Raw genomic sequence first — 115343 nt, 5'->3', positions numbered from 1 at the left:
CCCGTGGTGGCCGGGCCGGTGGTCTCGGACCTGCTGGCGGCGACGCGCTCCGCGCAGGCCGCGGCCGCCGGACTGCGGTCGTGCGCGGCCTGGCCGGACGCCCCGCGGCCGGTCCTCGCGGACGATCTGCTGCCGGAGCGCGCGATGGCCTCCGACCCGGTCGCGCGGGACCAGCTGGTGGAGGAGATCTACAGACCGCTGGAAGAAGCGGGGTCGGCGCTGCTGGAGACGCTGAGCGTCTATCTGGAGCAGGCGAGCAGCCTGGAGGGCGCGGCGCGGATGTTGTTCGTCCACCCCAACACCGTGCGCTATCGGCTGCGACGTGTGACGGACGTCACCGGCTGGTCGCCGTCCGATGTGCGCTCGGCGTTCACACTGCGTATCGCACTGATTCTGGGGCGTCTGGCTGACGGTGAGTCGCAGCCCTAGACTTTTGTCGGACACCAACAATTCCCCCGATGGTTCTTCGTCCCTGTCCCCACGGGCGGGCGGAACCTCCCACAAGAGAGAGTGTGAGGGTGCTCGTACTCGTCGCTCCCGGCCAAGGCGCTCAGACGCCCGGCTTTCTGACCCCCTGGCTCGACCTTCCCGGTGTCGAGGACCAGCTCCGTGAGTGGTCCTCCGCCATCGATCTGGACCTGGTCCGCTACGGCACGAAGGCGGACGCGGAGGAGATCCGCGACACCGCGGTGGCGCAGCCGCTGCTGGTGGCCTCCGCTCTCGTCTCCGCCCGGCAGCTGTTCGCCGGCGGCGAGGACATCTCCCGCCAGGTCGGCGCCGCCGCCGGCCACAGCGTCGGTGAGCTGGCCGCCGCCGCGCTGACCGGCACCCTGACCGACGGCGCCGCGATGAAGCTGGTGCGCCGCCGCGGGCAGGCGATGGCCGAGGCCGCCGCCGTCACCGAGACCGGCATGGCCGCTCTCCTGGGCGGCGACGAGGCCGTGGTGCTGCCGCATCTGGAGCAGCTGGGCCTGACGGCGGCGAATGTGAACGGCGCCGGCCAGATCGTTGCCGCGGGCACCGTCGAGCAGATCGCGGCGCTGGTCGAGAACAAGCCGGAGGGCACCCGTCGGGTCGTACCGCTGAAGGTGGCCGGTGCGTTCCATACTCACCACATGTCGCCCGCCGTGTCGGCCCTCGAGGCCGCGGTCACCGAGCTTTCCGTCGCCGATCCGCACACCGCCTACGTCTCCAACAAGGACGGTCAGGTGGTCGGCTCCGGCCAGGAGCTGGTGCGACGGCTGGTGGGCCAGGTGGCCAACCCGGTGCGCTGGGACCTGTGCATGGAGACCTTCAAGAAGCTCGGCGTGACCGCTCTCATCGAGGCGGCTCCCGGCGGCACACTGGTCGGTCTGGCCAAGCGTGCGCTCCCCGGTGTGGAGACCCTCGCACTCAAGACCCCGGAGGACCTCGACGCGGCCCGCACGCTGATCGCCGAGCACGCTTCTCCCGCAGCCGACATCTCGGCCGAATAAGGAGACCCAGGAGCATGACCTCGAAGATCAAGCCCGCCAAGGGTGCGCCGTACGCGCGGATCATGGGCGTCGGCGGCTACCGCCCGACCCGTGTCGTGCCGAACGAGGAGATCCTCAAGCACATCGACTCGTCGGACGAGTGGATCCGCTCGCGGTCGGGCATCGCCACCCGCCACTGGGCGGGCCCGGACGAGACCGTCGCGATGATGTCGGTGGAGGCCGCGGGCAAGGCGATCGCCGACGCGGGCCTGACGCCGGAGCAGATCGGCGCCGTGGTCGTCTCGACCGTCTCGCACTTCAAGCAGACCCCGGCGATCGCGACCGAGATCGCGCACCGCATCGGCGCGGGCAAGCCGGCCGCCTTCGACATCTCGGCGGGCTGTGCGGGCTTCGGCTACGGACTGACCCTGGCCAGGGGCATGGTGACCGACGGGTCCGCGGACTACGTCCTGGTCATCGGCGTCGAGCGGCTCTCGGACCTGACCGACCTGGAGGACCGTGCGACGGCGTTCCTCTTCGGTGACGGCGCCGGCGCCGTGATTGTCGGCCCCGCCAAGGAGCCCGCGATCGGCCCGACCGTCTGGGGCTCGGAGGGCGACAAGTCCGAGACCATCAAGCAGACCCTCGCCTGGGATGTGTACCGGACCACTCCGGTGCCCGGCGGCAACGGCCCCGAGGAGCGCACCGCTCCCGAGGCGATCCGGTACCCCGCCATCACGCAGGAGGGCCAAGCGGTCTTCCGGTGGGCGGTGTTCGAGATGGCGAAGGTCGCCCAGCAGGCGCTGGATGCGGCCGGAGTCAGCCCGGACGACCTGGATGTCTTCATTCCGCACCAGGCCAATATGCGGATCATCGACTCGATGGTGAAGACTCTGAAGCTGCCGGAGAGCGTGACGGTCGCCCGCGATGTGGAGACCACCGGCAACACCTCGGCCGCCTCGATTCCGCTCGCCATGGAGCGGCTGCTGGCGACCGGGCAGGCCAAGAGCGGGGACACCGCGCTGGTCATCGGCTTCGGGGCGGGTCTCGTGTACGCCGCGACGGTCGTTACTCTCCCCTAGGCACGAACTGCACGGCGCCGCACGATTTCGTAAGTGTCGGTCGCTGTGCACCGCTTCACCGCTTCACCGTAAATAACGCAGTACCACGCAGTACCACGCAGTTTCCCCCTAAATGACCGAAGGAGCGCCATCATGGCCGCCACTCAGGAAGAGATCGTCGCCGGTCTCGCCGAGATCGTGAACGAGATCGCCGGGATCCCCACCGAGGACGTCCAGGTGGAGAAGTCCTTCACCGACGACCTGGACGTTGACTCGCTGTCCATGGTCGAGGTTGTCGTCGCCGCCGAAGAGCGCTTCGACGTGAAGATCCCCGACGACGACGTCAAGCACCTCAAGACCGTCGGCGACGCGACCGACTACATCCTCAAGCACCAGAGCTGATCCAGCTCCCGCGTATGTCGCCACCTGGCGGTGGCGCCGTCGATTCAGACCCCTCTACCCGTGGAGTAAGAATTCCCGTGAACGCGACCAATCGCACCGTGGTCGTCACCGGTATCGGCGCAACCACACCGCTGGGTGGCGACAGCGCTTCGACGTGGGAAGCCATGCTCGCCGGCCGGTCCGGTGTCAGCATCCTCGAGCAGGACTGGGCCGCCGACCTGCCGGTCCGTATCGCCGCGCAGGCCGCCGTCGACCCGGGTGAGGTCATCCCCCGGGCGCAGGCTCGCAAGCTGGACCGCTCGGCGCAGTTCGCGCTGATCGCGGCCCGCGAGGCCTGGGCGGACGCCGGTTTCACCGCGCGGGCCGGCGAGGACACCTCGGTCGACCCCGACCGGCTCGGCACCGTCATCGCCTCCGGTATCGGCGGCGTGACGACCCTGCTCGGCCAGTACGACGTGCTCAAGGAGAAGGGCGTCCGCCGCGTCTCCCCGCACACCGTGCCGATGCTGATGCCCAACAGCCCGTCCGCCAACGTCGGCCTGGACGTGAACGCCCGCGCGGGTGTGCACACCCCGGTCAGCGCCTGTGCGTCCGGCTCCGAGGCGATCGGCTATGCCATCGAGATGATCCGTACGGGCCGTGCCGACATCGTCGTCGCGGGCGGTACGGAGGCGGCGATCCACCCGCTGCCGATCGTCGCGTTCGGCAACATGATGGCGATGTCGAAGTCGAACGACGACCCGCAGGGCGCCTCCCGCCCCTACGACGCGGCGCGCAACGGCTTCGTCATGGGCGAGGGTGCCGGTGTGATCGTCCTGGAGTCGGCCGAGCACGCCGCCAAGCGCGGCGCCAAGGTCTATGCCGAGGCCATCGGCCAGGGCATCTCCGCCGACAGCCACGACATCGTGCAGCCCGAGCCGTCCGGCAACGGCATCGCGCACGCGCTGCAGAACCTCCTCGACTCCAACGACCTCGACCCGGCCGAGATCGTGCACATCAACGCGCACGCCACCTCGACCCCGCAGGGCGACCTGGCCGAGCTGAAGGCGCTGCGCAAGGTCTTCGGCGACGACGTCGACCACATGGCGATCTCCGCCACGAAGTCGATGACCGGTCACCTCCTGGGCGGCGCGGGCGGTGTCGAGACGGTTGCCTCGATCCTGGCGCTGTACCACCGGGTGGCGCCGCCGACGATCAACATCGAGAACCTCGACCCCGATGCGGATGCGGACATCGTCCGCGACGAGGCGCGCAAGCTGCCCGCCGAGGGCCGGATCGCCGCACTGAACGACTCGTTCGGCTTCGGCGGCCACAACGTCGTCCTGGCGTTCCGTACGGTCTGAGCAGGCACTTCTCTTCGCGAAGGGCCCGCCGGTGTCTCCACCGGCGGGCCCTTCGCCATGCCGGCGGCGCGTTCAGTCGTCGAAGCTCGCGAAGTAGGCGGCCGCGCCGTCCTCTCCGCCGTGGCCCTGTGCTTCCGCCCTGCGGAACCGCTCGGCGATGGCCTGTGCCACGTCCATGTGCACACCCGCTTCGCCGGCCGCCTCCGTGATGAGCCGGGCGTCCTTGCGCCCCGCGGAGACCGTGAAGCTCGCCGGATAGTCGTCGGCGAGGATCAGTTCCGCCTTCATCCGCAGATACGGCACGTCCAGCGGGCCGCCCGCGACCGCGGCCAGGAAGTCCCGCGGGTCCACGCCGAGGCCCTTGGCCAGGCCGATCGCCTCGCCGGCGCCGCCGATCAGGGTCAGCACCCAGCTGTTGATCACGAGCTTGAGCCGGCTGGCGGCGCCGCTCGCGGCCTCGTCACCGACCCACCGGGTGGTGCGCCCGACGACGGAGAAGATCTCTTCGGCCCGCTCCCGCAGCTCGTGCGGCCCGGCCGCGAGGACCGTCAACTCGCCCTTCTCGGCGGGCGCTTTGGTGCCGAGGACGGGGGCGTCCACGAGGAGCAGCCCGTGCTCCCTGGCGAACGCGGCGAGCGGTGCGAAGGCTTCGGTGCCCACGGTGCTCATCTGGAGCCAGAGTGCGCCGGGGGTCAGCTTCGCGGCGGCCTGGCGCAGGGCTTCGAGGACGGCGGGGCCGTCGAGGAGCATCGTGAGGACCACATCGGCGCCGTCCACGGCCTGCGCGGGGGTGTCGGTGATGCGGATCCCGTCGGCGGCCAGCGGCTCGGCCCTGGCGCGGGTGCGGTTCCAGGCGCGGACGTCCAGCCCGGCGCGGGCGAGGTTGCGGGCCATCGCGGCGCCCATGATTCCGGTGCCGAGTACCGCTACTGAGGTCTTGTCAGGCATGCCGGAAACGCTACGGCCTGGAGTGCGCTCCAGGGCAACCCGGTGGCCCGGCGGCCCGGCGCGCGCTTTTCAGACGACCTGGTGGAGACAGCGGACCGGCGTCGCACTCCTCATACGACTTGGTGCAGCCAGCGCACCGGGGCGCCCTCGCCGGCGTACCGGAACGGTTCCAGTTCGTCGTCCCAGGGCTTGCCGAGCAGTTTGGAGACCTCGGCGGCCAGCTCGGTCTCGCCGCGCGCGGAGCGGGCGACCGCGGCGCGCAGCCGGTCCTCGGGGATGAGGATGTCGCCGTGGATGCCCGTGACGGCATGGAAGATGCCCAGCTCGGGGGTGGAGCTGTAGCGCTCGCCCTCGGCGGTGGCGCAGGGTTCCGCGGTCACCTCGAAGCGCAGCAGATGCCAGCCGCGCAGCGCGGAGGCCAGCTTGGATGCCGTACCGACCTCGCCCTGCCAGGAGAACTCTGCTCTCCAGGTGCCCGGGGACGCCGGCTGGCGGATCCAGTCGAGATTGACGCGCACACCGAGGACGCCCGCCACTGCCCATTCGACGTGCGGGCACAGCGCGCGCGGAGCGGAGTGGACGTACAGGACTCCACGTGTCGTCACCGGGACCTCCAGTGCGGTTCGAGGTTCGCCTTCCCCAGCGGCCTCGTGCCCGTTCCGGTTGCGGCCGGGACAGCTGACATTCTGCCCCAATGATCACGTCGGCACCAGCATGCGAGGTGACCTACAGTAAACACCATTAGCCGTAATTTGCCGCAAAAGGGACAGGAAATGACGTGATGTAATTTATCTGTGCCGACTGCACTTGCCACTTTGCGTCACCGCCCGGCAGGCACGGGGCAAAGCTACCGCGCGGTGCCGGTCGAGGGGTGACGTACCGTCGGTACCCGAAGAGATATCACTCGCACGCCGGAGGGGACAGGGGATGACGCAGATCGATCGGCCCTTTCGCCCTCGGCGTCACCGCTCCACCCGCCCGGCCTCCCGCGTCGCGGCGCTCGCCGCGGCCCTGGCGATGGGGCTCGCAGGATGCGGCGGCGGGTCCGCCGGCCCGCACAACGGCCCGGCCACCAAACGCCCGGCGGCGAAGGCGGGGCCCGTCTGGCACACCCGCCCCGGCTCCATCGCGGCGCTCGGCGACTCCATCACCGTCGGCTTCGACGCCTGTACGGTGCTCTCCGACTGCCCCGAGGTCTCCTGGGCCACCGGCACCAATCCCAAGGTCGACAGCCTGGCCCGGCGGCTGGTGAAGAATCCCGCCGGGCACAGCTGGAACTACGCCCGCACCGGCGCCCTGATGAGCGAACTGCCCGACCAGATCGCGGCGGCCGCGCGCCGTGAGCCCGAGCTGGTCACGGTCCTGATCGGCGCCAACGACGCCTGCCGCGGCGACGTACGGGCGATGACTCCCACCCGCACCTTCCGCGCGGACTTCGAGCGGTCGATGCGGCAGCTGCGGAAGGCCCTGCCGCACACCCAGGTGTATGTCGCCGCGGTGCCCGACCTGCTGCGGCTGTGGTCGGAAGGGCGCAAGAACCCGCTCGGCAAGCAGGTGTGGAAGCTGGGGATCTGCGGGTCGATGCTGCGCGACCCGGACGATCTGACGCAGACGGCGGAGACGCGGCGGGTAAAGGTGCGGCACCGGGTGATGGCGTACAACCGGGCGCTGGAGCAGGTGTGCCGCAAGGACGCGCTGTGCCGGTTCGACGGGGCCGTCTTCGACTACCGCTTCACGGGCCGTCAGCTGAGCACCTGGGACTGGTTCCACCCGGGCATGCGCGGGCAGCGGGAGCTGGCGGAGCTGGCCTTTCGGACCATCACCCGTACGGATCCGGGCACGTGACGGCCGGTGAGGCCGTCGGGCCGAAAACCCTTACCGGAAACCCTTAGGGGCGCGGGGTCAACGGTTCATCCCGAATGGTGATGCCGGGCGGGCAGGCTCGGCGGGAGGATGAGTTCCGAAAGGTTCCGTTGACCTGTTGGGGGATATTCGTCATGGCCCGGCTCCGCGCTTTTCCACTCGTCCTGTTCGGTGCCGTGCTGGCCGTGAGCGGATCGCTGACCGGCTGTTCGCTGGCGTACGGCCCGACGGAGACGGCGCAGCGTACGTACACCGTGGACGGCAAGGTCACGGCCGTGTCGGCGACCACACACGGCGGGGACATCGAGATCGTGCCGACAGCGGCGGGCGGGGCGGTCAAGGTGACGGAGAAGTACGAGTACAACGACCAGAAGCCGAGCCCCGCGCATGCGGTCAAGGACGGCCGGCTCACGCTCAAGGCCGAGGAGTGCACGGGCTCCGGGCGGCAGTGCGTGGTGTCCTACCGGGTGCTGGTGCCGCGTAACGCCTCGGTCGATCTGCACACCAGCGGCGGGGACATCACGGTGCGCGGCACCTCCGGCACGATATCCGCGCAGACCAGCGGCGGGGACATCACCGTCGCGGACTCCACCGCGCGCACGACGACCGCGAAGACCAGCGGCGGAGATGTGGATCTCGCCCTGTCCGCCGCTCCCGATGAGGTCTCGGGGCAGACCAGTGGCGGCGACGTCACCATCCGCCTGCCGAAGGGCTCCTACGCGGTGGACGCCTCGACCAGTGGCGGCAACCGCAAGGTCTCGGTGCCGACGGCCGGCGGGTCGGCGCACAAGATATCGGCGAAGACGAGCGGTGGAGATGTGTCGGTGGTGCCGGCGTCCTCCTGAGGCGGGCTGCCCGCTCGGGCCCGCAGGGCGAGGGCGGGTCCGCCCGTCTCCGTTGGACGACGGTGGTGCTGTCGTCCAACGGAGACGGCTTCGGCCGTCAGACGTGGGTGACTTCCGCGGTCAGCCGACGGTGACCTCTGCGGTCAGCCGGCGGTCGGCGATGCTGTGCGCGGCCTCGACGGTGTAGTCGCCCCGGATGCGGCGCCAGCCGCCGGCCCGCTCGCTCCAGATCTCGAAGGCGCGGCCGGGCAGCGGGATCTCTACCTCCACACTCTCGCCGGGTCCGGCCTCGACGGCGGCGAACCCGGCCAGCCAGCGGACCGGGCGCTCGGCGGCTTCAGGAGCGGCGTCGTCGGAGGCCGCGTTCCCCATGGCGCCGGTGGCCCCGGTGGTGGCCCCGGAGTGCCTGGTGGCGTTGGGGACGAGGTAGATCTGGACGACCTCGCGGCCGGTGCGCTGCCCGGTGTTGCGGAGCCGGACGCGTACCGAGTCCGGGGTGGTGTCCAGCGACTCGTACTCCCAGTCGGTGTAGCCGAGGCCGTGGCCGAAGGCGTATGCGGGGGCGGGGGCCAGGGGGGAATGGGCGGTGCGCTGCTGCCAGGCCCGGTAGCCGATGAACACACCCTCGGAGTACGGGAGTTGGCCGTCCACCGGAGTGACGCCGGTGACCGGTGCGTCCTCGAGGCGGGCCGGCCAGGTGGTGGGGAGGCGGCCGCCCGGCTCCTGGGTGCCGAGGAGGACATCGGCGAGTGCGGCACCGGCTTCCTGGCCGGGGAACCAGGTCAGGAGTACGGCCGGGACCAGCTCGCGCCAGGGCAGCTCCACCGGGGAGCCGGAGTTGACGACCACGACGGTGTACGGGTTGACGGCGGCGACCCGGGCGACCAGCTCGTCCTGGCGGCCGGGGAGCCGCAGGTCCGTACGGTCGAAGCCCTCGGACTCGACCTCGTCCGTCGTGGCCACGACGACGATCGCGACATCGGCGGCGGCCGCGACGCGGACCGCCTCATCGAGCTCGGCGTCGGGGTCGAGCTGCGGTTCGGTGTGGCCGAGGGTGAAGTTCAGGGCGGCCATGCCCTCGCCGAGGCCGGTGCTGAGAGGGACGAACCGCAGGGTCAGCGCGGTCTCCTCGCCCGCCGTCAGCGGTACGGCGATCCGCCGCTCCTCCGGGTGCATCAACGCCTCGAAGGGGTCGGTGCCGGCGGGCGAACAGTGCTCGTCGAAGAGGACCGCGTCGCCGACGGTCAGCCGCAGGGCGCCGGTGCCGCTGACGGCGAGGGTGTGGCTGCCGGTGACCTGCGGGGTGAAGGTGCCGGTCAGTTCGACGGCGTGGAGGTTTTGCGGGGTGACGCCGTCGGGGAAGCTGCCGACGGCATGCACCCTGCCGTCGAACTGCGGTGTATCGGCGATGAGTTGACCGTCCGCGGCGAGATAGCGGGCGCGCAGCGTGAAACCCTCGCGGGCCTGCGGGACCCGGGTGCGGGGGTCGGCGCCGAGGGCGAAGGTGACCTCGACATCGTCCGGCAGCGCGGCGCGCAGGCCCTCCAGAGGGGAGACGACGCGGTCCGGGAAGACGGTGGCGGAGCCGCCGCCGAGGACGCGGGCGTCGCGGGCCGCCGCGCCGATGACGGCGGCCTTACGGATCCGGGTGGCGTCGAGGGGCAGCGCGGGCCGTACGGGGGCGGCCGCCGCCCCGCCCACCGGCTCGTTGCGCAGGAGCACGAAGGCCCGGTGGGCGATCTCGCGGGCCAGCGCCCGGCCGTCGATCCCGCGCGGGACCTCCTCGGGGGCGACGGCGGCCGGCACTCCCGCCAGGCATCCGGTACGGGCGGCCAGCCGCAGCACCCGGCGCACCGCGTCGTCGACCTCCGCCTCGGTCACCTCGCCCGCGCGGACGGCCGCGGCGAGCGGCGCCCCGTAGACCGTCCGCGGCCCCGGCATCGCCACGTCCAGGCCGCCGCGCAGCGCGCGCACCGTGTGGCGGGCCGCCGTCCAGTCGGAGACGTTGAAGCCGTCGAAGCCCCAGTCGCCGCGCAGGACGTCCTGCACCAGGCGGCGGTGCTCGGTCATCGTCGAGCCATTGACCTGGTTGTAGGCCGTCATGATGCCCCAGGGGCGGGCGTTTTCGACGATGTGCGCGAAGGGCGCGAGGTAGAGCTCGCGCAGCGGGCGGGCGGCGATGCGGTTGTCGACGGTGAAGCGTTCGGTTTCGGCGTCGTTGCCGACGAAGTGCTTGACGGTCGTGCCGACGCCGCCTTCCTGGACGCCGCGCACATATCCGGCGCCGATCGCGCCGGTGAGCAGCGGGTCCTCCGAGTAGCACTCGAAGTGGCGGCCGCCGAGGGGCGAGCGGTGCAGATTGACGGTCGGCGCGAGGAGGACGTGGACGCCCTTGCGGCGGGCCTCCTGGGCCAGGAGGCGGCCGGCGCGGCGGGCCAGTCCGGGGTCCCAGGTGGCGGCCAGCGCGGTGGGGCTGGGCAGCGCGACGGAGGGGTCCTCGGCGCTCCAGTGGCGGCCTCGTACCCCGATCGGACCGTCCGACATCACCAGCGACTTCAGGCCGATCCCGGGCAGGGCGGGCAGCGTCCACATGTCCTGGCCGGACAGCAGCCGGGCCTTGGTGTCGAGGTCGAGCGCGGCCAGCGCCTCCTCCACTGCCGTGGTGCGGTCGTAAGGGTCGGTCATGCGGCGCTCCCTGAGTGGACGTATGGACCATGGCTCCCGTGGCCGAATCCTTACCTCTTCGCCGTGTGAGCGGTAGGTGACGAGACTGTTCCGTTACTTGTATGTCGAGGGTTCTCCTCAGGGGGATACCCTCTGCCGGTGAGTGCACGAGATCAGGGCGGGCGCCGGAGCGGCGGGCGGCAGGCGCAGCGCGCGGAGCGGCGCGAGGCGATCCTGGAGGCCGCCATGGAGCTCATCTCCGAACGCGGCTACCGCCGCACCTCGCTCGCCGCGGTGGCCGAACGCGCCGGGCTCACCCAGCAGGGACTGCTGCACCACTTCCCCACCAAGGAACTCCTGCTGGTCGCCGTCCTGGAGGCGCGCGACCGCTGGGACCTGGCCTCCTCGGCCGCCGCGGCCTGCGGCACCTGGCGCACCGGCGCCCTCGCCCAGCTCGTCGACTACAACGCCACCCGGCCCGGCATCGTCCAGACCTACACGGTCCTGTCCGCCGACAGCGTCACCGAGGACCACCCCGCCCGCGCCTTCTTCGAGTCGCGGTTTCGCGCCGTACGGGAATCGATGGCGGCCGCGCTGCGCGCCGAGTTCGGGGACACGCTGCCCGGCGGGCTGACACCGGAGCGGGCGGCGCCGCTGCTGGTCGCCGTGATGGACGGGCTGCAGCTGCAGTGGCTGCTGGATCCGGAGAACGTGGACATGCCGGGGGCGTTCCGGGACTTCGTGGCGCTGCTCGGGGAGGCCGAGGAATGACGGCAGGCCGAGGAGTGACGGCCCGCGGCCTCCCGGCGTGGGCGGCCGCGGTTGCCGGGTGTCAGCGGAGCGGCTCGAGGCAGGACGTGGTGGTCCCGCCCGGACCGTACTTGAGGTCGGCGTAGTACTCGCCGTCGGCACAGGTCGACTTCGGCTTGTCGAGCCGTCGAGCCTGCGGGTCACCTTGTACTCGGCGTCGGCCGACCCGCAGTCCGTGACCTGTGGGTCCTCCGGTGGGGGCGGCCGGTTCGCGAAAGCGCGCCCGGGGGACGGGATTCGCTGCCGGGCCCGGCGGCAGCGGAGAACCCTACCGGCCGGCGCCCGCCGCCTTGTCCTTGCGCCACCCCCGCGTCGCGAGATGCGCCACGACCCCGAAGACCAGCCCCCAGAAGGCCGATCCGATACCGAGGAGGGAGACCCCGGAGGCGGTGGCCAGGAAGGTGATCAGGGCGGCCTCGCGGTCCTTTTCCTCCTTCACCGCGCCGGTCAGGCCGCCGGCCAGCGCGCCGAACAGGGCGACACCGGCCAGCGCGGCGACCAGCTCCTTCGGCAGACCGGCGAAGAGGGCCACGAGGGTCGACCCGAAGGCGCCGATGAGGACGTAGAAGGCTCCGGAGGCGACGCCCGCCACATAGCGGCGCCCGGGGTCGCGGTGCGCCTCGGGGCCGGTGCAGATGGCGGCGGTGATGGCCGCGAGGTTGATGGCATGGGAGCCGAAGGGGGCGAGCACGGTGGAGACCAGGCCGGTCGAGCCGATCAGCAGCCGGTCCTTGGGCCGGTAGCCGGAGGCGGTGAGGACGGCGATGCCGGGGGCGTTCTGTGAGGCGAGGGTTGCCAGCGTGAGCGGGACGGCGATGCCGATGAGGGAGGCCAGGGAGAAGGCCGGGGTGGTGAACTGCGGCCGGGCCAGCTCGATGTGGTCCAGGTGGATGTGCAGACGTGCGGTGGCGGCGGCGCAGACCACGCCCGCGACCAGGGCGAGGAGTACGGCGTAGCGGGGCAGCCACCGCTTGCCCAGGAGGTAGGCCAGCAGGACGGCCCCGGCGATCAGCGGTGCGGTCCTGAGTGAGGCGAACACGCCCGTACCGAAGGAGAAGAGGATGCCGGCGAGCATGGCGGACACCACGGCCGGGGGTATCTGCCGCATCAGCCACCCGAAGACCCCGGTCAGCCCGACCAGGGTGATCACCACGCCGGTGACGAGGAACGCCCCGACGGCCTCCGGGTAGGAGTAGGCCCCCAGGCTCGTCACCAGGAGGGCGGCGCCCGGTGTCGACCAGGCGGTGATGACCGGCATCCGGGTCCGCAGGCTCAGGCCCAGGCAGGTCAGACCGCTGCCGAGGGAGATCGCCCAGATCCAGGACGTGGTCTGTGCGGCGTCCAGGTGCCCGGCGGCCGCGGCGGCAAGCACGATGACCAGCGGTCCCGAGTAGGAGACGACGACGGCGACGAAGCCGGCCAGCACCGCGGAGAGGGAGATATCGCGCCACAGGCGGGGGCGGGGGCCGGGCGCGGCCGGGGCGGCCGGGTCGGCGGGGGCGGTGCCGGTTTCGGACTCGGCTTCGGACCGGGTGTCGGTTTCGGGTTCGGTTTCGGGTTCGGTGTCGGTTTCGGAGCTCAACGGTTTTCCCCTGTACGGGTGATCAACTTGTGGTCGGCTCCAGTATCGGGATCTCTGCCGCTGTGGGGGATGTATCCCGTGAACCTGCGGCATCATGGCCGAATGATCATTGCTGCCGCGCAGTTCGCGCCCCTACCGGGTGACATCGATGCCAACGCCGCGCGGATGGCCGCGCTCATCACCGAGGCCGCCGAGCGCGGTGCCGGGCTGGTGGTCTTTGCCGAACTGGCGCTGACGCACTACGACCTGGCGGCGATAGCCGGCGATCCGGAGACGATGACGGTCACGCAGGACGACGCCCGGCTGGCGCCCGTACGGGAGGCCTGCCGGGCGTCGGGGGTTACGGCGGTGGTGAACGCGGCGGGGCGGGGCGCCGAGGGGGCCGTGCCCGCCATCGCCTCGTTCGTCTACGGGCCCGACGGCGAGCTGCTCACCCGCTATGACAAGCGGCATCTGTTCGAGGGGGAGAACGACGTCTTCGCGCCGGGCACGGCCGATGGCCGGTTCGTGCTGGGCGGGGTGCGGTTCGCGCTCACCACCTGTAACGACAACAACTTCCCGGCGGTCGCGGCGCGGGCCGTGGCGGACAACTGCGGGGTGTATCTGGCCAGTTCGTTCCACGGTACGGCGGAGCGGGTGGCACGGTATGCGGACCTGGCCCGGGACAACGGTCTGCATGTCGTGCTCGCCAATGGGACGGGCGTGGGGAGCCCCGGCCCGGCCTGCGGGCGCAGCGGGGCCTGGCTGCCCAGCGGCGAGCAGGTGGCGGCGGCCGGCGAGGGGGCCGCGGGCGGCGGTTCGGAGCTGGTGCTGACGGATGTCCGGGACCGGATCACGTTGATGGGGGACCCGGCGATCGCCGCGGTCCCCGTCAAGGAGTGCGGTGAGGCCCTGGTGGACGTACGGGCCGTGGCGCCCGAGCTGCTGGTGTCCGAGGGGCGGCACGACGAGCGGGGTGCCCACGCCCGGCTGCGCGAGGGTGTGCTGCGGCGGCTGCTGGCGGCGCAGGAGGCGCTGCCGGACGGGCTGCGGCTGGAAATCGTCGAGGGCTACCGGCCGCCGGGGCTGCAGCGCCGCTATTTCGAGGAGTACACCGACGAACTGCACGCCGCCCACCCCGAGTGGGACGCGGCGCGCATCCGCCGGGCCGCCGGCCGGTATGTGTCCCCGCCCGAGATCGCACCGCACAGCGCGGGCGGCGCGGTGGATCTGACGCTCGTCACGAAGGACGGCGAACATGTCGACATGGGGACACCGATCGACGCCTCCCCGGAGGAGAGCGACGGCGCCTGCTACACCGGCGCCCCGGGCCTGACGCCCGCGGCCCGCGCCGGCCGGCGGGTGCTGAGCGCGGCGCTGAGCGGCGCGGGCCTGGTCAACTACCCGACCGAGTGGTGGCACTGGTCGTACGGCGACCGCTACTGGGCCCTGATGACCGGCGCCGAGCACGCCCTTTACGGGCCCCAGGAGCTGGACGGCTGACGCCCACCGGGGACATCGGCGCGGTGGCGGCGGCGCTGCCGCCTCAGGCTCCCGGCAGCGCGTCCAGCTCCGCCGGCGTCGGGTAGGACGGCTGGGCGCCCGGCTTGGTGACCGCGGCGGCGCCGACGCGTACCGCGAAGCGGGCCGCGCCGGGAAGCGTGTCGCCGCGGGCCAGGCGGGTGGCGAGGGCGCCGGTGAAGGCGTCGCCGGCGCCGGTGGTGTCCACGGCCTTGACCCGTACGCCCGGGACCTCCGTCGCACCGGAGGCGTCCAGCACCAGCGCTCCCTCGCCGCCGAGGGTGACCACCACCGAGCGGGCGCCCTTCGCGCGCAGCGCGTCCGCCCACTCCCCCGGCTTGCCGTCGGCGAGCCCGGACAACTGCCGGGCCTCGTGTTCGTTGACCACCAACGGGTCGGCGACGGAGAGGAGTTCGGGAGCCAGGGCCGCCTCGGGCGCCGGGGAGGGGTTGAGCACGACGCGGGTACCGGCGTCCTCGGCGGCCGCGGCGGCCGCGCGTACCGACTCCATCGGGATCTCCAACTGGAGGGAGACCACCGAGGACGCGGCGATGGCGTCCCTCGCGGCGGCCACGTCGGCGGGGGTGAGGGCGGCGTTAGCGCCGGGCGAGACGACGATGCTGTTGTCGCCGTCCGGGCTGACGATGATCATCGCGGTGCCGGTGCGGGCCGCCTCGTCGACGATGACCGGTGCGACATCGGTGCCCGCGTCGCGCTGGGCGGCGAGCAGCAGTTCGCCGAAGGCGTCGCCGCCGATCCGCGCCAGCAGGGCGGTCCGCCCGCCGAGCCGGGCCGCGGCGGCCGCCTGGTTGGCGCCCTTGCCGCCGGCCGATTCGACCAGGTCGGTGCCGAGCACGGTCTCGCCCGCGCCGGGCCGCTGCTCCACCCGTACCGTCAGATCCGCGTTGGCCGAGCCGACCACCAGGACGTCGTACATACGCCGCTCTCCCATTTCCCTCAACTCACTCGTGCGTCTCGAACTTCGCGGCGTTCTCCGCCGTCACCAGCACCACCGGCACCTTGACCGTCTGCGGCAGCTTCTCACCGCGGGCGGCCTTGAGCGCCCAGTCCACGGCCTGCTTGCCCAGGAGTTGCGGCTGCTGGGCGACGGTGGCGGTCAGCGTGCCGCCGCGGACCGCCTTGACGCCGTCCGGGGTGCCGTCGAACGCCACCACCTTGACGTCCTTGCCGGAGCGGCCGCCCAGCGCCTTGGACGCGCCCAGCGCCATCTCGTCGTTGGCCGCGAACACCCCGGCGATATCGCGGTGCGCCTGAAGCATGTTGGTCATCACGTCCATGCCCTTGGTGCGGTCGAAGTCGGCGGGCTGCCGGGCGACGACCTGGATGCCGGGGTACTTCTTGATGCCCTCCTCGAAGCCCTGGCCGCGTTCGCGGGCGGCGGAGGTGCCGGGCCGGCCCTCCAGGAAGGCCACCTTGCCCTTGCCGCCGAGCGATCGGGCCAGCGTACGGGCGGCGAGGCGGCCGCCGGCGACGTTGTCGGAGGCGATGGTCGAGCCGACCTTGCCGCCGCTGACGCCGCGGTCGATGGAGATGACGGGCACGTTCGCGCGGTTGGCGACGCCGACGGCCGGAACGGCGGCGTCGGAGTCGACCGGGTTGATGATGGCCGCCTTGACGTTCTGGCTGGTGAACGTCTCCATCTGGTTGATCTGCTGGGTGGGGTCGTTCTGTGCGTCGGTGATGTTGATGTGCAGGCCGCGGGCGTCCGCCTCGGCCTGCGCGCCTTCCTTGATGCCGACGAAGAACGGGTTGTTCATGGTGGAGAGGGCCAGCCCCAGGTCCGTGTTGCCGCCGCGGTCGCAGCCGGCCAGGCCGAGGGCGAGGGTCGCGGCCAGCCCGGCCGCCAGCGGCATCCGGATCCGGGCGGTCGTCCTCATCCCGGCGGTCGTCCTGATCCGGGCGCTCATCGCGCGCTCCGGCGCCGCAGCGTGTCCAGGAGGACGGCGAGCGCGATGACCAGCCCGGTGGCCACCTGCTGCCAGAACGCCGAGACGCTCAGCAGGTTGAGGCCGTTGCGCAGGACGGCGAGGATCAGCGCGCCGATGAGCGTGCCGGACGCCTTGCCGGAGCCGCCGGAGAGGCTGGCCCCGCCGATGACGACGGCGGCGATGGCATCCAGCTCGTATCCGGTGGCGGCCTGCGGCTGGGCGGAGGTGAGCCGGGCCGCGAGCACGATGCCGGCGACCGCGGCGAACAGGCCGGACAGCGCGTAGATGACCAGCTTGCGGCGCCGCACGTTGATGCCGGAGAGACGGGCCGCCTCCTCGTTGCCGCCGATCGCGAACATCGCGCGCCCGGCATACGTACGGGCCAGGACCAGCGCCGCGATCAGCCCCATCGCGATCATGACGAGCACGGGGACCGGCAGCCAGCCGCCGAGGGTGTCGCCGAGCGCGCTGACCGAGGAGGGGAAGGCGATCGGCGAACCGCCGGAGATGACCAGGGCCAGGCCGCGGCCGACGGAGAGCATCGCCAAGGTGGCGATGAAGGCGGGCAGTCTGCCGTAGGCGACGAGCACACCGGAGAGCAGTCCGGCCGCCGCGCCGACCGCGAGGCCGAGCAGCACCGCGATCCACACGGGCAGGCCCTGGTCGGTGGCCGCCCAGCCCACGACGACGGCCGAGAGCCCGGCGAGAGAGCCGACCGACAGGTCGATGCCCGCCGAGACGATCACGAAGGTGACACCGAAGGCGAGGATCGCGGTGACCGATGCCTGGACGCCGACGTTGAGGAGGTTCTGCCCGTTGAGGAAGTCCCTGGACAGCACCGCCATGACGACCACCAGGGCGATCAGTCCGCCCAGCGGGCCGTTTTTGAGAACCGCCCGGGACAACCACGGCCCGGGGCCGACGCCATCCGGTGCCCGTCCTGCCACCTCGGCGGCGGCCCCGGTTTTCAGCTCAGCGGACATCGGAGCCCTCCATCGCGCTCTCGTGGGTGTTCTTGGCGGGTGCCCGGACGGCCAGTTCCATCACGGCGTCCTGGGTGGCCTCTTCGGCCGACAGCTCACCGGTCAGCCGCCCCTGCGACATCACCAGCACCCGGTCGCTCATCCCGAGCACCTCGGGCAGATCGCTGGAGATCATCAGCACCGCCCGGCCGGACGCCGTCAGGTCGTTGATGAGCTGGTAGATCTCGACCTTCGCGCCGACGTCGATACCGCGCGTCGGCTCGTCGAGGATCAGCAGCCTGGTGTCCGTCAGCAGCCACTTGCCGATGACGATCTTCTGCTGGTTGCCGCCGGAGAGCGTCCGCGCGTGCTGCGCCAGACCGCTCATCCGTACCTTCAGCCGCGCGGCCACGGCGGCCGCTTCGCGCCGCTGGGCGGCACGGTCCACCAGGCCGCCGCGGGTGTCGCGGTCGAGGCGGGCGAGGGTGAGGTTGTCCTGGAGGGACGCGTCCAGGACCAGGCCCTGGCCCTTGCGGTCCTCGGGGACGAGGCCGAGTCCGGCGCGCATCGCGGCCCGTACGTCGCCGCGGGCCAGTGTCCTGCCGTCGATCTCGACCGTGCCGGCGTCGTAGCGGTCCACGCCGAAGACGGCCCGGACGACCTCGGTACGGCCCGCGCCGACCAGTCCGGCCAGGCCCACCACCTCACCGGCCCGCACCTCGAAGTCGATGCCCTCGAAGACCGGTCCGGCCGCGGGGCCCCGGCGGGTCAGGCCGCGGACCTTCAGCAGCGGGGCGCCCGGCGCGTCGGGGCGCCGGCGCGGGTACTGCTCGGCGATGTCGCGGCCCACCATCAGGCGGATCAGCTCGTCCTCAGCGGTGGCGGCGGGCACCTCGTCGACCGAGCGGCCGTCGCGCAGGACGGTGACGCGGTCGCCGAGCGCGCCGATCTCCTCGAGGTGGTGGGTGATGAAGATGATGCCGACGCCCGACGCGCGCAGTTCGCGGACGATCGCGAAGAGGGTCTCGACCTCCTCGGAGGTGAGCACGGCGGTCGGCTCGTCCATGATCAGGACGCGGGCGTCCAGGCTGAGCGCCTTGGCGATCTCGACCATCTGGAGGCGGGCGATGCCGAGTTCGGCGACCGGGGTGTCCGGGGAGACATCGAGGCGTACGCGGCGGAGCAGGTCGGCGGCGCGGGCCCGCATCGTCTTCCGGTCGACCAGGCCGAGCGCGGTGCGGGGCTGGCGGCCCAGGAAGATGTTCTCGGCGACGGTCAGGCCGGGGACGAGGTTGAACTCCTGGTAGATGGTGGCGATGCCGAGGCGTGCGGCGTCCTGCGCGGAGCGGATGTGCACCTCGCGCAGGCCGTCCGTGCCGTCTGCGCCGTCTGCGCCGTCTGCGCCGTCTGCGCCGTCGACCAGGATGCGGCCCGCGTCGGGGCGGTGGGCGCCGGAGAGCATCTTGATCAGCGTGCTCTTGCCCGCGCCGTTCTCGCCGAGCAGGACGTGCACCTCGCCGGTGCGCAGACTCAGGTCGACGCCGTCCAGCGCGCGCACGCCGGGGAATGACTTGGTCACCCCCTCCACGCGCAGCAGTTCGCGGCCGCCCGGTACGTCGTCGTTGACGCCGGTCATGCGCTGCCCTCTCTTCCTTCCGGGGTCCTGATACGGCTGGGTCAGTGGGCGGGCGGCTCACCGCAGGAGCGGCGCGTGACGAGCCGCGCGGGCAGCAGCACCGAGCCGGCCGGGCGGCCCTCGATGCGCGCCAGCAGGGTGTGTACGGCGGCCCGGCCCAGTTCGCGGGTGGGCTGGGCGATGACGGTCAGCGGCGGATCGGTGTGCGCGAACCACGGCACGTCGTCGTAGACCACCAGGGCGACGTCGTCGGGGACCCGCAGCCCGCGCGCTTTGAGCTCGTCCATCGCGCCGAGCGCCATCAGGTTGTCGGTGGCGAGCACCGCGTCCGGCGGCCGGTGCAGGTCGAGGAGGGCGCTCATCACCCGGCGGCCGCCGGTGTGCTGGAGGTCGGGGGTGGCGCCGACGCGTTCGTCGGGCAGGTCGATGCCGTGTGCGGCGAGCGCCGTACGGAAGAGGTCGAGGCGTTCGTCGCCGGTGGGGGTGCCGGCCGGGGCGACGATGATCGCGGGGCGGCGGCGGCCGAGGGCGGCGAGGTGGGCGGCCAGGCCGGTCATCGCGGCGCGGCCGTCGGCGCGGACACAGGGGGCATCGATGCCGGGGACTATGCGGTCCAGCAGGACCAGCGGGGTGCCGGAGCCGACGACCTCGCCGAGCATCGCCGAGCCGGTGCCGGCCGAGCTGACCAGCAGGCCGTCGATCCGGCGGTCGAGCAGGGTGCGGATGTAGTCGTCCTGCTGCTCGGGGCGTTCGCCGGCGTTGCCGATGACCAGGCTGTAGCCGAGGCTGCGGGCCTCGTCCTCGACGGCGTCGGCGAGCTCGGTGAAGAAGGGGTTGGTGAGGTCGCTGATGATCAGACCGAGCGCGCCGGTCCGTGCGGTGCGCAGCGCGCGGGCGACGTTGTTGGGCCGGTAGCCCAGTTCCCGTACGGCGGCCAGCACCCGCTCGCGAGTCTCGGCGACCGGGCTGTGGCCGTTGAGGACCCGGGAGACGGTGGCGACGGAGACTCCCGCCCGCTCTGCCACATCTTTGATGTTCGCCATGGCGCCATTGCCGTCCTGTCCGGGCGGTCCGCTTCTTTGCGGACCGGCTGCGTCGCGCGGTCGAGCTTCGCCCGCGGCCCGTCGTGTAATCGATTCCGTGGGGTGCGCGAGGCCCTACGTAATCGATTACACGGCGGTCGCGTCAAGACATCGCGAAAGTGACCTGCGTCACAACGGCCGAGGGCCGCACCCCGGTGGGGTACGGCCCTCGGCTTCGGCCCGGTCGGCAGGCGCGCCGGACGCGTCAGGCGACGGTCAGCTTGACCTCGATGTTGCCGCGGGTGGCGTGGGAGTACGGGCAGACCTGGTGCGCCTTCTCCACCAGGGACCTGGCGGTGTCCGCGTCGACATTCGGGATCGAGGCGGAGATCTCGACCGTGAGGCCGAAGGCGCCTTCCGGGGTCTTGCCGATGCCGACCTTGGCGGTCACCCGGGAGCCGGAGACATCCGCCTTCTCCTGGCGGGCGACGACGCTGAGCGCGCCCTGGAAGCAGGCGCTGTAGCCGGCTGCGAAGAGCTGCTCGGGGTTCGTGCCGGCGCCGCTGCCGCCCTGCTCCTTGGGCGGGTTGACGACGACGTCAAGCTTGCCGTCGTCGCTGGCGACCCGGCCGTCACGGCCGTTCTCGGCGGTGGCGACGGCGGTGTAGACGACGTCGACAGTCGGGATGGACATACAGAATCCTCCTGTGATTCGCCGCGACTCGCGCCCACGGATCGCGGCGGCCTGCCGATGAGCCTAACGGGCGGGGGCAAGGGGGCGGCGGGCGAGGCCCGTGGTCCTCAGCTGTCGAGGCTCACGATCATCTTTCCGGTGTTCTCGCCGCGCAGCAGGCCCAGGAAGGCCTCGACGCCGTTCTCGACGCCGGACACCTTGGTCTCGCTGTACTTGAGCTCGCCGGAGCGGATCCAGGGGGAGACCTCCTCGACGAACTGCGACTGCAGCGCGGAGTGATCGCTCACCAGCAGGCCCTGGAGGCGCAGCCGCTTGCCGATCACCATCGCGAGGTTGCGCGGCGCGGGGCTCGGCTCGGTGGCGTTGTACATCGAGATCATGCCGCATATGGCGACGCGGCCATGGACGTTGAGGGCGGAGATGGCCGCCTCGAGGTGGTCGCCGCCGACGTTGTCGAAGTAGACGTCGATGCCGTCCGGCGCGGCCTCCTTGAGCTGCTTGGTGACATCGCCGTTCTTGTAGTTGAAGGCGGCGTCGAAGCCGTACTCCTCGACCAGGAGCTTGACCTTCTCGTCGGAGCCGGCGGAGCCGATCACCCGGGAGGCGCCCTTGAGCCTGGCGATCTGTCCGACCTCGCTGCCCACCGCGCCGGCCGCACCGGACACGAAGACGACGTCGCCCTCCTTGAAGGAGGCGACCTCCAGCAGGCCCGCGTAGGCGGTCAGGCCCGGCATGCCCAGCACGCCGAGGTAGGCGGTGAGCGGGGCCAGCGACGGGTCCACCTTGGCGGCGCGCTTGGCGTCCAGGACCGCGTACTCCCGCCAGCCGAGCCCGTGCAGCACATGGTCGCCGACGGCGAGGGACGCATCGCGCGAGGCGATGACCTCGCCGACCGCGCCGCCGTCCATGGGCTGGTCGAGCTGGAAGGGCGGGAGGTAGGACTTCACGTCGTTCATCCGGCCGCGCATGTACGGGTCGACGGAGAAGTGCAGGTTGCGGACGAGGATCTGGCCCTCGCCGAGCTCCGGCACCGCGGCCTCGCGCAGCGCGAAGTCATCCGGAGTGGGCCAGCCGTGCGGGCGGGCGGTGAGGTGCCATTCGCGGCCGGTTGCGGGCAGAGCGGACATAAGCGCGATCCTCCAAAAGCTTCAGGTACTGAAAGAATAATGCGCCTCGATATTTCATGTTGTCAAGTAATTGGGTATCCTGGTGTCATGACAGCGCGCGCAGACTCCTTGACCGTCGAGGTCGTCGACCTGATCGGCACCGTCGTCGCCCGTTACTACGAGGAGTACGAGCACGCCGCGGCCGAGCACTCCCTGACCGGTGCGCAGGCGCGGGTGCTGCGCCTGCTCTCCGCCGAGCCGCTGCCCATGCGCAAGGTCGCCCAGCGGCTGAAGTGCGAGCCGTCCAACATCACGGGCATCGTCGACCGCCTGGAGTCCCGCGGCCTGGTGGAGCGCCGGCTCGACCCGGCCGACCGCCGCGTCAAGCTGGCCGCCCCGACCGCCGAGGGCGCCCGCACCGCCGAACGGCTGCGCACCTCCCTCGACTTCGCCCGTGAACCGCTCGGCCGGCTGACGGCCGCCGAGCGCACCCTGCTCAAGCAGCTGCTCCAGCGGATGCTGGGCATAGCCCCGGAGTAGGGGCCCGGGGCGGGTAGGAGTCCGGGGCGGAACGGGCGCCCCGCCCCCCGGCGGCGAAGTGGCCCAGGAATACCGGGGGTGATTGTCCCGGGTGAGCGGCCTTCCGGCGCTCTAATCTGATCCCCATGACGTCCCAGAACGCCCGGAGTGCCCACGGCGCCCGGAATCCCGCCCGCCACTCCGTCGATTTCTACTTCGACCCCATCTGCCCGTTCGCCTGGATCTCCTCGCGCTGGATCCTGGAGGTCGAAAAGCACCGTGACCTGGACCTGCGCTTCCGGGTCATGAGCCTGTCGGTGCTCAATGAAGGCCGCGAGGACCTGCCGGAGAAGTACCGCGCGCTGCTGGACGAGGGCTGGGGCCCGGTGCGGGTGTGCATCGCGGCCGCGCAGGAGCACGGCGAGCAGGTGCTGCGCGACCTGTACACCGCGCTCGGCACCCGTATCCACACCAACGGCCGCGAGGACACCGCCGCCGTCATCGAGGAGGCGCTGGCCGAGGTTGGGCTGCCGGCCGAGCTGGCCGGCGCCGCCGGGCGGGACGCGTACGACGATGCGCTGCGCAAGAGCCACCACCAGGGCATGGACCCGGTCGGCGAGGACGTCGGCACGCCGACCGTCCACATCGACGGGGTCGCCTTCTTCGGCCCGGTCCTGACGGCGATCCCGCGCGGCGAGGAGGCGGTACGCGTCTTCGACGGCGCCCGCCTCCTGGCCGGTTACGACAAGTTCTTCGAACTGAAGCGGACCCGTACCGGGGAGCTCGACTTCAGCTGACGGCGGTCCCGGAGGCGGGCGTGACGGCTTCGGCGACCGGATCCATGGCGCCCGACTCCTCCGTCCCCTCCGCCCCGGTCTCCGCCGTCCGCACCCCGCGCAGCAGCGCCACCGCCAGCACCGCCGCGCACACCATCACGCCCGCGGCGCCCAGCACCGCCGTCTGCAGCCCGTCGGCGAAGGCCGCGCGGGCCGCCGTCAGCAGCGCCTCGCCCGCCCGGCCCGGCAGTTGGGCGGCCACCGCCACCGCACCCGCCAGCGTCTCGCGCGCCGCACCGGCCGCCCCTGAGGGGAGCCCGGCGGGCAGTGCGTCGCCGATGCCGGACCGGTAGACCGCGCTCCCGATGCTCCCCAGAATCGCCATGCCCAGCGCGCCGCCCAGCTCCGTTCCCGACTCCAGCAGCGCCGAGGCGGAGCCCGCCCGCTCAGGCGGCGCGACGCCGATGGCCAGCTCGTTGCCGAGCGACATCACCATCACCAGGCCCGCGGCGTAGACCGACGAGGCGACCAGGACGTACCAGAGGGCCGAGCCCGGCTCGAGCCAGGACAGCCAGAAGAAGCCGCCGGCCGCGATGAGGAACCCCAGGCCGATGACGTACGCCCGGTCCATCCGCCGGGCGAGCGCCGTGGCCAGCGGCGCCATTCCGCCCACCGCGAGGGTCGGCAGCAGATTCCACAGCGCGGCCTCCAGGGGGCTCATGCCCCGTACGGACTGCAGGTACTGGGTGAAGAAGACCGCGCAGCCGACGAGCGCGAACGCCGCCATCAGGTTCATCAGCACCGAGCCGCTGAATCCGCGGTGCCGGAACAGCTCCAGGTCGAGCATGGGATGGCGGGCGGTGCGCTGGCGGTGGACGAAGGCCGCGGCGGCCAGCAGGCCGGTCACGAGGGCGAGGACGGGCAGCATGGACAGGCCGTCGCGGGCGATCTCCTTGATGCCGTAGACGAGCGGCAGCATGGCGAGGAGGGAGAGCAGTGAGCCGGGCAGATCGAAGCGTCCGGCCGCCGGGTTCCGGAACTCCGGGAGCAGCAGTGGGCCGCAGACCAGCAGCAGCACCATCGCGGGCGCGTTGATCAGGAAGACCGAGCCCCACCAGAAGTGTTCCAGCAGCGCCCCGCTGAGCACCGGACCGACCGCGATCCCGCCCATCATGGCCGCCGACCAGATGGCGACCGCCTTGCCGCGCTGCTTGGCGTCGTGGAAGAGGTTGCGGATCAGGGCGAGCGTGGACGGCATCAGGGTGGCGCCGCCGACGCCGAGCAACGCCCGTGCGGCGATGAGCATTTCGGCGCTCTGCGCATACGCGGCGGCCCCGGAGGCGAGGCCGAAGAGGACGGCGCCGGACAGCAGCAGCTTGCGGCGGCCGATGCGGTCGCCCAGTGCGCCCATGGTGATCAGCAGGCCGGCGAGGACGAAGCCGTAGACGTCCAGGATCCACAGCTGCTGGACGCTGCTGGGCTTCAGCTCCGCGGTGAGGAACGGCACCGCGAAGTAGAGCACCGAGACGTCCATCGAGACGAGCAGGCAGGGCAGGAGCAGGACGCCCAGGGCGGTCCACTCGCGGCGGCCGGCCCGCGGCCGGGAGGGGGACGGGGCGCTGGGTGTGTACGGAGTAAACGACATGCGTGACACAGTAAGCAGGCCGCGCTTACGGTGCAAACAGTAAGCGCGACAAGGGAGTTGGAGGTGCATCACACTAGTGCACCTCCACCGAACGCGCCCTTGATGGGGCCGCACTGTTACGCTTCTGGCCAGCGATATCCCCTTGGTGCACTAGTACGGAGGCCACCCCGTGGATCAGCCCGCCCCGCCGCCCTACCGCCGGATCGTCGACGAGATCCGGCGCCGTATCGACACCGGCGAGCTGGCGCCGGGCGACCGGGTGCCCTCGACCCGGCGGATCACCCGGCAGTGGGGCGTGGCGATGGCGACCGCCACCAAGGTGCTGACGACGCTGCGGCAGGAGGGCGTCGTACGGGCCGTACCGGGGGTGGGGACGGTGGTCGCCGAGCCGCAGCCGCAGCCGGCCGCCCGCCCCGAACCGCCGCGCGGGCGCCGGCCGCGCGACACCGACACCGGGCTCAGCCGCGACCGCGTCGTACGGGCCGGGATCAAGGTCGCCGACGCCGAAGGGCTGCGGGCGCTGTCGATGCGCCGGGTCGCCGCCGAATTCGGGGTGTCCTCGATGGCGCTCTACCGGCATGTGGCCAACAAGGACGAGCTGGTGCTGCTGATGGCGGACGCGGCGTTCGAGGACGTCCACCTGCCCCACCCGGCACCCGAGGGCTGGCGCGAACGGATGGAGGCGGGCGCGCATCTGCAGTGGGAGCTCTACCGGCGGCACCCGTGGCTGGCGCAGTATCTGTCGATCACCCGGCCGCAGCCGATGCCGCGGGCGATGGCGCAGATCGAGTGGATGATGGCGCGGGTCGAGGGGGTGGACCCGGTGACGCTGATCCATATGGCCGTGACGCTGCTGAACTACGTACGGTCCACCGCGGCCGGCTTCGAGGACGATCTGGAGGCCGAGCAGGAGACCGGGATGGACCAGGACCAGTGGATGGCGGCGATGGAGCCGACGTTCGAGGGCATCCTGGAGTCCGGCGCGTACCCGATGTATGCGGGGATCGACGGAGCCGGGGAGGATGCGGTGACCCTGGAGACGCTGTTCGCGTTCGGGCTGGCCCGGCTCCTGGACGGCATGGAGGTGCTGGTCGGGCGGCGGGCGGCGGCCGCCTCCGACGGGGTCGGTGCCGCGTCCGACGGGGTCGGTGCCGCCTCCGACGGGGTCAGTTGAGCTCCCCGCGCAGCCGCCGGGCCCGTAACACCAGCTCCAGCTCGAAACGGCGGTCCGGGTCGTCGACCTCGGCGCCCCACAACTCCCGTATCTGGCGCAGGCGGTAGCGCACGGTCTGCGGATGGACGCCGAGCCGGGCGGCGACTTCGGGGGCGCCGCCGCGGGTCTCCAGCCAGGCGAGGAGGGTTTCGGCGAGGCGGCGGCCGTGGGTGGGGCCGCAGCGGGTCAGCGGGGCGAGGCGGCGGCGGGTGAGGTCCTCGATCAGCTCCTCGGGCGGCAGCAGGACCAGCGCCTCGGTGTGCTCGGTGCACTGCAGCAGCTCGCCCGCGGGCAGCAGTCCGCGCTCCATCAGGTCGACCGCGGAAGCGGCCCAGCGCAGCGACTTCGCGGCGTCCAGCAGCGCCACGGCCGGCCCGATCGCGCCTGACCAGCCGGCCGCCGCACGGGCCAGCAGCTCGCGCCGCCCGGGGGCGTCCGGCTCGGGCACCACCATCCGTGGCCGTTCGCACTCCATGTCCAGCAGGACGTCGGAGGCGACGGCGGGCGCCACCGCCTCGCGGGCCGGGCGCAGCAGGACCGCCACGGCGACGCGTTCGGGCAGCGGCCAGCCGATGCGGGCGGCGCGTTCGGCGAGGGCGGAGACGGGGCCCGCCGCGCCCGCCGCGCCGCCCGGTCCGGTGCGCCCCGGCCGCGCCGCGCCCCGTCCGCCGGTGCCCCGGCTCGCGAACAGCTGCTCCATCAGGCGGCGTTGCAGCCGCAGCCGCTCCCCGGCCTGGCGGGCGGCGGCCTCGGCGTAGCCGCGTACCGATTCGGCGACCAGCCCGTCGAGGTACTCGAAGCCCGACTCGGCGAGTTCGTACATCGCCGGTGCCGGGATGGCGACCTGCTGGCCGATCTCGGCGAGCCGCCGCCAGGCCAGTTTGACGCCGAGCCGGTAGATGGCCTGGAGGGCGTCCAGGCTGCGGCCCTGGATGCCCTCGCCGCGGCCGAACTCCTGGAAGACCTGCGGGTGGACGTGCGGCCGGTCCAGGCCCGCCGTCAGGTGCTCGACGAAGTGCTCCAGCGACTGCCGGATGCCGACCAGGGCACGCGGTTCCCCGCACTCGTCCGGTATCAGCTGCAGTTGGGGGAATTCGCGGCGGATCTCGCGCAGGATGCCCTCGGCCAGCGCGGGCACCTCGTCCAGTGCGAGGGCGGCGAACCGGCGTACCTGGCAGGGCGGGACCTCCCGCCAGGCGGAGCGTACGGCGGTCACCATGCCCCGGCCCTCCTGCGCATGCCCGGCCCGTCCTATTCGCCGGTCCGGTCGAAGGTCACCAGCGGCACATTGGGCTGCTTCGGGGCGGCGTCCAGGACGGCGACGATGCCGAGGGCGGCGCCGGCGGCGAGGGCGGCGGCGGCCACCGCGGTCAGTAAGGCAGCGAGCGTTCGGTGCATGGCGCGGCGAGCCCTTCGTCGATGCCGGGGACCCGGTCCGGTCCCCGTCGAAGCTGGTTCGGCACACGGCACGGCCCTCGGCGTACGGATCGGGGCCCGCTCGGTGCCGCGTCCCACAGCGCGGCACCACGGCAGTCGTGGTGCCTGCCGAGTGTGGAAGGGCATTGACTCGCTGTCAAGAGTTCCCTTACGTTCCCGGCCCATGGCGCAGCACGACGCCGCACGTGCACCAGAGCGTGTTCCTCTCACCGCTTCCAGGAGTGCTCGTATGTCTGCCCGTATGCCTTCCCGTACACCTTCCGGTCCTTCCGGTACGTCCTCCGGTACGTCCTCCGGTACGTCCGCCCCTGCGCCGCGAACCGGCACGTCCGCGGCCCGCACCGCCTCGCCCCTCTCGCTGTCCGTCCTGGGGCTCGGCGTCTTCCTGCTGGTCCTGGCACCCCTGCTGGCCTGGTATGTCACGCCGCGGGCCAAGGTCACACCGGTCGACGTCGATGTCACCACCGTCTTCACCGGCACCGGCAGCTACTTCGACACCGAGGCGCTGCAGAACCGGGAGCGGCAGAAGATCACCATCACCCGGCACGTGCTGGGCGACGTCGCCGCGAGCGAGGAGAGCGGGCGGGCGGTGTGGGATGTCTCGACGACCGTCGACACCCCCCGGACGCTGGCGCTCAGGGATCCGCGCAAGGCGTTCCAGTGGACCACCGAACGCTGGGTCACCGACCGGCGCACCAACGCCCCGGTGCACTGCTGCGAGGAGGCGCCGGCCCGGTTCGACGGCGATGCGTACCTCAAGTTCCCCTTCGATGTGGAGCGGAGGAGTTACCGGTGGTGGGACAACACGCTGGGCGCGGCCGTCCCGCTCCGCTTCGCCGGTACGAAGAAGGTCCAGGGGTACGAGGGCTATCGCTTCACCGGAACCGTGCCGCCCACCAGGACCGGCAGCCGGCAGGTGCCCGGCAGGCTGGTCGGCCGCCCGGGGCAGGGCCAGATCCAGGCCGAGGAGTGGTACGCGAATTCCGGTATCGAGCTGGTCGTCGAGCGGCGCACCGGCCGGATCATCGATGCCGCCCTCTCGCCGGTGAAGACGCTGCGCGCACCCGGCACGCGACGGGACGCGGTGACCCTGTTGCACGGCGAGAATCTCCGGTTCACGCCCGCCACGCGGCGGGCGCAGGTACGGCTGGCGAAGGCCGACAGCGACCGGCTGGCGCTGGTGAGCGGGCAGCTGCCGGTGGGCGCCGCGGTGGCGGGCGGGGTGCTGGCGGCGGCCGGGGTGGTGCTGGTGGTGCGCGGATGGGGGCACCTCCCGGTTCGAGGGAAGCCGAGAACCCGGGGGAAGCAGGACGGCCGGTCCTGAACGAAGTGATGAACCGTCAGACCGAAGCGACCCGGTTTTTGTCACTCCGGTGAGTAGCCGCAGCGCACGCCGCAGCGAAAACTATCGACCCCACACCGGCAACACCGCACCGCCCCGCACGACTCAGCACGCAGTACGTCCCCCACCGCTGGTACCGCACCCTGAGACGAGTTGGAGCGCCCATGCCCCAGCACGTACAACCGTCCCCGCCGCACGTACACCCCTCTCCGCCGCACGTGCCGCCCGCCCCGCCGCACGTGCACCCCGTCCCGCCGCTCGCGGCACCCTGCGTTCCGCCCTCCTCCGGGCATCTCCCGCTCCCCCGCCGTATCGTCTTTCTCGCCCGCCGCGACCTGGGCAACCCGGCCGCCGGCGGCTCCGAGCTCCTGGTGGACAAGATCGCCGACGGGCTCGCCGCACACGGCCACCAGGTCACCCTGCTGTGCGGCGGACCCGCCTCCCCCGACGTCCCGGCTCCTCCCCCGATCCCGCTCCCGACTCCGCCCGGCCGGGGGAACCCTCATGACCAGGGTGGGAGTACCCCCGCCCGCAGCTACCGGGTCATCTCGGCGGGCGGCGACGCCGGTCATTTCCTGCGCGCACCGCGGCAGCTGGCCCGCCGGGCCGGCGACTGCGATCTGCTGGTCGAGGTGTGCAACGGCATGCCGTACCTCGCGCCGCTGTGGCACCGCGGCCCCACCCTGTGCCTGGTCAACCACGTCCATACGGACCTGTGGGGGATGCGCTACCCGCGGCCCGCCGCCCGGCTCGGCCGCCGTCTGGAGCACTGGGCGCTGGCCGGCACCCACCGCCGCAATCTGATGGTCGCCGTCTCCGGCTCGACCGCGTCCGCGCTGCGCGACCTCGGCGTGGAGGGGGACCGTATCCGGCTGGTCCACAACGGCGTGGAGGAGCCGGGGCCGCTCGTCCCCAAGGCGCCCGAACCGCTCTTCGTGGCCATGGGCCGGCTCGTCGAATACAAGCGGATCGATCTGCTGCTGCGGCTGTGGGAGCGGGTCCGTCCGGTGACCGGCGGCCGGCTCGTCATCGTCGGCGACGGCCCCGAGCGGGACCGGCTGGCGGCGGCCGCCGGCCCGGATGTCACCTTCACCGGCCGCATCTCCGAACAGCGCAAACACCAACTCCTGTGCTCCGCCTGGCTGTTGCTGCACCCCTCGCTGGTGGAGGGCTGGGGTCTGGTGGTGATGGAAGCCGCCGCCCGGCGTACCCCCGCCGTCGGCTTCGACATCCCCGGACTACGGGATTCCGTCGAGGACGGCGTCACCGGGCTGCTGGCCCGCGGCGAGAGCGCCTTCGCCGCGCACTGGTGCACCCTCGCGCTCAGCGCACGGCGCCGGGACGCCCTGGGCATCGCGGCGGAACAACGCGCCGCCCGCTTCCGATGGAGCCACACCGTCAGCAGCTTCCGCGCGGTCGCCGCGGAGGCGTTCCGCACTACGCTCCCCGGGCGGTGAGGCCCCGGTGCGTGACCCCTCGCTGCGCAGGTCCTACACCCTCTTCCGCGCCTTTCTGCGGGAACAGACCGAACCGGAACGCTGTTACACGCTGCTCGCCCGGGACGCCGCCGACCAGGTGGCACGCCATGCCCCGCTGCGGGGCGCGGTGGTCGCCGATGTCGGCGGCGGCAGCGGCCACTTCACCGAGGAGTTCCGGCGGCGCGGCGCCCACGGCCTGCTCTTCGAGCCCGATACGGCCGAGCTGACCGCCCGCGGCCACGCCCCCGAGGGCGCGGTGGTCGCCGACGGCTATCTGCTGCCGCTCGCCGACGGCGCCGCCGACATCTGCTTCTCCTCCAACGTCCTGGAGCATGTCGCCGATCCGGGCACCTTCCTGAGCGAAATGATCCGGGTCACCCGTCCCGACGGGATCATCTACGTGTCCTTCACCAACTGGCTGTCCCCCTGGGGCGGCCACGAGACCGCGCCCTGGCACTACCTGGGGGCCGAGCGGGCCCGCGCCCGCTACCGGCGGCGCACCGGCCGCCCCGCCAAACACACCCTGGGCGAGAACCTCTTCGCCGTCCACATCGGCCGCACCCTGCGCCAGGTACGCGCCCGCGACGATGTCACCGTCCTCTCGGCCCGCTCCCGCTACGCGCCGTTCCTCGCCGAGACCATCCCCCGCCTGCCGGGCGTCCGCGAAGTCGCCACCTGGAACCTTCTCCTCATCCTCCGGCGGTTGCCATGACCCAGACCCTGCGGCCCTCCCAGTCCCCGGGCTCGCCCGACACCGGCGGCACACCGCCCCCGGCCCCGGCCGCCCCGGCACCGGACCAACCCCGCCGCAGACGCTGGCTGTTCGCCTTCTGGGCGCTCGCCCTGACCGGCTTCCTGGCGCCCTCACCAGGGAAGATGACGTTCGAGACCAAGCTGGGCGTCACCAGTGACCCCGGGAAGTTCCTCGGCGACCTGGGCCAGTTGTGGCACGACCGGGCGGGCTTCGGCGGCATCGCCGACCAGTACTTCGGCTACGCCTTCCCCACGCTCCCCTATTACGGCCTGACGCATCTGGCGCACCTCCCCGTCTGGCTGGCCGAACGGCTGTGGATGTCGCTGATCGTCACGGCCGCCTTCTGGGGCGCGCTGCGGCTGGCCGAACGGCTGCGCTTCGGCACCCCGCCCGCCCGCCTCCTCGCCGCCGCCTGCTACGCCCTGTGGCCGACGTTCACCATCGTCATCGGCTCCACCTCCGCCGCCGCACTCCCCGGCGCGCTGCTCCCCTGGGTTCTGCTGCCGCTGACGAACCCCCGGGCCGGCGCCCGTACCGCGGCCACCCGCTCGGCGCTGTTGATCCCGTTCATGGGCGGCGTCAACGCGGCCTCGACACTGGCCGCCCTGTTACCCGCCGGCCTCTATCTGCTCTCCCGTACCGGGCCGCGCCGCCCGAAACTGCTCGCCTGGTGGCTGCCCGGCGTCGTACTGGCCACCGCCTGGTGGGTGGTCCCCCTCCTCCTGCTGGGCATCCACGGCGAGAACTTCATGCCGTTCATCGAGCAGGCGGACACCACCACCGGCACCATGTCCGCCACCGAAATGCTGCGCGGCGCGGGCAACTGGGTCGGCTACCTCAACTTCGGCGAACCCTGGCTGCCGGCCGGCTGGACCATGACGGCCAACGCCTTCGCGGTACTCGGCTCGGCACTGGCCGCCGCGCTGGGACTGGCCGGGCTGGCCCGGCGCGATCTGCCCGAGCGCCGCTGGCTGCTGCTGACCGTCCTGACCGTCGCCCTGATCGCGCTGGCCGGCTACGGCGGTGCGCTCGGCGGCCCCCTCCACGGACTGTGGCAGGACTGGCTCAACGGTTGGCTCCGCCCGTTCCGCAACATCTACAAATTCACCCCGGGCCTGGCCCTGGCCCTCGCACTGGGCCTGGCCCATCTGCTCGCGGTCGCCACCGAACGCCGCGGCACCCGCCGGATCCCCGCCCGCCGCCGGCTCCCGCTGCTGACCGCCGTACTCGTCCTGCCCGCCCTCGCCCTCCCCTTCCTGACCGGCAGCATCCTCCAGCCCGGCCCCTTCACCAAACTGCCCGCGTACTGGGAACAGACCGCGAGCTGGCTGAGGACCCACTCCCCGGCCGGTCGCGCCCTGGTCGTCCCCGCCACCGCACACGGCATCTACACCTGGGGCTCCCCCATCGACGAACCCCTCGACGTCCTGGCCGAATCCCCCTGGGCGCAGCGCGACTTCGTCCCCTTCGGCACCCCCGGCGCCCGCCGCGCCCTGGACGCCGTCGAACAGGCCCTGATGACCGGCGCCCAAGTCCCGGGCCTGCGCGACTACTTGGCACGCGCCGGTATCCACGATGTGGTCGTACGCAACGACCTCGACCCGGACCAGATCGGCTATGTCCCACCGCAGACCGTCACCCGCACCCTGGAGGCCTCCGGCTACCGCAAGGCGGCGGCCTTCGGCCCGCTGACCACCAGCGGCAGGATCCCGGCCAAGGCGCCGCTGCAGATCCAGGGCCTGTACCCGCGCCTGCGCTCGGTCGAGATCTACCGGCCGCAGGGCAGCCCCGCGCCCGGCCCCGTCACCGCCAAGGCCGTCGCGGACACCGCACAGCTCAGCGGCGGCCCCGAATCCCTGCTCCAGCTGTCCGCCGACCCCGCCCTGCGGGACCGGCCCACCGTGCTGACCGGCGACAACCACCCCGGCCTGGGCACCGTGCCGCTCCAGCTGACCGCCGACGGCCTGCGCCGCGCCGACACCCGCTTCGGCCTGGTCAACAGCAATACGTCGTATACGTACACGGCCGACGAGAAGAACCACCCCGACAGCGTCCAGGACCCCGGCCGCCCGCCCCGGCAGATCCTGCCCACCTCCGGCATCGGCCACCAGACCACCGCCGTGCTGCGCGGCGCCTCCTCGGTCACCGCCTCCACCAGCGGCAACTGGCTCTTCCATCTGCCGCAGTACGACCCGGTGAACGCCTTCGACGGCAACCCGGACACCGCCTGGGCGGAGGGCAGCGCGGGCGACCCCGTGGGCCAGTGGGTGAAGATCGCCTTCACCCGGCCCACCTCGGTGCCGTCCTCGATCTCCCTCACACCGCTGCCCGGCGACGGACTGCGGGCCGCACCGACGTCCGTACGGGTGCAGACCGACCGCGGCAGCGCACAGAGCCCACTGCGGCCGGACGGGACGAGGCAGCAGGTCAAGGCGCCCGCCGGGACCGCGAAATGGCTGAAGCTGACCATCCTCGGCTCGCAGACACCGCGCGCGGGACTCTCCGGCGCGGGCTTCACCGAGATCTCCGTGCCCGGCGTCCAGGTCACCCGCCTGCTCCAGCTCCCCGCCGACGCGCAGCGCTCCGACGCGCCCGCCGAGACCATCTCCCTCCACCGGGGCAGCGACCCCGGCGGCCTGTCCCCGGTCTCCGCCGAGACCGGCCTGCACCGCCAGTTCCGTACGCACACGAGCGCGCCCTACGCCGTCTCCGGCAAGGCGCTGGCCGTCCCCGGCCCCGAACTCGACCGGCTGCTGGAGGGCATCGCGCCCGAGCAGAAGGACCGGATCACCGCCACCGCCGACTCCACCAGCTTCGGCTTCGGCCAGTCGCTCAGCCCCCGCAACCTCGTCGACGGCGACCTGACCACGGCCTGGATCGCCGGCGACCGGCCGACCCTGCATCTGCGCTGGCCGGGCAAGAAGAAGATCGACCAGATCGTGCTGGCCGCGGCCGGCGGTATCTCCACCCGCCCCGAACAGATCCTGATCAACTCCCCCGACGGCGCGGCCACCGCCGGGGTCGACGAGAACGGCCAGGCCCGCTTCGACCCGATCACCACCGACCGCCTGGACATCACGATCAGCAAGGTCAAGGCACTGACCCTGCACAACCCGGTCGCGGGCCAGGCCCTCCAACTGCCCGTCGGCCTCAGCGAGGTCTACCTCCCCGCACTCGACTCCTACCGCACCCCGCGGCCCCCCGCCGGCAAACGCTTCTCCGTCGGCTGCGGCCAGGGCCCGATGCTCGCCGTCGACGGCGTGCTGCACGCCACCAAGGCCTCGGGTTATGTCCGCGATCTCACCGAACGGCGTCCGGTCACGGTGGAGTTGTGCGCCGGCGAGGCCCGCGACGGACGGCTCCGGCTGCCGTCGGGGCGGCACCGGGTGGAGGCCGGCGACCAGGGACCGCTGACGCTCACCGATGTGACGCTGAGCAGGGGCCACGCGGCGGCCGCCGCCGCGCCCGCACGCAAGGTCGCCGCCAAGGACTGGGCGGGGGACCGCCGCAGCGTCACCGTCGGGGCCGGCCGGGCCGTCTATCTGCAGATGTACGAGAACGCCAACGACGGCTGGCATGCCACGCTGGACGGCCGCGCCCTGACGCCGCTGCGGCTGGACGGGTGGCAGCAGGGCTTCCTCGTCCCGGCCGGCGCGGGCGGCACCGTCGAACTGTCCTACACCCCGGCGACCACCTATGACCTGGGCCTGATCGGCGGGGCGGCGGGTGTGGTCCTGCTCATCGTCTCGGCTCTGGTGCGGCGCACCCCGCGGACTCCGCCGCCCGCTTCGGTGATCCCGCCCGCTCCTTCGTGGGTGCTGGGCGTGGCGGCGCTCACGGCGGTGGTGGCCATGGCGTCGGGTCCGTTCGCCGTGGTCGTGCCGCTGCTGGCGGTGGTGGCGCGGTTCCGGCGGGGGCTGCTGGTGCCGGTGGCGCTCGTGTCGATGGCGGGCGCGGGAATCACCGCGGCCATCGGGGCGGGTGAGCCGATCGCCGCGGACGAGGGGGCGTTCAGTGCCGTCGCGCAGGGGTTTGCCCTGGTGGCGCTGGCGGCGGCGGTAGTGACGGTGCCGGGCGTACCGGGGGCCGGTGCGACCGCGGGCCCGGCTCCCGCCGAGGGAACGGACCCGGGCTCACCCGCCCCGGCCGACCCGCCGCCTCCGTCGGCCCCGTCGGCCCCGTCAGACCTGTCAGACCCGTCAGACCCATCGAACCCATCGACCCCATCGGACACGTCGCCTCCGTCGCCTCCCCCACATCCGTCGCCTCCGTCGCCTTCCTCGCCTTCGCCGCTTCCTCGGCGTGCGCGGCCGGTGGCCGACGGGCCGGCCGCCGCCGGGCGGCCGATCCAGGCCCGGGGGCGGACACGGGGCGACGGCCCGGACTGGGCCGACCGGCGGCGGCCGGCCGGGCCGCCGCGCAACGGGGAGGACACCGGACGATGACCGCACTGCAGCAACCACCCCGGCAGGAGCCGGACGGCCAGGACGCCGCCCCCACCGGCGAACCGGCCCACGAACCGGCCCACGAACCGGCCACCGTCCGCGAAACCGCCACCACCGGCGAACCGGCCACCACCGGCGATCCGACCACCACCCGCGCCCCCGCCACGGCCCACGAACCCGCCATGCCCCGCCGACCGGCCACCACCCGCCAACCGGCCACCACCCGCCGGCCCACCATCGCCCGCGTCCCCTTCCCCGTCGTCGACGAGATCTCCCGGCACTGCCTCCAGGACGACGAACCGGAGACCGTCCATATCGAGGTGCATCTCCCGGGCCGGGTCGACCACGAGCGCCTGCGGACCGCCTTCCACCAGGCGCTCACCCGCCACCCCCGCATCCTGATGCGCCAGGCCCCGGTCCGCTGGTGGCACCGCCGTTACTCATGGCAGCTCACCGCCGCCCCGGACGTGGACCCGGTCGTCTTCCCGCCGCCCGGCCCCGACGCCCTCGTACGCGCCCGGGAACGCGCCCTCACCGACTGCCCGCCCCTGGACGCCTCGCCCCCCATCCGTCTCGAGGTGATCGAGCGTCCGGACACGGCGGACGGCACCGTCCTGCTCCTCACCCTCAACCACACCGCGCTGGACGGCCCGGCCTGCCTGCGGGTACTGGCCACCGCCGCCGAGCTCTACGGCGGCGCCGACAACTCCCCCGCCCCGCCGCCCGTACGCGCCCCCGATGCCGGTACGGACCAGGGGCGCGTACGGCCCGACGACAGCCCGGCGGCCGCCGGGCACGGCCTCGCCCGCCCGGCCCGCATCGCCCCGGACAACGGGGACGGCACAGGCCCGCCCCCGCGCCCCGATGCGCCCGGCAACGGCATGCTGATCACCGAGTTGCCCGTCCCGGCCCGGCCGCCGCGCGTGGCCGGCCGGGCACCGTACACCGTCAACGACCAGCTGCTCGTCGCCACCTGCCTGACGGTCGCCCGCTGGAACCGGCTGCACGACCGGCCCACCGCCCCCGTCCTCGTCACCATGCCCGTGGACGACCGCCCACGCGGCAGCGAGATGCCCATCGGCAACGGCACCCGGCTGGTCCCGGTCGGCTTCGGCCCCGGGGAACGCCAGGACGCCGCGCCGCTCACCGCCGATCCGCCCGACCCCGACGCGGTCGCCCGGCTGCTGCGCCGTACGGCCGCCCGCACCCGCGCCCTCAAATCCACTCACGGCTCCCAACTGGGCGCGACCGGAACCCTCTTGGCCTTGCCCGTACTGCCCGTGGGGATGCGCAGGGCCGCCACCCGAGCCCTCCGCACCGCCGCGGCCCCCTGGACCTCCACCACACTCCTGTCCAACATCGGCCGCATCCCCTACCCCCTCGACTTCGGCGACGCCGGGCGCCCGACCGCGGTGTGGTTCTCCGCGCCCGCCCGGATGCCGCGCGGGCTGACCTTCACCACCGTCTCGGTCGGCGGCCGCATCCAGCTCGCACTGCGCTGGTCGCACGCCCTCCTGGACGACGCGGCCGGCGCCCGCCTCGGCGCCCTCTTCGCCACCTCCCTCGCCGCCACCGAAGGAGCCACCCGATGACCCGGCCCCCCACCCGAACCGCCCAACCCCCACCAGGCACCGGCACCGGCACCGGCACCACCCAGCCCCCACCGCTGACCGGCACCACCCAACCCCCGCCAGGCACCGGCATTTCCCAACCCCCGCCAGGGCTACGGGACTTCTACGAGAACCCCGCCGTGCCCGTCGCGTCCGGCACCGCCCGCAGCCGGCGGCAGGCCCAGCTCCTGGCCCGCGCCCTCGGGCCCGTACGCACCGGGGCGCCGGCCGCGACCGTCCTGGACATCGGCTGCGGCGACGGCACCGCGGCCGCCACCGCCGCGGACATCCTGGCCGGGCACCGCCTCATCGGCGTCGACTGGTCGCAGGACGCACTGCGCCGCGCCGCGACCCGTATCCCCTATACCGTGCGCGGCGAACTGACCGACGGCGGGCTACCGTTCGCGACCGGCTCCGCCGACGCCGTCCTCTTCAGCGAGGTCATCGAACACCTCGTCGACCCCGACGCCGCCCTCGACGAACTCCACCGCGTCCTGCGCCCCGGCGGCCACCTCATGCTCTCCACCCCCAATCTCGCCGCCTGGTACAACCGCGGACTCCTGCTCGCCGGAGTCCAGCCCGTCTTCTCGGAGGTGAGCCTGCGTCAGATCCATGGCCGCCCCGGCACCCAGGTCGTCGGCCACCTGCGCCTCTACACCGCCCGCGCCCTGCGCGGCTTCCTCACCGCCTCCGGCTTCGACGTCGTACGGATCGCCGGCGCGCCCTACCACGACGTCCCCCGCCCCCTACGCCCTCTCGACCGCGCCGCCTGTCACGCCCCCTCCCTGGCCTCCATCCTGCTCGCCCACGCCCGCCGCAGACCGCTCCATCACTACAGAACGTGAAATACCCCAGGAACTAACTACTCTCTGTAATCGTTGCCGGAAAAGAAAGGTAAGGAGGAGGCCCACAAGGCAAAGCCCCAAGGCAGACCCCCGCACGCGCCCCATGCGCACCCCATCAGTCCCGTGCAGAACAGTCCCGTGCAGAACAGTGAAGAAGAACGGAGCAGAAGGGAGTACGGCGATGCTCTGGTGGGGCGTGGCCTCGGCGCTGCTCGCCAACGTCCTGTACAGCACCGGTTTTGTGCTGGAGAAGCGCGCCCTGTCCGCGCTGCCCGCCCTGAGCACCCGGCAGCCCGCCCGGGTCATCCGCCATCTCCTGGGCAGCCCGCTGTGGATCGGCGGCTCGCTCGCCCTGGCCGCCGGTTTCGCCGCTCAACTCGCCGTCTACCGCACACTCCCCATCGCCGCGGCCCAGGGCATCTTCGTCTCGGGCCTGGTTCTGCTGCTGCTCCTGTCCTCGGCGGTGCTGGGCGAGCGGACCAGTGGCCGGGAGCGGCAGAGCATCGTGGCGATCCTCGTGGCGCTGGTGATGGTCGTCGCCTCCCTCCAGGGCGGCGACGCCACGACCATCGCCCGCACCGCACCGCCCGCCACGCTGCTCGCCATCGCCGTACCGTCGCTGGCCGCGGGGCTGCTGCTGTACGGCTCGGCGGAACGGCGCGCCAGGCGCCGCCATCGCCTGCCGACCGCGGGCGTGCCCTACGGGGTGGCCGTCGGTCTTCTCTACGGCGTCAGCTCACTGGCCATCAAGGGTGTTTCCGGCCTGCTCACCACCCACCACATCCCGGCCGCCGCCGCGCAGCTCTTCCGCTCGCCGTATCCCTATCTTCTGCTCTTCACCGGAGCCACCGGCCTGGTGCTGTCCCAGACCGCCCTGCAACGCTGCCGCGCCTCCGTCATCGTCCCCGTCTGCTCCACCATCACCTGCGTCTTCACCGTCGCCGGCGGCACCGTCGCCTTCGGCGAACCGTTGCCCGCCGATCCCGTCCGGCTGGCGTTACGGCTCGGCGGCACGGCCGTGGCCCTGACCGTCCTGCTGGCCCTGCCCCGCCACGACGCCCCCGCAGCCGCACCGGCACAGACACCAGCCCCGGCCCCGGCCCCGGCCTCAGCCCCGGCACCCCCCAGCTCCGAATCCCCCGCTCCCCAACTCCCCACTCCCGCATCAGCCGACCCCGCATCAGCGGTCACCGACATCACCCGGCATCGAAATGCCCGGCACCGAAACACCCGACTTCGAAATGCCCGGCCATCACCCGGCACCGAAGCACCCGGCACCCCATCACACAGCCCCCGACAACCCACCGGAACACCCGCCGAAACACCCACCGGAACAACGGAGTTGAGCCATGAAGCCAGATGACCCGCTGCTGAAGATCCTCGCCTGCCCGCTCGACAAGGGTCCGCTGTCCCTTCTCGCCCCCGACGACGTCCTCTACAACCCCCGGTTGCGCCGCCGCTATCCGATCCTCGACGGGATCCCCCAGCTCCTCCCCTCCTCCGGTGAACAGGTCACCGACGCCGAACACGACCGCATCTGCCGCCGCCTGACCGAAGCGCCCCCGGCCGACGGCCCGGCCCCGGGCCTGGCCCCGATCCCGGCCTCAACCCCAACCCCGACCCCGGCGGTCCCCACCCCCGCCGCCCCCGCCGCCCCCGCCCCGGAGCCGCGGTCGTGACGCTCGCCGCACGGCTGGGCCCACGGCTGCCCGCGCGGCTGGTGTCGGCGCTGGCGGCCGGGCTCTATCCGCGCTTCGAGCCGGAGCTCGGCCGGCTGGCCGACTTCTGCCCGGCGGGCGGCACGGCCGTGGACGTCGGCGGGTGGCTCGGGCCCTGGACGCGGCGGCTGGCCCGGCGCGCGGACCGGGTCGTCACCATCGAGCCCGTCCCCCATCTGGCCCGGCTGATCGCGTCGGTCACCCCGGCGCATGTCGACGTGGTCTCCGCCGCGGCCACCGACCACTCCGGCCGCGCCACGCTCTGGCTGCCGCCGGACGGCCGCGGCGACCGCGGGGTCTCTTCGCTCGTCCGCCGCGAACTGCACGGCAGCACCCTCGATGTGCCCTGCCTCCCCCTCGATTCGCTGGAGCTGGCCTCCGTCACCCTCATCAAGATCGACGTGGACGGCGGTGAGCCGGCGGTGCTGCGCGGCGCCGCACGCACCATCGAGCGGGAACTCCCGGCGCTGTTCATCGAGCTGGAGACCCGCATCCAGCCGCTCACACCCGTCCTGGACTGGACGGCCGCCCGCGGCTATCGCGGCTGGGTCCTGCCGCACGGCCGCTGGACGCCGCTGGCCGACTTCGATCTACCCGCCCATCAGTCCCGCACCTCCCATGTCGCCGAGCACGGCCTGCTCCGCCGCTCCCTCGCCCCGCACCGCCGCTACGTCAATTCCGTGCTCTTCCTCCCCGCCGGCGCCCGCCCCGGCGCCCGCCCCGGCCCCCCGTCGTCCCCGCCCCGCCCGCCCCGCGTCCACAACCTCCACGACCATGTCCATCATGAACCCCGCCACTGACAATGACGGCCCGACCGGCTCCGCCCCGTCCGGGACGCCCGGACCCGTCGCGTTCCAGCTCGTTCTGCTGCGCCGCATGGCCGACCACCAGCCCGGTCTCGTCGAGGACGCGCTGCGCACCCTGGGCGTCTCCCGCGCCGATCTGCGCGAGGCCCACCGCCGCTGGCAGGCGCGGATGCACGCCCCTCGGGCGCCCGGCGGCCTGAAGCCCTATCGCGAACTCCTCGGCGCCCCCGAGACCGTCACCGCCCGCCGCATCGGCGATCTGGCCTGCGAGGCCCTGACCTGGCCGGTCCCGCTCTGGCCCGATCTGCGGTTCGAGATCCTGACCGCCGCCCGGGGCGCCGTCTGGAACGCCTGGCTCGTCCGCGCCCCCGGCGCCGCCGCCCCCGCGCTCCGTACGGCCGCGGACCTCACCCCCTGGTCGTGCACGGTCGACGAGGTCGCCCGCGCCTTCCCCCCGGCCCGCCCGATGGAGGGCAGCGCCCCCACCCGCTGGGCCCTGGCCTGTATGGTTCCCGACCCCGACCCGGGTGCCGAGCCGCACGCCCTGGTCACGGAATTCACCTGGGGCCTCTTCCAGCGGCTGGTGGACTGACCCGCCGCCACCCGGTCACCGCGTCCCCCAACCGGACCTCCCCAACGGGCAGCTGACGGCCGCTCGCCACACGATGGCCAGGAGCGCCTCTTGTGCACGCTCCGCCCACACCGGCCCACAGGTGCCATACCGGCCCTTAGGGGAGGAATCCTCCATGAACATAAGCCTCGCCCAGCTGCGGCGCTGCTCCGTTGCCGTCGACCTCGGCGCGGCCCGCACCCGGGTGTATGCCAAGAACCAGGGTCTGATCGTCGATGAACCGACGGTCGCCGCCGTCAATGTCCGTACCGGAGCGCTGCTGGCCGTCGGCGCCCGTGCAGAGGTGATGGACGGCCGCACACCCGACTACATCCGCGTCGTGCACCCGGTCGCCGGCGGCACGGTCGTGGACATAGAGATGGCCCAGCGTCTGCTGCGCACCCTCGTCGGCGGCAAGCTGCGCAAGACCTGGCGGCGCCGGCCCTCGATGCGGGCCGCGGTCTGTATGCCGTACGGCAGCGAGCCGCTGGCGCAGCGGGCCGCCGTGGAGACGCTGACGGGAATGGGCGCCCGGCGGGTGGAGCTGGTCGATACGCTGATCGCCGCGGCGGTCGGCTGCGGCCTGCCGGTGGAACAGCCGGAAGCGACCATGATCGTGGTGTGTGGGGCGGGCACCACGCAGATCGCGGTGCTCTCGGTCGGTGCGATCGTGGCCGCGGAGACCGTTCCGGTGGGTGGCAACGCCATCGCCCACGCGATCATCCAGCACATGCGGCTGCACCATGAGCTGATGCTGCCGGGCCAGGCCGTACGCCCCCTGCAGCTGATGCTGGCCGGCGACGATGCGCATGCCTCCTCGGCCGAGGTGCACGGCCGGGATGTGGTCAGCGGCCTGGCGCGCTCCGTGCGGGTCGACACCGAGCGGGTGCTGAAGGCCATCACGTCCCCGCTGACCGCGATCCTCGACGGCATCGGGTCGGTGCTGCGCAACTGCCCGCCGGACCTGGTGGCCGACCTCGGGGAGAACGGCATCATGCTCGCGGGTGGCAGCGCGCTGACCCCTGGCCTGGAGTCGATGCTCCAGCAGGCCACGTCCATGCCGGTGCATGTCGCGGACCGCCCCGACGTCTGTGCCGTACAGGGGCTGGGCGCCATGATCGAGGGCAAGGTGGAACCCCTGCACCTCGATCCCATGGCTCCGTAAGCGCAGCCGCCGGTCTTCTTCGCAGACCCCGGTCTCCTCTACAGGCCCCGGGCGTTTCTGCAGACCCCAGGCGTTTCCGGGGACTGTGGACCTCTTTGCAGATCTACAGACTCCGGGTGTTCCAGGCGATTACCGCGGGCCGGTCGTGCTCGGTCCCCAGGACGCCGACCGCCCCGGTCTCGAACGTGAACAGCCCGCCCGCGGCGGCCGGCAGCCCGAGCCGGCGGGCGGTCAGCACGCGCAGAAAGTGGGCGTGCGCCACCAGCGCCACATCCCCCTCGTCCGCCTCGAGCTGCGGCGCGATCCGCGCCAGCACCCGGTCGGCGCGCGCCCCGACCTGTTCGGGCGACTCCCCCGGGTGCCCGGCAGGGCCGGGGGCGACGCCGTCGCTGAACAGATACCAGGTGGGCCTGCTGCGGTGGATCTCGGCGGTCGAGATGCCCTCGTAGCCGCCGTAGTCCCATTCCTGCAGGTCAGGGTCTATCTGCGGCTGTGAAAGGCCCGCGAGTTCTGCGGTGCGCAGGGCCCGCTGCATCGGGCTGGTGTATACCTGCCCGATCTTCCGGCCCGACAGCAGCGGGCGCAGGGCGCGCGCCTGCTCCTCGCCGGCCGCGGTGAGCGGCAGGTCGGTGCGGCCGGTGTGCCGGCCGTTGCGGCTCCACTCGGTCTCGCCGTGCCGGATCAGCAGCAGTCGGCTCACTTGCTCTGCGCCTGCTGTCCCTGTTCGCTCTGCGCCTGCTCGGTCTGCTGGGCCTCGGCGACCGATGCGCGGACCTCGTCCATGTCCAGCCCGCGGGCCTGGCCGATGACGTCCTCCAGGGCGGCTTCCGGCAGCGCGCCGGGCTGGGAGAACACCGCGATGTTGTCGCGGACGATCATGACGGTCGGGATGGACTGGATCTGGAAGGCCTGTGCCAGCTCCGGCTGGGCTTCCGTGTCGACCTTGGCGAACACCAGGTCGTCGTGCTTCTCGGACGACCGCTCGAAGACCGGGCCGAACTGCTTGCACGGGCCGCACCACTCGGCCCAGAAGTCGATCAGGACGAAGTCGCTGCCGGAGACGATCTCGTCGAAGTTTTCCTTGGTGAGCTCTACCGTGCTCATACGTGCTTCCCTGCTTCCGGTCTGCGGTCGATATCCGTTCGGTGTCCAGCTGCGGTAACGGCCGCGATCCGCGCCGTATTCCACATACTGAACCGTCCCGCTCCCCTGCCCACCGCACGCCGTCCTAGACATCCGATCCGGGTGGCGAACCCCACGCCGTGTGCCGATCGCGCCGGGCCCGCGCGGCCGGCGCCGTCGGATCCGGTACGCAGATCCGGTACGGCCCCGTCAGATCCAGTACGGCGCGTCCGGCACCTCCCGGGCCCCGGATACGGAAAGCCCCACCGCCGCCGCGCCGCGCCCCGTGATCCAGGCGAGCAGATCCCCGAGCGTCCCGGTGATGACCGGCCCGCCACCGGCACCGATGTCCCGGACCAGGTCCCCGTCCGTCGCCTCGATCCGCATCCCGGGCACCGCGTCGCGCCCTGCCAGCGCGCCGATGACGTCCTCGATGACGGACCGGGCCGCGGAGTGCGGTACGTCTCCGAAGGTGTATCCGGCCGCCAGGTCCGCATGGTGCACCTCGAGCTCCCGCAGCCGCGTGGCCACCAGGCTCCCGGGGGTACGCAGCTCGCCGGTGCGCAGCCGTACGCGACGCCGCCAGGCTTCCTCGGGGAGCGTCCGCACCGCGCCGTCGAACCGGGCCGCGCTTTCGCGCACGTCGTCGACCAGTGCGGCGACCGGCCGCCGCGCCCCGGCCTCGATCTCCTCCTCGCGCGCCGCCATGCTCGCGTACTGCGGGATCTCCACCCCTGTACGCGCCCCCTCCAGCAACCGGCACAGGCTGTCCGCGGCCCGCGCGACGTGCGTGATGACGTGGCCGCGCGTCCACGGCGGAATCAATGTCGTCCCGCCCCTCTGCCGCTCCGTGAGCCCGGCAACGGTCGCCACGAACCTCTTCGTCGATTCATCGACCGAGGCCGGCAGCGGCCCCTTCTCCGACGCGTCCACCGTCTCCCCCACTTCCCCGTATCCGTTCGGTCCCCGCCCCGGGGGCCGGAAGGAAACCTCACCGAATTCCACCACTCAGAAACCTGATGCCGCATCGCGAGATCCGCGAGCTTCCGGATGGCGCCCGCGAAGTCCCGCCCGGCCACACCCGGCCTTGACGAGCGGCGCGTGCGCCATCCCAACACCCCGCATGCGCCGCACAATTGGGAAACCCGCGCGCCCTGCCGACGGAGAGCGGAGGACGGAGGGCGGAGGAGACGCTCCGTCAGACTCCCTGCCCGACAGCGGCGGTGGGACCCCTGTACTCCCTCACCCCCACCGGCAGGCGACACCACCGGCGGGCGACATCCGGGGCGGGCGACGCCATCGACTGGTGACACCTCGCGAACAGGGGGCATACCCAGCGATCGCAATGGGTAGCCGTTCGATAACGATGCGTAGTGATGCGAAGGGGAGGGCGGATGGCAGCCGCGGAGCGGCCGGGACGGACTCGAGGGCCGCCACGCGGTGCGTGACGACCCTCGTCCGTGCGCCTGGCCCGGTCTGATCGTTTCTGCGTCACCGGGCTGCGGTGGGGCGGGTGGGACTCGAACCCACGGCCGACGGATTATGAGTCCGCTGCTCTAACCGGCTGAGCTACCGCCCCCTCACGGCGCGCCGCGCACATTTGTGCGCGCCGTCTGCCGCAGCATAGCCGCTCATACGATCTGCTGCCCGTGTGGGCTTCCGTTGGGCTGCCGTCCGGCGACCATGCATGCCCAAGAGGACTTCGATCACCCGTGGTTCGGTTCCCGGGCACAAGAAAAAGGACCCCTTGCGGGGTCCTCGTTCTTTCTGCTCCCCCGACTGGACTCGAACCAGTAACCCTCCGGTTAACAGCCGAATGCTCTGCCAATTGAGCTACAGGGGACCGAGCTCCCCCGACTGGACTCGAACCAGTAACCTGCCGGTTAACAGCCGGCTGCTCTGCCAATTGAGCTACAGGGGAATGCTCTGTGTGCCTCGAATGCACCCTCGTCCGGGTCTCCGGACGGCGCGCGCTCGCTGCGACACATACATTAGCGCAAGCAGGGGGGTGCTCCGCCAATCGGTATCCCCACTGGTGGCCTCGGGTGATCTGCGGCCCCGGCGGGTAGGCGGGCGGCAGCGGAGCGCGGCGGCTTCGGGAGCGGCGCGCGGGACCGACGAGAGGAAAAGGTGGAGCGATGCGCTACCGGCTCACGTTCATCGCGGGACTGGCCGTCGGATATGTGCTCGGCACACGGGCCGGCCGGGAGCGGTACGAGCAGCTGCGCAAGGGCGCCCAGCGGATCGCGCAGAACCCCGCCGTCCGGAACACCGCGGAGTCCGCGGCGCTGAGCGGGCGCCAGGCCGCGTCGCGGGCCTTCGGAACGGTTTCGGCCAAGGTGAGCGACCGGCTGCCGGGGTCCGTCACCGACCGGGTCCGCTCGTTGCGCGTGCAGCGCACGAATGACGAGGACGACTGGGGCACCAGCAATACGTGAGCCGTCCGGGCTCCCGGAGTTCGCCCCGGGTGTCGGCCGGAGCTCTTCACGGCCTCCGGCCGACACCCGGGGGCAAAGCCTGACTCTCTCCTTATGCGTCTCATGGGGCATCATCTGGGGCCATGGGGATAGTCGCCGGGTTGGACAGTTCGTCCGCAAGCACACAGATCGTGGTCTGCGATGCGGATACGGGTGCCGTCATCAGGCAGGGGTATGCGCCGCATCCCACCGAGAAGGGGCCCGAGACCGATCCGCAGGCCTGGCTGATGTCCCTGGGCGAGGCCGCGGGCGGCGGGCTGCTCGAAGGGGTGCAGGCGATCGGCGTCTCGGCACAGCAGCACGGGCTGGTGCCGCTGGACGCGGACGGCAACCTCGTACGGCCCGCGCTGCTCGGCAATGACAAGCGGGCGCAGAGCGCGGCCGCGGACCTGGTGGACGCGCTGGGCGGACGTACGGCGTGGGCGCAGGCCGTCGGGGCGGTGCCGCAGGCGGCGCATCCGGTGACCAAGCTGCGCTGGCTGGCGCGTACGGAACCGGAGAACGCGGCGCGGATCGCGGAGGTCATGCAGCCGCACGACTGGCTGGCGTGGCAGCTGCTGGGGCGGCCGGCGCGGCATACGACGGACCGGGGCGGGGCCTCGGCCACGGGTTTCTGGTCGGCGGCGACCGAGTCGTACCGGCCGGAGCTGATCGAGCTGGCGTTGGGCCATCAGGTGCGGCTGCCGGAGGTGCTGGGTCCGTCGGGGACGGCCGGGTTCACGCCGGAGGGGCTGCTGATCTCCGCGGGTACGGGCGAGACGATGGCGGCCGCCTTCGGGCTCGGTGTCGGGGAGGGTGACGCCGTGGTGTCGCTGGGCGCCTCGGGGTCGGTGTTCGGGATTCATCACGAGGCGCTGGCCGATCCGAGTGGCACGATCACCTCGTTCGCCGATGCCACCGGGCGGCATCTGCCCGTCGTGCACACGACCAATGCGGTGCGGGTGCTGCGGGGCGCGGCGGAGATGCTCGGGACGGATCTGGAGGGGCTCTCCGAGCTGGCGCTGCAGTCGTCGCCCGGTGCGTACGGCATGGTGATGCTGCCGTATCTGGAGGGTGAGCGGACGCCGTATCTGCCGCACACCGCCGGATCGCTGCACGGGATGCGGCGCGAGAGCATGCGGCCGGAGCATCTGGCGCGGGCGGCCGTGGAGGGCATGCTCTGCGGGCTCGCGGATGCGCTGGATGTGCTGCGCGGGCGGGGGGTGGCGGTGCGCCGGGTGTTTTTGCTGGGTGCGGCCGCGGAGCTGGGGGCGGTGCAGGCGGCGGCGCCCGGTCTGTTCGGGGTGCAGGTCGTGGTGCCGCAGCCGGCCGAGTATGCGGCGCTGGGTGCGGCGCGGCAGGCCGCCTGGGCCTGGGGCGTGGCGCACGGCACGCTCGCGCCGGCCGCCGGCGCGGAGCCGGCACCGGGCGGCGGGTCCCCGTGGGTCGATCCGCCGCAGTGGCCGGCGGCGGCGAGCCAGATCTTCGAGCCGGGTGACGAACTGGCCGTCGGCCAGGCGGTGCGCCAGCAGTACGTGGCGGTGCGCGAGGAGGCTCATCCGGGGGCGTTCCAGCAGCATCCGGGAGCGTTCCGGCACGAGGCGTGAGCCGTTCGGGGTACCGGGCGGGCCGGGGGCGGGCGTCAGTCCAGATAGCCCCGTAGCTGGTCGGCGAAGGCGTGGTCGCGGAGTTTGCCCAGGGTCTTGGACTCGATCTGCCGTATCCGTTCGCGGGTGACGCCGAAGATGCGGCCGATCTCCTCCAGGGTGCGGGGGCGGCCGTCGGCGAGGCCGTAGCGGAGCTGGACGACCTTGCGTTCGCGTTCGCCGAGGGTGGACAGGACGGCGTCGAGGTGTTCGCGGAGCAGCAGGAACGCGGCGGATTCGACGGGTGAGGCGGCGTCGCCGTCCTCGATGAGGTCGCCGAAGGCGACGTCGTCCTCCTCGCCGACGGGGGCGTGCAGGGAGACCGGTTCCTGGGCCAGGCGCAGCACCTCGCTGACGCGTTCCTCGGTGAGGTCGAGGTGGGCGGCGACCTCTTCGGGGGTGGGTTCGTAGCCGCGTTCCTGGAGCATCCGGCGCTGGACGCGGACCACGCGGTTGATCAGCTCGACGACGTGGACGGGGACGCGGATGGTGCGGGCCTGGTCGGCGAGGGCGCGGGACATCGCCTGGCGGATCCACCAGGTGGCATAGGTGGAGAACTTGTAGCCGCGGGCGTAGTCGAATTTCTCGACGGCGCGGATGAGGCCGAGGTTTCCTTCCTGGACGAGGTCGAGCATGGTCAGGCCGCGGCCGACGTAGCGCTTGGCGACGGAGACGACGAGGCGGAGGTTGGCCTCGATCAGGCGGCGTTTGGCGATCCGGCCCAGGACCACCAACCGGTCGAGGTCGTAGGCGAGTTGGGAGGTCAGGTCGGGGGTGCTGGTGAGTTTCTCCTCGGCGAAGAGGCCGGCTTCGACGCGGCGGGCGAGCTCGACCTCCTCGGCTGCGGTGAGCAGCGGGATCCGGCCGATCTCGCGGAGGTACTGGCGGAAGAGGTCGGAGGAGGGGCCGCTCGTATCGGGGCGGGGCACGGGCTCCGGGATGATTTCCTCGACGAGCGTCTCGGCGGCGGGGGCCCCGGGCTGCTGCGGCACGGTGACCTGCTCGGCCGGCGGCTGCGGGGGCGGCTCGGCCTGGGGTGTCCCGGGGCGGGAGGGCGCGTCGGGGCGGGTCCGGGTCTGCACGGGGGCGACCTCCAGTGTGATCGCGGCTGAGGCGGCAGAAAGGCCGGGAACGGCTGCGGCCGAGCCGCACGCCGTCCCGTACGTCACGAGCGGCTGCGCGGGAGATTCACGATCCGGCCGACCGGACCCGCCGCGCTCCGAGGACTCAGGCACCGCTCCTCAGTGTGGGGTACGACACACTCCCGCCACGAGGGGCGTGCGTCCACTTTTTGAGTCCGTTCCGTGACCGGGCGGCTACGGCGGGGTGTTGCGGGGCCCTGGGGGCGGGGCGAACAGATCCCGTAGGGGATGCGAGGGCAGCCGGCAAGGGGGGCGGCGGCGCCTAGAGGGCGGCGTAGCCGCGTTCGCGGAGGGATTGGCCGTACTGCTGGAGGACCCAGAGTTCGTTCTGGACGGCGGCGAGGTGTTCGGGGTCGGCGCGGGGGCCCAGGCGCTGGAGGGTGCCGCGGATTTCGGTGATGCGGTGGTTGACGGCGGCGAGGCGGACGGCGACCAACTGGACGCCGGCGTAGGCGTCGTCGGGGTCGCGGCGGGTGTGCAGGGGTTCGACGGCGAGCTCTCTGACCATGGCGCGGACGGTGTCGTCGGCGGCGGCGTCGATGACGCGGGTGAGGTAGTCGTGGTCGGCCGCGGAGGCGCCGCCCGCGTCCTCGATGCACTGGCGGACGGTGGCGTAGGGCGGGGCGGTGAACTCGTCGGCCCCGTAGGCGTCGAAGGCCGGGGAGACCAGGTCGGGGCGCTGGAGGGTGAGTTTGAGGAGTTCGCGTTCGACGCGGTGGGCGGGGCTGCGGAGGTTGAGGGCCGGGCCGCGCGGGCCGGGTGCGGGGCGCTCCGGTCCGGGGGCGGGGGCGGGGCCGCGGCGCTGTCGGCCGCCCTGGTCGCCGCCGTCGCGGCCGCGCTCGCGGGCCCAGCGGGCGAGCTGGCCGACGCGGCGGACGACGAACTGGGTGTCGAGGATGCCGAGCATGCCGGCGAGCTGGACGGCGGATTCGTGCTGGATGGAGCTGTTCTTGATGTTGGCGACGATGGGGGCGGCTTCGTCGAGGGCGGCGGCGCGGCCGACGGTGGTGTCGAGGTTGTGGCGCGCGACGACGTGGCGGAGGGCGAACTCGAAGAGGGGGGTGCGGGTCTCGACGAGGTCGGCGACGGCCGCGTCACCCTTGGCCAGGCGCAGCTCGCAGGGGTCCATGCCGCCGGGGGTGATGGCGATGGAGGTCTCGGCGGCGAACTTCTGGTCGTCCTCGAAGGCGCGCAGGGCGGCCTTCTGGCCGGCGGCGTCGCCGTCGAAGGTGAAGACGACCTCGGAGCCGGAGTGGTCCATCAGGAGGCGGCGCAGGATCTTGATGTGGCCTTCGCCGAAGGAGGTGCCGCAGGTGGCGATGGCGGTGGTGATGCCGGCGAGGTGGCAGGCCATGACGTCGGTGTAGCCCTCGACGACGACGGCGCGGCTGGTCTTGGCGATCTCTTTTTTGGCGAGGTCGATGCCATAGAGGACGTGGGACTTGCGGTAGATGGGGGTTTCGGGGGTGTTGAGGTATTTGGGGCCGTTGTCGTCGTCGCGGAGCTTGCGGGCGCCGAAGCCGACGACCTCGCCGGCGATATCGCGGATGGGCCACATCAGGCGGCCGCGGAAGCGGTCGATGGGGCCGCGGCGGCCTTCCTGGGAGAGGCCGGAGAGGATCAGTTCCTGGTCGCTGAAGCCGCGGCCGCGCAGGAAGCGGGTGAGGTGGTCCCAGCCGGCCGGGCTGTAGCCGACGCCGAAGTGCTGGGCGGCGGCCTGGTCGAAGCCGCGCTCGGCGAGGAATGTGCGGCCGATCTCCGCTTCGGGGCCATCGAGCTGTTCGATGTAGAACTGGGCGGCGGCTTTGTGGGCCTCCACCAGGCGGGTGCGTTCGCCCTGCTGGCGGCCGGGGGTGTAGCCGCCCTCTTCGTAGCGCAGGGTGATGCCGGCCTGGGAGGCGAGGCGTTCGATGGTCTCGGCGAAGGAGAGGTGGTCGATCTTCATGACGAAGTCGACGGTGTCGCCGCCCTCCTGGCAGCCGAAGCAGTGGTAGAGGCCTTTGGCGGGGCTGACGTGGAAGGAGGGGGACTTCTCGTCGTGGAAGGGGCACAGGCCCTTGAGGTTGCCGCCGCCGGCGTTGCGGAGCTGGAGGTACTCGGACACGACGGCGTCGATCGGGACCGCGTCCCGTACCGCCTTCACATCGTCATCGTTGATCCGTCCTGCCACGCGTGAATTCTACGGTGGGGGTCGGACAATCCCCGCCGCCCGTCCCGTCCGGCGGCTGTCGCATCAGTTCCAGGAAGCGGTCCAGGCCGATGTTGCCGCCGGAGATGATCACGCCGATGCGGGGCGGGTGGGGGTACCGCCCAGGCGCTGGGGGAGGGTCGACGCGCCCGGCGAGCAGGGCGGCGAGGGCGCAGGCGCCGCTCGGTTCGGTGACGATCTTCAGCCGTTCGAAGGCCAGCTTCATGGCGGCACGGATGTCGTCGTCGCTGACCAGGACGATGGAGTCGAGGAGCTTGCGGTTGATGGCGAAGGTCAGCTCGCCGGGTGCATCGACGGCCTGGCCGTCGGCGATGGTGTGCGGGACGGGGATGGTGACCGGGTGCCCGGCCGCCAGGGAGCGCAGGGTGTCGTCGCCCGCCTCCGGCTCCACGCCGATCATGCGGATGCCGGGCACCAGGGCCGTCGCGGCGGTGGCCGAGCCCGCCATCAGCCCGCCCCCGCCGACCGGTGTGAGCAGCGCGTCCAGCGGGCCGGTCTCCTCGATCAGCTCGAGGGCGGCGGTGCCCTGCCCGGCGATGATGTGCGGATGGTCGTACGGCGGGATCAGGGCCAGGCCGCGCTCGTCGGCCAGCCGGCGGCCGAGGGCGGCGCGGTCGCCGGTGTAGCGGTCGTAGGTGACGATCTCGGCGCCGTACCCGGCGGTGGCGTCGAGCTTGGAGCGCGGCGAGTCCTGGGGCATCACGATGACGGCGCGGCTGCCCAGCTCGCGGGCGGCCAGCGCGACGGCCTGTGCGTGGTTGCCGGAGGAGTAGGCGACGACTCCGCGGCCCAGCTGCTCCGGTGACAGCCGCGAGAGCGCGTTGTAGGCGCCGCGGAACTTGAACGCGCCGGCCCGCTGGAAGTTCTCGCACTTGAGGAAGACCTCGGCGCCGACCAGCGCGTCCAGGGTCCGCGAGTGCAGGACGGGGGTGCGGTGGGCGACGCCCGCCAGCCGGCCGGCGGCGTCCCGGACGTCATCGAGGGTGACGGCCGGGACGTCTGCTTCGGGGCCGGCGGGGCCGGTGGCCTTGCGGGCGGTCATACGGGCACGCTACGGGAGCAGCGAGTCCAGCGGAACCTCCGGATCGGCCAGTACGTCGGCGTCCAACGGCTGCCCGGCGCGGATCAGTTGCTGGACGGTCGGGGCGACGTCCCAGACGTTGACGTTCATGCCCGCCAGGAGACGGCCCTCGGTGAGCCAGAAGGCGATGAACTCCCGTTTGCCGACGTCGCCCCGGCACACCACCTGGTCGTAGCTGCCGGGCGGGGCGTAGCCGGAGTACTCCATGCCGACGTCGTACTGGTCGGAGAAGAAGTACGGGATGCGGTCGTAGCTGACTTGCCGGCCGAGCATGGCGCGGGCGGCGGCGGGGCCGCCGTTGAGGGCGTTGGCCCAGTGTTCGACGCGGATGCGGCTGTCGAGCAGGGGGTGGTCGGCGGCGGCGACATCGCCGGCGGCGTAGATGTGCGGGTCGGAGGTGCGCAGGGACGCGTTCACCGCGATACCGCCGCCGTCGAAGCGGTCGACCAGGGCGAGCCCGGCCTGTTCGGCGAGGGCGGTGCGCGGGGCGGCGCCGATGGCGGCGAGCACGTCGTGGGCGAGGTGTTCCTCGCCGTCGTCGGTGCGCACCGCCAGCACCATGCCGTCCTGGCCGACGATCTCGGTGAAGCGGGCGCCGAAGTGGAAGCGGACGCCGTGTTCGCGGTGCAGGTCGGTGAACAGGTCGCCCAGTTCGGGGCCCAGGACGCCGTGCAGTGGCGTCGGCGCGGGCTCCACGACGGTCACCTCGGCGCCGTAGGAGCGGGCGGCGGCGGCGACCTCCAGGCCGATCCAGCCGGCGCCGGCGATGACCAGGTGGCCGTTGTCGCGGCCCAGGGAGGCCAGCACGCCGCGCAGCCGTTCGGCGTGCGCGAGGCGGCGCAGGTGGTGGACGCCGGCGAGTCCGGTGCCGGGGATGTCCAGGCGGCGGGGTTCGGCGCCGGTGGCGAGCAGCAGCTTGTCGTAGACGATCAGGGTGCCGTCGCCCAGGCGTACGGTCTTGGCCGCGGCGTCCAGGTGGACGGCGGGCTGGCCGAGGTGCAGTTCGATGTGGGCCTGGGCGTACCAGGCGGGTTCGTGGACGAAGACGCTGTCCCGCTCCTCCTTGCCGAGCAGATACCCCTTGGAGAGCGGGGGGCGCTCGTAGGGGTGGTCGCGCTCGTCACAGATGAGGATCACCCGGCCGGTGAAGCCCTCCGAGCGGAGCGTCTCGGCGGCCTTCGCCCCGGCCAGGCCACCCCCGACGATGACGAACGTCTGGTGTGCGTCGACCACTTGCTTCCTCCTCGTTGCGGTGCCGTACGGCCGCGTCCGCGTCCGTGAACGCCCCGGTGGTGCCCCCCGTGTTCCCTGCCCCCGTGTGTTCTCTGCCCCCGTGTTCTCCTGCCCCCGTTCTCCGCCTCCGTTCGTCGCCCCCGGTTCTCCGCCCCCGTTTTCCTTGCCCCCTGTTGATGTGTCCGGTGCGGTCGGGGTTCCCCGTTCGAAGCAGTCGTGTTCGAGCGTCCCGCACGGAGCGTGAGGGGGGAAGGGGGTCTGCCTTCCCAGGGTCACCCTCGGTTGCCCTAAGCGTTACCAGGGCGACGCGTGAGGCGGGCGTGAAGAGAGCGCGCGGAGGCGTCGGTGAGGGCCGCGATCTGGTCGATGACGGCCCGCATCCGGGCGGTGTCGTCCTCGGCGGTGTCGAACAGCGAACGGAACTGCGGGTCAAGGCCGTCGGGGGCGCGGGCGAGCAGCACCGCGGCCAGTTCGGCGATCACCACGCGCTGGTCCGCGCGCACCGCTTCCTGGTCGGGCCGCTGCATCACGTACCGGTCGGCGACGGCTTTCAAAACGGCGCATTCCAGCCGTGTTTCGGCCGGAACCATCAGCTGCGCCCCGTAGCGGGTGAGCCGCCCGGTGCCCCATGCGGCCCTGGTGGCGACCTCGGCGGCCAGGCAGAAGCGGCCGATCAGCTGGCTGGTGGCGTCTTTGAGGCGGGCCTGGGCGAGCGCGGAACCGTCGTAGCCGTGCGGCCACCACTCCTGCTCCAGGAGGCGGTCCAGGGCGTCGGCCAGTTCCTGGGGGTCCGCGCCGGGCGCGTAGCGCTCACCGGCGACCGCGAAGATCTCGGCGCGTTCGGCGTCGGCGAGCAGGAGGTTGGGGTCGAGATGGCCGGCGTGCAGCCCGTCCTCGACGTCGTGCACCGAGTACGCCACATCGTCCGACCAGTCCATGACCTGCGCCTCGAAGCTGCGCGCGGCGACGGGCGCGCCCTGCCGGAACCAGTCGAAGACCGGCAGGTCGTCCGCGTAGACACCGAACTTCGGCGACGCGGCGTCGGTGGGGTGCGCGCCGCGCGGCCAGGGGTACTTGGTGGCGGCATCGAGGGCGGCGCGGGTGAGGTTGAGGCCGACGCTGGTGGTGGTGCCGTCCGGGGCGGGCACGAACCGCTTGGGTTCCAGGCGGGCCAGCAGCCGCAGCGACTGGGCGTTGCCCTCGAAGCCGCCGCAGGGCGCGGCCACTTCGTTGAGGGTCTGCTCGCCGTTGTGCCCGAAGGGCGGGTGGCCGAGGTCGTGCGCCAGGCAGGCGGCCTCGACGAGGTCCGGGTCGCACCCCAGGGCCGCGCCCAGTTCGCGGCCCACCTGGGCGCACTCCAGGGAGTGGGTCAGCCGGGTGCGCGGGCTGGCGTCCCAGGCGTGGGTGAGGGTGCCCGGGGTGACGACCTGGGTTTTGCCGGCCAGGCGGCGCAGGGCGGCGGAGTGCAGGACCCGGGCCCGGTCACGCTGGAAGGCGGTGCGCCCGGGGCGTTTGTCGGGCTCGGTGACCCAGCGTTCGGCGTCCGTCTCGGTGTAGCCCGGTGTGCCGGGTGCCTGTCCGGTTGTTGATGGTGTGCCCGTCATACAGCGACGGTAGCCGCCTTGATGCCGTCGGGGCCGGATCCGGTACATGCCAGGAGCGCCTGGTCGTAGCGGTGGAGTACGAGACGGGCCAGTGCGGGGTGGTCGCCCAGGGGCGCGGCGGCGATGCGGGGGGCGTGTGCGGCGCACTGGGCGGCGAAGCGGCCGGGGGCGGTGAAGCAGGCGGCGACGGCGATGTGGTGGTGGCCGCGGGCGGTGAGCAGGCGGACGGCTTCGGGGACGGTGGGGGTGGCCGAATCCGAGAGGCGACGCGAAGCGTCTCCACCTGGGGCGGTGGTGGGCGACGGGTGGGCGGGGATGACGGGGATGCCGCCGAGGCGGGCCGACAGGAGCCGGCCGATGCCGGCGGTGTCCTCGGCGGAGCGCGCCGCCCGGGAGCCGGCCGAGGCCAGGACGACGGCGGTGCGGTGGCGGGCGGGCGCCGAGGGGAAGCCGGCCTCCAGGAGGCGGCCGTGCAGCGCCTCCGCCAGGAGGGGATGGGGGCCCAGTGGCTCGGCGATCCGGCCCGCCAGGTGGGGCGCGGCCGCCAGGGCGGCGGGCAGGTCGTGCGTCACGTGGTAGCCATGGCCGAAAAGCAGCGGTACGAGGACGGCCTCGCCGCGCAGTTCTTCGAGGGTGTCGGCGAGCGACGGCCGGTTCAGCTCGATATGGCCGAGCCGTACGGCCAGGCCGGGGCGGAGGGCGCGGATCCCGTCGAGCAGCGCGCGGACGGTGTGGAGGGCGCGTGGGTCGCGGCTGCCGTGGGCGACGGCGACCAGTGTGGGGGCGGCGTCACCGGGGGCCGTCGCGGGCCGGGGAGGGCGCCGGAAGCCGTGCAGCCGGACCCGGCTGAGCTGGCTGCTCAGCTGGGCGGTGATCTCGGTGGCGAGACCCGCCGAGGCCGGGGCGAGGTCGATCGGGGCCGGGGCGAGGTCGACCGGGGCCGGGGCGAGGTCGACCGGGGCCGGGGCGAGGTCGACCGGGGCGGGCTGGTGCGGTATCGACTCCGTCATGGCGGGAGCCTGGCAGCCGGTCGTTGCGGTTCCGTTTCCCCGAGGGGAACTTCGCGTGGCGTCCGGCCCCGCACGCCCGCGCCGCGCGGGAGGTACCCGCCGCGCGCCCGCAACAGACCCGGTCGGCGCCCGTAACACCCTCCCCCACCCCGCCGGCGCGTGGAGACGCCCCGGCTGCCCCGCCCCGACACGGCCTTCATGCGGGCGGAGCGGATGGAACGGGTGGGGTGAGCGGGGCGGGCGGGGGCCGCTGGTCGAACTCGGCGCGGGCGGCCAGGATGTCGCGGGCGTGCGCCACCGACCATTCGGCGAGCGCCGCCGTCAGCCGGCCCGCCTGCACTCCGAGTGCGGTCAGGCCGTACTCCACGCTGGGCGGCACGGTCGCGTACACGGTGCGGCTGACCAGGCCGTCGCGCTCCAGGGTGCGCAGCGTCTGGGTGAGCATCTTCTGCGTGATGCCGTCGAGCAGGCGGCGCAGTTCGCTGAAGCGCAGCGGGCGGTCGCTGCTCCGGAGGGCGGCGAGGACGTACAGCGACCACTTGTTGGCAAGGACTTCGACAACGGTGCGGGAGGGGCAGTCGCGGCGGTAGGTGAGGGGACGGGCGGTGCCGCCCATCGGGTCGGTATCCATGAGGTACCTAGGTATCAACAAGGTGCCATCTTCACAAGAGATACCGACTCTGACCAGGATGGTTCCCGTACCGCGCCGGTACGTCCTCCAAGCCCGGCACGTCCCCAAGTCCCCTCCTGTTCCGTGAGGTTCACCATGTCCGCACGCATGCCCGCCATCAGCCAGCGCCACTTCGGCGGCCCCGAGGTGCTGGAACTCGTCGAGACCGGCCGTCCGGTGCCCGGACCGGGCCAGGTGCTCGTCAGAGTGCTCGGCGCCGGTGTCAATCCGGCGGACTGGAAGCTGCGTTCCGGCGCGGTCCGGAAGTTCGGCGACCCGCCGTTCACGCTGGGCCTGGACCTGTGCGGCGAGGTCGTGGAGACGGGGGCGGGCGCCGGGCGCTTCCGGGTGGGGGATGTGGTGTACGGCTGTGTCTTTCCGCCGCACGGCGCCTACGCCGCCTACGCCGCCGCGTCCGAGGAGGCCCTGGCCCTGGTGCCGGAAGGCCTCGGTCCGGTCCGGGCGGCGGCCCTGCCGGTCGCGGGACTCACCGCATGGCAGCCGCTGGTCAAGGTGGCCGATGTGCGGGCCGGGCAGCGAGTGCTGATCCATGCGGCGGCGGGCGGGATCGGCCATCTCGCCGTACAGATCGCGAAGGCCCGCGGGGCGTATGTGCTGGGCACGGCCCGTGCCGCCAAGCACGGCTTCCTGCGGGAGCTGGGCGCGGACGAGGTCATCGACTACACGGCGGCCGATTTCGCGCAGGAGGCGCGGGACGTGGATGTGGTGATCGATCCGATCGGCGGGGAGTACGGCCCGCGGTCCCTCAAAACGCTGGCGCCGGGCGGGCTGCTGATCGACGTACGGGGAACGGGGCCCGACCGCGCCGCCGTACGGGAGGCGGCGCGGGCGCGGGGGCTGCGCTATGTGGAGTTCGGGTTCACGCCGTCGGGTGCGGATCTCGAACGGCTCGGCAGGCTGGTGGAATCGGGCGCGGTGCGGGTCACGGTGGACCGGGTGCTGCCCCTGAAGGCGGCCGCCGAGGCGCATGCGGCGAGCGAGGGCGGGCGGGTGCGGGGGAAGATCGTGCTGGTCCCCTGACCGGGCGCGCCCCCGCCCGCTCCCCCTAGTACGCCTCGATCTCCTTGAGGTAGGCCGCCCGGGTTCCCTCGTCCAGGAACGACGCCCGGAAGGAGTTGCGGGCGAGGGTGCGCAGGGTCTCCTCGTCGAGGCCGAGGGCGTCGCGTACCGCCGTGAAGTTGTCGTGCGCGTAGCCGCCGAAGTAGGCGGGGTCGTCGGAGTTGACGGTGACCAGCAGGCCGGCGTCCAGCATGGCGGGCAGCGGATGGTCGGCGAGGTCGTCGATGACGCGGAGCCGGACGTTCGACAACGGGCAGACGGTGAGCGGGATCTGGTCCGCCACCAGGCGGGCCACCAGCCGCTCGTCCTCCAGGGAGCGCACCCCGTGGTCGATCCGGTCGACGCCGAGGATGTCCAGGGCCTCCCACACATAGGCGGCGGGCCCCTCCTCCCCCGCGTGCGCCACGCACTTGAGCCCGGCCTCCCGCGCCAGCGCGTAGACCTCCTTGAACTTCGACGGCGGGTGGCCGACCTCCGCCGAGTCCAGGCCGACGGCGGTGATCCGGTCGAGGTAGGGGCGGGCCGCCTCGAAGGTCGCCAGGGCCGATGCGGCGCTCTCGTCGCGCAGGAAGCACATGATGAGACGGGTGGTGATGCCGTACGTCTCCTGGGCGGCGTCCAGCGCGCGGGACAGCCCGCGGATGACGGTGCCGATCGGGACGCCGCGCGCGGTGTGCGCCTGCGGGTCGAAGAAGATCTCGGCGTGCCGCACGCCCTGCTCCTTGGCGCGCGCGAGGTAGGCGTTGGTGAGGTCCGCGAAGTCGTCCTCGGTGCGCAGTACGGCCATCAGCGCGTAGTAGAGGTCGAGGAAGGACTGCAGGTCGGCGAAGGAGTAGGCGCGGCGCAGCGCGTCCTGGTCGGCGTAGGGGAGCGTGATGCCGTTGCGCTCGGCGAGGGCGAACGCCAGCTCCGGCTCCAGGGTGCCTTCGATGTGGAGATGCAGCTCCGCCTTGGGCAGCGGGGGCTTGGCAGCGGATGCGGCGGAGGGGGAGGGAGGCACGCGGGTCACACCTGTTCTGCGGTACGGGAGGGATCGTCCAGGTTAGCGGGGGCCCGGTCCGGGGCGTGTTCCGGCGCTGCCGCGGCGCCCGGCCCGGCCGCCTGCCGGGCCCGCTTCACCGCGTCGCCCGGCCAGCAGCCGCCCTCGATGGCGGTCCCGGTGGCGCGCAGCCGGGCGGCGAGCGGCTCGGCCGCCAGATAGACCCAGGCCCGCACCGTGCTGCCGTCCGGGCGCACGGCCTCGGTGGTCACCCGCTCGTAGACGTTCTCCGGGTCGCCGGGGACGTAGTCCTCCAGCCGGTCCAGCACCGCGCGCACCTCGTCGTAGTCCGCGTCGCGGGGCCGGACGAGGGTGCCGTGCACCACCGCGTCCGCGGGCCCGGCTATCGCGTACGGGTACCCGGGGCCGTCGTAGAGCAGCGCGCCGCCGATCCGGGCGGGCTCCTCGGTGGCGGTCCGGCCGCGCAGGGTCCAGGCGTGGTTGGCCTCGCCGGGACGCAGCGTTCCGTAGACGAAGAACGGCAGCCGCTCGGGCTCGGTGATCATGGGCGGTCGGTCCTTTCCGGGGACGCCGGGTGCCGGTCTGAGCTGTGACGTTGCACCCCTACTGCCACCATGCCAGGCCGCCGGTGCAACCATCACCGGCCATCGGGCGTCGCAGCTTGCGACATCGATCACCAGCAGCCTGCGAGATCCCTCGCGGCCGCGGACGGGGGCAGGGATGGAAGGGCAGGGGCCGGGGTTCGCGGGGCGCCTCCGCGAAGGTGCGCGACGCATACGGCTGCCGCGGACCCGGCGGGGCCGGCGCCGCACCTACCAGGTGGTGGTGGCGGTGACGGTGCTCGCGCTGGCGCCGGCGACATGGATGAACGCGATGGCCGGTCCCCGCGTCCGCACGGTCGCCGACGCGCCGGCGGCGCCGGTTGCCGTCGTCTTCGGCGCGGGCCTGTGGAACGGCGAGCCGTCCCCGTATCTCGCGCACCGCCTGGATGCGGCGGCCGATCTCTACGACCGCGGCACGGTCCGCGCCATCCTGGTCACCGGCGACAACAGCACCCACGACTACGACGAGCCGGACGCGATGCGCGCCTATCTGCTGCGGCACGGTGTCCCGGCCCGGAAGATCGTCAGCGATTACGCGGGCTTCGACACCTGGGACTCGTGCAGCCGCGCGCACCGGATCTTCGGCGTCAACCGGGCGGTGCTGGTCAGCCAGGGCTTCCACATCCGGCGGGCGCTGGCGCTGTGCGAGGCGGCCGGGATCGAGTCGTACGGGGTCGGGGTGGCCGCCAAGCACGATGTGACCTGGGCCTATGGCGGCGTACGGGAGATCTTCGCGGCGGGGAAGGCGGCGGCGGACGCGTTGCTGCGGCCCGATCCGCACTTCCTCGGGCCGCGCGAGAAGGGGGTGGCGGAGGCGCTGCGATAGCGCCTCCGCGGGCCCTCAGTCCTCCTGGGTGGCGCGGGCGTAGAGAGCCAGGATGTCCGTTTCGAAGTACGGGCTGTAGGAGATCCGGTCGCTGTGCGGACCGCTCGGGCCGCCGCCGTTGAGGCCGCCGATCAGGCCGATGACGCGGCCGGTGCCGGTGCTCTCGTCGAAGTTCGTCAGCCAGGGGCTGCCGGAGGTGCCGCCGTAGAAGCCGCCGCACTCCATGCGCAGTTGACGGGTGCCGGCCAGCCGGGAAGTGCGGGTTTCGCAGCGTACGGCCCGGTCCTGCGGGTCGTTGCGCACACTGGGGTAGCCGACGACGGTGACCGGGTGGGTGTAACCGCGGGTGGGGGCAAGGGTGTTGCCCCCGGTGACGTCCTCCAGCAGGCGGCCTTGGTCGTCCGGCTCGACGGTGGCGAAGGCGAAGTCGTGGTCGGCGCCGTCCCCGGTGGTGCCGCGGTCGGGGTAGTCGAAGGTGTCGCCGATCGCCCATACCCCGTATGGCTGGGTGGCCGCGCCCGAGGTGTACTGCGGGACGAAGGCGGCGCGCGAGCCCGGGTTGCAGTGCCCTGCGGTGAGGATCAGGTCGCGGTGCGGGCTGCGCACCACGCTGGCGGTGCAGTGGTGCGCCTTCGAGTTCCCGTCGATGGTGAACAGCACGCCGACGGAGGGAATGCCGTCGAAGTGCCGTGCGGCGAGGGGCCGTGCGGCCGAGGACTTGGGCTGCGTGGTGGCCCCGGCCGGCGGTACGGGCGAGGGGCGGGGCCGGGTTCTGCCCTGGGCGGGCGCTATGGCGCCGGCCATCCGCTTCGCCGTCCAGAAGTCGGTGGCGTCCTTACTGGTCCAGGTTGTGCTTGCGGCGCCGTCGCTGCCGTCGTCGGTCGCGCGGCTGACCGATGCCGTCGCAAGGCCCAGCGTGATGCCCAGCACCACAGCCGCCGCCCTCCCCCATCGCTGCTGCATCAGCTCGTCTCCTTCGTGATCCAGTCCAGATAACCGGTGCCGCCCCGGGTGATCGGGGTGGCGATGATCTCGGGTGTCTCGTAGTCGTGCGCATCGTGGAGATAGGCCTCCAGCGCCCCGTACCGCACGGCCGCCGTCTTGAACAGCACCTGCCACTCCTGACTGGTCTCGACGGCGCTTTCCCACCGGAACACCGAGGTCACCGGCGCACTGACCTGCGCACAGGCGGCGAGGCGGCCCTCGATCGCGCCGCGCGCCAGAAGCTCGGCCTTGCGCTCGCTGTCGGTGGTCGTCATGACGGTCAGGAAACGGGCCGACTGCCCGCCCGGATCGGACAGTTCGGCTGCTGAGAACGGTTCGGGGTCGGCCACGGGTGCGCATCCTTCGCGGTGGGGAGCAGGAATTCGTCTCGCACGGCGCGTACAGGGTGATCGCTCGCATCGTACGGACCGCGATCATCATCCCGGTCATGACGGGCCACCTCTGGCCGGCATCCACCCGGACGCCCCGGTTGGTATGGGAACACCTGGCTCATACCGGAACGCCCCGGTTGCGGCCACCCGTGCAGCGGCAAGGATGGAAGGGGATCCCCGCCGGCGGTTCACACGGAAAGGCCCGCACCATGAACGACCTCAACGCCCTCATCCGTGACCAGATCGACGACGCCAGGGCCTCCGCGCACGGCCGCAGCGCCCATCTTTTTCTGCATGACGGCCCGCTGCGGCAGACCGTGATCGCGCTGATCGCCGGGGCCTCGCTGGACGAGCACAACGCTCCGCCGGCGGCGAGCCTGCAGGTACTGAAGGGCCGGGTCCGGCTGACCGGGCCGCACGGGAGCCAGGACCTGATCGCCGGTCAGGTCACCGCGATCGCGCACGAGCGGCACGCGCTGCAGGCCATCGAGGACTCCGCGGTGCTGCTGACGGCCGTGACAGCGGTGGCGCCGCGAGCCCGCGGCGCGGCGACGGTGGCAGCGGCCCGGGGCTGAGCCCACGCGGCGTCGTACCTGCGACTCCCGGCGGGTCCGCGATGAGGTCCGGCACCCGGCGCTTCCTGCTGCTTTCATTCTTCACTTTTTTCTGAATTTTCTGTAGTGGCTACGGCATGTGGTCAGCCGGTCAGCCACTGGTCGTAGGCCAGCTTGCACAGCAGCGCGATGACCACGACCACCAGCACTCCCCGCACGAATCCGGCACCGCGCTTGAGTGCCATCCGGGCGCCCACCAGGCCGCCGACGAGATTGAACAGCGCCAGCAGCGCGCCGAGTTGCCACAGCACGGTGCCCTGCAGGGCGAACATCGTCAGCGCGCCGATGTTGGTGCAGACATTGACGACCTTGGACGTGGCGGAGGAGGTGACCAGGTCCATATGCAGGACGGCGGCCAGCGCGATCACGAGAAAGGCGCCGGTCCCGGGTCCGATCAGGCCGTCGTAGAAGCCGATGCCCAGTCCCACGATGAGGACTGCCGCCAGCACCCGCTGCCGGGTGACCGGTTCCGACGGCGCCGGGGCGGTCCCGAAGGCCGGCCGGAAGAGGATGAAGGCGAGCACGGCAAGGAGTACGGCCATGATCAGCGGCCGGAGCACCGCACTGTTGATACCGGCCGCGAAGAACGCCCCGCCCAGCGATCCGGCCATCGCGGCGAGGCCGATACGCAGCGCCATCCGTACGTCGATCGGCGCCTTGCGGACATAGGTGACGGCCGCCGCGGTGGTGCCGACGATGGCCGTGGACTTGTTGGTGCCGAGGACGTAGGCGGCGGGCGTATGCGGCAGTCCGACCAGCAGAGCGGGGAGGAGCAGCAGTCCGCCGCCGCCCACCACGGCATCGATCCAGCCGGCCGCGAGGGCGGCCACACACAGCAGCGACAGCGTGAGCAGTGATATGTCAGGGGGCACCGCATGATCTTACGAACGACCGGCCCGAGACATGGGCGGCCCGGCGATCTACGCTCTGGACCATGAGAACGGAAACCGAAAAACACTTTCCGGTCGGTGGAAGTTTGCCGGTGCGGCGGCTGGGGTTCGGGACCGGCGGGCTGGCGGGGCCCGGGTACTGGGGGGCACGGCACGAGGACCCCGAGCGGTCCGTTGCGGTGCTGCGGCGGGCCGTGGAGCGCGGGGTCACGCTGATCGACACCGCCGACAACTACGGGCCCGACGTGGCCGAGGAGTTGGTGGCACGGGCCCTGTATCCGTATCCCGCGGGGCTGGTGATCGCGACGAAGGGCGGGGTGGTCCGTACCGGGCCGGATATCTGGCATATCGCGGGGCGGCCGGAGCAGTTGCGTGCCATGTGTGAGGCGAGTCTGCAACGGCTGCGGGTCGAGACGATCGATCTCTATCAGCTGCACCGGCTGGACCCCGAGGTGCCGATGGCCGAGCAGCTGGGTGCGCTGGTGGAGCTGCAACAGGCCGGAAAGATCCGGCACATCGGGCTGGACAGCGTGGGTGTGGCGGAGCTGGCGCGGGCGTCGGAGTGTGCGCCGATCGCCTCCGTACAGAATCGCTACAACCTGATGGACCGGGGGTCGGAGGCGGTGGTCGAGTGGTGCGAGGGGCGCGGCGTGGCGTTCTTGCCGTGGTTTCCGCTGGGACACGGGGCGTTGACGGGGGGCACCGGTGAAGCGCTCACCGAGGTCGCCCGGCGGCACGGGGCGACCACCGGGCAGATCGCGCTGGCCTGGCTGCTGCACCGCTCCCCCGTCCTGCTGCCCACGCCCGGTACGGGATCGCTCGCCCACCTGGACGAGAACCTCGATGCCGGGCGGATCGCGCTGACGGTGGACGATATGGCGCGGCTGGGCGCGGCCGCGTAGCCGGCTCTACGGCGCCGCCTGCGGCTCGGGGGCGGTGTGGCCCGCCGGGGTGCGGTCCGGGGCGGGCGGGGCGGCCGGGGTCACCGTCAGGGAGACCAGCGTGGCGGTGAGGGCGCTCGCCCCTGCCAGGCATGCCGCGAGCCGGCGGCGGGCCCGCAGGGTGGCGGCCGGGATGATGTGCGGCTTGCGGTGTCTGGCCATGGGGAGTCCGGGTCCTGGAGCAGGGGCGGGGGACGGGGGGCGGGGGAAATGGTGGTCAGAAGGTGAAGTGCTCCGCGTGGATCCGGGAGTCCGGTACACCCGCCCGTTTCAGTGCGGTGAGCGCCGCCGCGGTCATGCCGGGCGGGCCGCACACATACACATCGTGTTCGGGCAGGCCGGGGACGAGGTTGCCCAGGGCCCGCGGGGCCAGTGGGTCGAAGGAGGCGTCGGAGGGGCCGAGGAGGTAGTGGAGGGCGGCGCCGCGGGCTTCGGCGATGGCTTCGAGTTCGTCTCGCAGGACCAACTGGGCGGCGTTGCCCGCCCGGTAGAGGAGGGTGAGGTCACCGGGGCCGCCGGGGAGGGTTTCGAAGAGGGCGCGCATCGGGGTGATGCCGACGCCGCCGGCCAGGAGCACCACCTTGCGGCGGGTACGGCGGTGGGCCGTCATGGCGCCGAACGGGCCGGTGGCCAGGACCCGTACGCCGGGGCGGAGCCGGCGGATCCGGCGGGTGTGGTCGCCGCACGCCTTGACGGTGATGCGCAGGGTGTCGTTACGGGGCGGCGCGGAGAGGGAGAAGGGCAGGGACGTACGCCACAGGCGCCGGTCCAGGAAGCGCCAGCGGAAGAACTGGCCGGGCTCGGCGCGCAGCGCATCCAGGGCGAGGCCCTGCATGACGACCGAGACGACGTCCGGCCCCTCGGTGCGGACCTCGATGATGCGCAGGCTGTGGCGCAACGCCTGGCGCACCGGCACGATCAGGCGGTACCAGACCAGCAGGACGCCGATGGTGGTGTGCAGCATCGTCCACAGCCAGGCGGCGAGCGGACCGCCGGCCAGATCGGGGCCGGAGAGCTGGTGGGCGAAGGCGAGGGCGGCGCCCAGGTAGGCCAACAGGTGGGCGGCGCGCCAGATTTCGTGGGGTACGCGGCGGCGGACCGCGCGGGCCGAGGAGGCGCCGACGGCGGCCAGCAGGACGGTGCCGGCGGCGGCCGCGGCCAGGGCCGGGTAGCCCATCAGGCCGACGGCGGCACTGAGCAGGTCGGCGCCGGTGTGGGCGGCGCAGGCGCACAGCGCCAGGGCGGCGTGGGCGAGGCACAGGGTGAGGACGTAGCGGCCGCCGAGGGCGTGCACACGGGCCAGCCGGTCGGCGCCGACGCCGTGCTCGATGGCGGGTACGCGGGCCATCAGCAGCAGCATGACGAGGATGCCGTACGCCGCGAGCAGGCCGCTGAGGTGCGCGAAGGTGGCGAAGAGCGCGTCGAGGCGGAGGGAGGGGGTGGCCTGCGCCAGCCAGAGGATGATGACCGGCCCCGCGCCGAGAGCCAGCCCGGTGAACAGAGCGCGCGGCGAGGTCCGTAGCGGGGGCGCGGGCGCCGACGGGGTGCGCGGCGGCCGGTCGGGGCGGGGCGGCACGGCCTGCGGAGTGATCCGCGAGTAGAGCGGGTGCGGGGCGTCGGGCTGGCTGGTCACATGCCGAAGCTACGGCCATGCGGGGCGCCGAAACAGCAGGTCAGGACGTAATTCCCGATCCTTAAGGCGGCCTTGAGGGACGGCTGAAGGCGGGTTAAGGACGGTGGGGGCGGCCCGCTGAGCTGCCTTGCTCGCCGTCGCTCAGCGGGCCGCCGGTGTGGCGCCCCTCACCGCCGGAGCGGCACCCCTCGTACGGGGCGGACGAGGCGGGAGGCGCGGCACGTCTGCCGCGGTCGCGCGGATTCCCGTCGGGGGACGCCGGCCGGCTCACCGAGCGCTCAGTGGGCCGGGGCTTGGGGGTCGTCGTCGGGTACGGGGATCCGGGCGCCCCGGCTCTCCGCGACGCGGTGGGTGGCGGTGAGCGCCTCAGTCAACTCAACGGCCAGGAGATGGAGTTCGCCCGAAGTCCACTTCCGCTCACGCAGGAAGCGCCGCGCCTCGTCGATGAGTTCGGCGGCTACGCCGAGCTGCACCGCTTCGACGTCGTCGGCGAGGCGGGACACGAGCCCGGTCCCGTCGCCTACGAGAAAGCAGGGTTTGCCGTCGGGGCTCGCCCACGGCAGTAGCCTCGCGGCACCCGTTGCGTCTGTCATGTCCGCCAACCTCCTTGGAGACTTCTCGGGTAACCAGATGTAGTCATTCGGTCACGCGGACAACGCAAGCGGCAATAGAATCGGGACGGTTGAAACGGCAGCGCTCAACATTGCGACCTGCCGCGATGCGACGTATGCCCACATGACGAGAGGTCACGGCATTGGACGAGACAACGCCGCCCGAGCATTTGAATCCGCTCCAGCGCTTCGGCCGTGACATCAGACAGGTACGCCTGGCCCGCAAGCTCACACAGAAGCATCTGGCCAATGCCACGGGCTACTCCATCGGCTACGTCAGCAAGGTCGAGTCGGGCACGCTGCTGCCCAGGCCGAGTGAGAAGTTCGCCAGGGGCTGCGACACCGTGTTCGGGACGGGCGAGTTATTTGCGGGGATGCTGCGCAGGATCGAGGAAGGGGACCACCCAAGCTGGTTCGTTCCGTACGTGAACCTGGAAGGGAAGGCTTCGCGGATCCTGAACTACGAGACCAACCTCGTGGCAGGCATGATTCAGACAGACGACTACGCTCGGGCCGTCTTCCGCGTATCCAACCCTCTGGCCAGTGCGGAGGGGATCGAGGACAAGGTTGCCGCGCGACTACGGCGGCGTGAAATGTTCGAGCGGGAACAGCCACCATTGCTGTGGGCCATTCTTCATGAAGCGTGTCTGCGATCCGTCGTCGGTAACGCCAATGTCATGGCGGGACAGCTTGACCACCTGCTGGGAGTAGCCATGTCGCAACACGTCGCGCTCCAGATCATGCCCTTCTCCGCGGGCATAGCAGCCACGTCGACAATGCCCTTCACGGTGTTGCGCTTCCGGGACGCTTCCGCCGTGTTGTACACGGAGTCGCGGGTAGGAGGCAGGATGCACGACTCCGAACAAATGGTCGATGCCGCCCTTGATGACTACGATCTACTCAGGGCACATGCGTTGTCCCCGGACGAATCGCTGACCCTGATCAAGACTCTGCTGAAGGAGTACCGAGCATGAGCCCCGATTTGGATCTCGCCGCTGCCAAGTGGGTCAAGTCGTCCTACAGCGAAGGCAACGGCGGGATGTGCGTCGAATTCTCCCGAACCTTCACCTGGATCAAGTCGTCCTACAGCGACGGCAACGGAGGGGAATGCATCGAGTTCTCCCGCGCCCTCGCCGAGGCTGACGGCCTCGTCCCCGTCCGCGACAGCAAGAACCCGGACGGCCCGGCGCTCGTCTTCCCCGCGGCGCACTGGTCCTCGTTCGTCACCGCCGTCAAGAATGGGGAGCTCCCCACGTAGAAGGAGCTCCATGAACCTCCGCGACGACGCCCGCACCCTCTCCGACGACCTCGTACGGCTGCGCCGCACGCTGCACCGCATCCCCGAGACCGGGCTGGACCTGCCCCGTACCCAGGAGGCGGTGCTGGCCGAACTGGAGGGGCTGCCGCTGGAGGTGACCACCGGCGAGGGGCTCAGCTCGGTGACGGCAGTACTGAGGGGCGGCCTACCCGGCCCGACCGTCCTCCTGCGCGGCGACATGGACGCCCTGCCGGTCGCCGAACGCACCGGGCTGGACTTCGCGGCCGACAACGGGCGGATGCACGCCTGTGGGCACGACCTGCACACCACCATGCTCACCGGCGCCGCCAAGCTGCTCGCCGCGCACCGGGACCGACTGGCCGGCGATGTGCTGTTCATGTTCCAGCCGGGCGAGGAGGGCCACGACGGTGCGCGCCACATGCTGGCCGAGGGGCTGCTGGACGCGACCGGGCAGCGGCCGGTCGCGGCGTATGCGCTCCATGTGCTGTCGGCGGGTCTGCCCGGCGGCGTCTTCCGCACCCGCGGCGGCCCGGCGATGGCCGCGTCCAATGTGCTGCGGGTGACGGTGCGCGGCGAGGGCGGGCACGGCTCGATGCCGTACCGCGCCAAGGACCCGGTGCAGGCGGCGTGTGCGATGGTGACGGCGCTTCAGGCGTGGATCACCCGTAGCTTCGATGTCTTCGACCCGGTGGTCCTGACGGTGGGCACCTTCCACGCCGGGACGCAGACCAACGTCATCCCGGAGACCGCGGAGTTCCAGGCGACCGTACGCAGCTTCTCGGACGCCGCCCAGGCGCGGGTCAAGGACGGCACGGTGGAGGTGTGCCGAGGCATCGCGGCGGCGTACGGGGTGGGGGTGGACGCGGAGTTCGCCGAGCTGTATCCGGTGACGGTCAACGATCACGGCGAGGCGGCCTTCGTGGGGGACGTGGTCCGCGAGGCACTGGGCGAGGAGCGCTTTACTCCGCAGCCGCAGCCGCTGCCGGGCTCGGAGGACTTCTCCCGGGTACTGGACGACGTCCCCGGCGCGATGACCTTCCTCGGCGCCCCGCCCGCCGGCGCCGACCCCGAGCGCAGCCCCAACAACCACTCCCCGCTCGCCGTGTTCGACGATGCGGTGCTGGCGGACGGGGCGGCGGTGTACGCGGAGCTGGCGGCGCGGCGGCTGGCGCAGACGCCGTCGGGGGCCGATGGCTGAGGGCGCCGCGGAGGCCCTCTAGGCCTGCTCCCGGAGGCCGTCTCTTAGAAGCTTCTTAGGCCCGGTCACTATCCAGGACGCATGACATCCAAGATCACACGAGTGGTCGCCGCCTCCCTCGCACTGACCGCCACCACCCTGGGCCTCGCCGGCTGCGACAGCGCCGCAGCCGGGACGCTCAAGGGCAGCCGTCTCGAACTCCCCGTCACAGGTGGCACGGCCGTCGTCGACACCGCCTCGCTGGCGGTGACCGCGCGCACCGGTGGCGGGCAGCGGCTGACGCTGTCCGAGGCGGCCGCGGGCGGGCTCGGCAAGCCCGGTCCGGTGACCCGTACGGCCGGCGGGGCGCGCTGGAGCTACCCCGCCAAGGGGCTGGACGTGACGGCCCGTTCGGACCACGGACGGCTGCGGATCACGCTGCGGTCGGACCGCGACGGCTCCGTCAACTGGCCGGTCACCGGCACCGATCCCGCCGCCTCGGCCGTCCAGCTCCCGCGCGGTGAGGGTCTGGACATCCCCGTGCGGGACGCCTTCTGGAATGCACAGAAGGGCGGGCTGGCGGGCAGCACGGTCGACGTGGGCGCCGAGTTGGCGCTCCCCCTGTGGGGCTACTCCATGAAGGGGGCAGCGGGCGGCCGTGGGGTCAGCTATCTCACCCCCACCGACATCGGTACGTCGCTGCGTTTCGCCTCCACCGGCGGCCGGCTGCGTGCCACCGCCGCCCATGCCTTCGACTCCGGTGAGGGCACCCGCGACTACGACGTCTCCTTCGCCCTGACCAACGGCAACCCGGTCGCCCCCGCCGCCGACTACCGCTCCTACCTCTCCCAGCACGGCCAACTCGGCAGCCTGCGCGAGAAGATCCGCCGCAACCCGGCCAACGGCAAGCTGCTCGGCGCCTTCCACGCCTATGTGTGGGGCGACGCCCGTACCGCCTCGGGCATCGGGAAGCTGAAGAAGCTGGGCGTGGACCGGATGTGGCTCGGTTACGACGCGGGCCCCGGCTCGATGGACGCCAAGGCCGTCAAGGCGGCCAAGAACGCGGGCTATCTGGTCGGCCCCTACGACTCGTTCGCCAACGGGCAGGACCCCAAGACCGCCGACAGCCCGACCTCGGCATGGCCGGACCGCGTCTACCCCGACTTCTGCGTACGCAAGGCGGACGGCACCCCGGAGACCGGGTTCGGCGGCCGCGGCTGCTACCTCAGCTCGCGCGCCTTCGAGAAGGCCGAGCCGGGCAGGCACTATCTGGCCGACCGCACCCGCACGATGGTCGCCAACGGCGCGGACAGCTACTTCCTCGACGTCGATGCGACGGGCGAGGTGTTCCGCGACCACGGCGCGGGCCATCGGATGACCAAGGCCGGCGACCGCCACAACCGTCTCGCCCGGATGCGGCGGCTGGCGCAGCACCTCGTCCTGGGCTCCGAGTCCGCCCAGCCCTGGGCCAACAAGGTGCTGGCCTTCGACCACGGCTCCGGCACCCCCGTCGCCGACGGCCTGTGGAAGCTGGAGCGCGACAGGGAGAAGTGGGGCGGCTACTACCCGCAGAACGCCCCGAAGATCTTCTTCAAGCCCGTGCGGCTGCCGGCCGACCTGGCCACCGCCATGTACGACCCCGCCTACCGCGTCCCGCTCTACGAGACCGCGCTGCACGGTTCGCTGGTCAACGCGGAGCGCTGGGAGCTGTCGTACGACAAACTGCCGCAGCACAAGACCACCCGCGCGCTGCTGGCGATGCTCTACAACACCCCGCTCAACTACGTCCTCGACGGCCCCACGCTCCGGCAGCACGGCCCCGAACTCGCCGCACTGCAGAAGTACTTCTCCCCGCTGCACCGCGCCGCCGGCACCGAGCGGATGACGTCCTTCCGGTGGCTCACGGGCGACCGCACCGTACAGCGCACGGTCTTCGGTGACGGCACGCTGACCGTCACCGCCAACTTCGGCACCACGGCCCATGACGGGCTGCCCGGCGGCTGCGTCGACGCGAAGCTGCGCACCGACGCACAGCCGCGGCGGCTGTGCCCGGCGACTGCGTCGGGTGCCGTGAGCGGTGGGCGCGGCTGACGTGCGTACGGATACGGGCCGGCCCCGAGCCGGCACGCGGTATCGGGGCGACATCGCGGCGGCATCGCGGCGGCATCGGGGCTGACCCGTATCAGGCGAGGAGAGGCGCAGGTGCCTCGCTCAGGAGAGCGTCACCGCACGGCGCTGAAGCTCATGGCGGGAAACTTGGTCTTCGACTGAGCCGTTCCCCAGTCCACCGTGTAGGACGTGCCCTTGCAGTTGAGCTTCGTCCACATCTTGAGCCGGTACCTGGTGTTGTTGTTGATGGACTTCACCGCGACGGAGCGGGTGCTGTGACACGCGCCGCCCTGGAAAGGGGCCACCTTCGAGTACCTGCCCTGGTAGTTCACCTTCGACCAGACGCAGACGTAGTTCTTGGTGCAGCTGCCGCTCGCCGCGCTTGCCGCACCGGTTGCACCGGCTGCACCGGCTGCGCTCGCGGGAGACGCGAGAACGGTCGCACCGACACATCCCGCTGCGAACAGCACGGCCGCCGAGCGCGCAATGCGCTTATGGATCAGCACGGAAATCCCCCTGTACGTGGAACGAGTTGAGGGCTGTGACCACTCAACCTTTGCCGCAGGGACGCTACCAGCCACCCGCTTCCGGACAGCGCGGTGCCGCGAGCACCCGGCGGTGGGACGCGGGACGCGTGCCCCGTACTCCCGCGCCTCACACGGCGGCCGCCCCGCCACTGAGGGCAGCGTTCCGCCGGGGAAACAGTGGGGGTGCGGGCGGTTAACAGGCGGGCCGCAGGCTGGCGGACACGGCCGGGGCGATGCACAGCTGCCCGCAGCCCCTGCTCACCCCGCTCACCCGACGGAGGCTTCCGATCATGGCCGCAGCCGCCCCAGCCACCCGCACCAACCGCCCCACCCTCGTCCTCATCGGGCACGGCATGGTCGGCCAGCGCTTCCTGGAGGAGCTGGCCGACCGCGGCGTCACCGAACGGGCCCGGGTGGTCGTCCTCTGCGAGGAGCCCCGGCCGGCCTACGACCGCGTCCAGCTGACCTCGTACTTCGCCGGCCGTACCCCCGACGACCTGAGCCTGACCGCGACGGACTTCATGGCCCGGCACGGCATCGAACTGCACCTGGGCGACCCGGCCACCGCCATCGACCGCACCACCCGCACGGTCACCGCCCGCTCCGGCCTGACCGTCACCTACGACACCCTGGTGCTGGCCACCGGCTCCTACCCCTTCGTGCCGCCGGTGCCGGGCAGGGACAGCGCGGGCTGTTTCGTCTACCGCACCCTCGAGGACGTGCTCGCCATCGAGGAGTACGCCAAGAACGCGGCCACCGGAGTCGTCGTCGGCGGCGGGCTGCTCGGCCTGGAGGCGGCCGGTGCCCTCAAGGGGCTCGGACTGCGCACCCACATCGTGGAGTTCCACGCCCGGCTGATGGCCCTCCAGGTGGACGAGGGCGGCGGCAGCGCGCTGCGCCGTACCGTCGAGGAGATGGGGCTGGAGGTGCATACGGGGGTTGGCGGCAAGGAGATCATCGCGGAGGGCGCGGGCGGCACGGGCGGCGGTGGCACGAGCGGCGACGGCAGCACGAACGGCGGTGGCGCGGTGGTCGCCATGGAGCTGTCCGACGGTTCCCGGATCGACACCGACCTCGTCGTCTTCTCCGCGGGTGTCCGCCCCCGCGATCAGCTCGCCCGGGACTGCGGCCTGCCGGTCGGCGAGCGCGGCGGCATCGTCATCGACGAGCGGTGCCGTACCGCCGACCCCGCCGTGTACGCGATCGGCGAATGCGCGCTGGCGAGCGACGGCCGGGTCTACGGCCTGGTGGCGCCCGGCTACGACATGGCCCGTACGGCCGCCGACGCGATCGCCGGCCGGACGGGCACGGCGTTCACCGGCGCCGATCTGTCCACCAAGCTCAAGCTGCTCGGGGTGGACGTGGCGTCCTTCGGCGATGCGCACGGCACCACCGAGGGCTGCCTGGACGTCGTCTACTCCGACGCGCGCAGCGGCACCTACAAGAAGCTGGTGATCGGCCGGGAGGGCGAGCTGCTGGGCGGCGTCCTGGTCGGCGACGCCGAGGCGTACGGCATGCTGCGGCCGCTGACCGGCAGCGTCCCCCCGCTGGCGCCCGAGCAGCTCGTACTGCCCGCCGGAACCGGCGCCCCGGCCGCCCTCGGCCCCGCCGCTCTTCCCGACGACGCCGTGATCTGCAACTGCCACAACGTCACCAAGGGCGCGATCCGTTCCGCGGTCACCGACCACTCCTGCGGCACCGTGCCCGAGGTCAAGAAGTGCACCAAGGCCGGCACCGGCTGCGGCTCCTGCGTCAAGATGCTGACCACCCTCGTCAACGACGAGCTGGAGGCGAGCGGCGTCAGCGTCGACAAGGGCCTGTGCGGCTGCTTCCCGCACACCCGCGCCGAGCTCTACGAGATCGTCCGCACCCTGCGCCTGACGACCTTCGCCGAGCTGCTGGACTCCCACGGCCGCCCGGCGGCCCGGAACGGCGACGGCTGCGAGATCTGCAAGCCCACGGTCGGCTCCATCATCGCCTCCCTCGCGCCCGCCGTAGGCGCCGGCGGCTACGTCCTGGACGGCGAACAGGCCGCCCTCCAGGACACCAACGACCACTTCCTCGCCAACCTCCAGCGCAACGGCTCGTACTCGATCGTGCCGCGCATCCCCGGCGGCGAGATCACCCCGGAAAAGCTGATCGTGATCGGCGAGGTGGCCCGCGACTTCGGCCTCTACACCAAGATCACCGGCGGCCAGCGGATCGATCTCTTCGGCGCCCGCGTCGACCAGCTCCCCCTCATCTGGTCCCGGCTGGTGGACGCCGGCTTCGAGTCCGGGCACGCGTACGGCAAGGCGCTGCGCACCGTGAAGTCCTGCGTCGGCCAGACCTGGTGCCGCTACGGCGTCCAGGACTCGGTCCGGATGGCCATCGACCTGGAGCTGCGCTACCGGGGGCTGCGTTCCCCGCACAAGCTCAAGTCCGCGGTCTCCGGGTGCGCCCGCGAGTGCGCGGAGGCGCGCGGCAAGGACTTCGGCGTCATCGCGACCTCCAACGGCTGGAATCTGTACGTCGGCGGTAACGGCGGCGCCGATCCCCGTCACGCCGACCTCCTCGCCCAGGACCTGAGCGACGCCGAACTCATCCGCCTCATCGACCGCTTCCTGATGTTCTACATCCGCACCGCCGACCGCCTGGAGCGCACCTCCGCCTGGCTGGAGCGGATCGAGGGCGGCCTGGAGCACGTACGCGATGTCGTCGTGCACGACTCCCTCGGCCTCTGCGACGAGCTCGAGGCCCTGATGGCCGCCCATGTCTCCCACTACCGCGACGAATGGGCCGAGACGCTCGCCGACCCCGAGCGGCTGGCCCGCTTCGTCTCCTTCGTCAACGCGCCCGGCGCCCCGGACCCCTCCGTCCGCTTCGTGCCCGAGCGCGACCAGGTCAAGCCGGATCTGACGCTGCTGGCCGGCCCGACCCTGCCCGTTCGCACCCTGGAAGGAACCTCCGCCTGATGACCACCGCCACGATCGCCACCACTGCCACGGCCACCGCCACGGCCACCGTAGAGATCCTCGGCCCCGCCGGCTGGATCGCCGTCTGCCCCCTGGACGCCCTGACCCCCGGCCGCGGTGTCGCCGCCCTCCTCCCCGACGGCACCCAGGCGGCGCTCTTCATCGACCGCGGCGGCCGGGCGTACGCCATCGGCAACCAGGACCCGTTCACCGGCGCCCAGGTCCTCTCCCGGGGCCTGACGGGCTCGGCGGCCGGCCGGCCGTTCGTGGCATCGCCGCTGCTCAAGCAGCGTTTCGATCTCGCCACCGGGGACTGCCTGGACGATCCTTCGGTGTCCGTACCGGCGTATCGCGTACGGACCCGGGCCGGGAACGCCGCCTGACCCCTGACCCCTACCCCCTCACGCAACCATCGGGTTGCACCTCCCGCCGCGACGTGCAACCATCGAGTAGCACGTTAAGAGTTCTCACGGAACACCGTTCTCACGGAACGGCGGGAGGTTCCCCACATGACCACTGACAGCGGCAACGACGGCAACGACGGCAACGACAAGGACCGCATCGAGCGGGAGATCAGCATCGCGGCGCCCATCGAGCGCGTCTGGGCGGTCCTGACCGAGCCGGAGCATGTCGGTTCCTGGTTCGGACAGGGCGAGCCGACCCCGGTCGATCTGCGGCCGGGCGGCATCATGCACCTCGACCACGGCGAGTACGGCCAGTTCCCGACAGTGGTCGTGAAGGTGGACCCGCCGCACCACTTCGCCTACCGCTGGGCCAGCGCCCACCCCGGCGACGTGGCCACCGAGCGCAATTCCACCCTCGTGGAGTTCACGCTCACCCCGGAGGGCGACGGCACCCGGCTGCGCGTGGTGGAGAGCGGATTCGCCGCCCTGACCATCCCGGAGGAGCGCCGGAAGACCGCCTCCTACGAGAGCCACTCGGAAGGCTGGTCCGGACAGACGGAGAACATCAAGCGCTACGCGGAGCGGCTCGCGGCATGACACGGGGAGCGGACACCGGCGGCTCCGGCCCGGGTCCCGGCGCACCCGCGGACACCGTGGCGGAGGTGCTGTCCGCGCTGGCGGACCCGACGCGCCGCCGGATACTCGACGCCCTCGCCGACCACGGCGAGGCGACCGCCACGGCCTTGGCGGCGGAGCTGCCGGTCAGCCGCCAGGCCATCGTCAAACACCTGGGGATCCTCGACCGGGCCGGCCTCGTCGCCGTCCGCCGGGAGGGCCGCGAGTCCCGCTACCGGGTCATACCCGAGCGGCTGGGGGTCACCGCCCGGTGGATGGACCGGGTCGCCGCCGGCTGGGACTCCCGCCTGTCGGCCATCAAGCGCCTGGCGGAAGGGGAATGACCGGCGAGCGGCCGAAGGGGAACGGCCGGAGGCCGGAGGCGGACGGCCCCCGGCCTGCCCGGGGCGCGTGACGGCCGAGGCGTAGGCTGGCGATCCCCTACCGAGGAGTACGGCGTGACCCGGTGGAACACCAGCCACATCCCCGACCAGACCGGCCGATCGGCGGTGGTCACGGGCGCCAACAGCGGCATCGGCTACATCACCGCGCGCGAACTGGCCCGGCGCGGCGCCCGCGTGGTGCTGGCCTGCCGCAACGAGGCGCGCGGTGCCGCCGCACTGGACCGGCTGCGCACCGAAGTCCCCACCGCCGAGGCCGAGTTCCGGCCGCTGGATCTGGCCGATCTGTCCTCCGTACGGGACTTCGCGGCCGGCCTCGACACCTTCGACAGCGAGCGCCTGGACCTGCTCATCAACAACGCGGGCGTGATGGCACTGCCGTACCGCACCACCGCCGACGGCTTCGAGATGCAGTTCGGCACCAACCACCTCGGCCACTTCGCGCTGACCGGGCTGCTGCTGCCGAAGCTCCTCGCCACCCCGGGGGCGCGCATCATCACCGTCTCCAGCATGCTGCACGCCGTCTCGGACATCGATCTCTCCGACCTCAACAGCGAACGCTCCTACCGCCGTTGGATCGCCTACGCCCGTTCCAAGAGCGCCAATCTCCTCTTCACCCACGAGCTGTCCCGGCGCCTGGCCGCGGCCGGCTCCCAGGTTGTCGCGGCCGCCGCACACCCCGGCTACGCCGACACCAACCTGCAGACCGCGGGCGCCCGGATGGAGGGCCGCTCCGCCACCGAGCGGGCCATCGAACTGGGCAACCGCCTCATCGCCCAGCCCGCGGACGGCGGCGCGCTGGGCACCCTCTGCGCGGCCACCGCACCCCATATGAGGCCGGACTCGTTCGTCGGCCCGCGGAGCGGACTGCGCGGGGCGCCGGCGCCGTGTTTCCGGGCGCCGTGGACGAAGAACGACACGCAGGGCGAGCGGCTGTGGGCCGCCTCGGAGGAATGCACCGGGGTGCGTTACGAGTTCGGGGGGTCAGTCCTCGTATAGGCCCGACGCCTCGAAAACCGCCCGCGCCCCCTCCCCGTCGATCCGGTCCGCCAGCGCCTGGATCGGGGCCGCGCCGCAGCGCAGCAGCCCACGGGCGCGGGAGCGGCGTACACCCCGGTCGAGGTGGTGCCACAGGAGCGGGTTCGCGGTGAGAACCTTGGGGTCGAACTCGACGCGGCCGCCCAGGGCGTCGCGGAGCACCAGCCGGGGCGCCATGCCATCGCTCCGCCGGACGAGGACCAGCAGATCGGTCCGTACGCTGCGGGTGCGCAGCAGACCCCTGGTGGACAACACATGGTCGTGGACCGTCACTCGTGGCGGGTGGAGAATCGCGAGGAGCACCAGCGCGACGGCCGTCCAGCACAGCCCGCGTGCCGGTGCCAGGGTCCCGTTGCCGAGGTCGACGAGCAGCATGAGGGCGAGCAGGCCGGCCGTGCAGCAGAGTGCGGCGCGCATCTCGGGCCGCCAGGTCCGGTCGTGGGCGGTCGGCCCGCCGCCGCGCACCCGCGGTGGGGGTATCGCCGACCGTACGGCCGCCTGTCCCGCCTGTCCCGCCGCATCCTCACCGTCCATCGCCGCGCCGGCCCCCTCGGGCCCCTGGCCTCGTCGCCATCCCATAGCGATGACGCTAGGACCGTGGGGTGCGGACCCCGCAGACGTTGATACGGCGCTGATACGGCAGCCCGGAACTTTGACGCCGCGCTGACATCTCACCGGCATCCCGTGGGCGGCGGGCATGCGGAATGGCGCGAAGTGGCACACAAAAGGGCTCACGGGCGTCAAGAATCCGTGAAGAACACCTCCTCGCCCGCCAAGGGGACGCTAGGGCGGCGTGCGGATGGCCGGAACGCCCCACACGCTGATCGGGTCCCAGCCAGTGCCGCACGGAGGTACGACGAGCATGCCGATGGTGTCCCAGTCCGATAGCCGGCCGGAGGAACCGCCGGATACCGCCACGGAGACCGGGGCGAACGGCGAACTCCCCGGGGGCCGGCAGGCCCCCACCACCCCCGACCCCGACGCCCGCCACCGGCTCACCGCCCTCCAGGGCCTGGCCGCCCTCTCCCTCGACGCGATGGCGTCCGTCTCGTACGGCCCCGAGTCGATCGTGCTGGTCCTGGCGGCAGCGGGCGGCTACGGCCTCGGCTTCACGCTCCCCGTCACCCTGGCCATCGCCGCCCTCCTCGCCGTACTGGTCGCCTCGTACCGCCAGGTGATCGCCGCCTTCCCCAACGGGGGCGGCTCCTACGCGGTCGCCAAGACCCACCTCGGCCGCCGCACCGCCCTGGTGGCGGCCGCCTCCCTGATCCTCGACTACGTCCTGAACGTCGCCGTATCGGTGACAGCGGGCGTAGCGGCGCTCACCTCCGCCTTCCCCGCCCTCTACGCCGACCGCCTCTGGATCTGCCTCGCGGTCCTGGTCCTGATCACCGCCATCAATCTGCGCGGCATCGTGGACTCGGCGAAGGCCTTCCTCGTCCCCACCGCGGTCTTCATCGCCGCGATCCTCACCATGGTCGTCGTCGGCCTCTTCCGCGACGCCCCGGCCTCCACCGTCACCGCCGACGGCCACGCGTCCGTCCTGGCCCACAACGCCACCGCCGTCGGCGCCCTGCTCCTCCTCAAGGCCTTCGCCTCCGGCTGCTCCGCCCTGACCGGTGTCGAGGCGGTCGCCAACGCGGTGCCGTCCTTCCGCGCCCCGGCCGCCAAGCGGGCGCAGCGCACCGAGGTCGCCCTGGGCGCGCTGCTCGGCGTGATGCTGATCGGCTTGTCCGTTCTCATCGGCCGCTTCCACCTCCAGCCGGTCGAGGGCGTCACCGTCCTCGCCCAGCTCGCGGACGCCTCCCTCGGCCACAACTGGGCTTTCTACGTCGTCCAGTTCGCCACCGTGGTGCTCCTCGCCCTCGCCGCGAACACCTCCTTCGGCGGCCTGCCCGTCCTGATGGGCCTGCTCGCCCGCGACAACTACCTCCCGCACGTCTTCGGCCTGAAGGCGGACCGCCAGGTCCACCGCCACGGCGTACTGGCCCTCGCCGCCGTGGCCGCCGCGCTCCTCGCCTTCTCCGGCGGCGACGTCAACACCCTCGTCCCCCTCTTCGCCATCGGGGTCTTCGTCGGCTTCACCATCTGCCAGGTGGGCATGGTCCGCCACTGGCGCCGCGACCGCTCCTCCGGCTGGCGCGCCAAGGCCGCCCTCAACGGCTTCGGCGCCGTCCTCACCGGCGTCTCGGCCGTCATCGTCACCGCCACCAAGTTCACCGAGGGCGCCTGGCTGATCGTCGTCGCGCTGCCGCTCCTGGTCGCCGCCTTCGAGGCCGTACACCGCGCTTACGACCGGATCGGCACCCGCCTGGGCCTGGGCCGGGTCCCGGAGCCCCCGCACGCCGCCCGCTCCCTCGTCATCGTCCCCGTATCCCACCTCTCCCTCCTCACCTCCGAGGCCCTGAACGCCGCGGTGTCCCTGGGAGACGAGGTGGTGGCCGTCACCGTCACCTACGGCGACCCCGACGACCGCCCGGCCGCCGAGGCCCTGCGCCGCGACTGGGAACTGTGGAACCCCGGCGTGGAACTTCTCGAACTGCCCGCCACCACCCGCTCCGTCGGCCGCCCCATAGCCGCCTACGTACGCGATCTGACCGCCCACCGGCCCGCCACCCGGGTCACCGTCCTCATCCCCGAGGCCGAACCCGCCCACCTGTGGCAGCGGCTGCTCCAGAACCAGCGCGGCGCGGTCGTCGCCCACGCGGTCCGCCGCGACACGGACGCGGTCATCTGCCGGCTGCGGTTCCGCCTCGAGCGCTGACCCCGCATGTGGTGACGGCCGTTTGTCAGCGGCGCGCTCTACCGTGACGTCATGGGCCTCACACTGAGTTATGACGAGCACTGCACCGAAATCGCCCACCAGACCGCCGTGCTGGCGTCCTCCCTCATGGAGGGCGCCGACCTCACCGCCTCCGTGCCCTCCTGCCCGGACTGGAACCTCGCCCAGCTGCTGCGGCATCTGGGCGAGGCCCACCGCTGGGTCGAGGAGATCGTTCGGACCCGGGCCACCCAGCCCCCGCCCGACACCGCTCTGCGTGTCCTGCCCCGTGACACCACCGACACACCGGCCGAGCTCGCCACCTGGCTCACCGAAGGCGCCCGGCAGCTCGCCGAAACCCTCCGCAGCGCAGGCCCCGACGCCCGGATCTGGACCCCGCTCCCCTCCGGATCCCCCCGCTTCTTCGCCCGCCGTATGGCCCACGAGACGGTCGTTCACCGGGCCGATGCCGCCCTGGCCCTCGGCACGGACTTCGCCGTCGACCAGCGCGTCGCCCTCGACACCCTGGACGAGTGGATGGAACTGGGCTCCCTGCCCGAGATGTTCGACTACCACCCCGAACGCCGCGACCTCCTCGGCCCCGGCCGCACCCTCCGCTTCCACGCCACCGACACCCCACCGGAAGCCGCCGCCGACTGGCTCGTCGACCTCACCGGCGACTCCCTGGCCTGGCGCCGCTCCGCCGAACCGGCCGCCGTATCGGTCAACGCGCCCCTGACCGACCTCCTGCTGCTGATCTACGGGCGCCGCACCGCCGACACCGCGTCCGTCGAGATCGACGGCGACACACAGCTCCTCGGCTTCTGGCTGTCCAAGGTCATCTTCGCGTGAACGGGCGGGCGGGCCGGGACATCGGCCCGCCTCCGCCCTCCGGACGCCGGACACCGACCTCGGCCGTCGGACACCGACATCGGCTCCACCACCCTTGGCTGAGAATGACCGGCCCTCACCGGCGAAGAGCGGCTCGGCACGCCCGTCGGCACACGTCAACTCCCGTAGCACGGCAAACTCCCCTCCCCCACACCCATGTGCGGGTAAACCGTCCCCGACCAGGGGCTGGCGGGCTGTCAGTACGCCCCAGTAAGCTTTGGCTTGAAGGTTTCATTGGGTAGTCATTACCAACGCGGGGGGCGTTGTGGCGGGGGACGGGTTCCAGACAGACATCGAGTCGCTCAAGGCGGAGGGCACGAACTTCGTCAAGCTCGGCGATGATTTCCAGGATTCGGTACGGCGTCTGATGAACGGCCTGAGCGCGCTGGGCGCCGGCCCGCCCGCGCCCAGCAAACAGCCGCAGGCGCCGACACCGAAGGTGCCGGAGAAGTCGCTCGGCGAGCAGTTCTGGAGCGGCCTGACCACGCTGGACAGCAAGGCCGGCGCACCGCCGTGGGGCGACGACGACCTCGGCGAGAAGTTCGGCGTCGTCTACGAAGGCGTCCGCGACGGCATGTACGAGTCGATGGGCCATCTCTCGGCCAAGCTCGAGGAGATCGGCAAGGCGCTGACCTCCATGTCCAAGCACCACGCCGAGAACGAAGACTTCAACGACTCGCTGATGAAGCAGCACGTCGAGAACCAGCAGGCGTGGGACGACCCGACAAAACCGCAGGCCCAGGTCAGCTACAGAGCAACCGTCATCCCGGCCAAGCACTGAACCTCGGCACGCCAAGGCCACAGGCCGGGCGGGAAGCCCAGAGCACCGCCTCCCGCCCCCCACACCGCCGGCACCAACGCCGGCGCCGGCGCCACCGCCACACACCACCACGCACATTCACGGGGGAGCTTCACCTTGTCTGTCATGCTGCCGGATTCCCTTGAGTGGATCCTGGAGATGCTCGGCTTCAACTGGCCGACCGCGGACGAGGACAAGCTCATCGAATGCGCCCAGGTCTGGCGCACGTTCGCCTCCGAGATCGACGGCCACCAGGCCACCGGCGCCCAAGCCGCCGGCAACGTCCTCTCGGTGAACGCCGGCGACTCCATCGACGGCTTCGCCAAGACCTGGGAGAAGTTCGCCGGCGGCTCCGGCTACTTCGACGACGCCAAGCAGGCGGCCGAGGTCATCGCCTTCACCTTCGAAGCGGCCGCCGCCCTCGTCATCGGCATGAAGATCGCCGTCATCGTCCAACTGGCCATCCTCGCCGCCGAGATCATCGCCGCCCAGGCCGCCGCCCCCTTCACCCTCGGCCTCTCCGAAATCGGTGGCGCCGCAGCCACCTTCGCCACCCGTGAGATGGTCCGCCGCCTCATCAAGGAGGCCGCCAGACAACTCCTGGACGCCATCCTCGAGGCGGCCAAGGAACCCGTCATATCCGCCCTGGAGGCCATGGCCTCCGACCTCATCGCCCAGACCGTCAACCAGAACTTCGGCGCCCAGAACGGCTACGACCTCGGCCGCACCGCCAAGACGGGCTACCAAGCCGGCAAGGACGCCCTCAAGAACACCGGCGAAACCCTCGGCGAGTCCCTGCGCGACGGCGCCGGCCACCGCGCCGGACACCGTGCCCGCGGCGGTCTGGACAGCGCGGCGGGGCACGGCCATGAGGGCGACGGCGCATCCGACAGCAGCCCGAGCGCCGACTCCGGAAAGAGCACGAGCGACGGCGACGGCGCATCCGACACCTCTTCCGGCTCCCCATCGGACAACAGCTCCGCCAACAACGCGAGCACCGACAAGGGCAGCGACTCCGGCACCGCGTCCAGCGACTCCGGTGACAGCGGTGGGGACACGGGTGCCGGCAACAGCGGGGGCTCCACCTCCCACACCCCACGCGCTTCGGACACCGCGGGCGCGGGTACAGGTGCGACCGGCGGCCGGGACTCCGGTGCGGGCACCGGCCCCGCCTCCGCCGGCTCCCCCACCGGCTCGACCCCCAACGGCTCGCCTTCCACCCCCGACGTCCCCCAGTCCCAGCCACTCCCGCCCGCAGACCAGCGCTCTCCCTTCGACGCCGGCTACCAGGGCGGCGACCACAACCCGTACGGAGCGGCCAACTCCCCCGACGCCGGCCCCACGCCGGACTCCGGTCCCACGCCGGACTCGGGTCTCACCTCGGATTCGGGTCTCACCTCGGATTCGGGACCCGCCCCGGACTCGGCACCCACTCCGGACTCCGGCCCAGCCCCGGACTCCGGCCCAGCCTCCGGCAACGGCCCCAACCCCGACTCGGGCACCACCCCGGACGGATCCCGCGCGGACGGCTCCCGCCCGGACGCCGACCCGGTGAGCACCCACCCCACCCCCGACAACACCCCGGACGCGGGCCGCCCGGACACGGACCCCATCACCACCCAGCCGACCCGGGACACCACCCCCGACTTCGCCCGTCCCGACGCGGACCCCATCACCACCCAGCCGGCCCACGACAACACCCCGGACGCGGCCCGCCCCGCCTCCGCCCCGGACCCCATCGGCACCCAGCCCACACCTGCCCCATCCCCCACCCCGGACGCGCCGTCACACCCGGACGCACCCCAGTCGTCGCCCCCCTCACCGACCCTCGACCCGGTAGCCGGCAACCCGCCCTCCTACGACGGCAGCCCCCACGGCTCCGACGGCTCCCACAGCCCCACCGGCGGAGCCGACCCCAGCACCAGCAACGGGGACAACTCCACCACCGGCAGCGGCGGCCGCCCCTCCATGCCGCACGTCGGCACACCGCCCCAGGGCGCCCCCGTACACCACACCCCCTCGGCCGGCCAGCCCGTCCAGCAGCGCGACCCGGCACCCGGCAACCCCATGCCCACGGTGGACGACTCCCACGACGTCACCCTCTCCACCGAATCCGCAGGCACCGCCACCCTCCCCCCACCCACCCAGCACACCCCCGACGCCGCCCACACCCCCACCACGCCCCAGCAGTCACAGCCCAACGCCCCCCAGGCCAACGGCCCGATGATGATGGGCGCCCCCGGCGTACCACCCCAGGGCGGCCCCGCCACCCCCGCAGCTCCACGCGGCGGCACCCCGTCGACCGGCAACGGAAGCGCCCCGCCCCGCGGAAACCGCCGCGCCGACGGCACCCAGGCCATCCACGACGCCACCCAGCAGCCCACCCCGGACCGCCCCGCCTACAACCCCCGCCTCGACGGCCCCCGCCGTGAAGAAACGTCACGGCCCTACAACCCCCGCCTGGACGGACCGCGCCGGGACCAGACCCAACAGGGCCGACCGAACCAGCAGAGCCCGCAAACACCGCACACACCGCAGACACCGCAGACACCGCAAACCCAACAGGGCCCGCGCACCCCCCAGAACCTGCAGAGCCCCCAGAACCCCCACAGCCCGCAACAACAGCCCCAGAAAAACCGACCGGACCCCGGCCAACAACCTCCCCAGCAGTCTCAGCCGTCTCAGCCGCCCCCGACGGCCGAGACCCCCAGCACCGACGCCACCCCCACCGACGACCGAACTCGCACTCCGGGCGACGGCAACGCCCCCACGCACCCCGAGTCAGACCCCACACGCTCCACCCCACCCACGAACGACTCGGACACCGCCGCCCCGCACCGGACGGACAACCAGCCGGAGCACTCCGACCCCACGAACACACCGGACAACGCTCACCACCCCGACCAGCACAACACCAACGCCCCCAACACCCCCAACACCCCGGAATCCACCAACCAGTCCGACCCCACCGACCCCACCGACCGCGACACCAACACCACCAACGACGACCCCACAGACGGCCACCCCCACTCCCCCACCCCCGCCTCCGAAACCCGCAACCGCGACAACCCCGGCGGACTCGAAGGCCCCACGGACGACCACCAGAACACCGTCGAGAGCAGCGTCCCCAAGGACGAGAACGGCGAGCCGCAGCGCCACCCCGACCCCGACGACGGCAACTGGCTCGACTCCATCAACGACCCCGGCCCCGACGCCCCCGGCCGCAACAACAACTGCGTCGACACCGCCCTCGCCACCGCCGACACCTACTCCGGCAACCCCACCGCCGCCGCCCACCGCACCCCCGACACCAACCCCGACGGCACCCCCTCCGACCGCGGTGAATCCAACGGCCGCGACCGCATCGAGAACACCCTCGGCGCCCGCTTCAACGACTACGGCAACGGCCGCGACGCCTTCAACCGCCTGGAAAACACCCTCCGCGATGCCGGCCACGGCTCCCAGGCCGTCATCGTCACCCAGGACTCCAACGGCCGCGCCCACGCCTGGAACGCCGTCAACCACAACGGCAAGATCACCTACGTAGACGCCCAGACCGGCCAACGCAGCAACACCCCCCTCCACGACGGCACCAACGGCGTCCACGCCATCCCCCTCAGCCCCAACCGCCGCCCCCTGACCCACACCGCAACGCCCGACGGAACGCGTCGATCTCCCGTCACCTCGGCCAGCGCCGATCGTCGCCCCGCCGCAGAACCAGCGGGTGCACCGAAGCCGCCCAAGGACCCGGATGGCGCCGAAGCCACGCGCGCAAAGCGGAATGAGGACCTCCCCGACGCGGAGACTCCGACCGAGCGCGACGAAACCCTGCCTCAACCCGAGCGGCTTCCTCTTGACGGGTCCCAGGGACCGTTGCGAGACCATGCAAATGGCGGCCACGAGGTTCGTCGGATCCCGTTGACTCCCGTGCAGAACCAGATGAGGGAGTGGGCGCGGCCTCGTGACGACGGAAAGCCGGCGCCTCTGGCTCGTGTCCTGGAACTCGCTGCCCAACGCCGAGCCGCGTATGAGCAGGCGACACATTCCACCAGGGAAACCAGAAGAGCTGTCTCGGCAGCCAAGAAGGAAGTCGCAGCCACCAAGAAAGACCTGACGGCAGCAAAGAAGGCTGGCGGCGAGAAGCAGCACGCCGCTCAGGAGGCCTACAACAATGCCGTGCAGGCCCGGGATGCGGCCCAGCTGACGCACGAAGCAGCCATGGCGGCCGAAAAGGGTGCAGGTCTCCCTCTTCCCCCAACCGCCCTGAGGGAAAGTGAGCTCCGGGAGATGCTCGGAGATGACTTTGCCCGCATGAACGATGGCCAAAGATACGTCGTGGTAGCGACCCTGGCCCGCATGAGTCTGGCCTTTCACGCGAACAACGCAGTCGGCCGAAGCCCCGAACCGGCCCCCGACGGAGAGTCCGCCTACCACGGCGCCAAAAAGCAGGACGGAACCAGGGATCCGGCCGGGAACTTCAAGGACTCCCCTTCCGCAGAGCTACGCAATGACGCCGTCAAAGATTTTCCGGCTGACTACCGCAAACCGGGAACACCGACCGACCACTCGCTACAAAAACTAATGGAAGCCACCAGCGAGGCGAAAGGGGAAGATAAGCTTCCAAGCGTCACCGATTTGCTGGAAGATGCAGAGACGAACACCCCCGATTTCTCCGACAAGAATTACGCTGTCGTTGAACTGGTAGACGAGAACGGGGACAGCACATACGTCGTCGACTCATCCATACCATCACTAACCGAAGGCATAAGCCCAAGGCATTCAGAAAAGCATCTCCTGGAATGGGTCGACCGCCTCAACAAAAGCAAAATAGCCGCAAATCAGAGCACCTACACAATCCAGGGCCTATACACGGAGCGTGAACCGTGCGGCCTAAGAAAGGGAAACTCCGGACACGCCGACTGCTCTCAGGAGATTCGAAATTCGCCGCACATGAAGGGCGTCCCAGTTTATTACAGCACCACTTACCGATTCGACAAGGATCGCAAGCCACTCCAGAAGAAGGAACGCGACGACCTGAACAAGAAAAACGCCGAGCTCGCTCCAGAGGAAAGGAAAAAGAAGACCGAGATAGCGAATGCGGTAAGGAAATTCCGAACCGATAACGAGCACCAGATGACAAAGCAGATGCATGACCATCTGGCGGTCGTCGGCGAACTGTGGGCCCTGACTAGAATTCAGATGGTCAGGCAGGAACAAGGCGGACAGGCGGCGAACACCGAGTGACGCACCACGACCAGGATCCGACAGGGGCCCCAGGCGCAACCGTCATTTCACGCATCAGCGAGTGGTGGCATCACGATCACCCCAAAGAACTTGCGGCGTACTTGATCGCCCCTGTTGGGGCTGACGGGGCGCAGGTTTTGCGGGAGGTCCATCGGCGCGTCAGCAACAGCATCGTCGTAGATGCATCCGGACTGACGGCGGAGGAGGTCCAGGAAGCGGCCCTCCTGGAACTCGGGGTGGATCTGTCCGAGGGACGCCGGCTCTCCTGGCAGAGCGTCTTGGAAGACTTGGCGGGGGACCATCTCGTCCTGCTCTTGAACGTGCACAGGTCCGGCCGGACCCGACGTTCGTCCGAACCTGAGCGTGTGGTCAGCGTCACGGCCAATGCCCTGTCCAGTGGCAACGTGACCGTCCTGTCCCACATCACTCCGCGTGAATTCGCCGATGAGGAAGACGCATTCGTCTTCCGTCTTGCGGGCACAGGCACGGATCCAGGTCCAGTTCCGACAGTCCTGCGCGCGCTCGCACTGGCAGAGGCGCGAACCGTGCCGTTGCGCGCCTGGGGAGAACTTGTCACCGCGCTCTGTGGTGAACGGCCAACCGAGGCCGAGCTCACGCAGGCATGGGAAGACCATGCCGAACACCTTGTGTCAGGGCCGAACGGGGTGGCCTTCGCCGATGACCTTCTGGCTGAGCTACTGCGTCAAGAGGTCGCCCCCGACGAGAACATCCGGGTAAACCGGCACATGGTCGACTGGTTGGTCCAGGTCTCACCTGAATTCCGTCACCCGGAGGGGTGGGAACGCTCCGGGCCTGAAGGACAGTACGCAGCTGTCGGTCTCGCCATGCACTCAGTGCAAGCCGGGGCATTCGAGGAACTGCTCCGGAACGGCAGCCTTGTTGCCCACATCCCTCAGACCGTCCTGTTGGACGCCGCATACTCCGCGTTCGATGGGAGCGTTCCCGGTAACTCGGCTCCCGCTGACGCAGTGCACCTCTGGTCGTACGGCGTGGTCCCGTCCGGACAGTCGGAATGGGCCGCCTGGCTGCATCTGATGGCCACGGCCCGCAACGACCACACGTTCGCCGCGGCCGTCGCCGACTCCGGTCTGCATCTGCCCTGGACCACGAAATGGAGCAGATGGCGCCCCCCGGGCGGCTGCCACGTGGACTATCTCCACCCCAGAGTGGACATGGTCTGTGAGGTGCGCTGGCAAGGCCGGCCGGCCGTCCTCGGTCAGTACAGCTTCAGCCGAGACGCTGCCATCTGGGACGCCGCCACCGGTGAACTCCTCGCCGGTCCTTGGCGCGGCGAGGACATTCCTGAAGAACATCGGGTCGACCTTGCGTGGCCGCCGGCCTTCGGAGAAGGCCGGCCCCGTCCCGCAACACTCCGCGACGCCCGAGCAGCGGTGCCTGACGGCCGTGGCGTGCACTTCATGCTGTTGCACAGTCCACCGGTGACTGTCGGGAACCTCGTCATTCTGGGAGGGGACGGGGGCCTCTTCGCCATCCAGCCCGCGGAAGGAACGAGCTTCTCCGGCCTGAGCTCGCCAAATATCGAGCCGCTGTCAGGGCCGTACTGCATAGCCGGAGAAATCACTCCCGTTGACGCACCGCCGCCAAGCCCCGCAGATCTTCTCAAACTGTACGGAGCCGACGGTAACTGGGAGATCGATGACGACGACATCCCTGCCGGGCTGACCGACGAAGCCACCCGTAGCCTGCTTTCCGAGGTCGGCCTGCCTGAAATGCAGGAGGGCGGCATGGGAATCTATCCGTTCGGAGACTACGACGACCGGATGCCGGATGTCCTCACCGAAGTCACCTGGCCGTCGGATATCGCTCCACCGCAAGAGGCCGGCCCTTTCTTCCAGATCGGCTTCTGGATGGGCGGGGAACTCGTCATCGACGGCCCCACAGGTCACATACTCCGAATCCCCGCAGGAGACGATGAGGAACACCTCGCAGGCCTCCCCGCTGCCCTCGGCCTCGAGAAATTCCTCACCATGATTGCCGTATGGATCGCCGGCCTCCGCACAAGAGAGCGCACTCCAAGAAGCTCCGACGAAGCCTACTTCCTTCCTCAACACGTAATCATGGCTCTCTTGAACATCGATTCGCAGGGAGGCCAGGCATCAGCTTGGTCATACGTCTTCTACAACGGATAAAGTAAGCCTCTCGGCTAACCCGGGCCCCCACAAATAAGCCTAATATGCAAGTGCAGGATACTGCCTTACTCATCAACAAAGCACGAAATCACAAACCTGACCTATACGGCCGAAACTACGCTTTGATGGAATTCGTGGACAGCGACGGAAGGATTAAGTACGCCGTTGATTCGTCCGTTCCTCTGCCCGGAAAGTATTTACAAGCACATTGCATTGACGGTTGCGCATTTGGCTCAAGGTGCACGCCTAGTACTCCGACTGTAGATCGTGATCAGGGCTGGAGGGGTGGCCTATGTGTCGCTGGTCTACGCTGCCCTTCGTGATCGCCAAGCTGCAGTGTGTCGTGCTGGATTGTGCTGATGTCCTTGAGCTCGCCCGGTTCTACCAGTCTCTCCTGGGCGGCGTGGTGAACCAGCCGGACCCACGGTGGTCGCTCGGCGACGATTGGGCGACCCTCCACACCGAGACCGGGCTCGCGCTCGCCTTCCAGGGTGTGGAAGACCATCGGCCGCCCCGGTGGCCAGATCCTGCTTGGCCACAGCAGTTCCACCTCGACCTGGGAGTCACGGACCTCGATCAGGCCCAGGAAGAGGTTCTCAAGCTGGGCGCCACACTGCTCGACGCTGGTGCCCAGAAGCGTAGTTGGCGGATCTACGCCGACCCGGCAGGTCACCCGTTCTGTCTCGTTCGGGACTGACAAAGGACGCACATGGGTGCGGCCACCGGTGATCATCGCAAGTCGTGTGGACTGACGATGAAACGGTGGCCGCGGGCCACAGCATAGAACCCGCCCGCTGGAAGCAAAGCTTCGACGGCCTGATGGGGCGCTTGGCGGGCCGCTTCGCACGGGTTGAACCGCGGCGACGGGCGGCACGGCTGGTGCTCGGACTCCTGTCGGACCTACCACGCAAGAACTGCTGGACGATCGCCGAGTGGGCCGGAGAGGCCACCCCGTACGGTATGCAGCATCTGCTGTGCCGTGCCTCCTGGGACGCGGACGCCGTCCGGGACGATGTTCGCGACTACGTCGTCGAACACCTCCACGACGACGAGGCGGTCTTGGTGGTCGACGAGACGGGCGACCTCAAGAAGGGAACCTGCACGGTCGGCGTTCAGCGCCAGTACACCGGCACTGCGGGCAGAATCGAGAATTCCCAGGTCGCGGTCTACCTCGTCTACGCGGGCCGCCGAGGGCACGCAGCGGTGGACCGGGAACTCTACGTGCCGCGCTCGTGGACCGCTGATCCGGACCGCTGCCAGGCCGCCGGACTGGACGAGGACATCGCCTTCGCCACCAAGCCGGAGCTGGCCGCCCGCATGATCGGCCGGTTCCTGGACGCCGGGCACCGTGCGGGCTGGGTCGCGGGCGATGAGGTCTACGGCGGCAATCCGAGGCTACGGGCCGCGCTGGAGGAGCGCGGGGCCGGCTACGTGCTTGCCATTGCCTGCTCGTCCGAAGTCATTGCCACCGGTGGGAAGTTCCGGGCGGACGCGCTGGCCGCGAAGGTCCCCAAACGGGCCTGGCAGAGGCTGTCGGCAGGGGCCGGCGCCAAGGGACACCGCTTCTACGACTGGGCCGTCGTGGACCTCACCGCCCCCGGGACCGGCCACCGTCAGCTGCTGATCCGCCGCAGCCGCACCACCGGCGAACTCGCCTACTACCACTGCTGGTCACCCGCCTCCGTGCCTCTGCCCACACTAGTGCGGGTCGCCGGATCGAGATGGCGGGTCGAGGAGACCTTCCAGGCGGGAAAGGGCCTGACCGGGCTGGACGAACATCAGGTCCGCCGCTTCACCTCCTGGTCCCGCTGGGTCACCCTCGCCATGCTCGCCCACGCCTTGCTCGCCGTGGTCCGGGCCGATGAGCACGCCCGGCACCCCGCCCCGGACGGACTGATCCCGCTCACTTGCAACGAGATCCAGCGACTGTTCACCACACTCGTCGCCCGGCCCGATCATGCCTCCGCCCACCGGCTCGGCTGGTCCGACTGGCGACGTCGCCACCAGGCACGAGCACGAGTCAGCCATTACCGGCGACAAGCCGCATCCCAGACACGAAGATCATGATCTACAGCTGGAGTACTAGGCAGCTGATCAGCGGCTGGGGTTTCGACGCACGCCTGGTTTGGACGCCCGCATTCTCTGTGGGGCTGAGCGGCGCTCTCACGTCAATTCGTCTGCCAACAGGTCCATCAGGAGTCCGTCGGCCCAGCCGCCCGTCCGCGGGTCGCGCGCGTACGCCCGCATGATGCCGATTGGCTTGAAACCGACCTTGCGGTAGGCGTTGATCGCTGCACTGTTGGCTGCGGCGGGGTCGATGGTGAGGCGGTGGTGGCCGCGTTCGTGGATCAGCCAGTGGGCGAGGGTGCGGACGGCGTCGGTGCCGAGGCCTTGGCCGTGGTGGGTCGTGGTGAGGAAGATGTCGATGCTTGCGTGGCGGAATTCGGGGTCGGTTTCTTCGGAGAATTGGATGGCGCCGATGACCTCATCGGGCTCGCCGGGCTCGCCGGGCTCGTCAGCGAGGGTGATGGCGAGCATGGTGGCGTAGTCCTCCGGGGGCGACCACCAGGCGGCGACGGCCGGTTCCCGGACGATGCGGTCGAGGGTCGCGGTGTCGGTGTCCTGCACCGGGCGGAGGAGGACGGTCGTTCCGCGGAGTGGGCCGGTGTGGTTCATGCCGGGTATTCAAGTGCAGTGGGTGAGCGGGCGTGGAACGGCCCCGTCAGCAGGTCAGTCGATCCAGACGCTCGCGCCGGAGTCGGATTCGACGAACCGGCCCGGCTGGACGACGGTGTCGACGTCGCCCGTGCAGTGGGGCCCCGTGAAGATGTAGGCGATGGCGTCGTGGGTGCGGTTGGCCACGGTGGTCGGGGAATCCGCGCTCGGGTAGCAGCCGCTGGGGTGGATGATCGGGTAGCCGTCGACGATGAGGAGGCCGTCGGCCGCGTACGCGGAACCGGGTACGGCGAGACCGATCAGCGTGGCGGCGGCGAGGGTGCCGAGGGTGGTGGCGATGCGGCGCATGTCTTCTCTTGCCTCCTGGGCGGCGGGGTCGCGCCCGTCGCGCCCCCGTTCGGAGGACCGAACGTACGCGGTGCGAAGACCTACGTCACCAGTGCGTCGGAGCCCAACTTCCGGGTCTGGAAGGCGCTTTCATGGTCGCTCCGCGACTCGGTCGCTCGGCCACGTCGGTCACGTCGGCCACTCGTCAAAGCCCGTCGCGTCCAGTTCGCACCACACCGTCTTGCCGACGTCGAGTACGTGGATGCCCCAGCGGAGGGTGAGGGCGCGGACGAGCAGTAAGCCGCGTCCGGAGGTGGCGTACGGCGCGACCTCGCCCGTATGCGGGAGGCGTTCGCCGCGGGCGTCGGTTACGGCGATCTGCAGGACGGCCCGGGTGAGCGAGAGCCGTACGCGGAAGAGCCGGCCGCGGACGGTGCCGTGCACGAGGGCGTTGGTGGCGAGTTCGGAGACCAGCAGTGCGGTGTCGTCGGCCAGTTGGGGGTGGCCCCACTCGGCCGCGAGGCGAGCGGCGCGGTTTCGGGCGAGGGCGATGCTCTTGGGGCGTGGGGTGTAGTCGAGGACGTCCTCTTGGAGGATCACTTCTGGTGGGTTGTTCGGGGCGATCATGTCGGCCACCTCCGGGATGGCAACGGGCGTCGACCGATAGGCCGACGCAACATCGCTGCGCGATCGGTTCACCACGGACGGTAGTGGCAGCGCCGTGATCGATACAAGTTCCTCTTGGATAATATCCTCCGAACGCGTTTGCAGGGTCGATCCCTCCGGCGACAAACTGGCCCCGCGATCCAGGAGGGGAACAAGTGACGACACGTCAGCCCATGCAGGGGAACAGCACCACAACAGTCTTGGGGCGCCGATTGGGTGGCGAGCTGCTACGCCTCCGTACGGCAGCGGGCATGAGGCAGCCTCAGGCCGCCAAGGCACTCACCGCTTCCACCACCAAGATCGCGAAGATGGAGGGCGGCTGGGTCCCCGTGCGCGACCCGGACATCCGCGCCTTGTGTGCGCTGTACGGCGTGACCGACCCAGTTCTCGTGGGTGGCCTGCTGGAGCTGGCGCGGATTGACCGCGAGCGGCGCAAGGCCAAGGGCTGGTGGGACGAGTTCCCGGACCTTGGCGACATGCAGGAGTACGTGACGCTGGAGAGCGCGGCCACCGCGATCCGGGCCTGGCACCTGACCTTCATGCCCGGCTTGCTGCAAACTCCGGATTACGTACGGGCGTTGCGGCCCGACGAGCAGTTCGTGGCCACACGAGTGGCACGTCAACGGCGGCTCTTCGACAAACCGCAGCTCTCGCTGCATGTGGTGATCTACGAGGCCGCGCTGAGGAGCCTCGTCGGCGATGCGTCGGTAATGCGCGGGCAGCTGGAACATCTGACGGCGATGGCCCGAAGGCCGAACGTCACCGTTCAGGTGCTTCCGTTCAGCGCGGGATCCCATCAGGGCATGGACTGCGCGTTCAACATCATGTCGTTCGGTGAGCCCGGCGCCATGGACGTGGTCTACATGGAGATCCCGTTCAATCGCCTGTGGGTGGAGGGCGGGGAGCGGGCTGCACAGCATGACGAGCTGTTCGAGAGAATCGCACAGCAAGCCCTCAGTGAGCGTGAGTCACTCGCGTTCGTCACCAGCCTCAGCAAGGAACTGTGAGCGATGCCCGAGTTCAGATTCCGTAAGTCCAGCTACAGCAACCCCGAACGCGAGTGCGTCGAGGTGGCCACCAACATCCCCGGCACCATCGCGATACGTGACTCCAAAGAGCCCGGCGGTCCGATACTCCGCCTCACGCCCGCTTCCTGGGCCCGGTTCCGTAGCGGCGTCGTGGAGGGGCTTCAGGGATGGCGGCCGCTCCCGTAAGTGGGAGGGTCCGAACCCCGGGTTTGTCCGTTCCCACAGAGGTTGGGGCGGTAGTGACAACGCGCTGACGGGGCGTAACCGATCGTGGAATTCTGGAGGCATGACGATGCCTCCCGAAGTGCCGTGTGCGGAGTGCCGGGGGACCGGCGCTCTCGAGTGGGAGACCCAGGACGGCAACACCACCACAACGCAATGCACCCGGTGCATGGGCACCGGCACGGTCCCGGCGTAGGAGGCGAACGACGACGTGACGACTCCCCGTGAGGGCAACCGGCTGCGCGCGCTGCCCCCCGAGTACGTCGACAGAATGCGCTGCACGCACTGCGAGCTGCGGAATATGAAGCTGCCCGGGACGACAGGGGGGCTGTGCATCCCTTGCTATGCGCTCGAGCGGCAGGCGGCGCCGCGGCGGACCGGTCAGGGCATGCAGCTGGCCAACTTCGTGTCGGACCCGTGCATGGGGTGCGGCTCGCATGCCGTGGACGCCAATGGGTGGGCGTTTTGGTGTGACTCGTGCGGGATGCAGGTCGCGGTTGCGTATCCGGGGACGTGAGTGTTCGGGGCGCCGGCCCACCGGCTTGCTTCATCGGCTTGCTTCACCGACTTGCTTCACCGGCTTGCAACGGCTTCCACCGGCTTCCATCGGCTTTCGCCGGGCCGATTCGTGAAGGTGCAATGCGCACTTCACACGTGTGGGGCACAGTGGTCGGGCGGAACACACGGTGATCGACGATCACTGCGGGGCTACGACCACAGGGGGCGATACGGGCATGGGTGACACCGAGCGAACGGGCGTCGGCATCGGCAGGCGGCGGCTGTTGGCCGCGTCCGGCGGCATCGCGGCCGCCGGGGCGCTGACCGCCTGTGGGTCCAACACCGGGCGGGGCGGCGGGGGTTCAGGGCCAGAGATCAGCCAGTGGTACCACCAGTACGGTGAGCCCGGGACCGAGCAGGCCGTGAAGCGGTATGCCGCCGCGTACACGAAGGCCGATGTACGGGTGCAGTGGCGGCCGGGTGACTACGACCGGCAGACGGCGGCGGCGCTGCTGACCGACTCGGGGCCGGATGTGTTCGAGGTCAACGGGCCGTTGCTGGACCAGATTCAGGGTGGGCAGGTCGCTGATCTGACGGCGGAGGTCGAGGCCGTCAAGGACGACTTCAACCAGGCGGTGCTGGCGCCGAAGATCTGGCAGGACAAGATCTGGGGCATTCCGCAAGTCATTGACCTGCAGATGCTTTTTTACCGCAAGAGTTTGCTGAAGGACGCGGGGGTTCAACCGCCGCAGACTCTCGATGAGTTGGTGGATGCGGCGAAGAAGCTGAGCACCAAGAAGGTCAAGGGGCTGTTCCTCGGGAACGACGGCGGGGCCGGGGTGCTCAGTGGGACGCCGCTGCATGCGGCGGGGCTGAGTCTGGTCGGGGAGGACGGGAAGGCCGGGTTCGATGATCCGGCGGCGGCTCGGGCGCTCGGGAAGATCCGGCAGTTGTACGCGGACAAGTCGTTGCTGCTGGGCGCGCCTACGGACTGGTCCGATCCGGCCGCCTTCGTCCAAGGGCTGACCGCGATGCAGTGGTCGGGGCTGTGGGCGCTGCCGGGGATCAAGAAGGCCCTGGGGGACGACTTCGGTGTGCTGCCGTTCCCGAAGGACGGGGCCGGTGGCAAGCCTGCCGTGCCGGTCGGTGCATACGGTTCCGCCGTCAGTGCGCGCAGCAAGCGCAAGGCGGATGCAAAGGCTTTCGCGAAGTGGCTGTGGGTGGAGCGCAGGGACTTTCAGCAAGACTTTGCGCTGTCGTACGGGTTCCACATTCCGGCGCGGATCTCGCTTGCAAAGAAGGCCAAGCAGTTGCAGGAGGGCGCGGCCGCGGAGGCGACCCGGTTCGCCACCGAGTACGGGCATGCCGAGCCGTTGCTGTGGACCAGCGCGGACCGTACCGCCTACCAGGATGCGCTGAGCCGGATCATCAAGGACGGCGCGAACCCGGAGAGCGAGCTGAAGAGCGTGGTGCGCACGGTCAACGCCGAGCTGCAGCGGGTCAAGAAGAAGCAGAAGCCGGAGAGGTGAGCGCCTCGCCCGCCCAGGCTCCCCGGAATCCCCGGACTCGCGGGGATTCCGGGCCTCCCCTGGCTTCCCCGGCAGACCCGGCCCCGCGGACCACCCTCGCCGTACGACTGCTCGGGCCGCAGCGGCGCAACCTGTGGTTCTGGGTCTTCGTCGGCCCGTTCGCGATCGGGCTGGGGCTGTTCACGTACGTGCCGCTGGTGTGGAGTCTCTACCTCAGCTTCTTCGACGCGCACAACACCGTGACGCCGGCGAAGTCGGACTTCGTGGGGCTGGGCAACTACGCGTCGATGCTGAGCGATGATGCGTTTCTCGGCAGCCTGGGGACGTTTGCGCTGTTCACCCTCTTCATCGTGCCGGCCACCTACGTGCTCTCGCTCGCCCTCGCGCTGATGGTCAACCGGCTGCGGTTCGCCCAGGCCTTCTTCCGGTCGGTGTTCTTCCTCCCGACCGCGTGCTCGTATGTCGTCGCGGCGGTGATCTGGAAGCTGTCGATCTTCAACGGGGTGCGGTTCGGGCTGGCGAACACGGTGCTCGGGTGGTTCGGGACCGATCAGACCGCTTGGCTGTCGACGACCCACCCACCCTGGTACTGGCTGGTGATCGTGACCGTACGACTGTGGTTGCAAGCCGGTTTCTACATGATTCTGTTTCTTGCGGGGCTGCAAAGGATTTCACCGCAGCTGTACGAGGCGGCGGCAGTGGACGGGGCGCGGCCCGGCTGGCAGGTCTTCCGGCATCTCACCTTTCCGCAGCTGCGGGCCACGTCAGTGGCGGTGGTGCTGCTGCTGGTGATCAATGCGTTTCAGGCGTTCGACGAGTTCTACAACCTGCTGAGCGATGCGCGCGGCTATCCGCCGTATGCCCGGCCCCCGTTGGTCTACCTCTACTACACGGCGCTCGGCCGGGAGCAGAATCTCGGGCTCGGCAGTGCGGGCGCGGTGATCCTGGCGCTGATCATCGCGGTGGCGACGGTCGTCCAGGCCCGCTGGTTCGGCCTCGGCCGCAAGGAGGACTGAGCACCATGCACGATGCCCTCACGCGGGCCGGGCGGGCGCTGCGGGTGGTGCTGCTCGTCGCCCTCGCCCTGCTGTTCCTCGTCCCGTTCTATCTGCTGGTGCGGAACGGGCTGGCGACCGAGCAGGAGATCACCTCGCCCGAGTGGACGTTCTTCCCGCGCGAGCTCCAGTGGGCGAATCTGACCGAGGTCTTCCGGGACCCGAGCCTGCCCATGGGGCGGGCGCTGCTCAACTCGACGCTGATCGCGGTGTCGACGACGCTCGGTACGGTGGTGCTCGCCTCGCTCGCCGGGTACGGCCTGGCACGGATTCCGTACCGGCACGCCAATGCCGTCTTCTACGCGATCCTGGGGACGCTGATGGTCCCGGCGGCCGTGACGTTCGTGCCGAGTTTTGTGCTGGTGTCGTCGCTCGGCTGGATCTCGACGCTGCGGGGCCTGGTCATCCCGACGCTGTTCAGCGCGTTCGCCTGCTTCATCTTCCGGCAGTACTTCATCGGTTTCCCCAAGGAGCTGGAGGATGCCGCCCGGGTGGACGGGCTCGGGTACTGGCGGACGTACTGGCGCATTGTCGTGCCCAATGCGCGGCCGGTCTTCGCCGCGGTCGCCACCATCGTCTTCATCGGGGCCTGGAACGCGTTCCTGTGGCCGCTGGTGATCGGGCAGGACCAGGAGTCCTGGACGGTGCAGGTCGCGCTGTCCACGTTCACCACCGCGCAGAACCTCAATCTGCATGAGCTGTTCGTGGCCGCGGCGGTCTCGATCGCGCCGTTGGTGGTGGTGTTCCTGTTGCTCCAGCGGTACATCGTGGCGGGTGTGGAGCGCAGCGGCATCGATGACTGAGGAAGGGCTGAGGCAGGGCTGAGGCAGGGCTGAGGAAGGGCGAGGATCGAGGAAAGAGACGGCTGAGGGATGACGATGGTCGGCGGCTGCCGCATGGGGTACGGTGCGTGGCATGAGCATGTACTCGTTCTTCCGTGAGGTGGAGCCGCGCGACGGCGGCCCCCACGGCGAGTGCGCGCCCCGCGGCCTGAGCTTTCTGCGCCGCCGCGGCCGGGTGGGATCTCCCCCGGCCTGCTGTTCCTGTACGTCCTGACGACTGTCCGCGGCGCGCCTGATGGATGCCCCTGGAGGCATCCGACGGCCGGCTGACGACTGACGGCCGGCTCCGGCGAGTGTCTCCGGGGCTGTCTCCGGCAGCTGCCTCCGCGGCCCGCCCCGGCCCGGCCGCCGGGCGGCGACGTATCACCCGTACCCCCTTCCCCACGGCTACCCCCCTGCCTCGCTCTCTCCCTTCCCAGGAGGACCAGTTGACGGCCATCGCCGACACCCCGCACACCACCCCCACCGCTACCGCCGCCCCCTCCCCCGCCCTGCGCCCCCACCGCATCCCCGCCGACGGGCTCTACGAGGGCCACCGCATCCTGCGCCGCACCCCCGACGGCTGGGCGGACCGGCCGTACGAGCTCTTCGAGGTCGTGCCGCAGGCCGCCACCATCGGGGCCGAAATCCGCGGGCTCGACCTCTCCCGGCCGCTGTCCGGGCAGCTGCGTACGGAGCTGAACCGGGCGCTGCTGGAGTGGAAGGTGCTGTTCTTCCGCGGGCAGCATCTGGCCTCCGATGCGCAGCGGGAATTCGCCCGCAATTGGGGAGAGCTGGAGACCAATCCGTTGCTGGCGCGGGGCACCGCGAAGGATGTGGTGCGGTTCGACAAGACGGCCGGCGGGGTCCCGACGTTCGAAAATGTATGGCACACGGATGTCACGTTCCGCGAACGTCCGGCGATGGGTGCAGTGTTGCAGCTGCGCGAGGTGTCGCCCGCGGGCGGGGACACGATGTGGGCCGATATGGCCGCCGCGTACGACAATTTGCCCCCGGAAATCCGGGCACGGATTAATTCCGCGCGGGCGGTGCACGACTATCTCCCGGGGTTCGCCCGCTTCTACTCACCGACCCAACTGGCGCCATTCCAGGCGGAGTTCCCTCCGGTGGAGCACCCGGTGGTGCGCCGGCACCCGGAGACCGGGCGGCGGATGCTGTTCGTCAACGCGTCCTTCACCACGCGGATCGCGGGGGCGACGGAGGCGGAGAGCGACCGGCTGTTGCGGGTGTTGTTCCAGCAGGCGCAGGTGCCGGAGTTCCAGGTGCGGTGGCGCTGGCAGGCGGGCGACATCGCCTTCTGGGACAACCGGGCCACTCAGCATTACGCGGTGAACGACTACGGGACGCACCGCCGGATCGCCGAACGGGTCGCCATCGCGGGCGACCGGCCGTACTGAGCGGGCGACCGGCCGTACCGCGCGAGGGTGCGACCGCACCGACGGTGGAAGCGGCCGCGACACCCCCTCACCTCTGCACCTCCGCCGGGCGCGCCCCCCGCAGCAGCGCCGCGCCCAGCGGGGTGAGGGTGTGCAGCACGGCGTTGCCCTGGCGCAGGGTGAGCAGGAGGCCGGCGTCGCGCAGCACGGTCGCGTGCTGGCTTGCGGAGGCCAGGGAGACATCGACGCGGCGGGCGAGTTCGCTGGTCGTACAGCCGACGCCGATGCCCTGGAGGATGGCGGAACGGGTCTGGCCGACGAGGCGGCCCAGGGAACGCTCGGGTGGGAGGGGCGGGGTGAAATGGGGCGCCTGATGCTCGACGGGATAGACCAGGACGGGGGTCAGGTCAGGGTTGTGGAAGGTGACCGGGGTGCGGCGGCAGAAGTACGAGGGCAGCAGGAGAAGGCCGCGGCCGCCCAGGTGGAGGTCGCGGTCCACCGGGTAGTCGGCCTCCAGGACGGGCGCCCGCCAGCGGAGCATCGGCGGGAGCGAGGAGAGCAGCCGGTCCGCGCCGCCGTCCAGGAGAGCCCGGCCGCGGGCGGCCCTGTCGGCCTCGATACGGCCCTGGACGCGCGGCCAGTGCGGGGCGACGGCGGCCTCGTAATAGCGCTGCAGGATGCCGGCGAGGCGGCCGAGCGAGCGGGAGCTGCCCTCGGCCATGTCCCGGATCCAGGACGGGAGCGGGCGGGCCGCGGTGGACAGGCGCGAGAGCTCGTCGTGCAGCCGGGGTGCCGGGGTCTCGCGCAGCGCGCAGAGCGCCTCGTCCATGCCGAGGAGCCCTTCGGCGGGCGTCAGGAAATCGGGAAAATAGCCCCGGGTCGGCACCAGCGGCGCCAGCAGACGCGTTTCGCCATTCAACCTTCCCCGCGTTTCCGATCGCCATCTGCCGAATGCCGAATCGTCACGTCTGTCACGCAGCCGGTGAAAGCTCAATACGGTCTCCCACAGCGCGTCCGGACGCGCGGCAATGCGCACCCGGGCCAGATCGAGGCCACTGAAATGGACGCGTAACACCGAACCCCCACCTTGGTTTCCTCGGGTGACCCCCCGGTACGCCCTGAGTATGCACGCCAACACGTGCGGTCACCATGCCCTTTTGGCCAGAGTTGAAAAGGGTCGCGCCACCCGGCGGGCGGCGGGAATGCTGTACTCAATTCGACGGCGGTGCGAACGGAACGGATTGCTCGATCCCGTGGGGGGTGATGGGCAAAAGACCGGCCGCTCAGCGCTCCGTTGAAGAGCCGCCTTCCCGCGCCGACCGGGGTGGCGGCAGCTCCCGAGGGGGGAGCCCGGAGAAAGAGCGAGGGCGGTACCTCCGCACAGGTGCCGCCCTTGCCCCCGCCGGCAAGGCACTTGCCCCCGCCCGACAGGGCGAGTTGAGATCCTGCGGGACATGACCCGCATCCTGTACGGCGGCGCTGCGCGAGGACTTCCGTAACGCCGATGCCGCGCCGGTCACCGGGCAGCGGGAAGCGGGTGCGTACGGACCTGCCGTTCCCTCCCCGGTACGGCCACGGCCCTGACACCCGGTGTGCTGCCCGGGATCGAGGCGTACACGGTGAAGGCTGCTGCGCCTCGCGGACACCCGGCCGGCCGGCACTTCACGGCCCTCGGCGCCGACGAACCCGGCAAGCAGGAGCTCTCCGCCGACCTGCTCGAAGCCGCTCTCCTCGTGGTCGACGACCGGGAACTGGCCATGGGGCACGGGCCAGGGATCGCAGATCACGGACCACGGATGACAAGCCACGGATCGCAGATCGCAGGTCATGGCGAACCGGAGGCTCGAGCGGAAAGGGGCGAGGGCGGCACCTCCGCACAAGGTGCCGCCCTCTTCGGGGTGCCGGAGCCGACAGCCTCGGCTGAGGGTCGAAGCGCCGGGCAGGGCCGGCTCCGGTGGTGGTTGGCGAGGTGCCGCGGGCGCGGGGCGTCCGCGGCACCCGTAGCGGGGTCAGCGGCTGTCGCTGCCCTGGGACTCGGCCGCCGCGCGGCCCGCCTCCAGTCGTGCGACCGGGATACGGAACGGGGAGCAGGAGACGTAGTCCAGGCCGACCTCGTGGAAGAAGTGGACCGACTCCGGGTCGCCGCCGTGCTCACCGCAGACACCGAGCTTGAGGTCCGGGCGGGTGGCCCGGCCGGCCGCGGCGGCGTTGCGGACGAGCGAGCCGACGCCGTCCTTGTCGATGGTCTCGAACGGGCTGACGCCGAAGATGCCCTTCTCCAGGTACGCGGTGAAGAAGCTGGCCTCGACGTCGTCGCGGGAGAAGCCCCAGACCGTCTGCGTGAGGTCGTTCGTACCGAAGGAGAAGAAGTCGGCCGACTCGGCGATCTGTCCGGCCGTCAGGGCGGCGCGGGGCAGCTCGATCATCGTGCCGAGAGTGAGCTTGAGGCTGACGCCGCGCTCCCGCTCGACCTCGGCGATGACCTGCTCGGCCTCCTCGCGGACGATCTCCAGCTCCTGGACGGTGCCCACCAGCGGAATCATGATCTCCGCACGCGGGTCGCCGTTGGCGCTCTTGCGGGCGGCGGACGCCTCGGCGATCGCCCGTACCTGCATGGCGAACAGACCGGGGATGACCAGGCCGAGGCGCACACCGCGCAGACCCAGCATCGGGTTCTGCTCGTGCAGCTTGTGCACGGCCTGCAGCAGGCGCAGGTCGTTCTCGTTGGCGTCCTTGCGCGCCTCGGCGAGCGCGACGCGCACCGACAGCTCGGTGATGTCGGGCAGGAACTCGTGCAGCGGCGGGTCCAGCAGCCGTACGGTCACCGGCAGCCCGTCCATCGCCTCGAACAGCTCGATGAAGTCGGCCTGCTGGAGCGGCAGCAGCTCGCTGAGCGCGGCGTCCCGGTCGGCGTCGGTGTCGGCCAGGATGAGGCGCTCGACCATCTCGCGGCGCTCACCGAGGAACATGTGCTCGGTGCGGCACAGGCCGATGCCCTGGGCGCCGAAGCGGCGGGCGCGGGCGGCGTCCTCGGCGTTGTCGGCGTTGGCCCGTACGCGCAGCCGGCGTACCCGGTCCGCGTACGCCATGATCCGGTGGACGGACTTGACCAGCTCGTCCGCGTCCTCGGCGCCGGCGTGCATCCGGCCCTCGAAGTACTCCACGACCGGGGACGGCACGACCGGTACCTCGCCGGCGTAGACCTTGCCGGTGGAGCCGTCGATGGAGACGACGTCGCCCTCCTCGATGACGGTCCCTTCGCGGGTCGTCATCCGGCGGGCCTTGGTGTCGACCTCCAGCTCCTCGGCGCCGCAGACACAGGTCTTGCCCATGCCGCGGGCGACGACGGCGGCGTGCGAGGTCTTGCCGCCGCGGGAGGTGAGGATGCCCTCGGCGGCGATCATGCCGTTGAGGTCGTCCGGGTTGGTCTCGCGGCGGATCAGGATGACCTTCTCGCCGGACCGGGACCACTTGACGGCGGTGTACGAGTCGAAGACGGCCTTGCCGACCGCCGCGCCCGGGGAGGCGGCGATGCCGCGGCCGATCGTCCGGGACTTCGCGCCCAGGTCGAAGCGGGGGAACATCAGCTGCGCCAGCTGCGCGCCATTGACCCGCTGGAGGGCCTCGGCCTCGTCGATCAGGCCCTGGTCGACGAGCTGGGTGGCGATCCGGAAGGCGGCACCGGCGGTGCGCTTGCCGACCCGGGTCTGCAGCATCCACAGCTTGCCGCGCTCGATGGTGAACTCGATGTCGCACAGGTCCTTGTAGTGCGTCTCGAGCGTGTTCATGATCTGCATCAGCTGGTCGTACGACGCCTTGTCGATGTTCTCGAGGTCGGCGAGCGGCACGGTGTTGCGGATACCGGAGACGACGTCCTCGCCCTGCGCGTTCTGCAGGTAGTCGCCGTAGACGCCCTGGTGACCGCTGGCGGGGTCGCGGGTGAAGGCGACGCCGGTGCCCGAGTCGGGGCCGAGGTTGCCGAAGACCATGGAGCAGACGTTGACCGCGGTGCCGAGGTCGCCGGGGATGCGCTCCTGGCGGCGGTAGAGCTTGGCGCGGTCGGTGTTCCACGAGTCGAAGACCGCGCGCACGGCGAGGTCCATCTGCTCGCGCGGCTCCTGCGGGAAGTCGCGGCCGGTCTCCTTGGCGACGATGTCCTTGAAGTGCGCGACCAGGTTCTGCAGGTCGGCCGCATCCAGGTCGACGTCGACGATGACGCCCTTGGCCCGCTTGGCCTCCTCGAGCGCCTCCTCGAAGAGCTCGCCGTCGACGCCGAGCACGGTCTTGCCGAACATCTGGATGAGGCGGCGGTAGGAGTCCCACGCGAACCGCTCGTCGCCGGCCTGTGCGGCGAGGCCGGAAACCGACGCATCGGAAAGGCCGATGTTGAGGACCGTGTCCATCATGCCGGGCATGGAGAACTTCGCACCGGAACGCACCGATACGAGCAGCGGGTCGTCGGCCTGGCCGAGCTTCTTGCCCATCTTCCGCTCAAGGGCGTCGAGGTGCTCGGAGACCTCGGCACGCAGTGCCGCGGGCTCGCTGCCGCTCTCGAGGTAGACCTTGCAGGCCTCAGTGGTGATCGTGAAGCCGGGAGGGACGGGAAGGCCCAGGTTGGTCATCTCCGCGAGGTTGGCGCCCTTGCCACCGAGGAGGTCCTTGAGGTCCCTGTTGCCCTCGGTGAAGTCATAGACGAACTTCACCGACGCAGACGCGGACGCAGACTGACTTACGTGGGGATTTTGTGTTTCCGGCACGGGACTGACTCCTCGCCGACGGGCTGCCCTGACGGCGAGGAACATACCCAGATCGAAGGCGCATGGGTACGTCCACTTGGTCGACATACGTGCGTAACCGGGTGTCCGCCAGCGGATCGCAGGTGATCTTCCTCCATTGAGTGAGTTCATTACCTGAATGCATCACTCCGTTAGGTAATTGGAGCGACGCATTTGGTCTACTCAGTGCGACGATCTCCTTGATCAAATGAACACATGAGCCCTGGCACCCAGTGCCATCATTGGAGAGGTGGAGTCGCGACCTGAATGCTCATGTGAGCGCACCCCCTATCAGGGGTGGCGAGAATCACGCGCTCATGTGTGACCGGGTTCCATCATTTGGACCCTCTTCGGCTAGATGATCAAGGAATGCCTCCGGTCACTTCCACCGGGATCCGACCGGGCATCCCGTGCCACGGAATGCCCGGCGTCAGAATCCAGCCATAGTTCCGGGCCGGCGCGAACCCCGCCCGGACGCCCGGATTCGTATACGGGAGCGCCGCTCACCGCGCCGGCGGCCCCTCAGGTGCGTCGGCGCAGCAGCGGCACCACCGCCAGCGGCTCAACGCCCGTGCCCTGGCGGCCCCTTGAAACGTCAGCTGAATGAGGCTGTAGATCTGCGGGATCATCAGCCCCGCGCCGATTCCCTGCACCACGCGGGCGCGCGTCAGTCCTTCGGCCGGCGGCCGCTGCGCCGGGGCCGCGGGTCCTGGCCGTCCAGCAGCTCCAGCCGGCGGTTCTCGCCGTGCGTCTCGACCTGCGCCACGATGCGGCGCAGCAGGTCCGCCAGGCTCAGCGCCTCGTCGTCGCTCAGGTGGCCGGTGACGAAGGATTCCTCGGCGTTGAACTGCGGGAAGACCTGCGTCATCAGCGTCTCCCCCTCGGGTGTGAGCGTGAGCAGCGCGAGCCGGCCGTCCGTGGGGTGGGTGCGGCGCTCGATGAGGCCGCGGCTCCGGAGCGTACGGGCGACGCCGGTGAGCGTGCCCTTGGAGATCCCGGCCTCCTCGGCGACCCGGCGGGTCTCCCGCTCGCCCCAGATCCACACGACCCACAGCACGACGAAGGAGGTCCAGGTGAGCTCGACCGCGCGCAGCACGGAGTTCTCGAAGTGCTGCCGTACGGCCGCCGCGGCGCGGTAGATACCGGCGACCGCGGCCATCTGTTGATGCCGGACGGGCGTGTCGCCGAGCTTGGCCCGGACCGCCTTTTCCGTGTCCCCGATGGAACGGTGCCCGCTGACCACGGCATCTCCCTCGATCGTGCCCGGTCCCCTGACGGGACCCGTACGGGCTCAATCGATACCGCGGCCGAGGCCTTCCGGGCCGGATCATCGGCCCGATGTCACCCGCCCGACGTCACCCGCCCGAGGTGTCCAGCTCCGCGTCCTCGCTCACGCCGGCGCAGTCGTACGGGTCCTTGAGCCAGCCGTCCGGCAGCACCACCCGGTTGTTGCCGGAGGTGCGGCCGCGGGGGCCGTCCGCGCCCTGCGGCCAGGGCTGGTCGAGGTCGAGGTCGCCGAGGCCGTCCTCCAGCTCGGCCAGCGAGCCGGTCATGGCCAGCCGCTTGCGCATCTCGGAACCGACCGCGAAGCCCTTGAGGTACCAGGCCACATGCTTACGGAAGTCGATGACGCCGCGGGTCTCGTCGCCTATCCACTCGCCCAGGAGCGTGGCGTGCCGCAGCATGACGGCGGCGACCTCGCGCAGGCCGGGGGCCTTGGGCGCGCCGGTGCCCTCGAAGGCGGCCACCAGATCACCGAAGAGCCAGGGACGGCCCAGGCAGCCGCGCCCGACGACCACGCCGTCGCAGCCGGTCTCGCGCATCATCCGCTGGGCGTCGTCCGCCGACCAGATGTCGCCGTTGCCGAGCACCGGGAGCTCGGGGACGTGCTCCTTGAGGCGGGCGATGGCGTCCCAGTCGGCGGTGCCGCCGTAGTGCTGGGCGGCGGTGCGGCCGTGCAGCGCGATCGCGGTCACGCCCTCCTCGACGGCGATCCGGCCCGCGTCGAGGAAGGTGAGGTGGTCGTCGTCGATGCCCTTGCGCATCTTCATCGTGACGGGCAGGTCCCCGGCGCCGGTGACCGCCTCGCGCAGGATGGCGCGCAGCAGATTCCGCTTGTACGGGAGCGCGGAGCCGCCGCCTTTGCGGGTGACCTTGGGGACCGGGCAGCCGAAGTTCAGGTCGATGTGGTCGGCCAGGTCCTCCTCCGCGATCATGCGGACGGCCTTGCCGACGGTGGCCGGGTCGACGCCGTACAGCTGGATCGAGCGCGGCTTCTCGGTCGCGTCGAAGTGGATCAGCTGCATGGTCTTCTCGTTGCGCTCGACCAGCGCCCGGGTCGTGATCATCTCGCTGACGAACAGACCCTTGCCGCCGGAGAACTCCCGGCACAGCGTCCGGAACGGGGCATTGGTGATCCCGGCCATGGGCGCGAGCACCACGGGGGGCTGCACCGTATGCGGGCCGATCTGCAGCGAAGTCATGGAGCCCATTGTCCCGCACCACGCGAGTGGCCTCGCCAGGGCCACAGGTCCCGAATCGTTGTAGCGTTCAATCATGTCGCTACCAGGCTCCGAGCTCAGCCGCCGCCGACGTCTGCTGGTGCTGGCGATCTGCTGTCTGAGCCTGCTGATCGTCAGTCTCGACAACACCGTCCTGAACGTCGCCCTGCCGTCGATGCAGCGCGAGCTGGGCGCCTCGGTCGCCGGAATGCAGTGGACGATCGACGCCTACATCCTGGTCCTGGCGTCGCTGCTGATGCTGTCCGGGTCGACCGCGGACCGGCTCGGGCGGCGGCGGATCTTCCTGGTCGGGCTGATGGTCTTCTCGATCGGCTCGCTGCTGTGCAGCCTGGCGCCCGACCTGGAGTGGCTGGTGGTGTTCCGGATGATCCAGGCGGTGGGCGGCTCGATGCTCAACCCCGTCGCGATGTCGATCATCACCAATACGTTCACCGAGCCGCGGGAGCGGGCGCGCGCGATTGGCGTGTGGGGCGGGGTCGTCGGCATCAGCATGGCGGCCGGGCCGGTGATCGGCGGCCTGCTGGTGCAGTCCGTCGGCTGGCGCTCGATCTTCTGGATCAACGTCCCGATAGGCGCCCTCGCGCTCTTCCTCACCCTGCGCTACGTCCCCGAGTCGCGCGCCCCCAAGCCGCGCCGCCCCGACCCGGTGGGGCAGCTGCTGGTGATCGTGCTGCTCGGCTCGCTGACGTACGCGATCATCGAGGCCCCGGAGACGGGCTGGGCGTCGCCGGAGATCCTGGCGTTCGTGCTGCTGGCGCTGCTGTCCCTGGCGGCTCTGGTCGGGTACGAGCGGCGGCGGCGCGAACCCCTGATCGATCTGCGCTTCTTCCACAGCGTGCCGTTCAGCGGGGCCACGGTCGTGGCGGTCTGCGCGTTCGCCTCGCTCGCCGGCTTCCTCTTCATCAACACCCTGTATCTGCAGAATGTGCGGAGGCTGTCCGCCCTGGAGGCCGGGCTCTACATGATCCCCATGGCGGGCATGACGCTGATCTGCGCGCCGCTGTCGGGGCGGCTGGTCGGCAGTCGCGGGCCCCGGCTCCCGCTGCTGGTCGCCGGGGCGTTCATGGGGGCGACCGGGGTGCTCTTCGCGGCGTTCGACGCGCAGGCGACGACGGCGCTGCTGTTCACCGGGTATGTGCTGTTCGGCATCGGCTTCGGCCTGGTCAATGCGCCGATCACCAACACCGCGGTGTCCGGGATGCCGCGCGCCCAGGCCGGGGTGGCGGCGGCGGTCGCCTCGACCAGCCGCCAGGTGGGGCAGTCGCTGGGCGTGGCGGTGATCGGCGCCGTACTGGCGAGCGGGGCGCGGGCCGGCGCCACCGGGGGTGACTTCGTCGCGGCCGGGCGTCCGGCCTGGTGGATCATCGCCGGGTGCGGCGGGGCCGTTCTGCTGCTGGGCGCGCTGACCACCGGGCGGTGGGCGCGGGACACCGCCCGGCATACGGCGGAGCTGTTCGAGGAGGAGCCGCCACGGGGCGGGCATGCGCCGGCGAGTACGGGGGCGTAGCCGGTACGGGAAGGGCGTAGCGGGTACGGGGATGGCCTGACGGGTGCGGGGGGGCCTGGCCGGTACGGGGGGCCTGGCCGGTGCGGGAATACCACCCCGGCCCCGCCTCGTTGTGGCCCCGCAGGGGGCTCTCGCATCCCCTAGGGGATGCGTTCGCCCGCCCCCTAGGGCCCCGATGGGCGATGCGGGCTTGGGCGATGCGGGCTCGGGCGATGCGGGCTCGGGCGATGCCCGCGTGGGTAATGGCCGCGTGGGTAATGGCTGCTTGGGCGATGCCCGCTCACCCGGCGGCGAGCGCCAGCTTCTCCAGCTGTTCGAGGCGCTCCTGGGTCGTTTCGTCGACCGGTGCGTAGGTCAGCACCTTGGGACCGGGGTTGGGGCCCGTCCACAAGCTGCTGGCGGAGAGTTGCAGGATGCCCACCTGGGGGTGCCGGATGACCTTGACGGCGCTCACCGGGCGGACGACCTCATGCTCGGCCCAGACCTCACAGAACTCCGTCGACGCCTCCGCCAGCCGCGCGACCAGCGCCTTCCAGGCCGGCTCGGCGACGTGTTCCGCCATCGCTGCCCGGAACTTGGCGGCCATCACCCGTTTCGAGGCCTCCAGATCGACCGTTCTCGCCCGCCACTCGGCGTTCATGAACGCCAGCCACATGCAGTTGCGGTCCTCTTCGGGCAGCGCATCGAAGTCGCACATCAGCTGCCCGTAGGTGCTGTTGTACGCGAGGATGTCGAACCGGCTGTTCTGGACGACCGCCGGGAACGGCGAGAGCTGGTGCAGGACCTGTTGCAGGCCACGCGGCACGCCCGTGCACTCGCCGGCGCGCAGCGGATCGACCTCGCCGGCCAGCGCGAACAGATGACTGCGCTCGGCGCGGTCCAGCAGCAGTGCGCGGGCCACCGCGTCCAGGACCTGTGGCGAGACATGGATGTCCCGGGCCTGTTCGAGCCATGTGTACCAGGTGACGCCGACCGCCCCGAGGTGTGCGACCTCCTCACGGCGCAGCCCCGGGGTGCGCCGACGGGCGCCGCGCGGCAGCCCGACCTGCTCCGGCGTGATCCGCTCCCGCCGGCTGCGCAGAAAGGCGGCCAGCTCGGCCCGGCGGGCGGCGTCATCGCGTGGGGCCACGGCGCCCCACGGGGCAGCGGCGGCGGGACGTGTGCCAGCCTGCGTCAGGGTCGCGTCGACGGTCATGCCTCCAGCGTGCCGCAGCGCCCAGCCGGTTGCCAGGTAGTGTCGGTACCAGGATAAGGACACTCTGGTACCCGGCTGAGCGAGCGGCGATCGTCAATGGCGTGAGCGATACCCGAGTTCAGTCCACCGTCCCCGAGGCCACCGTCCCCGAGGCCGTCCCCGAGGCCGCCGTGCCTGCGGCCACCGCCGCCGCGGCTCCGCCCGCTTCCGCACGGCACCGGTCCGCGGCCGCCCCGCTGCTGACCCCGACCGGTCTGCTGACCGTCCTCCTGGGTGCCGCCCTGCCGATGATCGACTTCTTCATCGTCAATGTCGCGCTGCCGACCATCGACCGCGATCTGCACGTGGGCCCCGCGCTGCTGGAGATGGTGGTGGCGGGCTACGGCGTCGCGTACGCCATGCTGCTCGTCCTCGGCGGCCGGCTCGGCGACATGGTCGGCCGCCGCCGGCTGTTCCTGTGGGGCCTGGCCGCCTTCGCCCTCACCTCGCTCGCCTGCGGGCTGGCCCCGGACGCCTGGACACTGGTGGCTGCCCGGGTGGCGCAGGGCGCCGCGTCCGCACTGCTGCTGCCCCAGGTGCTGGCCACCATCCAGGCCACGACCACCGGCAAGCGGCGCGCCAAGGCGGTCAGCCTGTACGGAGGCACGGCGGGCGTCTCCAGCGCCGTCGGCCAGGTGCTCGGCGGGCTGCTGGTCGCCGCCGACCTGGCGGGCACCGGCTGGCGCGCGGTCTTCCTCGTCAACGTCCCGATCGCGGCCGCGGCCTGGCTGCTGGCCGCCCGTACGGTCCCCGAGACCCGTTCCCCGCACCCGAGCCGGGTCGACGGCCCCGGCACCGCGCTGCTCGCCACCACCCTGATCACCCTCCTCCTGCCGCTGACCGAGGGCCGCGCGGCCGGCTGGCCCCTGTGGTCGTGGCTCCTGCTCGCCGTCTTCCCGTTCGCCGCCGCCGCGTTCCTCATCGTCGAGCGCCGCGCCGAACGCCTGGGCCGCACGCCGCTCGTACCGCCGTCCCTGCTGCGCATCCCCTCGGTCCGCAGCGGCCTGTCCATGTTGGTTCCGTTCTCGATCGGCTTCGGCGGCTTCATGTTCGTGGTGGCCGTGGCCCTCCAAACCGGCCTGCATTACGGCCCGTTCGCGGCCGGGCTGTCCCTCGCGCCCCTCTGCTTCACCTACTTCCTCGCCTCGCTGGCGGGCCCGCGGCTGGTGCAGCGCTTCGGGCGGCGGGTGGTGCTGACCGGCTCGCTGATACAGGCCGCCGGACTGGTCTCCCTGGCGCTGACCGTCCGCGCGGGCTGGCCCGACGTCTCGGTGGCCGGCCTCGCGCCGAGCATGGCGGTCCTGGGCATCGGCCAGGGCATGGTGCTGCCGATTTTGATGCGCGTCGTACTGAGCGAGCTGCCGGCGGCCCAGGCAGGGGTGGGCGGCGGCGTCATGGTCACCACCCAGCAGTCGGGCCTGGCCCTCGGGGTGGCCACCCTGGGCACCCTCTTCCTCGCCCTCCTCCCCTCCCTCGGCATCCGCGACGCGCTCCTCGCCGCGCTGCTGACCCAGCTGGCGCTCGTGCTGGGAACGACGCTGCTCAGCCTCCGCCTGCCCCACACGCTGCGCTGACCACCGCCACCGGCCGGCCGCGCCGCCTCACGTACCTGACCACACACTGATCCACGCACCGATCCAACACATGACGGCTGACAGATATTGAAATCTGTCAGCCGTCATGTCATAGTGAATGCACGGCAGCCGCTGCCCTTCGCCCCCTATCCCCCTCGCCCCTTATTCGCTCCCCTCCCTCCCCTCCCCCTCAGGAGCACGCCGTGCAAACCCGCACCCTTGGCACCACCGGCCCGCAGACCTCCGCCCTCGGCCTCGGCTGTATGGGCATGTCCGCCCTCTACGGCGACGCCGACCGCGCCGAATCCATCGCCACCATCCATGCCGCCCTCGAAGCGGGCATCACCCTGCTCGACACCGGCGACTTCTACGGCATGGGCCACAACGAACTCCTCATCAACGAAGCCCTGCGCACGGCCCCCGCCGCCGCCCGCGAAAAGGCCCTGACCAGCGTCAAGTTCGGCGCCCTGCGCACCGTCGAAGGCGGTTTCACCGGCTACGACGGCCGGCCGAACGCGGTGAAGAACTTCGCCGCGTACTCCCTCCAGCGCTTGGGCCGCGACCACATCGACATCTACCGCATCGCCCGGATCGACCCGGACGTGCCCATCGAGGAGACCATCGGCGCCATCGCCGAGCTGGTCGAGGCCGGACACGTCCGCCACATCGGCCTCTCCGAGGTGAGCGCCGAGACCCTGCGCCGGGCCGCCGCCGTCGCCCCGATCTCCGACCTCCAGATCGAGTACTCCCTCATCTCCCGCGGCATCGAGGACGACATCCTGCCCACCGCCCGCGAGTTGGGCATCGGCGTCACGGCGTACGGCGTCCTGTCCCGCGGCCTGATCAGCGGCCACTTCACCCGCGACCGCAAGCTGGCCGCAGGAGACTTCCGGGGAATGTCACCGCGCTTCCAGGGCGAGAACCTCGACCGCAATCTCGACCTGGTGGACGCGCTCCGCAAGATCGCCGAGCAGAAGGGCGTCTCGGTCGCGCAGACCGCGATCGCCTGGGTGCTCTCGCGCGGCGAGGACATCGTCCCGCTGGTCGGCGCCCGCCGCCGCGACCGCCTGACCGAGGCGCTCGGCGCCGTGGACATCACGCTGGACGCCGACGACCTGGCCGCGATCGAGCGCGCGGTTCCGGCCGGCGCCGCCGCGGGCGAGCGCTACCCGGCCGAGCAGATGGCCCACCTGGACAGCGAGCGATGACCGCCCGGGGCGAGGGGCGGGCCCGCCAGGTACGGTCCGTAGTACCTGGCGCGCACGTATCCCGCGTGCGCACCCACCAGGTGTCCCCGCCCGTCGCCCCGCCCGCTTCCCTCCGAAAGGCCGGCCCGTCCCATGGCCCCCGAGACACTGACGCCCGAGCGCATCCTCGAAGCCACCGAGGAGGTGCTGCGCCGCTACGGCCCGGCCAAGGCCACGGTCGTCGATGTGGCGCGCGCCCTGGGGGTGAGCCATGGCAGCGTCTACCGTCACTTCCGTACCAAGGCGGCGCTGCGGGAGGCGGTCACGGAGCGCTGGCTGGACCGGACGAGCCAGACGCTGTCCGTCATCGTCACGGACGAGGGCCCGGCCGAGGACCGCCTGCGCCGCTGGCTCGCCGCCCTCTTCGAGGCCAAGCGGCACAAGGCCGGCGACGACCCCGAACTCTTCGCCACCTATATGACGTTGATCGGCGAAAGCGGCGGCGTGGTCGACCGCCATGTCACCGACCTCGAGTCCCAGCTCACCACCATCATCGAAGCCGGCGTCACACAGGGCACCTTCCACACCCCCTCCCCCGCCACCACCGCCCGCGCCGTTTTCTCCGCCGCCAGCCGCTTCCACGACCCCTGCTACGCCCCCGAGTGGTCCCGCCCGGACATCACCGCCGACTTCGAGGCCGTACGCGAACTGATCCTGCGGGGATTGCAGGCATAGGGTCTCCATCACGGCGACCCGGCCGGCGGCCGGTCCGGACCGAGAGGCGGGAGATACCCCGGCATGACCGCATCGAGGGCCGCCTTAACGCGGGACAGTCTGCGGGTGAAGATCATCGTGCAGCGGGTGCGGCTGCGCGACACGGAATACCGGTGATCAGGCCGGCCCGGCCGCTGAAGAACGGAGCGCTGTACGCACGGGACAACGCGTACGACATGTACGTGGACCGCACGGACGGCCGGCGTATCGGCACCCTCTGGCTGCTCGCGGCGCGCTCCCCGAGGTCCTTGGTCTACCTGCCGACGCGCGGTGTTCCGACCGCTCCCGGTGTCGGCTGGGCGGACGAGCGGCCCCTCGACCTCGTACTGGCCCACCCCGAGGCGCAGCTGCGCCCGTCCCGCTGGAAACACGGCCCCGGCTGCAACTATCACTACTGCCGGTACCTGTATGCCGGGCCGGCCCTGGCCGCACGCGGCGGGGAACGGTTCCCTGTGGAGTTCTGCCCGCCATGGACGCGATGAGCGGGAACCGCCGAACCGCACGCCCTGCCCGGACACCACTCCCCGCACGCCCTGCCCGGACCGCACGCCCGGCGCGGACCGCACGCCCGGCGCGGACCGCAGGCCCTGCCCGGACCGCCGCTACCCTCCAACCCCCAAGAACCGCAGCACCGCCAGCACCCGCCGGTGGTCCGCGTCCGCCTTCGGCAGGTCCAGCTTCGACAGGATGTTGTTGATGTGCTTGGCGACCGCGCTCTCGCTGACCACCAGCTGGGCGGCGATGCCGGCGTTGGAGCGGCCCTCGGCCATCAGGGCCAGGACGTCGCGTTCGCGGCCGGTGAGGCGTTCGAGGGGGTCGCTGGCCCGGCGTACCAGCAGCTGGGCGACGACCTGCGGGTCCAGGGCCGTCCCGCCGGCCGCCACCCGCCGCAGCGCCTCGATGAAATCCTCGACGTCCGCGACCCGTTGCTTGAGCAGGTAGCCCACACCGCTGGTGTTGGTCGCCAGCAGGTCGGCGGCGTAGCGCTCCTCGACGTACTGGGAGAGCAGCAACACCGCAGTGGAGGGCCATTTCTGACGGATCGCCAGGGCGGCCCGGACCCCTTCGTCCGTGAAGCCCGGCGGCATCCGGACATCGACGACCGCGATGTCCGGCCGGTGTTCCTCGATCGCCGCCAGCAGCCCCTGCGCCTCTCCCGCCTCGGCCACCACCTCGAACCCGGCCATTTCCAGCACTTTGACCAGCCCGATCCGCAGCAGCACGGAATCCTCGGCGATCACGGCGCGCCTCACCTCGGGCACGGCAGCTCCACGCTCATCATGGTCGGTCCCCCCACAGGGCTGCTCATCCGGAATGTTCCGTCCACGGACCGCACCCGCTGGGCGAGTCCCTTCAGTCCCGTCCCCTTGGACGGGTCGGCCCCGCCCACCCCGTCGTCGGCGATCACCACCCGAAGTATCCCGCCGAGCCGGGTGAGCGTCACATCGGCCCGGGTCGCCTCCCGCGCGTGCTTGGCGACGTTGGTCAGCGCCTCGGAGACGACGAAGTACGCGACGGCCTCCACCGCGGGTGAGGTCCGCTGCGGAAGATCCGTGGGCAGGTCGACCCGCAGGCATACGGGCAGCGGGGCGCGGGCGGCCAGCCCCGACAGCGCCGCGTCCAGCCCGAGTTCGTCGAGGACGGCCGGATGGAGGCCGCGTACGAGGTTGTTGAGCTCTTCGATGGCGTCCTTCGCCTCGCGGTGCGCCACGTCGATGACCTCCTGTGCCTCCGGGGGCAGGTCCGTGAGCGTGGCCTTGGCCAGTCCCAGGTTCAGGGCGAGCGAGACGAGCCGCTGCTGGGCGCCGTCGTGGAGATCGCGCTCGATCCGGCGGCGTTCGGCGTCGGCGGCGTCCACGGCTCCGGCCCGGCTCTCGGTCAGGTCCTCGACCCGCCGCTCGAGTTCGTCGGACCGGCTCACGCCCAGTACCGCCCGCCCGACCAGGTTCTCCAGCCGTACGAGCCCGGCGGCCAGCGAGGGCACGGCGGCGAGCGCCAGCAGCCCCAGGGCGCTGAGGTAGGCGGCCCCGGTGGTGTAGCCCTGCGGCACGAGGCGCCATGACGGCGGCACCACCCAGATGCACACCAGGCTCGAGGCGGCCGTCAGCCCCGTCAGCGCCAGCCCGAGCAGCAGGAGTTCCAGGAGGCCGAGCAGCGGCCCGACCAGGCAGTTGTAGGCGAACTGCCGCTTGGTCTGGGTGAAGCGCAGCCGCGGCAGGTCCACCCCGCACAGCGCCCGGAACCGCCACCGCTGCGCCTCGGTCAGCCCGTATCCGGCGATGGCGAGCAGGGCGAGCGGGGCGGACAGGATCACCGGGGCGTCCGACGAGGTCCCGGCCACGGTCCGGGACGTGAGGATCACGACCCACAGGAACAGCGGCGGGGTGACGAGGTGCAGCGGCACCCCAGCCGAGATGAAGAGAATGTCGCGTCGCAGCCGTATGAGGGTGCGGCGCAGCCGAGGCGGGAGGGTCATGATCCAAAGGTATGCGGCGGCGGAATGACGTGACCATGAAGGAAGGGTCCGGAACGGGGGTGTAGCTGGTGCCACCCCAAGTCGGACAGCGGCATTACTGACGGTGGCCGCCGCGACCTGGAGTGTTGATCACGAGCCCGAAGGCCGGGTTCGTGACAGCCGAAAGAGGCACCTTTCATGACCCTCCTTGCCTTCAACTCGCCTGCGAACGAGGGCAGTTGCCTTACCGGCCGGACCGCCCGCGGCGCTCTGCCGCTCAGCCCCGCGCGCCGCCTCCAGGGCCGGATCCTCGCCGGCGCCGGGCTCGCCCTCCTCCCCTGGCTCGGCTACCTCGCCGGTACCCTCCCGCCCGCCGAGGCTGCGGCCTGGGTGGCGCTGGACGCCCTGGAAGCCGCCTGCCTCCTGGCCGCCGGCACCCGCCTGCTGCGTTCCGACTCCCGCCACCGCGCCCCCGCGGCCGCCGCGGCCGTCCTCCTCCTGGCCGACGCCTGCATCGACATGGCCACGGCCGCCCCCGGCGCGGAACTGGCGACCGCCATAGCCATGGCCGTGGGCGCGGAACTGCCCCTGGCGGCCCTGTGCGTCACACTCGCCGCGCGCCCGGCGCGGGCCGCCTAAGGGCTGCCCCGTAATGCCTGGCGGGCGCACGACGACAGCCCTTAGTACTGCAACCGCATGTGGGGTGTGTGGCCTCGGCGTTGGTAGTGGCAGTGGCGGGCTCGGGCTTGGCTGCGTCTGCGGAAGTGTGACCAGTG

The 115343-nt window shown here is 71.4% G+C and carries 98 protein-coding genes, 3 tRNA genes and 4 pseudogenes (1 of these 105 running past the window's edge); 59 read left to right on the top strand and 46 right to left on the bottom strand.

What is annotated here, in order from left to right; translation table 11 throughout:
* From ACZ4S3_RS04070 to ACZ4S3_RS04050, 5 genes are all read left to right on the top strand, one after another.
* Positions 1-429 carry the 3' portion of a PucR family transcriptional regulator gene (locus tag ACZ4S3_RS04070; RefSeq protein ID WP_467925426.1) on the top strand. It extends 756 nt beyond the left edge of the window, so the window shows 429 of its 1185 coding nt (coding positions 757-1185); the start codon falls outside the window, past its left edge; it ends in the stop codon at positions 427-429.
* A gap of 89 nt (positions 430-518) precedes the next feature.
* Entirely contained in the window at positions 519-1475 is a 957-nt protein-coding gene (locus ACZ4S3_RS04065) for an ACP S-malonyltransferase (RefSeq protein ID WP_467925424.1), read from the top strand.
* A 14-nt stretch (positions 1476-1489) separates the two neighbouring features.
* Positions 1490-2536 (top strand): beta-ketoacyl-ACP synthase 3, encoded by a 1047-nt coding sequence (locus ACZ4S3_RS04060; RefSeq protein WP_467925422.1) that lies wholly within the window; start codon positions 1490-1492, stop codon positions 2534-2536.
* Positions 2537-2668: 132 nt separating this feature from the next.
* Positions 2669-2917, top strand: coding sequence for an acyl carrier protein (locus ACZ4S3_RS04055; protein WP_467925420.1), 249 nt, complete (start codon positions 2669-2671; stop codon positions 2915-2917).
* A gap of 77 nt (positions 2918-2994) precedes the next feature.
* On the top strand, positions 2995-4260 hold the full coding sequence (locus ACZ4S3_RS04050; protein ID WP_467925418.1) for a beta-ketoacyl-[acyl-carrier-protein] synthase family protein: 1266 nt from the start codon (positions 2995-2997) through the stop codon (positions 4258-4260).
* Positions 4261-4332: 72 nt separating this feature from the next.
* On the opposite strand, the gene ACZ4S3_RS04045 is transcribed toward ACZ4S3_RS04050, so the two are convergent.
* Positions 4333-5208, bottom strand: coding sequence for an NAD(P)-dependent oxidoreductase (locus ACZ4S3_RS04045; protein ID WP_467925417.1), 876 nt, complete (start codon positions 5206-5208; stop codon positions 4333-4335).
* A 110-nt stretch (positions 5209-5318) separates the two neighbouring features.
* Positions 5319-5813, bottom strand: a complete 495-nt coding sequence (locus ACZ4S3_RS04040) for a DUF3145 domain-containing protein (RefSeq protein ID WP_467925415.1) — start codon at positions 5811-5813, stop codon at positions 5319-5321.
* Positions 5814-6135: 322 nt separating this feature from the next.
* Between ACZ4S3_RS04040 and ACZ4S3_RS04035 the strand changes: the two genes are divergently transcribed.
* Together ACZ4S3_RS04035 and ACZ4S3_RS04030 are read left to right on the top strand one after the other, a co-directional pair.
* Positions 6136-7053: an SGNH/GDSL hydrolase family protein gene (locus ACZ4S3_RS04035; protein ID WP_467925413.1), complete on the top strand. Its 918-nt coding sequence runs from the start codon at positions 6136-6138 to the stop codon at positions 7051-7053.
* Positions 7054-7205: 152 nt separating this feature from the next.
* Positions 7206-7916 carry a DUF4097 family beta strand repeat-containing protein gene (locus ACZ4S3_RS04030; RefSeq protein WP_467925411.1) on the top strand — a complete coding sequence of 237 codons (711 nt, stop codon included), beginning with the start codon at positions 7206-7208 and terminating at the stop codon, positions 7914-7916.
* A gap of 120 nt (positions 7917-8036) precedes the next feature.
* Here ACZ4S3_RS04030 and ACZ4S3_RS04025 read toward each other — a convergent pair whose 3' ends face one another.
* A complete protein-coding gene (locus ACZ4S3_RS04025) occupies positions 8037-10601 on the bottom strand; it encodes a beta-glucosidase (protein WP_467925409.1) in 2565 nt (854 codons plus the stop codon).
* A gap of 138 nt (positions 10602-10739) precedes the next feature.
* Between ACZ4S3_RS04025 and ACZ4S3_RS04020 the strand changes: the two genes are divergently transcribed.
* A complete protein-coding gene (locus tag ACZ4S3_RS04020; RefSeq protein WP_467925407.1) occupies positions 10740-11351 on the top strand; it encodes a TetR/AcrR family transcriptional regulator in 612 nt (203 codons plus the stop codon).
* Positions 11352-11658: 307 nt separating this feature from the next.
* Here the strand turns inward: ACZ4S3_RS04020 and ACZ4S3_RS04015 are convergent, their stop codons facing one another.
* On the bottom strand, positions 11659-12972 hold the full coding sequence (locus ACZ4S3_RS04015) for a benzoate/H(+) symporter BenE family transporter (protein ID WP_467925405.1): 1314 nt from the start codon (positions 12970-12972) through the stop codon (positions 11659-11661).
* A 102-nt stretch (positions 12973-13074) separates the two neighbouring features.
* Here ACZ4S3_RS04015 and ACZ4S3_RS04010 point away from each other — a divergent pair, with 102 nt between their 5' ends.
* Positions 13075-14454, top strand: a complete 1380-nt coding sequence (locus ACZ4S3_RS04010; RefSeq protein WP_467925404.1) for a nitrilase-related carbon-nitrogen hydrolase — start codon at positions 13075-13077, stop codon at positions 14452-14454.
* Between the two features lie 43 nt (positions 14455-14497).
* Here the strand turns inward: ACZ4S3_RS04010 and ACZ4S3_RS04005 are convergent, their stop codons facing one another.
* The 6 genes and pseudogenes from ACZ4S3_RS04005 to ACZ4S3_RS03980 all read right to left on the bottom strand — a co-directional run bounded on the left by ACZ4S3_RS04005 (position 14498) and on the right by ACZ4S3_RS03980 (position 21862).
* Positions 14498-15409 (bottom strand): ribokinase, encoded by a 912-nt coding sequence (locus ACZ4S3_RS04005; RefSeq protein ID WP_467927261.1) that lies wholly within the window; start codon positions 15407-15409, stop codon positions 14498-14500.
* Positions 15410-15434: 25 nt separating this feature from the next.
* Positions 15435-17404, bottom strand: a pseudogene (locus tag ACZ4S3_RS04000) (ABC transporter permease/substrate-binding protein).
* The gene (locus ACZ4S3_RS03995; protein WP_467925402.1) at positions 17394-19019 is read right to left on the bottom strand and encodes a sugar ABC transporter ATP-binding protein; all 1626 of its coding nucleotides are present in this window, start codon (positions 19017-19019) and stop codon (positions 17394-17396) included. Before ACZ4S3_RS03995 ends, ACZ4S3_RS04000 begins: the two are co-directional and overlap by 11 nt.
* A 41-nt stretch (positions 19020-19060) precedes the next feature.
* Positions 19061-20062 (bottom strand): LacI family DNA-binding transcriptional regulator, encoded by a 1002-nt coding sequence (locus ACZ4S3_RS03990; RefSeq protein WP_467925400.1) that lies wholly within the window; start codon positions 20060-20062, stop codon positions 19061-19063.
* Positions 20063-20306: 244 nt separating this feature from the next.
* Positions 20307-20735 (bottom strand): organic hydroperoxide resistance protein, encoded by a 429-nt coding sequence (locus tag ACZ4S3_RS03985; RefSeq protein ID WP_467925398.1) that lies wholly within the window; start codon positions 20733-20735, stop codon positions 20307-20309.
* A 107-nt stretch (positions 20736-20842) separates the two neighbouring features.
* Positions 20843-21862, bottom strand: coding sequence for an NADP-dependent oxidoreductase (locus tag ACZ4S3_RS03980; RefSeq protein ID WP_467925396.1), 1020 nt, complete (start codon positions 21860-21862; stop codon positions 20843-20845).
* 87 nt (positions 21863-21949) lie between these two features.
* Between ACZ4S3_RS03980 and ACZ4S3_RS03975 the strand changes: the two genes are divergently transcribed.
* Together ACZ4S3_RS03975 and ACZ4S3_RS03970 are read left to right on the top strand one after the other, a co-directional pair.
* The gene (locus tag ACZ4S3_RS03975; RefSeq protein WP_467925394.1) at positions 21950-22381 is read left to right on the top strand and encodes a MarR family winged helix-turn-helix transcriptional regulator; all 432 of its coding nucleotides are present in this window, start codon (positions 21950-21952) and stop codon (positions 22379-22381) included.
* A gap of 125 nt (positions 22382-22506) precedes the next feature.
* The gene (locus ACZ4S3_RS03970) at positions 22507-23157 is read left to right on the top strand and encodes a mycothiol-dependent nitroreductase Rv2466c family protein (RefSeq protein WP_467925393.1); all 651 of its coding nucleotides are present in this window, start codon (positions 22507-22509) and stop codon (positions 23155-23157) included.
* On the opposite strand, the gene ACZ4S3_RS03965 is transcribed toward ACZ4S3_RS03970, so the two are convergent.
* Complete coding sequence (locus ACZ4S3_RS03965; RefSeq protein WP_467925391.1) at positions 23150-24781, bottom strand: MFS transporter; 1632 nt, start codon at positions 24779-24781, stop codon at positions 23150-23152. The genes ACZ4S3_RS03970 and ACZ4S3_RS03965 overlap by 8 nt on opposite strands.
* Positions 24782-24950: 169 nt before the next feature.
* Between ACZ4S3_RS03965 and ACZ4S3_RS03960 the strand changes: the two genes are divergently transcribed.
* Complete coding sequence (locus tag ACZ4S3_RS03960) at positions 24951-25955, top strand: GntR family transcriptional regulator (RefSeq protein ID WP_467925389.1); 1005 nt, start codon at positions 24951-24953, stop codon at positions 25953-25955.
* Here ACZ4S3_RS03960 and ACZ4S3_RS03955 read toward each other — a convergent pair.
* Positions 25948-27213, bottom strand: coding sequence for a PucR-like N-terminal domain-containing protein (locus ACZ4S3_RS03955; RefSeq protein WP_467925387.1), 1266 nt, complete (start codon positions 27211-27213; stop codon positions 25948-25950). The two genes, ACZ4S3_RS03960 and ACZ4S3_RS03955, sit on opposite strands and share 8 nt — an antisense overlap.
* A 32-nt stretch (positions 27214-27245) precedes the next feature.
* Entirely contained in the window at positions 27246-27392 is a 147-nt protein-coding gene (locus ACZ4S3_RS03950; RefSeq protein ID WP_467925385.1) for a hypothetical protein, read from the bottom strand.
* Between the two features lie 268 nt (positions 27393-27660).
* Here ACZ4S3_RS03950 and pgfA point away from each other — a divergent pair, with 268 nt between their 5' ends.
* The 11 genes and pseudogenes from pgfA (at position 27661) to ACZ4S3_RS03895 (ending at position 42204) form a co-directional block, all read left to right on the top strand.
* A complete protein-coding gene (gene pgfA, locus ACZ4S3_RS03945; protein WP_467925383.1) occupies positions 27661-28755 on the top strand; it encodes a cell envelope lipid trafficking protein PgfA in 1095 nt (364 codons plus the stop codon).
* 182 nt (positions 28756-28937) lie between these two features.
* Entirely contained in the window at positions 28938-30230 is a 1293-nt protein-coding gene (locus tag ACZ4S3_RS03940; protein WP_467925381.1) for a glycosyltransferase family 4 protein, read from the top strand.
* A gap of 7 nt (positions 30231-30237) precedes the next feature.
* On the top strand, positions 30238-30963 hold the full coding sequence (locus tag ACZ4S3_RS03935) for a class I SAM-dependent methyltransferase (RefSeq protein WP_467925379.1): 726 nt from the start codon (positions 30238-30240) through the stop codon (positions 30961-30963).
* Positions 30960-35450: an alpha-(1->3)-arabinofuranosyltransferase domain-containing protein gene (locus tag ACZ4S3_RS03930; RefSeq protein WP_467925377.1), complete on the top strand. Its 4491-nt coding sequence runs from the start codon at positions 30960-30962 to the stop codon at positions 35448-35450. Before ACZ4S3_RS03935 ends, ACZ4S3_RS03930 begins: the two co-directional genes overlap by 4 nt.
* A 182-nt stretch (positions 35451-35632) precedes the next feature.
* Positions 35633-37042, top strand: a complete 1410-nt coding sequence (locus ACZ4S3_RS03925) for a condensation protein (protein ID WP_467927256.1) — start codon at positions 35633-35635, stop codon at positions 37040-37042.
* The gene (locus ACZ4S3_RS03920) at positions 37039-37905 is read left to right on the top strand and encodes a class I SAM-dependent methyltransferase (RefSeq protein WP_467925375.1); all 867 of its coding nucleotides are present in this window, start codon (positions 37039-37041) and stop codon (positions 37903-37905) included. Before ACZ4S3_RS03925 ends, ACZ4S3_RS03920 begins: the two co-directional genes overlap by 4 nt.
* Positions 37906-38086: 181 nt before the next feature.
* Positions 38087-39001, top strand: a pseudogene (locus tag ACZ4S3_RS03915) (DMT family transporter); the annotation flags it as partial.
* A gap of 253 nt (positions 39002-39254) precedes the next feature.
* Positions 39255-39458: pseudogene (locus ACZ4S3_RS03910) on the top strand (Trm112 family protein); the annotation flags it as partial.
* A 122-nt stretch (positions 39459-39580) separates the two neighbouring features.
* On the top strand, positions 39581-40423 hold the full coding sequence (locus ACZ4S3_RS03905) for an FkbM family methyltransferase (protein WP_467925373.1): 843 nt from the start codon (positions 39581-39583) through the stop codon (positions 40421-40423).
* Positions 40407-41021, top strand: coding sequence for a hypothetical protein (locus ACZ4S3_RS03900; protein WP_467925371.1), 615 nt, complete (start codon positions 40407-40409; stop codon positions 41019-41021). Before ACZ4S3_RS03905 ends, ACZ4S3_RS03900 begins: the two co-directional genes overlap by 17 nt.
* 154 nt (positions 41022-41175) lie before the next feature.
* A complete protein-coding gene (locus ACZ4S3_RS03895) occupies positions 41176-42204 on the top strand; it encodes a rod shape-determining protein (RefSeq protein ID WP_467925369.1) in 1029 nt (342 codons plus the stop codon).
* A 103-nt stretch (positions 42205-42307) separates the two neighbouring features.
* Here the strand turns inward: ACZ4S3_RS03895 and ACZ4S3_RS03890 are convergent, their stop codons facing one another.
* The 6 genes from ACZ4S3_RS03890 to ACZ4S3_RS03865 form a co-directional block, all read right to left on the bottom strand.
* A complete protein-coding gene (locus ACZ4S3_RS03890) occupies positions 42308-42904 on the bottom strand; it encodes a histidine phosphatase family protein (RefSeq protein WP_467925367.1) in 597 nt (198 codons plus the stop codon).
* Complete coding sequence (trxA, locus tag ACZ4S3_RS03885) at positions 42901-43308, bottom strand: thioredoxin (RefSeq protein ID WP_467925365.1); 408 nt, start codon at positions 43306-43308, stop codon at positions 42901-42903. Before trxA ends, ACZ4S3_RS03890 begins: the two co-directional genes overlap by 4 nt.
* Before the next feature lie 228 nt (positions 43309-43536).
* Entirely contained in the window at positions 43537-44271 is a 735-nt protein-coding gene (locus ACZ4S3_RS03880) for a maleylpyruvate isomerase family mycothiol-dependent enzyme (protein ID WP_467925363.1), read from the bottom strand.
* A 560-nt stretch (positions 44272-44831) separates the two neighbouring features.
* Positions 44832-44905, bottom strand: a tRNA-Ile gene (locus tag ACZ4S3_RS03875).
* 191 nt (positions 44906-45096) lie between these two features.
* A tRNA-Asn gene (locus ACZ4S3_RS03870) sits at positions 45097-45169 on the bottom strand.
* 5 nt (positions 45170-45174) lie between these two features.
* A tRNA-Asn gene (locus tag ACZ4S3_RS03865) sits at positions 45175-45247 on the bottom strand.
* 217 nt (positions 45248-45464) lie between these two features.
* Between ACZ4S3_RS03865 and ACZ4S3_RS03860 the strand changes: the two genes are divergently transcribed.
* On the top strand, positions 45465-45764 hold the full coding sequence (locus tag ACZ4S3_RS03860; RefSeq protein WP_467925361.1) for a YtxH domain-containing protein: 300 nt from the start codon (positions 45465-45467) through the stop codon (positions 45762-45764).
* Positions 45765-45886: 122 nt separating this feature from the next.
* Positions 45887-47389: an FGGY family carbohydrate kinase gene (locus tag ACZ4S3_RS03855; RefSeq protein WP_467925359.1), complete on the top strand. Its 1503-nt coding sequence runs from the start codon at positions 45887-45889 to the stop codon at positions 47387-47389.
* 35 nt (positions 47390-47424) lie between these two features.
* Here ACZ4S3_RS03855 and ACZ4S3_RS03850 read toward each other — a convergent pair whose 3' ends face one another.
* The 7 genes from ACZ4S3_RS03850 to ACZ4S3_RS03820 form a co-directional block, all read right to left on the bottom strand.
* Positions 47425-48663, bottom strand: coding sequence for an RNA polymerase sigma factor (locus ACZ4S3_RS03850; RefSeq protein ID WP_467925357.1), 1239 nt, complete (start codon positions 48661-48663; stop codon positions 47425-47427).
* A 169-nt stretch (positions 48664-48832) separates the two neighbouring features.
* Entirely contained in the window at positions 48833-50740 is a 1908-nt protein-coding gene (gene dnaG, locus ACZ4S3_RS03845; protein ID WP_467925356.1) for a DNA primase, read from the bottom strand.
* Positions 50718-51821 carry a pyridoxal-phosphate dependent enzyme gene (locus ACZ4S3_RS03840; RefSeq protein ID WP_467925354.1) on the bottom strand — a complete coding sequence of 368 codons (1104 nt, stop codon included), beginning with the start codon at positions 51819-51821 and terminating at the stop codon, positions 50718-50720. Before ACZ4S3_RS03840 ends, dnaG begins: the two co-directional genes overlap by 23 nt.
* Before the next feature lie 9 nt (positions 51822-51830).
* Positions 51831-53093, bottom strand: coding sequence for an NAD(P)/FAD-dependent oxidoreductase (locus ACZ4S3_RS03835; protein ID WP_467925352.1), 1263 nt, complete (start codon positions 53091-53093; stop codon positions 51831-51833).
* A gap of 287 nt (positions 53094-53380) precedes the next feature.
* Positions 53381-54697, bottom strand: a complete 1317-nt coding sequence (locus tag ACZ4S3_RS03830; RefSeq protein ID WP_467925350.1) for a deoxyguanosinetriphosphate triphosphohydrolase — start codon at positions 54695-54697, stop codon at positions 53381-53383.
* Entirely contained in the window at positions 54694-55707 is a 1014-nt protein-coding gene (locus ACZ4S3_RS03825; protein WP_467925348.1) for a sirohydrochlorin chelatase, read from the bottom strand. The genes ACZ4S3_RS03830 and ACZ4S3_RS03825 overlap by 4 nt, the downstream gene beginning before the upstream one ends.
* A gap of 196 nt (positions 55708-55903) precedes the next feature.
* A complete protein-coding gene (locus ACZ4S3_RS03820; RefSeq protein ID WP_467925346.1) occupies positions 55904-56338 on the bottom strand; it encodes a winged helix-turn-helix transcriptional regulator in 435 nt (144 codons plus the stop codon).
* 147 nt (positions 56339-56485) lie between these two features.
* On the opposite strand from ACZ4S3_RS03820, the gene ACZ4S3_RS03815 reads away from it, so the two are divergent.
* The gene (locus tag ACZ4S3_RS03815) at positions 56486-57418 is read left to right on the top strand and encodes an NADP-dependent oxidoreductase (protein ID WP_467925344.1); all 933 of its coding nucleotides are present in this window, start codon (positions 56486-56488) and stop codon (positions 57416-57418) included.
* A gap of 25 nt (positions 57419-57443) precedes the next feature.
* Here the strand turns inward: ACZ4S3_RS03815 and ACZ4S3_RS03810 are convergent, their stop codons facing one another.
* On the bottom strand, positions 57444-58466 hold the full coding sequence (locus tag ACZ4S3_RS03810) for an adenosine deaminase (RefSeq protein WP_467925342.1): 1023 nt from the start codon (positions 58464-58466) through the stop codon (positions 57444-57446).
* Positions 58467-58576: 110 nt separating this feature from the next.
* A pseudogene (locus tag ACZ4S3_RS03805) lies at positions 58577-59002 on the bottom strand (gamma-glutamylcyclotransferase family protein); the annotation flags it as partial.
* 175 nt (positions 59003-59177) lie between these two features.
* Here ACZ4S3_RS03805 and ACZ4S3_RS03800 point away from each other — a divergent pair.
* Positions 59178-59885 (top strand): SanA/YdcF family protein, encoded by a 708-nt coding sequence (locus ACZ4S3_RS03800; RefSeq protein WP_467925340.1) that lies wholly within the window; start codon positions 59178-59180, stop codon positions 59883-59885.
* A gap of 15 nt (positions 59886-59900) precedes the next feature.
* Here the strand turns inward: ACZ4S3_RS03800 and ACZ4S3_RS03795 are convergent, their stop codons facing one another.
* Both ACZ4S3_RS03795 and cutA read right to left on the bottom strand, forming a co-directional pair.
* Positions 59901-60848, bottom strand: coding sequence for a trypsin-like serine peptidase (locus ACZ4S3_RS03795; protein WP_467925338.1), 948 nt, complete (start codon positions 60846-60848; stop codon positions 59901-59903).
* A complete protein-coding gene (gene cutA / locus ACZ4S3_RS03790) occupies positions 60848-61144 on the bottom strand; it encodes a divalent-cation tolerance protein CutA (protein ID WP_467927253.1) in 297 nt (98 codons plus the stop codon). Before cutA ends, ACZ4S3_RS03795 begins: the two co-directional genes overlap by 1 nt.
* Before the next feature lie 326 nt (positions 61145-61470).
* On the opposite strand from cutA, the gene ACZ4S3_RS03785 reads away from it, so the two are divergent.
* A complete protein-coding gene (locus tag ACZ4S3_RS03785) occupies positions 61471-61836 on the top strand; it encodes a cupin domain-containing protein (protein WP_467925336.1) in 366 nt (121 codons plus the stop codon).
* Positions 61837-61958: 122 nt separating this feature from the next.
* On the opposite strand, the gene ACZ4S3_RS03780 is transcribed toward ACZ4S3_RS03785, so the two are convergent.
* Positions 61959-62747, bottom strand: a complete 789-nt coding sequence (locus ACZ4S3_RS03780) for a sulfite exporter TauE/SafE family protein (RefSeq protein WP_467925334.1) — start codon at positions 62745-62747, stop codon at positions 61959-61961.
* A gap of 62 nt (positions 62748-62809) precedes the next feature.
* Here ACZ4S3_RS03780 and ACZ4S3_RS03775 point away from each other — a divergent pair, with 62 nt between their 5' ends.
* Entirely contained in the window at positions 62810-63667 is an 858-nt protein-coding gene (locus tag ACZ4S3_RS03775; protein ID WP_467925332.1) for an aldo/keto reductase, read from the top strand.
* 6 nt (positions 63668-63673) lie between these two features.
* Here the strand turns inward: ACZ4S3_RS03775 and ACZ4S3_RS03770 are convergent, their stop codons facing one another.
* The 3 genes from ACZ4S3_RS03770 to ACZ4S3_RS03760 all read right to left on the bottom strand — a co-directional run bounded on the left by ACZ4S3_RS03770 (position 63674) and on the right by ACZ4S3_RS03760 (position 65932).
* The gene (locus ACZ4S3_RS03770; protein ID WP_467925330.1) at positions 63674-63868 is read right to left on the bottom strand and encodes a hypothetical protein; all 195 of its coding nucleotides are present in this window, start codon (positions 63866-63868) and stop codon (positions 63674-63676) included.
* 55 nt (positions 63869-63923) lie between these two features.
* Positions 63924-65339, bottom strand: coding sequence for a ferredoxin reductase family protein (locus tag ACZ4S3_RS03765; RefSeq protein WP_467925328.1), 1416 nt, complete (start codon positions 65337-65339; stop codon positions 63924-63926).
* 278 nt (positions 65340-65617) lie between these two features.
* A complete protein-coding gene (locus ACZ4S3_RS03760) occupies positions 65618-65932 on the bottom strand; it encodes a hypothetical protein (protein ID WP_467925326.1) in 315 nt (104 codons plus the stop codon).
* A 161-nt stretch (positions 65933-66093) separates the two neighbouring features.
* Here ACZ4S3_RS03760 and ACZ4S3_RS03755 point away from each other — a divergent pair, with 161 nt between their 5' ends.
* The 4 genes from ACZ4S3_RS03755 (at position 66094) to ACZ4S3_RS03740 (ending at position 70497) form a co-directional block, all read left to right on the top strand.
* Positions 66094-66924, top strand: a complete 831-nt coding sequence (locus tag ACZ4S3_RS03755) for a helix-turn-helix domain-containing protein (RefSeq protein ID WP_467925325.1) — start codon at positions 66094-66096, stop codon at positions 66922-66924.
* Positions 66921-67208 carry a DUF397 domain-containing protein gene (locus tag ACZ4S3_RS03750; RefSeq protein ID WP_467925323.1) on the top strand — a complete coding sequence of 96 codons (288 nt, stop codon included), beginning with the start codon at positions 66921-66923 and terminating at the stop codon, positions 67206-67208. Before ACZ4S3_RS03755 ends, ACZ4S3_RS03750 begins: the two co-directional genes overlap by 4 nt.
* Positions 67209-67218: 10 nt before the next feature.
* Positions 67219-68427, top strand: a complete 1209-nt coding sequence (locus ACZ4S3_RS03745; protein ID WP_467925321.1) for a M20 metallopeptidase family protein — start codon at positions 67219-67221, stop codon at positions 68425-68427.
* 81 nt (positions 68428-68508) lie between these two features.
* Positions 68509-70497, top strand: coding sequence for a glycoside hydrolase (locus ACZ4S3_RS03740; RefSeq protein ID WP_467925319.1), 1989 nt, complete (start codon positions 68509-68511; stop codon positions 70495-70497).
* 131 nt (positions 70498-70628) lie between these two features.
* On the opposite strand, the gene ACZ4S3_RS03735 is transcribed toward ACZ4S3_RS03740, so the two are convergent.
* Positions 70629-71021: a peptidase inhibitor family I36 protein gene (locus ACZ4S3_RS03735; protein WP_467925317.1), complete on the bottom strand. Its 393-nt coding sequence runs from the start codon at positions 71019-71021 to the stop codon at positions 70629-70631.
* Between the two features lie 311 nt (positions 71022-71332).
* Between ACZ4S3_RS03735 and nirB the strand changes: the two genes are divergently transcribed.
* From nirB to ACZ4S3_RS03710, 5 genes are all read left to right on the top strand, one after another.
* Positions 71333-73996 (top strand): nitrite reductase large subunit NirB, encoded by a 2664-nt coding sequence (gene nirB, locus ACZ4S3_RS03730; RefSeq protein ID WP_467925315.1) that lies wholly within the window; start codon positions 71333-71335, stop codon positions 73994-73996.
* Positions 73996-74379, top strand: coding sequence for a nitrite reductase small subunit NirD (nirD, locus tag ACZ4S3_RS03725; protein ID WP_467925313.1), 384 nt, complete (start codon positions 73996-73998; stop codon positions 74377-74379). The genes nirB and nirD overlap by 1 nt, the downstream gene beginning before the upstream one ends.
* 126 nt (positions 74380-74505) lie before the next feature.
* On the top strand, positions 74506-74997 hold the full coding sequence (locus tag ACZ4S3_RS03720) for an SRPBCC family protein (RefSeq protein WP_467925312.1): 492 nt from the start codon (positions 74506-74508) through the stop codon (positions 74995-74997).
* Positions 74994-75359: an ArsR/SmtB family transcription factor gene (locus ACZ4S3_RS03715; RefSeq protein ID WP_467925311.1), complete on the top strand. Its 366-nt coding sequence runs from the start codon at positions 74994-74996 to the stop codon at positions 75357-75359. Before ACZ4S3_RS03720 ends, ACZ4S3_RS03715 begins: the two co-directional genes overlap by 4 nt.
* Before the next feature lie 114 nt (positions 75360-75473).
* Positions 75474-76415: an oxidoreductase gene (locus ACZ4S3_RS03710; protein WP_467925310.1), complete on the top strand. Its 942-nt coding sequence runs from the start codon at positions 75474-75476 to the stop codon at positions 76413-76415.
* On the opposite strand, the gene ACZ4S3_RS03705 is transcribed toward ACZ4S3_RS03710, so the two are convergent.
* Positions 76401-77033, bottom strand: coding sequence for a hypothetical protein (locus ACZ4S3_RS03705; protein WP_467925308.1), 633 nt, complete (start codon positions 77031-77033; stop codon positions 76401-76403). The genes ACZ4S3_RS03710 and ACZ4S3_RS03705 overlap by 15 nt on opposite strands.
* Positions 77034-77316: 283 nt before the next feature.
* On the opposite strand from ACZ4S3_RS03705, the gene ACZ4S3_RS03700 reads away from it, so the two are divergent.
* The 7 genes from ACZ4S3_RS03700 to ACZ4S3_RS03670 all read left to right on the top strand — a co-directional run bounded on the left by ACZ4S3_RS03700 (position 77317) and on the right by ACZ4S3_RS03670 (position 90387).
* The gene (locus ACZ4S3_RS03700; protein WP_467925306.1) at positions 77317-79218 is read left to right on the top strand and encodes an APC family permease; all 1902 of its coding nucleotides are present in this window, start codon (positions 77317-77319) and stop codon (positions 79216-79218) included.
* A 51-nt stretch (positions 79219-79269) separates the two neighbouring features.
* Positions 79270-80067: a maleylpyruvate isomerase family mycothiol-dependent enzyme gene (locus tag ACZ4S3_RS03695; RefSeq protein WP_467925304.1), complete on the top strand. Its 798-nt coding sequence runs from the start codon at positions 79270-79272 to the stop codon at positions 80065-80067.
* Positions 80068-80371: 304 nt separating this feature from the next.
* Positions 80372-80887 carry a hypothetical protein gene (locus ACZ4S3_RS03690; RefSeq protein ID WP_467925302.1) on the top strand — a complete coding sequence of 172 codons (516 nt, stop codon included), beginning with the start codon at positions 80372-80374 and terminating at the stop codon, positions 80885-80887.
* Between the two features lie 144 nt (positions 80888-81031).
* Entirely contained in the window at positions 81032-86149 is a 5118-nt protein-coding gene (locus tag ACZ4S3_RS03685; RefSeq protein ID WP_467925301.1) for a toxin glutamine deamidase domain-containing protein, read from the top strand.
* A complete protein-coding gene (locus ACZ4S3_RS03680; protein ID WP_467925298.1) occupies positions 86146-88320 on the top strand; it encodes an SUKH-4 family immunity protein in 2175 nt (724 codons plus the stop codon). The genes ACZ4S3_RS03685 and ACZ4S3_RS03680 overlap by 4 nt, the downstream gene beginning before the upstream one ends.
* A gap of 319 nt (positions 88321-88639) precedes the next feature.
* Positions 88640-89017 (top strand): VOC family protein, encoded by a 378-nt coding sequence (locus ACZ4S3_RS03675; protein ID WP_467925296.1) that lies wholly within the window; start codon positions 88640-88642, stop codon positions 89015-89017.
* Positions 89018-89139: 122 nt separating this feature from the next.
* Complete coding sequence (locus tag ACZ4S3_RS03670) at positions 89140-90387, top strand: IS701 family transposase (RefSeq protein WP_467927250.1); 1248 nt, start codon at positions 89140-89142, stop codon at positions 90385-90387.
* Positions 90388-90483: 96 nt separating this feature from the next.
* Here ACZ4S3_RS03670 and aac(6') read toward each other — a convergent pair whose 3' ends face one another.
* The 3 genes from aac(6') to ACZ4S3_RS03655 all read right to left on the bottom strand — a co-directional run bounded on the left by aac(6') (position 90484) and on the right by ACZ4S3_RS03655 (position 91950).
* Positions 90484-90996, bottom strand: a complete 513-nt coding sequence (gene aac(6') / locus ACZ4S3_RS03665; protein ID WP_467925294.1) for an aminoglycoside 6'-N-acetyltransferase — start codon at positions 90994-90996, stop codon at positions 90484-90486.
* A 54-nt stretch (positions 90997-91050) separates the two neighbouring features.
* Positions 91051-91344 carry a hypothetical protein gene (locus ACZ4S3_RS03660; RefSeq protein WP_467925292.1) on the bottom strand — a complete coding sequence of 98 codons (294 nt, stop codon included), beginning with the start codon at positions 91342-91344 and terminating at the stop codon, positions 91051-91053.
* A gap of 168 nt (positions 91345-91512) precedes the next feature.
* A complete protein-coding gene (locus ACZ4S3_RS03655) occupies positions 91513-91950 on the bottom strand; it encodes an ATP-binding protein (protein WP_467925290.1) in 438 nt (145 codons plus the stop codon).
* Between the two features lie 212 nt (positions 91951-92162).
* Here ACZ4S3_RS03655 and ACZ4S3_RS03650 point away from each other — a divergent pair, with 212 nt between their 5' ends.
* From ACZ4S3_RS03650 to ACZ4S3_RS03615, 8 genes are all read left to right on the top strand, one after another.
* The gene (locus ACZ4S3_RS03650; RefSeq protein WP_467927246.1) at positions 92163-92996 is read left to right on the top strand and encodes a helix-turn-helix domain-containing protein; all 834 of its coding nucleotides are present in this window, start codon (positions 92163-92165) and stop codon (positions 92994-92996) included.
* Positions 92997-92999: 3 nt separating this feature from the next.
* Positions 93000-93203 (top strand): DUF397 domain-containing protein, encoded by a 204-nt coding sequence (locus ACZ4S3_RS03645; RefSeq protein WP_467925288.1) that lies wholly within the window; start codon positions 93000-93002, stop codon positions 93201-93203.
* 247 nt (positions 93204-93450) lie between these two features.
* Positions 93451-93756 carry a hypothetical protein gene (locus ACZ4S3_RS03640; RefSeq protein ID WP_467925286.1) on the top strand — a complete coding sequence of 102 codons (306 nt, stop codon included), beginning with the start codon at positions 93451-93453 and terminating at the stop codon, positions 93754-93756.
* Positions 93757-93973: 217 nt separating this feature from the next.
* Positions 93974-95266 (top strand): ABC transporter substrate-binding protein, encoded by a 1293-nt coding sequence (locus ACZ4S3_RS03635; protein ID WP_467925284.1) that lies wholly within the window; start codon positions 93974-93976, stop codon positions 95264-95266.
* A 59-nt stretch (positions 95267-95325) separates the two neighbouring features.
* Positions 95326-96282 (top strand): carbohydrate ABC transporter permease, encoded by a 957-nt coding sequence (locus ACZ4S3_RS03630; RefSeq protein WP_467927242.1) that lies wholly within the window; start codon positions 95326-95328, stop codon positions 96280-96282.
* Between the two features lie 5 nt (positions 96283-96287).
* Positions 96288-97124 (top strand): carbohydrate ABC transporter permease, encoded by an 837-nt coding sequence (locus ACZ4S3_RS03625; RefSeq protein ID WP_467925282.1) that lies wholly within the window; start codon positions 96288-96290, stop codon positions 97122-97124.
* A gap of 112 nt (positions 97125-97236) precedes the next feature.
* The gene (locus tag ACZ4S3_RS03620; RefSeq protein WP_467925281.1) at positions 97237-97377 is read left to right on the top strand and encodes a hypothetical protein; all 141 of its coding nucleotides are present in this window, start codon (positions 97237-97239) and stop codon (positions 97375-97377) included.
* A gap of 223 nt (positions 97378-97600) precedes the next feature.
* Positions 97601-98560 (top strand): TauD/TfdA dioxygenase family protein, encoded by a 960-nt coding sequence (locus ACZ4S3_RS03615; RefSeq protein WP_467927238.1) that lies wholly within the window; start codon positions 97601-97603, stop codon positions 98558-98560.
* A gap of 67 nt (positions 98561-98627) precedes the next feature.
* Here ACZ4S3_RS03615 and ACZ4S3_RS03610 read toward each other — a convergent pair whose 3' ends face one another.
* From ACZ4S3_RS03610 to dusB, 4 genes are all read right to left on the bottom strand, one after another.
* Complete coding sequence (locus tag ACZ4S3_RS03610) at positions 98628-99458, bottom strand: ArsR/SmtB family transcription factor (RefSeq protein WP_467925279.1); 831 nt, start codon at positions 99456-99458, stop codon at positions 98628-98630.
* Positions 99459-100548: 1090 nt separating this feature from the next.
* Positions 100549-103242: a pyruvate, phosphate dikinase gene (gene ppdK, locus ACZ4S3_RS03605; protein ID WP_467925277.1), complete on the bottom strand. Its 2694-nt coding sequence runs from the start codon at positions 103240-103242 to the stop codon at positions 100549-100551.
* A 739-nt stretch (positions 103243-103981) separates the two neighbouring features.
* Positions 103982-104557 (bottom strand): MarR family winged helix-turn-helix transcriptional regulator, encoded by a 576-nt coding sequence (locus ACZ4S3_RS03600; protein WP_467925275.1) that lies wholly within the window; start codon positions 104555-104557, stop codon positions 103982-103984.
* 112 nt (positions 104558-104669) lie between these two features.
* Positions 104670-105806, bottom strand: a complete 1137-nt coding sequence (dusB, locus tag ACZ4S3_RS03595) for a tRNA dihydrouridine synthase DusB (RefSeq protein ID WP_467925273.1) — start codon at positions 105804-105806, stop codon at positions 104670-104672.
* A 64-nt stretch (positions 105807-105870) separates the two neighbouring features.
* Here dusB and ACZ4S3_RS03590 point away from each other — a divergent pair, with 64 nt between their 5' ends.
* Positions 105871-107343 (top strand): MFS transporter, encoded by a 1473-nt coding sequence (locus tag ACZ4S3_RS03590; protein ID WP_467925271.1) that lies wholly within the window; start codon positions 105871-105873, stop codon positions 107341-107343.
* Between the two features lie 280 nt (positions 107344-107623).
* On the opposite strand, the gene ACZ4S3_RS03585 is transcribed toward ACZ4S3_RS03590, so the two are convergent.
* Positions 107624-108538, bottom strand: coding sequence for a helix-turn-helix transcriptional regulator (locus ACZ4S3_RS03585; RefSeq protein WP_467925269.1), 915 nt, complete (start codon positions 108536-108538; stop codon positions 107624-107626).
* A 101-nt stretch (positions 108539-108639) separates the two neighbouring features.
* On the opposite strand from ACZ4S3_RS03585, the gene ACZ4S3_RS03580 reads away from it, so the two are divergent.
* From ACZ4S3_RS03580 to ACZ4S3_RS03565, 4 genes are all read left to right on the top strand, one after another.
* The gene (locus tag ACZ4S3_RS03580) at positions 108640-110151 is read left to right on the top strand and encodes an MFS transporter (protein ID WP_467925267.1); all 1512 of its coding nucleotides are present in this window, start codon (positions 108640-108642) and stop codon (positions 110149-110151) included.
* Between the two features lie 203 nt (positions 110152-110354).
* On the top strand, positions 110355-111359 hold the full coding sequence (locus ACZ4S3_RS03575) for an aldo/keto reductase (RefSeq protein ID WP_467925265.1): 1005 nt from the start codon (positions 110355-110357) through the stop codon (positions 111357-111359).
* A gap of 132 nt (positions 111360-111491) precedes the next feature.
* Complete coding sequence (locus ACZ4S3_RS03570) at positions 111492-112073, top strand: TetR/AcrR family transcriptional regulator (protein ID WP_467925263.1); 582 nt, start codon at positions 111492-111494, stop codon at positions 112071-112073.
* 152 nt (positions 112074-112225) lie between these two features.
* Entirely contained in the window at positions 112226-112594 is a 369-nt protein-coding gene (locus ACZ4S3_RS03565) for a hypothetical protein (protein ID WP_467925261.1), read from the top strand.
* Positions 112595-112714: 120 nt separating this feature from the next.
* On the opposite strand, the gene ACZ4S3_RS03560 is transcribed toward ACZ4S3_RS03565, so the two are convergent.
* The gene (locus tag ACZ4S3_RS03560) at positions 112715-113353 is read right to left on the bottom strand and encodes a response regulator (RefSeq protein ID WP_467927234.1); all 639 of its coding nucleotides are present in this window, start codon (positions 113351-113353) and stop codon (positions 112715-112717) included.
* Positions 113354-113361: 8 nt separating this feature from the next.
* Positions 113362-114588 (bottom strand): sensor histidine kinase, encoded by a 1227-nt coding sequence (locus ACZ4S3_RS03555; RefSeq protein ID WP_467925259.1) that lies wholly within the window; start codon positions 114586-114588, stop codon positions 113362-113364.
* A 177-nt stretch (positions 114589-114765) separates the two neighbouring features.
* Between ACZ4S3_RS03555 and ACZ4S3_RS03550 the strand changes: the two genes are divergently transcribed.
* The gene (locus tag ACZ4S3_RS03550; protein ID WP_467925257.1) at positions 114766-115206 is read left to right on the top strand and encodes a hypothetical protein; all 441 of its coding nucleotides are present in this window, start codon (positions 114766-114768) and stop codon (positions 115204-115206) included.
* The last annotated feature ends 137 nt before the right edge of the window (positions 115207-115343 follow it).

It is taken from the genome of Streptomyces sp. NPDC028368 (assembly GCF_055565615.1).
The sequence above is the reverse complement of the archived record's forward strand: the minus strand, read 5'-3'. Positions and strand labels throughout refer to the sequence as shown.

Coding starts and splice junctions, on each gene's coding strand:
- ACZ4S3_RS03695 (WP_467925304.1), top strand. CDS start 79,270: ATGGGCCTCACACTGAGTTATGACGAGCACTGCACCGAAATCGCCCAC.
- ACZ4S3_RS04030 (WP_467925411.1), top strand. CDS start 7,206: ATGGCCCGGCTCCGCGCTTTTCCACTCGTCCTGTTCGGTGCCGTGCTG.
- ACZ4S3_RS03955 (WP_467925387.1), bottom strand. CDS start 27,213: ATGGTGACCGCCGTACGCTCCGCCTGGCGGGAGGTCCCGCCCTGCCAG.
- ACZ4S3_RS03985 (WP_467925398.1), bottom strand. CDS start 20,735: ATGTCCATCCCGACTGTCGACGTCGTCTACACCGCCGTCGCCACCGCC.
- ACZ4S3_RS03760 (WP_467925326.1), bottom strand. CDS start 65,932: ATGACAGACGCAACGGGTGCCGCGAGGCTACTGCCGTGGGCGAGCCCC.
- ACZ4S3_RS03970 (WP_467925393.1), top strand. CDS start 22,507: ATGACGTCCCAGAACGCCCGGAGTGCCCACGGCGCCCGGAATCCCGCC.
- ACZ4S3_RS03740 (WP_467925319.1), top strand. CDS start 68,509: ATGACATCCAAGATCACACGAGTGGTCGCCGCCTCCCTCGCACTGACC.
- ACZ4S3_RS03995 (WP_467925402.1), bottom strand. CDS start 19,019: ATGACCGGCGTCAACGACGACGTACCGGGCGGCCGCGAACTGCTGCGC.
- pgfA (WP_467925383.1), top strand. CDS start 27,661: ATGTCTGCCCGTATGCCTTCCCGTACACCTTCCGGTCCTTCCGGTACG.
- ACZ4S3_RS03660 (WP_467925292.1), bottom strand. CDS start 91,344: ATGCGCCGCATCGCCACCACCCTCGGCACCCTCGCCGCCGCCACGCTG.
- ACZ4S3_RS04010 (WP_467925404.1), top strand. CDS start 13,075: ATGATCATTGCTGCCGCGCAGTTCGCGCCCCTACCGGGTGACATCGAT.
- ACZ4S3_RS03925 (WP_467927256.1), top strand. CDS start 35,633: ATGCCCCGCCGACCGGCCACCACCCGCCAACCGGCCACCACCCGCCGG.
- ACZ4S3_RS03670 (WP_467927250.1), top strand. CDS start 89,140: ATGGGGCGCTTGGCGGGCCGCTTCGCACGGGTTGAACCGCGGCGACGG.
- ACZ4S3_RS04045 (WP_467925417.1), bottom strand. CDS start 5,208: ATGCCTGACAAGACCTCAGTAGCGGTACTCGGCACCGGAATCATGGGC.
- ACZ4S3_RS03635 (WP_467925284.1), top strand. CDS start 93,974: ATGGGTGACACCGAGCGAACGGGCGTCGGCATCGGCAGGCGGCGGCTG.
- ACZ4S3_RS03800 (WP_467925340.1), top strand. CDS start 59,178: ATGGAAGGGCAGGGGCCGGGGTTCGCGGGGCGCCTCCGCGAAGGTGCG.
- ACZ4S3_RS04005 (WP_467927261.1), bottom strand. CDS start 15,409: ATGTACGACGTCCTGGTGGTCGGCTCGGCCAACGCGGATCTGACGGTA.
- ACZ4S3_RS03700 (WP_467925306.1), top strand. CDS start 77,317: ATGCCGATGGTGTCCCAGTCCGATAGCCGGCCGGAGGAACCGCCGGAT.
- ACZ4S3_RS03900 (WP_467925371.1), top strand. CDS start 40,407: ATGAACCCCGCCACTGACAATGACGGCCCGACCGGCTCCGCCCCGTCC.
- ACZ4S3_RS03645 (WP_467925288.1), top strand. CDS start 93,000: ATGCCCGAGTTCAGATTCCGTAAGTCCAGCTACAGCAACCCCGAACGC.
- ACZ4S3_RS03950 (WP_467925385.1), bottom strand. CDS start 27,392: ATGCACCGAACGCTCGCTGCCTTACTGACCGCGGTGGCCGCCGCCGCC.
- ACZ4S3_RS03770 (WP_467925330.1), bottom strand. CDS start 63,868: ATGGCCAGACACCGCAAGCCGCACATCATCCCGGCCGCCACCCTGCGG.
- ACZ4S3_RS03990 (WP_467925400.1), bottom strand. CDS start 20,062: ATGGCGAACATCAAAGATGTGGCAGAGCGGGCGGGAGTCTCCGTCGCC.
- ACZ4S3_RS03930 (WP_467925377.1), top strand. CDS start 30,960: ATGACCCAGACCCTGCGGCCCTCCCAGTCCCCGGGCTCGCCCGACACC.
- ACZ4S3_RS03820 (WP_467925346.1), bottom strand. CDS start 56,338: ATGGATACCGACCCGATGGGCGGCACCGCCCGTCCCCTCACCTACCGC.
- ACZ4S3_RS03720 (WP_467925312.1), top strand. CDS start 74,506: ATGACCACTGACAGCGGCAACGACGGCAACGACGGCAACGACAAGGAC.
- ACZ4S3_RS03825 (WP_467925348.1), bottom strand. CDS start 55,707: ATGACGGAGTCGATACCGCACCAGCCCGCCCCGGTCGACCTCGCCCCG.
- ACZ4S3_RS03975 (WP_467925394.1), top strand. CDS start 21,950: ATGACAGCGCGCGCAGACTCCTTGACCGTCGAGGTCGTCGACCTGATC.
- ACZ4S3_RS03840 (WP_467925354.1), bottom strand. CDS start 51,821: ATGACCGCCCGCAAGGCCACCGGCCCCGCCGGCCCCGAAGCAGACGTC.
- ACZ4S3_RS03715 (WP_467925311.1), top strand. CDS start 74,994: ATGACACGGGGAGCGGACACCGGCGGCTCCGGCCCGGGTCCCGGCGCA.
- ACZ4S3_RS04060 (WP_467925422.1), top strand. CDS start 1,490: ATGACCTCGAAGATCAAGCCCGCCAAGGGTGCGCCGTACGCGCGGATC.
- ACZ4S3_RS03685 (WP_467925301.1), top strand. CDS start 81,032: ATGCTGCCGGATTCCCTTGAGTGGATCCTGGAGATGCTCGGCTTCAAC.
- nirD (WP_467925313.1), top strand. CDS start 73,996: ATGACCACCGCCACGATCGCCACCACTGCCACGGCCACCGCCACGGCC.
- ACZ4S3_RS04055 (WP_467925420.1), top strand. CDS start 2,669: ATGGCCGCCACTCAGGAAGAGATCGTCGCCGGTCTCGCCGAGATCGTG.
- ACZ4S3_RS03705 (WP_467925308.1), bottom strand. CDS start 77,033: ATGGGATGGCGACGAGGCCAGGGGCCCGAGGGGGCCGGCGCGGCGATG.
- ACZ4S3_RS03815 (WP_467925344.1), top strand. CDS start 56,486: ATGCCCGCCATCAGCCAGCGCCACTTCGGCGGCCCCGAGGTGCTGGAA.
- ACZ4S3_RS03830 (WP_467925350.1), bottom strand. CDS start 54,697: ATGACGGGCACACCATCAACAACCGGACAGGCACCCGGCACACCGGGC.
- ACZ4S3_RS03965 (WP_467925391.1), bottom strand. CDS start 24,781: ATGTCGTTTACTCCGTACACACCCAGCGCCCCGTCCCCCTCCCGGCCG.
- ACZ4S3_RS03750 (WP_467925323.1), top strand. CDS start 66,921: ATGAGCCCCGATTTGGATCTCGCCGCTGCCAAGTGGGTCAAGTCGTCC.
- ACZ4S3_RS03550 (WP_467925257.1), top strand. CDS start 114,766: ATGACCCTCCTTGCCTTCAACTCGCCTGCGAACGAGGGCAGTTGCCTT.
- ACZ4S3_RS03855 (WP_467925359.1), top strand. CDS start 45,887: ATGGGGATAGTCGCCGGGTTGGACAGTTCGTCCGCAAGCACACAGATC.
- ACZ4S3_RS03625 (WP_467925282.1), top strand. CDS start 96,288: ATGCACGATGCCCTCACGCGGGCCGGGCGGGCGCTGCGGGTGGTGCTG.
- ACZ4S3_RS04035 (WP_467925413.1), top strand. CDS start 6,136: ATGACGCAGATCGATCGGCCCTTTCGCCCTCGGCGTCACCGCTCCACC.
- ACZ4S3_RS03860 (WP_467925361.1), top strand. CDS start 45,465: ATGCGCTACCGGCTCACGTTCATCGCGGGACTGGCCGTCGGATATGTG.
- ACZ4S3_RS03895 (WP_467925369.1), top strand. CDS start 41,176: ATGAACATAAGCCTCGCCCAGCTGCGGCGCTGCTCCGTTGCCGTCGAC.
- ACZ4S3_RS03920 (WP_467925375.1), top strand. CDS start 37,039: ATGACCCGGCCCCCCACCCGAACCGCCCAACCCCCACCAGGCACCGGC.
- ACZ4S3_RS04025 (WP_467925409.1), bottom strand. CDS start 10,601: ATGACCGACCCTTACGACCGCACCACGGCAGTGGAGGAGGCGCTGGCC.
- cutA (WP_467927253.1), bottom strand. CDS start 61,144: ATGACGACCACCGACAGCGAGCGCAAGGCCGAGCTTCTGGCGCGCGGC.
- ACZ4S3_RS03650 (WP_467927246.1), top strand. CDS start 92,163: ATGCAGGGGAACAGCACCACAACAGTCTTGGGGCGCCGATTGGGTGGC.
- nirB (WP_467925315.1), top strand. CDS start 71,333: ATGGCCGCAGCCGCCCCAGCCACCCGCACCAACCGCCCCACCCTCGTC.
- ACZ4S3_RS03940 (WP_467925381.1), top strand. CDS start 28,938: ATGCCCCAGCACGTACAACCGTCCCCGCCGCACGTACACCCCTCTCCG.
- ACZ4S3_RS03795 (WP_467925338.1), bottom strand. CDS start 60,848: ATGCAGCAGCGATGGGGGAGGGCGGCGGCTGTGGTGCTGGGCATCACG.
- ACZ4S3_RS03620 (WP_467925281.1), top strand. CDS start 97,237: ATGAGCATGTACTCGTTCTTCCGTGAGGTGGAGCCGCGCGACGGCGGC.
- ACZ4S3_RS03585 (WP_467925269.1), bottom strand. CDS start 108,538: ATGACCGTCGACGCGACCCTGACGCAGGCTGGCACACGTCCCGCCGCC.
- ACZ4S3_RS03980 (WP_467925396.1), bottom strand. CDS start 21,862: ATGTCCGCTCTGCCCGCAACCGGCCGCGAATGGCACCTCACCGCCCGC.
- ACZ4S3_RS03590 (WP_467925271.1), top strand. CDS start 105,871: ATGTCGCTACCAGGCTCCGAGCTCAGCCGCCGCCGACGTCTGCTGGTG.
- dusB (WP_467925273.1), bottom strand. CDS start 105,806: ATGGGCTCCATGACTTCGCTGCAGATCGGCCCGCATACGGTGCAGCCC.
- ACZ4S3_RS03745 (WP_467925321.1), top strand. CDS start 67,219: ATGAACCTCCGCGACGACGCCCGCACCCTCTCCGACGACCTCGTACGG.
- ACZ4S3_RS03555 (WP_467925259.1), bottom strand. CDS start 114,588: ATGACCCTCCCGCCTCGGCTGCGCCGCACCCTCATACGGCTGCGACGC.
- ACZ4S3_RS03785 (WP_467925336.1), top strand. CDS start 61,471: ATGAACGACCTCAACGCCCTCATCCGTGACCAGATCGACGACGCCAGG.
- ACZ4S3_RS03570 (WP_467925263.1), top strand. CDS start 111,492: ATGGCCCCCGAGACACTGACGCCCGAGCGCATCCTCGAAGCCACCGAG.
- trxA (WP_467925365.1), bottom strand. CDS start 43,308: ATGAGCACGGTAGAGCTCACCAAGGAAAACTTCGACGAGATCGTCTCC.
- ACZ4S3_RS03775 (WP_467925332.1), top strand. CDS start 62,810: ATGAGAACGGAAACCGAAAAACACTTTCCGGTCGGTGGAAGTTTGCCG.
- ACZ4S3_RS03655 (WP_467925290.1), bottom strand. CDS start 91,950: ATGATCGCCCCGAACAACCCACCAGAAGTGATCCTCCAAGAGGACGTC.